The sequence below is a fragment of the Sedimentitalea sediminis genome, from assembly GCF_042687825.1.
Lineage (GTDB): Bacteria > Pseudomonadota > Alphaproteobacteria > Rhodobacterales > Rhodobacteraceae > Sedimentitalea.
The window spans coordinates 1-101,421 of the sequence record NZ_JBHUQE010000012.1; the positions used below are offsets into that span (position 1 = coordinate 1).

A 101,421-nucleotide genomic window follows, 5' to 3' on the forward strand; every position below is an offset into this window, starting at 1 on the left:
AGCAGTCAGACCGGACGCTTACCAATGTCCCGCCAAGGCGTAGGGTCAGGCCCTCGGTGGGAAGGGGTCATGGGGGAAGTTGTGACCTTGCCAGTGTAGAGATGGCCCCTCGGAAAAATCTTACTGTTTAGCTTGATCCGTCGCCTCAGCATTCCTCAAAGTTGCTTGCCAGACATTCCTGAGCGCGTTGCTGTGCTTCGATGATTGCGGCAGGCGTCATCAGTCCTTCAAGAATACCACGCATCTCCATAGCTGCTGAGTTGCCCGACATGCTCGCCAAGTTTGCCCACATGTGCGCAGTGTTAAAGTCTTGCGGAACACCCCAGCCGTGCCGGTGAAGCGCTGCCAAACTAAACTGTGCGCCCTCAATCCCGTTTCTGGCAGCTAATATGAACCAGTGCGCAGCTTGACGATAATCTTGCTCGACGCCTTCACCATGAAAGTAGAGGCGTCCAAGTGCCTCCTGAGCCTCTGCAACACCATTTTCACCAGCAAGCAAAAGCCAATGAGCAGCCTCGGCATGGTCTTGAGTAACGCCTTCGCCGTGTAGATAAAGACTGCCGAGGATATACTGCGCAACGCCATCGCCGTTTTCGGCAGGGTAGCGCGACCATCTTGCGGCCCGTTCGTAGTCCTGCGCAACTCCCTGTCCAAGGTAATACATCATGCCGAGCAGACCTGAGTGGCTTTCATCTTGTTCGGCAGCTTGCAGCATCCAATACGCGGCCTGCGCATAGTCCTGACCTACCCCACGACCCTCATAAAACATCATTCCAAGAAGGCTTTGCGCAAGCGGGTTTCCGCCCTCCGCATGTGGTCGCAGATGCTCGTAAGCTGTCTCGAAATCGCCCGCCTCGTAAGCATCAAGACCATGGTGCAGCGTCTCCGCTTGAACAGGGAAGGCGAGTGATACAAAGGCAGCCAAAAGGATATTGCGCATCGTTAAACCTCGAACTTCTCAAGGGCTTCGTGCTTCTGTGCCAGCGTGTGCCCTTCCTTGAAATAGACCTGTTGTGCCACGCCTTGGCGTTCGTGGCCCACAATCTCCTGAAACAGTGGTTCCGGCACACCTGCCTGTGCAAGCCGCGTGACCATCGTGTGTCGCAAGCTGTGGAACACCAGCCCGCTTTCCTTCATGCCCAGCCCCGGCAAGAACACGTTGTTGAACCAGCGGCCCAGATTGCGGCCATAGCCTTCCTTGGCGTTGTAGGAGAGGGACAGGAACAGGCGTTGCCCCTTGGGCTTGGCCGCAACCCAATCGAGGAAGCCCAGCCGGATCAGTTCCGAGTGCACAGGCACACGGCGCTTGGCGGCAGGGGTCTTGAGGCTCTTGTTCGGCCCGTCCCCGTTGATGTCGAGATACCAGATACCGCCCTCGTGTCGAATGTCGGCAACGTCAAGCTGAGCAACCTCGCGCAGTCTTGCGCCCGTGTATAGGCCCAGAAGCGCACCCCACTTGTAATCGTCCTTCTTCACCAGCCCGGAAGGCTTGCCCGTCAACGCGGCATGTAGTTTGCCGGTCTGGTCCGGCGTGTAGGCTTTGCGGCCTTCATCGGAATGTTTGGCTTTGGCGACTTTCATCCCGTTGAACAGCTTAACGTCCGAATGGCCATGACGTTCAGCCCAATCCCAGAAGCGTCGAAACGTGTCGATGTAGCTGCTGACGGTCTTGGCGCTGATCTTCTTGAGGCCGGGGAAGGCTATCGCTTCCTGCAAGGTCAGGTCGCGCGTTTCGCGTTTGGTGTTGCGGTTCACAGGAAGGGCCTGCACCAGCTTCTTCATCTCGGTGGCGTCTTGGCGGGTGACTGTGGCCAAGGCCCGATCTTGCCCGAAATGCTCCACCAGCAATGCGAGGTAGGAACGGGCCTTGTTCTGCATCGCAGGCGACCATTGCGGCGAATGCTCGGACATGAAATCCTCTATCGCCGCGCCCAGAGCCACGGAGCGGGCCTGTGTTGGCCTTGGCGCTGTCTGGGCAAGTTCGGTGAAGGAATAACCTTCAAGGCCCTCAGCGGCGCTCAGGATGGCTTTGATCTGGTCCCGGCGGGCCTTGCGCATCTCTTGACGCAGGGACGGGCCATTTTCGGCCCACTGAGCCTCTGTGAGGCCCGCTGAGGCGCGGAAGCTGTCCAAGGGGCCAGCATCAAGGTAAAGGTCCGACAGGTCGTCAAAGCCGCCTATGGCGTCCTCGTGGACGTCCAACTCTTGGCGAAGGGCTTCAAGAGACCGATCCGGCAGGCCGGTGTCGTTCAACCGTTCCACATACCGATCCAGCGAAGCCGCGAAGTAGCTTCGCACTATGTCCCGCATCTCGTCTTGTCTGAGCCTTGCCAATGTCTTGTTCTCGCGTACCAATCTGCCACAGGATGCAAGATGACGGGCCAAATCGCCAGCCCGATCTGGACACTTGGTACGTAAGGATATCCTGACCGTGCGGCGCGTGTTTCCCTCAGCCCGAGGGAGGGGCCAGCGGAAGTAGTAAACCCCATGCCGTGAGGGTGACAGATAGGCAGACAGTTTCATGGACTTGTGCTCCACTTTGTGTCGCACTTGCCTGCCCAACTCTCAAGTCATTGATCTATATGTAAATGGCGGAGAGACAGGGATTCGAACCCTGGGTGGGCTTGCACCCACAACGGTTTTCGAGACCGCCCCGTTCGACCACTCCGGCACCTCTCCGCGGGGGTCTGGGCCTTGCGTTTAGTCGGGAATGGCGGGGCTGGCAAGGGCCGTTTTAGGCATTGTTGTCCATGTTGCGGTTTTCGATTGCCCAGGCCTGCAAATGGCTTAGGATCTGTGCATGACGTTGGCCATGCTCACCTGTCGGCGCATCGGGATCGGTCTGGCGATACTGATGCTATGCTGTGCTGCCCTGACCGGATCGCCCGCGCGGGCTGCGGACCGGGAGCGGATACTGGCGTTTCTGGACGTGACCGGCTTTGACGTTGCGTTGGACAGCATCGCGCTGTCGACCCGGTCGGTGCCGCGCATGCTGGGGGTCGAGGCCGATGATTTCGGCGCCGAATGGGACCGTGTATGCAACGAGGTCTTTGCCGCCGGATTGATGCGGTCGATGGCGCTGGACATTCTGGAACAGACCCTGACCGACACGCTGCTGCGCCACGCGGCGGATTTTTACGCCTCGGATCTGGGCCGGCGCCTGGTGGTGGCGGAAAACCAGTCGCACATGGTCGAGGATGACGACGCCAAGCAGGCCGAGGGCACCCGTATCGTGGCCGAACTGGTCGCCGACGGAAACGCGCGGCTGGAATTGCTGAAACGGATGAACCGGGCCATCGACGCCGCGGGCACCAGCCTGCATGCGCTGCAGCAGATCCAGATGCGTTTCTTGCTGGCCGCCAGCGCCGCCGGCGTGGTCGAGCTGCAGATGGATGCCGAGGAATTGCAGGCGATGTTCAAGGCGCAGGAAGGCGAGTTGCGGCGGCTGCTGCAGGCCTCGGCGCTGGCCGGTGCAGCCTATACCTATCGCGACTTTTCCGACGCCGATCTGACCGCCTATGTCCAGGCGCTGGAACAGCCCGAGATGATGCAGGTCTATGAATTGCTGAACGCGGTGCAATACGAGATCACGGCCGACCGGCTGGAAGCACTGGCGGCCCGGATGGCCGATCTGCATCCCGGCCAGGACATCTGAGAATGGCGATCCGCATCTTTCGGCTGTTGCTGGCCATCCTGATCCTGACGATGTCGCCGGCGCTGGCGGAAAACCAGGCGGACCGGCTGGCCCAGGTGCTGCGGATCTCGGAAGTGATGGCGATCATGCGCGACGAGGGCGTGCGCTATGGTCAGGATCTGGATGCCGACATGCTGGGCGGCGAGGGCGGGGCCTATTTCAAGCAGCGGATCGCGGAAATTCATGATCCGGCCGCGATGGAAGCGGTGATGCGCCGATCACTGGCCCAGGACATGCAGGCCGACGAGATCGCCGCCTCGATCCGCTTTTTTGACACTGAACTGGGTCAGCGCATCCTGGCGCTGGAAAATGCCGGGCGCGTGGCGCTGTCCGACCCCCAGGTCGATGACATCGCCCGCAGCGCCTATGAAGGGCTGAAAGGCAGCGACGACGCGCGTCTGGCGGCGGTGTCGCGGTTCGTTCGCACCAATGATCTGATCGAACGCAACGTCGCCTCGGCGCTGGCCTCGAACTATCAGTTCTATCGCGGCCTGCAGGCGGGCAGCGACGGGCATCGCGGGTTTGACATCATGTCCGAGGTCTGGGCCCAGGAGCCGGCGGTGCGCGAGGACACCGAAGCCTGGGTTTACGGGTTTCTGCTGATGGCCTATCGGCCGCTGCAGGCGGATGAGCTGGACGCCTATATCGCCTTTTCCGGCTCGCCGGCGGGGCAGGCGCTGAACACGGCGCTTTTCAACGGGTTCGAGCGTATGTACCGCTCGATTTCCTATCAACTGGGCCTGGCGGTGGCGCGGGCCCTTGCGGCCCGGGACATTTGATCGCGAAACCGGTTGACAGACGCGCCGGTTCCGCACATAAGCCCGCATCCCGGCCCGATCTTTCGCGCCGGGTTTGTGTATCATATCGTCCGAAAGCGGGCGCGCAGTTCGAGGTGGCCCGGGGCAAACGGGCCGAAACGCCCGGCCGGTCGGGGACCACAGAACGCGGCAGGAAAAGGAAAAGACGCATGTTCGCGGTCCTCAAGACCGGTGGCAAGCAGTACAAGGTTCAGTCCGGAGACATGCTCCGGGTCGAGAAACTGGCTGCCGACGCTGGCGAAACTGTACAATTCAACGATATTCTGATGCTGGGCGGCGACACCACCGTTGTCGGCGCGCCGCTGATCCAAGGCGCGGGCGTTCAGGCCGAAGTGATCGACCAGATCAAGGGCGAAAAGGTCATCCATTTCGTCAAGCGCCGTCGCAAGCATTCCAGCCAGCGCACCAAGGGCCATCGCCAGAAGCTGACCCTGATCAAGGTGACCGACATTCTGGCCGAGGGCGCCGACAAGACCGGTGTCAAGGCCGCTGTCGGAGCCGGTTCGGTTGCTGCCGCTGCTGCTGCCGCAGCCCCGACCAAGAAACCCGCGAAAAAGGCCGCAGCGACCAAGACCGAGGCGCCCACCGGTGCCGACGATCTGAAAAAGCTGTCCGGCGTCGGACCGGCGCTCGAGAAAAAGCTGCTGGATGCCGGCGTCACCACGTTCGCGCAGATCGCGGCATGGACGGATGCCGATATCGCTGCTATGGACGAGCAACTGTCGTTCAAGGGCCGGATCGAGCGTGAAGGCTGGGTCGAACAGGCCAAAGAACTGGCCAAGGGCTAAGGAGAGAAAGCATGGCACATAAGAAAGCAGGCGGTTCCTCCCGTAACGGTCGCGACTCTGACGGTCGCCGCCTCGGCGTCAAGCTATATGGCGGTCAGACCGCCATTCCGGGCAATATCATCGTGCGCCAGCGCGGCACCAAGTTCTGGCCGGGTCAGGGCGTCGGTCTGGGCAAGGATCACACGATCTTTGCCACCGTCGAAGGCGCCGTGACCTTCCACAAGGGCCTCAAGGGCCGCACTTTCATTTCGGTTCTGCCAATGGCGGAAGCCGCCGAGTAAGCCGTTTCCGGAAGTTAAGCTAAGATTAACGGGGATCGGCGACAATCGCCGGTCCCTGTTTCCGTTTGCCGTCGGAGTCCGCAAAGACGCCGCAGATTGCAGGCGACAGGAGCGGGCGCGACGCGGGACAAAGGACCCGCACCGACAGCCGGGAACACGTCGCGAGGAGGCGACCGTTCGCGGCTTGCAGGAGCACTGCGACAAACATACCTGATACGGGCAGCAAGAGGTCCAGCCGTGCTGTGCGTAGAGTTCGTGACTTTCGGAGGAGGAGCAGACCCATGAAATTGGACCCGATCATAAACCAACCCGTGATCGAGACCCGCCGGTTCGACCTGCGCCCGCTGCGCCGCTCCGACAAGGGGCTGATCGAGATGTGCGGCGGCGACGAGCGGGTCGCCCGCATGACCACGTCGATCCCGCACCCCTTGCCGCCGGGCGCTGCCGAAGCCCTGGTGGCGCGCGCCATGTCCGACACCCGCGACGAGGATTTCTGGGCCATGGACGGCACCAAATCCGGCGGTGCCGAATTGATGGGGCTGATTTCGCTGCAGCGGCTGGACCGCAATCAATCCGAGATCGGCTATTGGGTGGCGCCGATCTACTGGAATACCGGCCTGGCCTCGGATGCTGTCAAGGCGCTGGTCGACGCCAACCCGCTGGGCAATGACACGATGTTTGCCAGCGTCTTTCAGGACAACCCGGCCTCAGCGCGGGTGTTGATCCATTGCGGTTTCGAGTATCTCGGCGATGCCGAAAGCTTTTCTGTGGCCCGCGACGCCACGGTCCCGACCTGGACCTATAGTCGAAAACTCTGATTGAGCCCGACCGGGCCCTTGCGCTAGGACACGACCATGAAATTTCTCGATCTCGCAAAGGTCTATGTCCGCTCGGGCGGCGGTGGTGGCGGCAGCGTCAGTTTTCGGCGCGAGAAATACATCGAATATGGCGGCCCCGATGGCGGCGACGGTGGCGCCGGCGGCTCGGTCTGGGCGGAAACCGTCGACGGGCTGAACACGCTGATCGATTTTCGCTATCAGCAGCATTTCTTTGCCAGGAACGGCCAGCCCGGCATGGGCAAGCAGCGCACCGGCAAGGATGGCGACGATATCGTGCTGCGGGTGCCCGTAGGCACCGAGATTCTGGACGAGGATCAGGAAACCGTGATCGCTGATATGACCGAGCTGGGCCAGCGTGTCGAACTGGCGCGTGGCGGCAATGGCGGCTTTGGCAACCTGCATTTCAAATCCTCGACCAACCAGGCGCCGCGCCGCGCCAATCCGGGGCAGGAGGGGGTCGAGCGCACCCTGTGGCTGCGCCTCAAGCTGATCGCCGATGCCGGGCTGCTGGGCCTGCCCAATGCCGGCAAGTCGACCTTTCTGGCAGCCACGTCCAATGCCCGGCCCAAGATTGCCGACTATCCCTTTACCACCTTGCACCCCAATCTGGGGGTCGTCGGCGTGGACAATGCCGAATTCGTGATGGCGGACATTCCCGGTCTGATCGCCGGCGCACACGAGGGACGCGGCATCGGCGACCGGTTTCTGGGCCATGTCGAGCGCTGTTCGGTCCTGCTGCATCTGGTGGATGGCACGTCGCCCAGCATCGCCGAGGATTACGACACGATCATCGGCGAATTGCAGGCCTATGGCGGCCATCTGGCCGACAAGCCGCGCGTGACGGCGCTGAACAAGATCGACGCGTTGGACGATGATCAGCGCGCCGCCGCACGGGCCGCTTTGGAACAGGCGGCCGGCGGGTCGGTTCACATGATATCCGGGGTCAGCGGCGAGGGGTTGGTCGATGTGTTGCGCGCTGTCAGGGCGCAGATCAAGGCGGACCGGCTGCGTGAAAGACCCGGGGCCGAGGTCGAACCGTGGCGGCCCTGACCGACGCCCGCCGACTGGTCGTCAAGATCGGCTCGGCGCTGCTGGTGGACCGCGCGACCGGCGCGCTGCGGGCTGCCTGGCTGCAATCGCTGGCCGCCGACGTGGCCTGGCTGGCCGGGCAGGGCACCAGCATCATACTGGTCTCGTCCGGCTCGATCGCGCTGGGGCGCGGGGTTCTGGGCCTGCCGCGCACAGATCTGGCGTTGGAACAATCCCAGGCCGCCGCTGCTGTTGGCCAGATCCGCCTGGCCCGGGCCTATGAAGAGGCGCTGGCACCGCATGGCATCACCACTGCGCAGGTGCTGGTGACGCTTGAAGACAGTGCCGACCGCCGGCGCTATCTGAACACCCGCGCCACGCTGGAAACGCTGCTGTCACTGAGCGCGGTGCCGATCGTCAACGAGAACGACACCATCGCCACGGACGAGATCCGCTATGGCGACAATGACCGGCTTGCGGCACAGGTTGCGGTCACGGTGGGGGCGGATCAGCTGATCCTGCTGTCGGATGTCGACGGGTTTTATACCGGCAACCCGGCCAGCGACCCGACTGCAAGCCGATTTGATCGAATCGACCGGATCACGCCCGAGATCGAGGCGATGGCGGGGGATGCCGGCTCGGGCCTGTCCAAGGGCGGCATGAAGACCAAGCTGATGGCGGCAAAGATGGCCACGGCCGGCGGTTGCGCCATGGCGATCACCGAAGGATCGCCTCTGAACCCGCTGAAAACACTGAATGACGGCGCCGCCGCCACCTGGTTCAGCGCGCAGATGGACCCGCACACGGCGCGCAAGCGCTGGATCGGCGCCATGAAACCGCGTGGCCGCATCACCGTCGATGCCGGTGCGGTTCGGGCGTTGCAGTCCGGCAAAAGCCTGCTGCCCGCCGGCGTGGTGCAGGTCAGCGGCGATTTCGGGCGCGGCGACCCGGTCGAAATCGCCGGACCCGAGGCGCACAAGCTGGGGCAGGGGCTGACCCGCTATACCGCCGCCGAGGCCCGCGCCATTCAGGGCTGCCGGTCCGGCGATATCGAGGCGCGGCTGGGCTATCCCGGGCGCGCGGCGCTGATCCATCGCGACGATATGGCGCTTTAGGGTGTCTTTCTGATAGGACATATGCAAATCCCACCGGTGCCGGGCGCGCATCGGTTCAAAAACGGGGGACCCGAGGATGAAAGACATGGACAATATTCCCGCCTTGATGGCCGATATCGGCCAACGGGCCAAGGCCGCCAGCCAGGTGCTGGCCGAAGCCAGCGCCGAAGACAAGCACACCGCCCTGATCGGTGCCGCCGATACGGTCTGGGCACAGCGGGCCGACATCATCGCGGCCAATGACAAGGATATGGCCTATGGCCGGCAAAAGGGGCTGTCCGAGGCCATGATGGACCGGCTGCGTCTGGACGAGGACCGCATTCGCGGCATTGTCGACGGGCTGCGCGCGGTGGCCGGACAGACCGACCCGGTGGGCGAGGTGATAAGCGAATGGGACATGCCGTCGGGGCTGCATATCAGCCGGGTGCGCACACCCTTGGGGGTGATCGGCGTGATCTATGAAAGCCGTCCCAATGTCACCGCCGATGCCGGTGCTCTGTGCCTGAAATCGGGCAATGCGGTGATCCTGCGCGGCGGGTCCGAAAGCTTTCATTCCTCGGCGGCGATCCACGCCTGCCTGGTCACGGGGCTGCGCGATGCCGGCCTGCCCGAGGACGCGATCCAACTGGTGCCGACGCGCGACCGCGCGGCGGTATCGGAACTGATGACCATGACCGACACGGTGGACGTGATCGTGCCGCGCGGCGGCAAAGGGCTGGTCGGACTGGTGCAGCGCGAAGCCCGTGTGCCGGTCTTTGCCCATCTCGAAGGGATTGTTCACATCTATCTGGACAAGGCCGCCGATCCGCAAAAAGCGCTGGACGTGGTGCTGAACGCCAAGATGCGCCGCACCGGCATCTGTAGCGCCGCCGAATGCCTGCTGCTGCATCAGGACATCGCCCAGGGGCTTGGCCGGGACGTCATCGCCGCCCTGATCGCCGCCGGGGTCGAGGTGCGCGCCGCCGGCCCTCTGGCCGATATTCCCGGCACCACGCCGGCGAAAGACGCGGATTGGGGCAAGGAATATCTGGACGCGATCATCGCTGCCAAACCGGTGCCGGATATCGACGCGGCGATCGCCCATATCCGGCAATACGGTTCCGGTCATACCGATTGCATCATCACCGAGGATGACGCCGCCGCCGCGCGGTTCTTCGCCCGGCTGGACAGCGCCATCCTGATGCACAACGCCTCGACCCAGTTTGCAGATGGCGGCGAGTTCGGCATGGGTGCGGAAATCGGCATCGCCACCGGCAAGATGCATGCCCGCGGCCCGGTGGGCGCGGCGCAGCTGACCAGCTTTAAATACCTGGTGCGGGGCGACGGAACCGTTCGACCCTAAAACCGAATGCAGAATTGACCGGTCTGGCGGCTGATTTCGATCTTGCGGCCGAGATCCGCGGCCAGGGCGGGCAACAGCGCGAACTGAACCTGCGCCGAGGTGATCTCGGGCATTTCGTCGGGATGCGACAGGCCGTGCCACAATGCCTCATCCAGAACCAGCTTGTCCGCATGGCCGATGACGGTCCAGACGCCGTCCTCGGCCAGGACCCGGATCTGCCCGCCATAAGGCATGGCCGTCTCGCAGCATTGCAGCGCCAGAAAAGCCAGCCGCACCAGCGCGCGCGGCTGCGCATCCAGCGGCGCCCATTGCACCGTGTGGCGACCGCCGCGATTGAGATCCTCAAGCACCGAGACAATCTCGGGACGACCCAGCAACTGTTCGCCGGCGGCGCCATAGGCAATGCGGAAAAAGCGGATGCGCGCTCCGGCATTGCCGACGCTGTCCGCGATCAGGTCCAGTTCCGGGCCCTGGATGCTGCCGGCAAGATCCAGCAGTTCCAGCCCGTTGGTGATGGCGCCGATCGGACTGATCAGATCGTGACAGATTCTGGACCCTATCAAGGCCGCCAGATTGATATTACTCTGTCCCAAGACATTCCTCCGTTGCGGGCCCTGACATGACAGACCTGAACGCCATACTGGCACCCGGCATGCTTGTGCGCCATCCGCAATTCGACGATTGGGGCATCGGGCAGGTGCAATCCAATATCGGCGGCAAGATCACCGTGAATTTTCGCGAGCAGGGAAAGGTGGTCATTGATAGCGCCCGGATTGCATTGATTCCGGTCTTTGATCCCTGAAACTGGTTTACGAAATGTTAACACCGCGCCGCGGGCTGCCTCCTCAGTTGCCACATGGCTGAGATCCGCGTTAAAGCAGCGCAACCGAAACGCCGCGCCGCAACTGGAGATTTCATGCCCGCAACCGTCTCCGAATTCACTGTCAGACTGGCCGATACCCCGGCCGACCTGCGCGCCGCACAGGCGTTGCGCTATGACGTTTTTGTGCGCGAACTGGGTGGCGGCGGTCAGATGGTGGATCATGAGCAGGGACTGGAACAGGACCGGTTCGATCCGTTTTTCGATCATCTGCTGGTCAGTCATGTGCCCAGCGGCGCCGTGGTCGGGGTCTATCGCCTGCTGCGCGCCGATCAGGCGGCGCGCGCCGGCCAGTTCTATTCCGAGGACGAATACGACCTGAGCGTTCTGAAATCCGGTGGCCGCAAGCTGCTGGAACTGGGACGGTCCTGCCTGCACCGGGATTTTCGCGGCGGCATGGCCATGTATCACCTGTGGAACGGTCTGTCCGACTATGTTCGCGATCACGACATCGAAATCCTGTTCGGTGTCGCCAGTTTCCACGGCACCGATATCGAGGCTCTGGCGCAGCCGCTGTCGATGCTGCACCACGCGCATCGGGCTCCGCCCGACCTGCGGGTGCGCGCCCAGCCCGGGCATTTCGTGTCGATGGACCTGGTGCCCGACGACCGGTTGGACCGCCGCGAAGCTCTGCTGAAGACGCCGGCGCTGATCAAGGCCTATCTGCGACTGGGTGGCTATGTGGGCGAGGGCGCTTTCGTCGATCACGCGTTCAATACCACCGATGTCTGCCTGGTTCTGGACACCGCGCGCATGAATGAACGCCAGCGCCGGCTTTATACCGAGCGTCACGCCGGATGAGCCGGACCTGGGACAGCAGGCAGGTGCCCGAGACATGTGCCATCGGCGCGATGGGCTGGCTGCGTGTTGTGCTGCGCGGCCTGCCCTTGGGGGGGCTGGTGTTCGGCTGCCTGGCGCTGTTGCTGCTGGTCCGGCTGATCGAACGCCCGCTATTCGGTCTGCGCCGGCCGCTGACGCCGCATATCACGCAATTCGTCTGTCGCAACGCCTTTCGCATTCTGGGCATGGGCTTTGCCACGTCGGGCAGCCTGATGACGGCCCCCGGAGCGGTGGTGGCGAATCACGCCTCGTGGCTGGACATCTTTGCGCTGAACGCGCGCAAGCGGATCTATTTCGTGTCCAAGTCCGAAGTCGCCGGCTGGCCCGGCATCGGTTGGCTGGCGCGGGCCACCGGCACGGTCTTCATCGAGCGCAACCCGGCACGGGCGCGCGAACAGACCGACCTGTTCGAGCAACGCCTGCTTGCCGGACACAAGCTGTTGTTCTTTCCCGAAGGCACCTCGACCGACGGGTTGCGGGTGCTGCCGTTCAAGACCACGCTGTTCGCGGCATTCTTTACCGATCATCTGCGCGAGATGATGCATGTACAGCCGGTCAGTGTGATCTATCACGCCCCGCCCGGCCAGGACGACCGGTTCTATGGCTGGTGGGGCGAAATGGAATTTGGCGAACACCTGCTCAAGACGCTGGCGGTGGCGCGCCAGGGCTCGGTCGAACTGATCTATCACCCGCCGGTCCGGGTCGCGGATTTCCCCAATCGCAAGGCGCTGGCCGCGCATTGCGAAACCGTCGTGCGTCAGGGCCATGCCGGACGATTGAATTTGTCCGCCCAGAGCTGATCGCCGCGCCGATGCCGGGCGGATTGCGCCTTGCACCGGCATCGGACTTGCCTTATACGCGCGCCATTCAAACCCGCAGGCGGGGTTGGGCCGATGGGGGAGACATCCCCAAAGGTCCGCCGGTTGGCGCATCCGCGTCGAGACCCCCGCCGAGGATCAAACCGGAAAGGAATAGGCATGGCTCTTCCCGAGTTCACCATGCGCCAGCTGCTGGAAGCAGGCGTTCACTTTGGTCACCAGACACAGCGTTGGAACCCGCGCATGTCGCCGTTCATCTATGGCGCGCGCAACGGCATCCACATCATGGATCTGACCCAGACCGTCCCGATGCTGGACCAGGCGCTGCAGGCCATCCGCGATACCGTCGCCAAGGGCGGCCGCATCCTGTTCGTCGGCACCAAGCGTCAGGCCAGTCAGCCGATCGCCGATGCCGCGGAGAAATCGGCGCAGTATTACATGAACCACCGCTGGCTGGGGGGTACGCTGACCAACTGGCAGACCGTGTCCAAATCGATTCAGCGACTCAAGCAGATCGACGAGCAGATGGAAGGCGGTTTCGCCGGGCTGACCAAAAAGGAACGCCTGGGCATGGAACGCGACCAGAGCAAGCTGCAGGCCAGCCTGGGCGGGATCCGCGAAATGGGCGGCACACCGGATCTGCTGTTCGTGATCGACGTCAAGAAAGAGGCGCTGGCCATTGCCGAAGCCAACAAGCTGGGCATCCCGGTCGTTGCCGTCGTCGATACCAACTGCTCGCCCGATGGCGTCGACTACATCATCCCCGGCAATGATGACGCGGCCCGCGCCATCGCGCTTTATTGCGACCTCGCCTCCCGCGCGGCGCTGGACGGCATGTCGGCCCAGCTGGGCGCGGCCGGTGTCGATATCGGCGCCATGGAAGAGGCCCCGGCCGAAGAGGCCCTCGCCGAAGAAAGCACCGGCGTGGAAACTGGCAACGTCTCGACCGAGACCGCTTCCAATGACGCGATGTCCAAGGACGCACCGATGGACATCGAATCCACCGCCAAGACACTCGAAAAAGCCTCCAAGGGCTGATCCGACGTCATCGCACTGACACGCGCGGCAGGGTCTTCCTGCCGCGACACACCGCATTTTTCTAGGAGACCCGACAGATGGCAATCACAGCATCTATGGTGAAGGAACTTCGCGACACCACTGGCGCAGGCATGATGGACGCTAAGAAGGCGCTGACCGAAACCGATGGCGACATGGACGCCGCCGTGGATTGGCTGCGCACCAAGGGCCTGGCCAAAGCGGCCAAGAAATCCGGCCGGGTCGCGGCCGAGGGTCTGGTGGCCGTCGTCGTCGAAGGCGGCAAGGGCGTCGCTGTCGAGGTCAACTCGGAAACCGATTTTGTCGGCAAGAATGCCGAATTCCAGGAAATGGTCAGCGGCATCGCCCGCGCCGCTCTGGGCGTGTCCGATGTCGAGGCGCTGAAGGCCGCCGACATGGGCGGCAAATCGGTTGCCGATGTCATCACCGACAAGATCGCCACCATTGGCGAGAACATGTCGGTGCGCCGCATGTCCGGCATCGAGGGCGAAAAGGTAGTGTCTTATGTGCACAACGCCGCCGCGCCCGGCATGGGCAAGATCGGTGTTCTGGTCGCCATGACCGGCGGCGACGAGGCGTTTGGCAAGCAGGTTGCCATGCATATCGCCGCCACCAACCCGGCCGCCCTCAACGAGGACCAACTGGACCCGGAAGTGGTCGAAAAGGAAAAATCCGTGCAGATGGACATTGCCCGCGAAAGCGGCAAGCCCGAAGCGGTGATCGAAAAGATGATCGTCGGCCGGATGAAGAAGTTCATGGCCGAAGTTACCTTGCTGAACCAGCAATTCGTCGTGAACCCCGATCTGACCGTAGGGGCCGCAGCAACCGAGGCCGGCGCCACCGTGACCGGGTTCGTGCGTCTTGAAGTCGGCGAAGGCATCGAGAAGAAGGAAGAGGATTTCGCCGCCGAAGTGGCCAAGGCCGCTCAGGGCTGATCTGCCTTTCATCATTCCGAATGCCCGCCTGACGCGACCTGTCAGGCGGGCTTTTTTGTGCCTGCGCCGGTGTTTGACCAAGCGAGCATTCCCGGTTCGACCCATAGAAACCAGAATTGGGTTGCGATTGAAGGACCACGCGCCAAAACGCGAGCACGGGATCCCTGGCGTCCGGTCGCGAGCGCCGGAAAAACACGATCCGCCGCGATTCGGGTCGGTCGTTTGCGCTTTCAGTGACCGAGGCTGATCGGGGCGTTTCCGGCCCTTGCCCAAGAAAACACGGAGCCGCGACAAATGCGCGGCTCCGGCCCGTTTGGAGGTCCCGATCTAATGGGGATGGAAAGGGACCCTTTTCGGATTCCGGCTCGTAACGTGGACCAATACACGCCAGAGCCGGACAGGTCAGAGAGCCCTGAAATGGCAGGGTTCATTTCCCGATGTTCCCAGGCTAAAGCCACCACTCACGGAACACTTGCACTTTGCGATTTAAAGCGCGTTTGTGAAAGTAATGTATTCCTTACCCGAGGTAAACGAAACTTTTTTGCGCGACCGATCCGACGCCGGACAACGCGATCAGGTCTCCATCACGAACATCTGGTTGTGCAGCGCCGCCTTGAGAACCGCCTGTGCCGTGGTTTCCACCGCCAGAGACTCTCGGGCCAGACGCAGATGCTTTTCCACCGTTGCCGGCGTTAGCCCCATCAGGATGGCGATGTCCTGGGTGGTCTTGCCGTCACCCACCCATTCCAGGGCTTCGCGCTGTCGTTTGGTCAAGCCGCGATTTGGCGGGTTGTAGGGCAGGCTGAGGATGCGCAGATGCGCGACATTGTTCATCAGGTGGATGTCACGGCCATGCTCGGCCCAGACCTTTTCAACATCGTCCTGTGACATGCCCACCTTGGCGGCCAGAGAAATCGCGCCTTTCGAGCGCGGCGAGACAGATTTGAAGCTGATCGTATAGCCAGCGGTCACCTTCATCTTGAGGTTGAATTCGACCACCTTGATCTCTTCTTCGGTCAGTGACCCCAAGTCGAAATTCTCGTAGGTCCGGCGCCAACTGCCAGCGCCTTCATGTTCCAGCGCCCATCGCAGCATGGGCGCATGGAAATACAACCCGTTATGCAGAAACCCCTGAATATATTCGGCGCAGTGATTGCTGAGAATGGTGAAATCCTCGGGGTCGCCCAGCGAGGTGCGCGTGCGATAGCGGGTGAAGCCATAGATCAGCCGGTCAAAGCCATAGCTTTTCATCTGAGCGGTATGAACCGGCCACAGCTCTTCCAGGCTTTGAGCGTTGGTGACCAGGTGAAGATACTCGCGCAGATCCATACCTTTCAGCTCCCTTCGAGATGCGCCTTGAGCGCGTCAAGTGCCAGAATATAACCTTGTGCACCAAAACCGCAAATCTGCCCTAATGCAACCTTGGCAAGAAATGACCGATGCCGAAAGGGTTCGCGGGCATGGATGTTGGACAGGTGCACCTCGACCGTGGGCAGATCGACCGATGCGACCGCATCCATCAGCGCGATCGAGGTGTGCGTATACGCCCCGGCGTTGATGACGATGCCGTTCTGCGCACCCTTTGATCCGTGGATCGCGTCGACCAGTGCGCCCTCGTGATTGGACTGCAGGCAGGTGACGGCCAGGCCCAGTTTTTCCCCATGGGCGCGGCAGGTTTCCTCGACCATCGCCAGTGTGGTGGCGCCATAGACCTCGGGCTGGCGGGTGCCCAGCAGGTTCAGGTTGGGACCGTTCAGGACCAGAATTCGGTTCATCGCAATGCATCCTTTCGTATCCACCGCTCATACGCATGATATCCCGCGACTGTCCAGTTCGCCACGGATCCGCCGTTCCGGACAGCGAGCGTCACGGGGCGGAAAATACCCCCAAACCCAGCCATTGCGCCCGCAAGGCCGGGCTGGGACAATCCTGAATCTCGACAGTCAGGCCGTATTCCCGCAACAGCTCCGTGTCGCCGCTGCGCCGAATTCGGTCCAGAACGAACCGCCCGCGCAGCCGCGCCCCGGCTGGCACCGGCGTCACAAAGCGCACGCGGTTGAACCCGTAGTTGATCCCCATGACCTCGCCGGGCTGCGGGGGCAGGCAATCCTGTGCAAACCGGCTGGCCAGCGACAGGCTCAGAAAGCCATGCGCGATGGTGCCGCCGAACGGCGCCTCGGCCGCGGCGCGCTCTGGGTCAGTGTGGATCCACTGGTTGTCGCGGGTGACCTGCGCAAAGGCGTCGATCATCGGCTGATCCACCGTGATCCATTCCGATACGCCGATTTCGGTGCCCAGTTGCGCCCTGGCCTGATCCAGCGCCCGGTCTATGGCGGCCATCGCCGTTCCCCTTGCCTCAGACAGGATCGGGGCCGACCCGGACCATGCGCTTGCCCCGGTTGTCCCCGGCCAGCAGCCCGATCAGTGCGGCGGGCGCGTTTTCCAGGCCCTCGACGATATCTTCGACCACCGTGATCTGTCCGGTGCGCACCCAGTTCTGCAAAGCTCTGAGGGCGGTGGTGTCGCGGTCAGCGAAATCCATCACGATAAAGCCCTGCATGCGCAACCGCTTGACGACCAAGAGCCCGGGCAGGTTGCGCGGTCCGCTGGCGTCTTCCGTGTCATACTGGCTGATCGCGCCGCAACAGACGACACGGCCACGGTTGTTCATCAGGGACAGGGCGGATTCCAGAATCCGGCCACCGACATTGTCGAAATACACATCGACGCCGTCGGGGCAGGCGGCACGCAGCGCCTTGAACATCCCCGGATCGCGATAGTCGATACAGGCGTCAAAGCCCAGATTTTGCACCACCCAGTCGCATTTCTCAGCCCCGCCCGCAATGCCGACGACGCGGCAACCCAGGGCTTTGCCAATCTGTCCGACATACCCTCCGACCGACCCGGCGGCGGCCGAAACCAGCAGGGTCTCGCCAGCGATCGCATTGCCGACATGGATCAGCCCGTGAAACGCCGTCTTTCCGGCGATCCCATAAACCGACATGAGGTTGGACAGCGGCCGGATATCCGGCAGTTTCTGCACCTTGTGCGCGGCGCGCGTGACATAGTCGGCCCAGTCTGTTTCCGCGGCAACGATATCACCGGGTTTCAGGTGCTTGCTGTTGCTGTGCATCACCTCGCAGACCGCGTAGGTGGGCATGGCATCGCCCGCCTGTACCGCGTCGCGATAGGTGGCCCCCTTCATCCAACTGCGATTGGCGGCGTCGATCGACATCAGGATGGTGCGCAACAGCACTTCGCCCGCCTCGGGAACCGGCATGTCGCTCTCTTGCAGAGCGAAATGGGTGGGCTTCAATTCCGCGGACGGCAGCTCGGCGACCAAGATCTGTCGGTTCTTCATCGCTCTGTTCCCCCTGAACCGCGCCTGCGTTCCTGTCTGGGCCCGCTGCATTGCCGGACTCTTCCGCCGCACACCCCAGTTGTCAATCGAAATGCGAAATGCAATCCTGATGCCAGACCCCGGCCCCGAACCGCGCGGGCGACGGGCCTATGCCCATAGCGGCCCCCGCACAATGTTCGATCATCATCGGACGGGGCAAATGGGGGCAGGACATGACACCAGAGACTTTGTTTTCGCTGCACGGCAAGACCGCGCTGGTGACTGGCGGCGCCACCGGCATCGGACGCATGGCCGCCGAGGCGCTGGTGAATGCCGGCGCCCGGGTGCTGATCGCCTCGCGCAAGGGGGCGGATTGCGCCGCCGTGGCCGACGCGTTGAACACAGCAAAGGTCGCGGGCAGCGCGGTTGGGTTTGCCGGCGACGTCGGCAGCGCCGCAGGCATCGATGCCTTGGTTGACGAGGTGAAAAACCGAACGCAATCCCTTGATATACTGATGAATAATGCCGGTGTTGCCTGGGGCGGACAATTGGGCGAATTCCCCTATGATGCCTGGGATCACGTGATGTCGGTTAATGTCGCGGGGCTGTTCGATCTGACGCAGAAACTGCTGCCATTGCTTGAGGCTGCGGCCGATCCCGACGATCCGGCGCGTGTGGTCAATGTCGCCTCGGTAATGGGCGAGTTGCCCATGGGCGATGGCGCCTACAGCTATGCCGCTTCCAAGGCGGCGGTGATCCACCTGTCGCGGATCCTGGCCAAGGAACTGGCGCATCGCCATATCACCGTCAACGCACTGGCGCCCGGACCGTTCGTATCGCGCATGACCGCCTTTGCCACGGCGGACGAAGACAAACGCGCGCTGGTCGCGGGCGACGTACCGCTGGGCCGGGTCGGGCGCGAAGAGGATATCGCCGGCTGCATGCTGTTCCTCTGCGGGCGCGGCGGGGCCTATGTCACCGGTGCGGTGATCCCGGTCAGCGGCGGCATCAACGTGATGAGCGGCCACAACATCTTTGAAAAGGCGGTGCGGGGTTGAGCCGTGGCTGCGCCCACCGCCCCCGAAAGCAGGAAGCAGGAAGCAGGAAGCAGGATGACCGACACCGCGCTTGATCTGGATCTGGAGGCGGTCGGCAGCTATCTGACCAAAAACCTGCCGGGATTCTCCGGCCCGCTGAGCGCGCGCAAGTTCGCGGGTGGCCAGTCCAACCCGACTTATCTGCTGGAAACCCCGGACCGGAATTATGTGCTGCGCCGCAAACCACCCGGAACGCTGCTGAAATCGGCGCATGCGGTGGACCGCGAGTATCGCGTGCAACGGGCCCTGGCCGACACGCCGGTGCCGGTGGCGGAAATGCATCTGCTGTGCCGGGATGACAGCGTGATCGGGTCGATGTTCTATGTCATGTCGCATGTCGCCGGGCGCAATTTCCCGGTGCCGACCTTGCCCGAACTGGCCCGCGCCGAACGCGGTGCGGTGATCGACCAGATGAACCAGGTGCTGGCGACACTGCACAATGTCGATATCGAGGCGGCCGGATTGTCCGATTATGGACCCTCGGGCAGCTATTTCGAACGCCAGCTTGGGCGCTGGTCCAAACAGTACCGGGCCTCGGAGACCGGGACGATCCACGACATGGACCGGCTGATGCGCGTCCTGGCCGAGCGCTTGCCGCCAGAGGACGGGCAGCGCACGCTGGTGCATGGCGATTACCGCATCGACAACATGATCTTTGCCGAAACCGGCCCCACCTGTCTGGCGGTGCTGGATTGGGAGTTGTCAACCATCGGCCACCCCTTTGCCGATCTGGCTTCGGTCATCATGCAATGGCAGATGCCCTGTGGCCCCGAAGGCCGCGGGCTGGCCGGCATCGACCGGGACGCATTGGGGTTGCCCTCGGATCAGGCATTCATCGACAGCTATTGTGCGCGGCGCGGCTTGTCCGAAATCGAGAATTTCGGCTTTTACCTCGGGTTCAGCTTTTTCCGCATGGCGGCAATCCTGCAGGGCGTGCACAAGCGCGCGCTGGATGGCAATGCCAGCAACCCCGCGAAAGCCCGGCAACTGGGCGGCTATGTGCCGCTGTTTGCCGGCCACGGGCTGCGGGCGCTGACGGGTTAGCCCGGCAACATGGGCATAGCGATGCCCCCGATTGCCCGGTTGTGGCCGTGCCGCGATTGCCGGATAACAGCGACAGGGGTTGCGCGCAGCAGAGGAAAAACAGCATGAATACCGCAAATCCGCAGGATCAGGGCCTGGATCCGCAGCGTCTGACACGGATTGCCGACTGGATGCAGCGCTATGTCGCACAGCGCAAGTTTCCCGGTGCGTCCATCCTGATCGCGCGCGATGGTCACGAGGTCTATTTCAACGCCACCGGCCAGCGCGACGTCGAGGCCGGGTTGCGGTTTGAACGCGACACGGTCGCGCGGATCTATTCCATGACCAAACCCGTCACCTCGATCGCCGCGATGATGCTGGTGGAACGCGGCCTGTTCCACCTCGATGCACCCGTGTCCGAGTTTCTGCCTGTGTTTTCCGACATGACGGCGCTGTGCGCCGATGCGACTCGCATCGATCAGGTCGAACCCTGCGCAACCCCGACGATCCATCAACTGATGACCCACACCAGTGGGCTGAGCTATCCGTTCAACCCCGGCCTGTTGCCGGCCGAAATGGACCGGCTGGACCTGATCTTTGGCCCCGATCAGGGCCTGCTGGCGGACCGGGTCGATCAGGTGGCGGGCCTGCCTTTGGCCTTTCAGCCGGGCAGACGCTGGGAATATTCCGTGGGCATCGATATTCTGGGCCGGGTGATCGAGGTGGTCTCAGGCCAGAGCCTGGCGGATTTCCTGCACCAGAACATTCTCGACCCGCTGGGCATGCACCAGACCGGCTTTCGCGTGCCGCCCGGCACCGGCGATCGGTTCGCCACGCTCTATACGCCGCTCGAAGGCGGCGCGATGGCGCTGCAGGCGGCAAAGCCCGGCGTGCAGACCCTGCGGCCCACAGACCGGGCCGGCGGTTCGGCCTTTGAATCGGCGACGCTGTTTTCTGGCGGTGGCGGGCTGGTCGGTACCATCGACGACTATATGGCCTTTGCCGAGATGATGCGCCTGCGCGGCAAATGCGACGCCGGGCAACTGCTGGGGCCGCGCACCGTGGATTTCATGATGCGCAACCATCTGCGCGGCGAAATTGCCGCGATGGGTCCGCAAAGCTTTGCCGAACAGCCTATGGAGGGCATGGGGTTCGGGTTGGGCGGCGCGGTGGTGCTGGACCCGGCACGCGCCCGCTGGCCGGGCAGCGTCGGCGATTACAGCTGGGGCGGAATGGCCTCGACCTATTTCTGGATCGACCGGGAACATGACCTGTCGGTGGTGTTTTTCACACAACTGGCCCCGTCCAGCGCCTATCCGGCGCGGGCCGAACTAAAGGCGCTGGTGCAGGGCGCGATCCTGTCATGAGCGAGGAACGCCCGATCCTGTGGCGCCCGACACCGGCGCAGGCGGACGCGACCCGGATGGCGGATTTCCTGCGATGGCTGCAGCGCGAGCGCGGGATGTCCTTTGAGGATTACAATGATCTCTGGCACTGGAGTGTCAGCGATCTTGACGGGTTCTGGTCGGCGATCTGGACCTATTTCGACCTGCAGTCGGATACACCGTTTAGCGACGTTCTGGCGGACCGACAGATGCCCGGCGCCACCTGGTTTCCCGGCGCGCGCCTGAATTTCGCCCGCCAGATCCTGCGCCAGGCCGAGCACAGCCCGGATCGCACTGCGTTGATCATGCAATCCGAAACCTTTGGCGATACCGAACTGACATGGGCCGACCTGGCCGCGCAGGTTGCCAGCGTTGCCGCCCGGTTCCGGGCCATGGGACTGGGTCCGGGCGACCGGGTGGCGGCGATTCTGGGCAATACCGACACGGCGCTGATCGCGTGTCTGGCGACGGCCAGCATCGGTGCGATCTGGTCGCTCTGCGCACCCGAGATGGGGCAGGCGGCCATTCTGGACCGGTTTCGCCAGATCGAACCCAAACTGTTGATCGCCCAGAACGGGTATGTGCATGCGGGCAAGACCTATGACCGGCGTGCGGTTCTGGCCGAAATTACCCAGGCGCTGCCTTCGCTGGCCCATGTCGTCTGCCAGCCGGTCACGGGACCGGTACCCCACGGCGCCATCGCCTTTGATGATCTGACCGGGGCGCCCGCCACGCTGGAATTCGCCGCCATGCCATTCGATCATCCGCTGTGGATCGTCTATTCCTCGGGCACGACCGGCAATCCCAAACCCATCGTGCATGGTCATGGCGGCATTCTACTGGAAGGCGTCAAACAATCGCTGCATCAGGATATCCGCGACACCGACCGATTTTGCTGGCTGACATCGTCCGGGTGGATCATGTGGAACGTGCAGATGGTGGCGCTGGGGCAGGGCGCGACTCTGGCCCTGTATGACTGCGCGGTCAATCATCCCGACCTGATGGAACCCTGGCGGTTCGTCGCCCAGCACGGCATCACCAGTTTCGGCGCCGGCGCCGCCTATGTCACCGCCTGCATGAAGGCCGGGCTTCGCCCAGGCGAGGGGCTGAACCTCGATGCCCTGCGCGCAATCGGAACCACCGGCTCGCCGCTGACATCCGAAGGCTATGACTGGATCTATCAGGCGGTGAAACCCGATGTCTGGCTGGCGCCGTTTTCCGGCGGTACCGATTTCTGTGGCGCCTTTGTCGGCGGCAACCCGATGCTGCCGGTGCGCGCTGGCGAGATGCAATGCCGGTTCCTGGGAAACGCGGTCCAGGCCTTTGACGCGCAGGGGCAGGCGCTGACCGCCGGCACCGTCGGCGAACTGGTCTGCACCGAACCCCTGCCGTCGATGCCACTGTTTTTCTGGGGCGACGCGGATGGCAGCCGCCTGCAGGACAGCTATTTCGACATCTATCCCGGGGTCTGGCGGCATGGCGACTGGATCGAGATCACCCCGCAGGGTGGCGCAGTGATCTATGGCCGATCCGATGCCACGATAAACCGACACGGCCTGCGACTGGGCAGCGCCGAAATCTATCAGGCGGTCGAGGCGCTGGACGAGGTGCTGGATTCTCTGGTGGTCGACCTGGAATACCTTGGACGCGACAGTTTCATGGCGCTGTTTGTGGTTCTGGCGCCCGGGCAGACCCTGGATAAATCGCTGAACGCGCGCATCCAATCGGCCATCCGCGAGGCGGTTTCGGCACGGTTCATTCCCAACGACATCGTGCAGATAGACGACATCCCGCGCACGATTTCCGGCAAAAAGCTGGAGGTCCCGGTGAAAAAACTGTTGTTGGGCGGCGAGGTGGACAAGGTGGTGAACCGCGATTCCATGGCAAATCCGGACAGTATTGATGTCTTTGCCGCATATGCCGCTGCTGGCAGGTTTGATTGACACAGTAAAAAGGCGCCGCAAATGGTCGAAGTTGCACGGGAATTACTGGAGCTCCTGGATGTCGAGCCACTGGAAGTCGATCTGTTTCGCGGCATCGGTTCAGGCGGCGAGACCACTATGCGCATCTTTGGCGGTCAGGTAATCGCCCAGGCGCTGGCAGCCGCCTACAGGACGGTGCCGGACCGGTTGTGCCATTCGCTGCACGCCTATTTCATCCGCCCCGGAGATCCGGGCATTCCGGTGATCTATTCAGTGGACCGGGCCCGCGATGGCGGCAGTTTCATCACCCGGCGGGTGGTCGCCATTCAGCACGGCCGGCAGATTCTGAACATGTCGGCTTCGTTTCATGTCGCCGAAGAGGGTTGGAGCCACCAGCATCCGATGCCCAAGGTGCCCGGCCCCGAAGGCCTGCCCAATCGCGCCGCGCTACGCGACAAATTCGTCGATCGCATCCCGGAGACGCTGCGCGCCGATTTTCTGCGTCCGCGCCCGATCGAAATCCGCGAGGTTGCGCCGCGCGACCTGATCGACCCGGAGCCGACCGGCGATGCCAACCAGTTGTGGTTCCGCATGGAGCACGCCGCCGGAGTCAGCCCGCAGATGCAGCATATTCTGATGGCTTATGCCTCGGACATGAACCTGCTGGGATCGTCGCTGCGCCCGCATGGTCTGACCTGGTTCAAACCGCAGGTGATGAGCGCCAGTCTGGATCACGCCATGTGGTTTCATGCCCCGATCCGGTTTCAGGACTGGCATCTCTATTCGATGGATGCGCCGTTTACCGGTGGTGGTCGCGGGTTCAACCGGGGCGCGATATACCATGCCGATGGCACGCTGGTTGCTAGCGTCGCACAAGAAGGTCTGTTGCGTCCGTTGCGCAAAAAGACTCCTCCAGACACAACCTAGGCCGGCGGACCGGCGGCGACCAAACCGGCGGTTCAGCGCGCGCGTGCACGCCCGCCAGCGGCCGTGATCGCCGGCTGTCCTGAAACGGGGCAGGGCTGCGCCCCAGGTCAGCGGTTGTCACGCGCCTGAAATCCCTGAACTTCGGCGCGGGCGACCACATGATGATGCACCTCGTCCGGGCCATCCGCAAACCGCAGGGTGCGCTGGCCGATATACATCTCGGCCAGTGGAAACCACTGCGAAATCCCGGCCGCCCCATGCACCTGTATCGCCTGGTCGATGATCTGGCAGACGCGCTCGGGCACCATCGCCTTGACCGCCGAGACCCAGATCCGCGCCTCTTTGTTGCCCAGGACATCCATCGCGCGAGCGGCTTTCAGAACCATCATGCGCATCGCCTCGATGTCGATGCGGGCGCGGGAAATGGTCTCCATGTTCTTGCCCAGATCGACGATGCGCTTGCCAAAGGCCTTGCGGTTGATCGCCCGGTCCAGCATCAGTTCCAGGGCCTTGTCGGCGGCCCCGATCGAGCGCATGCAATGATGGATGCGCCCGGGTCCCAGACGCAACTGGCTGATTTCAAATCCGCGACCTTCACCCAGCAGGATGTTTTCCCTGGGAACGCGCACGTTTTCCAACCGGATGTGCATATGCCCATGGGGCGCGTCGTCCTGACCAAAGACATGCATCGGGCCGACAATCGTGACGCCGGGGGCGTCCATGGGCACCAGTATCTGCGACTGTTGCCGGAACGGTTCCGCCTCTGGAGAGGTTTTGACCATTGTTATCATAATCTTACAACGTGGATCTCCAGCGCCGGAAATATAGAATTTCTCGCCGTTGATCACCCAGTCGTCACCATCCAGAACCGCGCTGGTTGCAATGTTCTTGGCATCGGAACTGGCGACATCGGGTTCTGTCATGGCATAGGCGGATCGAATTTCGCCGTTCAGCAGCGGCTGCAGCCATTGCCGTTTCTGGGCTTCGGTTCCGACGCGTTCCAGAACCTCCATGTTGCCGGTATCGGGCGCCGAACAGTTCAGCGTTTCCGAGGCCAGCGGATTTTTTCCGAGTTCGGCGGCGATATAGGCATAGTCGAGATTCGACAGGCCGTGGCCGGTCTCTGCATTGGGCAGGAAAAAGTTCCACAACCCGTTGGCCCGCGCCTTGGCCTTGGCCGTTTCCAGCAACTCCAACTGTCCGGGCGCATAAGACCAGCGATCGGTGCGTTCCTGTCCCAGGCGATGGAACTCTTCGGTGATCGGATCCACGTTTTCACGCATGTGACGGATGACGGCGTCCAGCAGCGGACGCGCGCCATCGGACATGGCAAGGTTGTTCAGTTCGGGCGGACAATGAGCCATCGACATGACAGGGATCCTCTGCGCTGGGCGTTTGCGGAGACAGTCCGATCCTTCCGTCCCACGCGAACCACGGGATCCCAATGACATTGTGGCCGCAAGCCGCAATTTGCTTTGCCCGGATGCTAAACTGGTTCACAAGGCCTGCCAATGGCGGGATTACCGATCATATTTGTTACCATAATACCGATTACGCGATATTCGGAGCCCGCACGTGCATTGTGTCGGTTCACACACGAACTGAGGCCCGGTTGATTGGAACTTAAGTCCAGCGAACTCGGCCTGAGACGCCATGTTTGTCCCGCACAGGTGACACACACTGTCACTGCTCTACCGCTTCGACGGTTGCTCTTACCGTCTTGAAAATCTGCTTCAGGTCGGCCTTTGGAATACCGCCAAACGCTAATCGCAACGCTTGAGGAACCGCAGTCGTTGCCGCGAATGGCTCGGCCCCGGATGCTGAAATCCCTCGCTCTTTCAACGCCGTGACAATCGGCTCGGCGCGCTTCCCCTTTTCTAGCCAGACCCATGCAAAACTGGCATTGGGGTGCGCGCTGACCGTCAGATCACGCAAGGTGGCATGGCAAAGGCGCTGACGCTCCGCTCCGTCTTGCCTGCGACCTTCTTCGGACTTGGCCAGAGTGCCATCCACAACCCAGCCCGTGACAAGCCCGGAAATCAGCGCGGGGGCATTCCAGGTCGTCGCCCTGATCGCTTCGAGAAGTCGGGGAACGTACTGCGGTGGAGTCACAAGGTATCCGAGGCGCAGCCCGGTCGCCAGGCTCTTGGAAAACCCTCCGACATGGATCGTTCGTTCCGGTGCCAGTTCGATGAAGCTCGGCTGCGGATCGGGTTCAAGAAAGGCGTAGGCGGCGTCCTCAATGATCAGCAAGTCATGCGCCCGTGCGACTTTGACGACGCGCTGCCGCGTAATCTCGTCCATGACCGATCCCAGAGGATTGTGCACCGTGGGCATAAGATAGACCGCCCGGAGCCTGCGGACCCGGCATTGGCGGTCCAACGCGTCTGGGTCCATTACACCGTCCGAACCTTCGACCGGAATGAGGTCCAGCCCCTGAAGCGCCGCAACCGACTTGAAGCCTGGATAGGTCAAAGCGTCGGTGGCGATGGCCTCGCCTCTCTGAAAAAGACCCAAGGCGATGGTTGCAAGGCCATGCTGACCGCCAGAGGTGATCAGCAGATTGTCCGGGGCGATCGGACCTAGAGTTTGCGCAAGGCTTTCAGCAATGATCCGGCGTTCGTGCGTACGCCCGCCATGTGGCTGGTAGCGCAACATCGCCTCAAGATCGCCAGCGGTCGATAGCCGCCGCAACCCTGCCCTGAGCGTTTCGGCGTCACCCGCGTCACCGGGCATGTTGAACACAAGGTCGATCAGGCCCTCCGTGTCGGTCTGATGAACGCCAAGCGTCGGCGGCAGGCCGAGATCGCGCACGAATGTCCCGCGCCCTGCTTCTCCGACAACTTCCCCTCGCCGCTCAAGCTCTTTGTAGATGCGGGTCGCGGTGGCCAGAGCGACATTGCATTGTTCCGCAAAGGCACGATGTGTCGGCAGCTTCGTGCCCGGTGCCAACTTTCCCTCGCGTATCGCGGCGGACAGGGTGTCGGCAAGGCTGAGGTATCTTGGTTTCTTCATAGGCCAACTGTATCTATTACAATATATAAATTGTCATGTATTATTTATCGTGGCATTCCGGCCCCAAGTCAGACTTCGAGGTCCGATCCATGTCAAAACCAATCCCGGCGGCGTTTCTTGCGCTCGGTCTGTTCACCGTCACCTTTGCGGTGAATCTTCAGGCTCCGCTCTATGATACCTATGCAGCGCAAAGCGATGTCGGGGCGACGGCCGTGACGATTGCTTTCGCGGCCTATGTCGGTGGGCTGATTCCAACGCTGTTTTTGCTCGGCGGACTTTCCGACCGAATCGGCCGACGGGTTCCGATTGCGCTCGCTTTGCTCCTGGGTGCCGCAGCGACAACGCTGCTTGTGCAGGCTCCGGGTTGGACCAGTCTTGTCGTCGCACGGTTCCTCCTCGGGATCGGGACCGGCCTCGCGACGACTGCGGGAACAGCCTACATGACAGAAATTCTGGGTGCCGGCCACGCGAAGAACGCGGCTCTTATCGTCACGTCTGCCACGTCGCTCGGCTTTGGTGGTGGGGCATTGGCGACGGGGATCAGTCTGGGGCTTCAGGGGCCGACGCTCGTGCCCGCCAGTTACATCGTCCTGTTTTTCATTGCACCCACCCTTGCCATGATCGCCCTTGCGCTGCCGCGCGTGGATACGCCTCGCCCTGTTTCTCTGCTGCGCTTGCCGGTGTTTCCGGCGGGCACATGGGTGTTCGGCGCGGCAATGGCCCTCGCGTGGTCCACCACCGGTATGACCATTGCGGTCGTGCCGCTGGAGCTTGCCGCGAATGAACTCGGCGGCTGGACCGGGCTGGTCATATTTCTGGCGATCTTCGTCGGGTTTCTCTGTCAGCCGATTGCCCACCGGATGACCAACGACCGGGCTTTGTCTCTCGGCTTCGCCCTGATCCCGCTGGGGTTCCTTGTGCTGCTGGCCGGGGTCTGGCTGAAGCTTTTGATCCTCGTTCTTCTGGGAACCTGCATCACGAGTGCCGCCAGCTACGGATTTACCTACCTCGCCTCGCTCGCCGAAGTCTCGCTGCGCGCTCCGGATGACCGCGCGCGGGCAACGGCGGGTCTGTTCGTCTATGCCTATCTCGGGTTTTCGCTGCCTGTGATTGCCAGCGGGGCATTGGCCGATCTACTCGGTCTCCTGACCGCCATGATGGTTTTTGCGGCCGTCCAACTGGTAGCGACCGCAGTCATCGTGACGGTTTGGAAGCAAAGGTCTTTGTCTTCCTCCGTCGCTGCTGAAGTGGGGTGACGCTTTCGGGGACACATCGCGCAATCCGTATTGGCCTGCAGGGCATTTACGGCCGCAGCCAATGACCACTCGGGCACCGATGCTTCAATGTGAGCCGTCAAACGGCCCAGCCGTTCGTGGGCGTTTCGTTCGGCCTGCGGCATTTCCTGACGGGCGATTTGGTGCGCGGGATGGTCGAAGCTCTGGCGTTGGAGACATCGTAGGTACCGCATCGTCCATGGTTTGGTGCGGTGATAAACCCGGCCGTGGCGCAGCAGAAACGCGGATTTGAGCTGGCGCGGTCCTTCGCGGCGCTTTCCCGGGCACGGACAAGGTCGCGCATTGCTTCACGGGGTTCGTCCGGAACCCAGATCGGCGTCAGTTCTCGGGCGCGAAACAGCCGCGCAAGACGCAGTGCATCCAGGCGGTCGGTCTTGACGCGCTCGCCGCGCGCATTGGGATCAATACGGGCGCGATCGCCGAACACCCGAATCCGAATGCTCGAACCTGCCGATATAGCCCGTACCCTGTCGGGCCGGCCTCGTTAGCAACAGCCACGCGTGACGCACGTTGGGCGCGCCTTCCAAGCAGGTTGTGAACGGACGCAGGTGAATTCTCAAAGTTTCCCCAGCCCGAACCTCGCCCCCGGGCGCCCTTCCCGCAACCGCGACTGCGAGCTCATCTTTCGAGACGTCGATCCCGACCCATGTCACTGATAGCTTGTTTTCCATGCCAATCCCCCATCGCAAATGGCGACATGCGCCGCCCTGCGATCAAGCTAAAGGCAATGCCCGTCGGAGGCGCCGCTCAAAAGACAGGCGGCCTTGCAATGCCCTTGCTACCGTTGCGCCAGGATGCTGACCGAAGGTCCACGGCAGATGTATCCGGGAAGATGAAAGAGAACCGCTTGCAACCTTTGCGGTATCAAGAGGTGAAGCCGTCTATGTGCAGGTATTCGCCAATGGTATTTATTCTCATAAAAACACGACGTAAACATACTGAAAAACCGACCTATGCGTCTCACCAGCGGCGTCAACCGACACACTGGATTCACGGTGTCACACCCGACCGCAATGATTTTTCAGAACCACGCCTAACCACCCGCAATCCCGTCAAAGGTCAACCTGGCCAGTTCCATGCTCCGCCCGCCCGTGTCGCAATAAAACAGCGCGGGTTTGTGCAAATCCGGCCACAGGGCCTGCAATTGCGCGACCTGCGCCGGGCCCGGACCGGTGGACGGGATCGGCAGATAATGCGCCGGGATGTCCGACAGTTCCGCCGCACGCGCGATCGCCTCGAACAGATATTGGGATCCGGATTCCCCATCGGGCCTGTTGCAGATCAGGCTTTTATAGCCCAACGATTTGATCTGGGTGATATCGGCGGGTTTCAACTGATCTGCCACGGCGATCTCGGGGCTCAGTTTTCGGATGTCCATCGCGGTTCCTCCAACGCTAACACATGCTGTTAGAGGAATGTAATATGCGCCCCCGTGATTGTTAAGTCCGAAACCGAAAAACGCCCGCCCGGCGAACTGCCGAACGGGCGTGATTCATGGCGGTGCAAGGGCGGTTAAAAGAACGCCTGCAAGCCGGTCTGGGCACGGCCCAGGATCAGCGCGTGCACGTCATGGGTGCCCTCATAGGTGTTCACGGTTTCCAGGTTCACCATGTGGCGGATCACCTGGAATTCCAGGCTGATGCCGTTGCCACCATGCATGTCCCGCGCCAGGCGCGCGATTTCCAGCGCCTTGCCGCAATTGTTGCGTTTGACGATCGAAACCATTTCCGGCGCGGCCTTGGCCTCGTCCATCAGGCGGCCGACCCGCAGGCTGGCCTGCAATCCCAGGGAAATCTCGGTCTGCATGTCGGCCAGTTTTTTCTGGAACAGCTGCGTCTGCGCCAGCGGCCGGTTGAACTGTTGCCGGTCCAGACCGTATTGCCGGGCAGCGTGCCAGCAGGCTTCGGCAGCGCCCAGGGCACCCCAGCTGATACCATACCGCGCCCGGTTCAGACAGCCAAACGGCCCTTTCAACCCCTGCACATGCGGCAACAGCGCGTCCTCGCCGACCTCGACATTATCCATGACGATTTCGCCGGTGATGCTGGCGCGCAGACTGGCCTTGTTCTCGATCTTGGGGGCGCTCAGCCCCTTGGTTCCCTTGTCCAGCACAAAGCCGCGAATCTTGCCGCCATGGGCATCGGACTTGGCCCAGACGACAAACACATCGGCGATCGGCGCGTTCGAGATCCACATCTTGGAGCCGTTCAGGACATAGCCGTTCTCGGTCTTGGTCGCGCGGGTCTTCATGCCGGCCGGATCGCTGCCGGCATCCGGCTCGGTCAGACCGAAACAGCCGATGAATTCGCCGCTGGCCAGTTTCGGCAGGTATTTGCGGCGTTGTTCCTCGCTGCCATAGGCATAGATCGGGTACATCACCAGCGAGCTTTGCACCGACATCATCGAGCGATAGCCGCTGTCGACGCGCTCGACCTCGCGCGACACCAGGCCATAACTGACATAGCCGGCACCGATGCCGCCATATTCCTCGGGCACGGTCACGCCCAGCAGGCCCATCTCGCCCATTTCACGAAAGATTTCGGGGTCGGTTTCCTCGTTGGCATAGGCCGCGGTGACGCGCGGCTGCAGTTTTTCCTGCGCATAGGCCCGCGCACTGGCCGCAATCATCCGTTCGTCTTCGGTCAGCTGGTCATCCAGGCGCAGCGGATCCGTCCAGTCGAACCCGCCCAGTTCCGGGGCGTCCTTGGCTTTCAGGGTAGGTTTTTCGGCGATGTTCATGACGGGCTCCTGCGCAGGGATGAATTTTCCGGCACTCTAGGTGGATTTGCGATCAAAGAACAACGAGACTTTTGCAACGCTTCATGAGTAAATATCATACATGACAGCACCACGCCGATTCCTGCCCTCGATCCCGTCCCTGCGCGCCCTGGAGGCGCTGGATCGTCTGGGCAGCGCCTCGGCCGTAGCCAGCGAATTGTCCCTGACCCAAAGCGCCGTGAGCCGGCAGTTACAGGCCGTCGAACATCAGATGGGCGTGGCGTTGATCCGGCGTGACGGCAAGCGGCTGACCCTGACACCGGCGGCGCGGAAATACGCCGCTGAAATTCGGCAGGCGCTGAACCAGATCGCGCAGGCGTCGCTGCGGCTGCAGGTGGCACCGCTGGGGGGTACGCTGAACCTGGCGATTTTGCCGACCTTTGGCATGCGCTGGCTGGTGCCGCGGTTGCCGGCGTTCGCCCGCTTGCACCCGGATGTGACCGTGAATATGGGAACCCGGTTGCAGCCATTCAACTTTGCCGCCGAAGCCTTTGATGCAGCTTTGCATTTCGGCAATGCGGACTGGCCGGACACTGACTGTCTGCTGTTGCGCCACGAGCAGCTTCTGCCGGTTTGCGCGCCGGAATTGCTGGGTGATCACCGCCCGGTGCCGCCCGACAAAATCCGTCGCATGCCGCTGTTGCATATCCAGACCCGGCCACAAGCCTGGCGCGACTGGTTCCAGGCGCAGAACGTTCCCGTCACCGAACCGCTGCGCGGCACCATGTATGATCAGTTTTCAACCATCACCCAGGCGGCGCTGCACGGGCTGGGCGTCGCATTAATGCCCGATTACCTGGTCGAACAGGACCTGGCTCTGGGCCGACTCGTGGCCCTGCAGCACCGGCCGACCGAGGCGCAGGGCGCCTATTACCTGGTCTGGCCGCGCGAAAAATCCCAGGACCCGGCTCTGCAAGCATTCCGCGACTGGCTGCAGACTCAGGCGCAGCCCGAAGACCCCCTGCCCCGATAGCTCCGCCCTGCCCGGCCCTCGTGCAATTGGAACCGGCGCACGCGACAGGGTGTGCGTACTAAAGATGCGCACACAGGGTCCGGGCCTCGTGGGCGCGCAGGCTGGGGCCGCGAGACGGGCAAATCCCTCGGGACGGCCCTGCGTCAGCGCCGGAAACAGCGCCCTTAACTCCCGCTGCGGGCCTTGATCCAGAGCGCTCAGGGAATGTTCGGAGAGAAAAAAGCTCTCGGTCAGCGCCCCCGCCGCGCGCACGATCACATGCTGGTCGAACATGATATGGGTGTAGCGGATGCGGTCGCGCGTCTGCAGCGACACGCCCGGCAGGCCGCTCAGATGCTTGGCCGCGACCAGTACTCCGGGCTGCCCGAGCAGCAATTCGGCCTGGGCGCTTTGAATGAACACGCGATGTTGTTGGGACAGAACCGGCCGGCGAACATTCCCAATGCTGCCCGGCGCAAAGACCACGGGCGCAAAGGCGCCGGTGCCCGCGACCTCGGTCGATCCGATCCAGCGCACCGGACACGGGCCGTGACTATGGGTCCAGGCGATCTGACCGGGTTGCAGATCCTCGGCACAAACCGGACCATCGGGGGTGTCGATGGGTGTGCGCGGCCCGAAACAGGGGATGAAATCCTTGTAGCGTGTATCGCCGATATTGTTGCCACCAACCTTGACATAGTTGGTGCCGTCCACCAGCGGCGAATGCGTCAAAAGTCCCCAGATGTCCGATGTGGTGCCGCTCTGCGACAGAACCGTGATGGTGACGGTCGGCCCGGTGGGATTGCCATCCCCGTCCGGCGCCCGCAGATGAATCAGCGATTCCGCTTCGACATGGGTGCCATTGGCGACGATTCCGCCGCCGTCCAGGACGACATGGTTGGCCGTGTCATCGTCGTTGAACCAGTCGGCGTCGTTCGCGTCCTCAACCGAGACAGTCGTGTGCCCCGCGCCGGTATAGGAAAAGACCGTTCCATCCGGCGTCGAGGAATTGTTGATGATCGAATTGCCGACCAGGCCCGCATCGGAAATGGAGCTGACCACCAAACCCGAGGCGTCGGTAATAAAAAAACTGCGGATGATCATGAACCAGCGACCAGATAAACCTTGCGCCGATCGGCCACTGGCCCCGGGGCAACCAAGGAAACCTGCCGACATGCGCGACTATTTTCAGGTTTCAACCTAGGCTGGGGCTACCAATGGGTTTTAAAGAAAATCCGCTAAGTATTTCAAATTAGCACGTATTAAATGCGCCCGATTGCAGAGGGCGGCGATGCGCGGATGTCACCCCAGCGCATAACCGGCCCCGCGCACGGTGCGCACCGGATCGTCGCCGCCATGCTGCATCAGAGCCTTGCGCAGGCGACCGATATGCACATCGACCGTGCGCGTGTCGACATAGATGTCGCGGCCCCAGACCCGGTCCAGCAATTGTTCGCGGCTCCAGACCCTGGCCGGCTTTTCCATGAAATTGCGCAGCAGGCGGAATTCGGTCGGCCCCAGCTTGACGGGTTTTCCCGCGCGCGTGACCCGGTGGGTTTCGCCATCCAGCACGATGTCTTCGAATTCCAGCCGGACCCCCACGGCCGAGGGCCGGCTGCGGCGCAACTGGGCACGCACCCGCGCCATCAGCTCGACCACGGAATAGGGTTTGATCACATAGTCATCGGCGCCGGTCTCAAGGCCGCGCACCTTGTCCACCTCTTCAGAGCGGGCCGACAGCATGATGATCGGGATGGCGCGCGTGGCATGGCGGGTCTTTAGCCGCCGGCAGACCTCGATGCCGCTGAGATTGGGCATCATCCAGTCCAGCACGATCACGTCGGGCGTGTCTTCGTCGACCACCATCAGGGCGTCTTCGCCGTTTTCCGCCTGGCAGACGCGGAAGCCTTCGGCCGCCAGGTTGTAGCTGAGAACTTCGCGTTGCGCCGGTTCGTCTTCGACCACCAAGACGGTGGGTTGATCCGCAGACATGGGATGTCTCCTATAACGAGATCGCCGTGGTGTCGGCCTTTGGGCGGGATTCGTCCGGGCGTTCACCAGTCACCAGATAAATCACCTGTTCGGCAATCGAGGTCACGTGATCGCCCATGCGCTCGACATTCTTGGCGATGAAATGCAAATGCATGCAAGGCGTGATGTTGCGCGCATCCTCCATCATGAAAGTCAGAAACTCTCGGAACAATGCGTTATACATCTGGTCCACCTCGTGGTCGCGCGTGATCACGTCGGCGGCCAGTTCGACATCGCGCTGGATATAGGCGTCCAGCGCATCCTTGAGCATCACCTCGACCTCGCGCGCCATGCGCCGCAACGCCGAGGCGCTGTCATTGACCGGCTGCATCTGCGACAGCACAGAGGTACGCTTGGCCATGTTCTTGGCGTAGTCGCCGATGCGTTCCAGATTGCCACTGATCTTGGTCACCGTCAGGATCAGCCGCAGATCCGAGGCGGCGGGCGCGCGGGTGGCGATCACCTTGGCGGCCTCTTCGTTGATCATCTCTTCCAGCACATCGATCGCCCGATCCTTGCCGCGGACCTGTTCCGCCAACTCTTCGTCGCGGGTTTCCAGCGACCGGGCCGCATCCATGATCGCGGCCTCGACCAGACCGCCCATTTTCATGATCCGCGCCTGGATGGTCTCGAGATCGCGGTCAAAGGCCGAAGCGATATGTGTTTCCTGCATCATCTGTGTCCCTTAACCGATCCGGCCGGTGATATAGCTTTCGGTGCGCCCGTCCTGCGGGTTGGTAAAGATCTGTCCGGTCTCGCCGAACTCGACCAACTGCCCGAGGTGAAAGAACGCGGTGTGCTGGCTGACCCGGGCAGCCTGCTGCATCGAATGGGTGACGATCACCACGGAAAAATTCTGCCGCAGCTCGTCGATCAGTTCCTCGACCTGGGCGGTGGCGATCGGGTCCAGCGCGCTGCAGGGCTCGTCCATCAGCAGAACCTCGGGCTCGGTGGCCACGGCCCGGGCGATGCACAGGCGCTGTTGCTGGCCGCCCGACAGCCCGGTGCCGGGCGCCTGCAGCCGGTCCTTGACTTCGTCCCACAGCGCCCCGCGGCGCAGGGCCCGTTCGACAATCTCGTCCAGTTCGGCGCGGGAATGCGCCATGCCGTGGATCTTTGGCCCATAGGCGACATTGTCATAGATCGATTTCGGGAAGGGGTTGGGTTTCTGAAACACCATTCCGACCTTGGCCCGCAGCTGCACCGGATCGACGCGCTTGTCATAGATGTCCTCGTCATCCAGCCGGATCGCGCCGGTGACGCGGCAGATGTCGATCGTGTCGTTCATCCGGTTCAGACAGCGCAGAAAGGTTGATTTTCCACAACCTGACGGCCCGATGAACGCGGTCACCGTGTTGCGGGCGATATCCACGTTCACATCCTGAATGGCACGGCTGTCGCCATAATAGACATTCACGTTGCGGGCGGTGATCTTGGCTGTTTCGGTGCTGACGGCACCGGCGAGCAGGGACATATCGTTCATAGCCAAATTCCTTACCAACGGCGTTCAAAGCGGCGGCGCAGCATTACTGCGACGGTGTTCATGGCGACCAGAAAGATCAACAGGATGATGATGCCCCCCCAGGCCCTTTCATAAAAGGCCGGATCGGCGCGTTTTGCCCATTCATAGATCTGCGCGGGCATGGCCGAGTTCGGGTCCAACAGGCCGGCGGCCAGACTGTCCGGTGCGTTCGAGGCGACAAAACCGACCATGCCGATCAAGAGCAGCGGCGCGGTTTCGCCCAGGGCCTGCGCCAAGCCGATGATGGTGCCGGTCAGGATACCCGGCGCCGCCAGCGGCAGGACATGATGAAACACCGATTGCATTTTCGAGGCGCCAACCCCCAGCGCCGCATCGCGGATCGAGGGCGGCACGGCCTTGAGTGCCGCGCGGGTCGAGATGATGATGGTCGGCAGGGTCATCAGGGTCAGCACCATGCCGCCCACCAGCGGGGCCGACATCGGCAGGTGCAGAACGTTGATGAACACCGCCAGACCCAGGATGCCGAACACGATGGAGGGCACCGCCGCCAGATTGGCGATGTTGACCTCGATCACGTCGGTCAGCCAGTTTTTCGGCGCGAATTCCTCGAGATAGATGCTGGCGGCGACACCGATCGGCAGGGCCAGCACCAGCACCACCAGCATCATGAACAGCGAGCCCAGCATCGACACCCCGATGCCCGCCGCTTCGGGGCGCTGATCCGAGGCGTCCGCGCCAAAGATAAAGGCCGGATTAAAGGTCTTTTTCAACACCCCCAGGGCAAGCAATTCGTCGGCAAAATCCAGTTGTTCGGCGGTGATCTTCTTGTCGTTGGCAATACTGGCGCGCGTGACCCGGCCCTTGAGATAGCCGTCGATCCGGCTGTTGGCGAGAAAGGTGAACTCGATCGTGTCGCCGATCCGGTCGGGATTGGCCAGCACGGAATTGCGCAGTTGCGCCGCCGCATCCTTGGACAGGATGGCGCCCATTTTCTTGGCGCTCAGCCCGGTGTCCAGTCCGGCCTGGGATGCCATGTTTTCAAAGGCGGCATTGATCAGCGGCGCATAGCCAAAGGTCGACACCTTCTTGATCTTGTCCAGATCACGGGTGCCGCTCTTGTCCAGCTTGGATTCCAGCAACTCGACCCTGAGCGTGACAAAGCTCTGCTGAAAGGCGCCGACGCCATTGACCAGGATCGTGGTCACCAGGGTGATCAGCATCACCAGGCCGATGGCAATCGCCGTCAGGCCATAGAACCGAAAGCGTTTCTCGGCGGCGTTGCGCCGGTCGGTGCGCGCATCGCGGGCAAACAGCGACCCGGCGCGCGGCGTGGATTGGCTGGTATCGGTCATTCATACTGCTCCCGATAGGTGCGCACGATATACAGCGCCAGAACATTCAGGCCCAGCGTCAGCACGAACAGCGTCAGACCCAGGGCAAAGGCGACCAGCGTCTCGGGGCTGGCGAAATCGGTGTCGCCCGTCAACTGGCTGACGATGCGGGTGGTGATGGTGGTCATCGATTCCAACGGGTTCAACGAGAACTTGGCGATCGCCCCCGCCCCCATCACCACGATCATGGTTTCGCCGATGGCCCGGCTGGCGGCCAGAAGAACCGCCCCGACAATCCCCGGCAGGGCGGCGGGCAGAACCACCTGGCGCACGGTTTCGGACTGGGTTGCGCCCAGGCCGAACGAGCCGTCGCGCAGCGACTGCGGCACCGCGTTGATGATGTCGTCGCTCAGCGAGGATACAAAGGGAACCAGCATGATCCCCATCACCACGCCCGCAGTCAGAACCGAGGTGGCACCGGCCATCCAATCGACGCCCAGCAGACCGTCCTCGCCGCGGCCAAAGACATTGACCAGCATCGGCCCCACCGTCAGCAGCGCGAACAGGCCATAAACGATGGTCGGAATACCGGCGAGGATCTCCAGCAGCGGTTTGGCTACGGCGCGCATCGCCTTGCTGGCATATTCCGACAGGTAGATGGCGGCAAAAAGGCCGACCGGTACCGCCACCGCCAGCGCGATGAGCGAGACATAGAGCGTGCCCCACAGCAGCGGCAGGAAGGACAATTCGCTGTCGCCGCGAAAATTCGGCGCCCAGGTCGCGCCAAAGAAGAAATCGGTCCAGGAATGCAGGCCAAAGAAGTTGCGGGTTTCAAACAGCATCGACAGCACGATGCCCAACGTGGTCAGGATCGCGATCGAGGCGGCCAGGATCAGCAGCGCCAGAATGCCCCGTTCGACGGTGTTGCGGGCGCGAAACCCCTTGTGGGTGCGCTTCAGCGCCAAGCCCAGCCCGGCCAGCGCCACCGCCAGAACCGCGCCCCACATCCAGCGCCCGGCAGCGCTGTCCAGTTTCCGGTATTGCTGGGCGGCGGCCAGCACACGGGGTTCGATGTCGTTGCCGATGGCAATGCCCACCTGCCCCATCAGCGCCCGCAGGTCGGTCGAGTCGCCGTTCAGCCGGTCTGCGGCCTCGGCGCTGATCAACTGCGTCTGAACCGCCTTGTCCAACCCGTGGGCGGCGCGGCGGATATCGCTCATCACCAGATCGCGGCTGGACCCGTCTGGGATCAGGTCGGCGGGAACATGTCCGGAGATGCGGGACTCGATCAGCATCGGTTGAACGAACAGCCACAACGCCAGCAGCACCAGCGCCGGCATCAGGCCCGACAGGGCGGCATTCCAGCCATAAAAGGCCGGCAGGGAATGCAGCTTGCGCGGATCCCCGTCCGCCGAGCGCAGAGCCCGGGAACGACCGGCGACATAGCCCAGTCCGGCCAGCGCGAATAGAATGAGGATGAGCCAGGTCAGGGGCATGAACCGTCCGCCGATATTCAGGTCGTTTCGGAAATGGCCGGCCGAGGCAAAAGACCCTGCCCCGGCCGGGTTGCGATCACGAGTTGCCGCCCAGAGTGGCCTCTTCGGCAACCGCGTTCTGGGTCTCGCCCAGTTTGGGGTCGGCAACCAGCCCGTACTCGGCCAGCGGGCCGTCGGGGCCGGCAATCTCGTCGGCGACGAAGAACTCGGCATAGTCCTTGAGGCCGGGGATCACGCCGATATGCGCCTTCTTGACGTAAAAGAACAGCGGGCGCGACACCGGGTATTCGCCAGTGGCGATGCTTTCGGTGCTCGGCACGATGCCGGACATGGTGGCCACTTGCAGCTTGTCAGTGTTGTTCTCGTAGAATGCCAGACCAAAGACGCCAATACCGTCCTTGTTGCTGTCGATACGGGCCAGGGTTTCGGTGTAATCGCCGTCAATATCGACCGAACGGCCATCGGTGCGCAGCTCGATACAGGCCTTTTCAGCAGCCTTCTTGCGCGCCTTTTCGGTGTCACCTTCGGCGACGGCCAGATAGGCCTCGAAATCGCCGGTGGCTTCGCAGCCGGCCAGAATCACCTTGTCCTCAAAGACTTCGCGGGTGCCGTGCTTGGTGCCCGGCACAAAGGCCTGGATCGGCTGTGCCGGCAGGGCCGGATCGACCTCGTTCCACATGGTATAGGGGTTGTCGACCAGTTGACCATCGACCTGGACCTGGCGCGAGATCGCCTTGTACCACTGGGTCGGGGTGAACTCAAAGGCATTGCCGCCGATGTCGCTGGCAAAGACGATGCCGTCATAGCCGATGCGGACCTCGATGATGTCGGTCACGCCATTGGCCGCGCAGGCGGCGACTTCCTTGTCGCGGATGCGGCGGCTGGCATTGGCGATGTCCACGGTGTTCTCGCCCAGACCTTCGCAGAACCGTTTCAGGCCGGCCGACGAGCCACCGGATTCCACCACCGGCGTCGGAAAGTCGAAATTCTCGCCAAAGGCTTCGGCGACGATCGACGCATAGGGCAGCACGGTCGAGGAACCGGCGATCTGCACCTGATCACGGGCGGCGGCAGCGGTTGCACAAACGGACGCAACGGCCAGAGCGGACGCGGTCACTTTGAAAACGGACATGAATGTCTCCTGATCAACTTAATTCACACGATCACCCGGTTGGTGATGCTGCGCCCCGTCTAAGCAGACCGCATATGGATTCTGTGACAGTCATGTAACGGCTTTATGACAGAGCAGACTTTCGGTGCCGGCGGGGGCCTTTTGGGCAGCTATTTCGGCAACAGAACCGAAAATGTCGCACCCTGGCCCGGCTGGCTGTCGACCTTGAGTCGGCCGCGATGCCGGTTGACGATATGTTTGGCGATGGCAAGGCCCAGCCCGGTGCCGCCCAGTTGCCGGCTGCGGTGGCTGTCGGCGCGGTAGAATCGTTCGGTCAGGCGCGGCAGATGCACCGGGTCGATGCCGGGGCCGCGATCAATCACCTGCACCCGCACCGCCGGGCCGCGCAACGCCGGTTCTCGGTCGATCTCGTGCAGCGCAACCGTGACCTGTCCGCCCGAGCCGCCGTATTTGATGGCGTTCTCGATCAGGTTGGTAAAGACCTGCCGCAACTGATCGGCATCACCGACGATCTGCACCGGCACCGGTGGCGCGGTCATGTCCAGCACGACCTTGCTGCTTTCGGCCAGCGGGTCCAGCGAATTCAGGGTCGAGCGCAGCAGCGCCGTCAGGTCGATCCGGCCGGTCGGGCGAACCCGTTCCTCGGCCTCGACCCGGCTCAGCGACAAGAGATCGCCCACCAGCCGGTTCATCCGGCTGGCCTCGCCCTCCATGATGTTCAGGAACCGGTCGCGGGCCTGCTCGTCGTCGCGCGCCGCCCCGCGCAGGGTTTCGATGAACCCGATCAGGGCGGTCAGGGGCGTGCGCAGTTCGTGGCTGACATTGGCGACAAAATCCCGGCGCATCTGCCCGGCCTGTTCCACATCCGCACGGTCCTGAAAACACACCATGACAGCCGAAGGCGTTTTCGGAGCCAATGCGGTCAAGTGCCGACAGGTGACATCCATCGGCGCCTGTTGTGTGCCGCTGCCGACGCCATATCGCGCCTTCTGTTCCTGACGCTCGGCAAAGGCCGCCTCGATCGCTGCAATCACCTGCGGTTGGCGCAGCACGTTGGCCAGATGCCGTCCGACGATCTCCTGCCCCAGCAACGCGTCCGCCTCGGGATTGGCTGCAACGATCCATTCGGTCGCATCGACGATCAGCGTCGGCACCGGCGTCGCGGCAAGCAGAGAATCGACAAACGCGTTGTCCATGCGCCGATCAGCCCGTGACCGACGTCGCCGCCGCCACGGCATCGGTCAGGATTCGCATTAGCGCCTCGGGCTCTTCCAGTCCGACCGAGATGCGAAAGAACCCCTCGCTCAGGCCCAGGGCCGCGCGGTTCTGCGGTGTCAGTCCCCGATGCGAGGACGAGGCGGGGTGACTGAGCGTGGTGCCCACATCGCCCAGGGTCGGGGCGAAACTCAGCCCCTCGGCCGCGCGGGCAAAGGCATTGGCGGCGGCGCGCCCCCCGGTCAGTTCGAAACTGACCATGTTGCAGCCCTGATCCCCCAGCAGGGCACGGGCCCGGGCATGGTCGGGATGATCCGTGCGCTGCGGATAGATGACCCGCGTCACCCCTGGCAGCGTCGCCAGATGGTCGGCCAGTCGGGCAGCGGTGGCCTGCGCCCGGTCAAAGCGCAGATCAAAGGACAGCAGGCCGCGTTCGGCCAGCCAGCAGTCGAACGGGCTGGGGGACAGGCCGGTCGATATGGAAAAGACGCGCAGGCGTTCGGCCAGATCGGGATCGCGCGCCGCCACATAGCCCAGCATCACGTCGGAATGGCCGGCCAGCAGCTTGGTGATCGAATGCAGCACGATATCCGCACCATGGGCAAATGGCTGAAACCCGCGCGGCGTGGTAAAGGTGTTGTCCACGGCCAGCAGAATTCCGGCCTCGCGGCACAGCGCCGCCAGTCCGTCGATATCCGCCACCCGCAGGGTCGGGTTCGACACGGCCTCGATCAGCAAAAGGCGGGTCTGCGGACGGATCAGCGCGCGGATGGCCTCGACATCGCAGGGATCGCCCAGTGATGTCGCAATCCCCAGACGCGGCAGGTCGTCCGTCATCAGCCGCAGCGACCGGCCATAGAGCTGGTTGCCGCCGATCACGTGGTCGCCGGCCTGCAACAGGCCCAGCAGCGTCGCCGTCACTGCCGCCATGCCCGACCCGGTCACGATGCCGCCGCGAACCCCCTCCATCGCGTCCAATCGCGCTGCGACCACATCGGCATTGGGATGTCCCTCGCGGGAATAGGTATAGCCCTGGACCCTGCCTTCGTATTGCGCATCCAGCGCATCGGGCGTGTCACTGGCATAGGCGACCGAAGGCGACAGCGGCGTCACCACCGGCCGGCTGGCACTGGCGGGTAACGGCAGCGGACGGATCAACGATCCCCTGGCATTGGTATTCATTTCACTACCGTCAATTGCTCGCGGAACAGGCGCATGTTGTCCCGGTAATGCGCGGCGCTGGCGGCAAGCCCGGCAATCGCCTGATCGTCCAGTTGACGCACGACCTTGCCTGGCGCGCCCATGACCAGACTGCCATCGGGTATCTCCTTGCCCTCGGTGATCAATGCGCCGGCCCCGATCAGGCAGTTCTTTCCGATCCGGGCGCCATTCAGCACCGTCGCCCCCATGCCGATCAGAGAGTTGTCGCCGATACTGCAGCCGTGCAGCATGACCTTGTGCCCGATCGTGCAGTCGCGACCGATCGTCAGCGGATAGCCCGCATCCACATGCATTACGCAGTTTTCCTGCACGTTGCTGCCGGCCCCGACTCGAATTTCCTCGTGATCGGCACGGATCGTGGTGCCGAACCAGACCGAAGCGCCCTCTTCCAGCACCACAAGACCGACAAGATTGGCATCCGGCGCCACCCAGGTATCGGCGTGCAGATCGGGGGTTTTTCCGTTCAGAGCATACAGAGTCATGACTTTTCCTCGAATTCGGCCTGCAAGGCGCGCACATGCCCGGTCAGGCCGGGTTGCTGGCTGCGGCGCAGGCGGGTTGCGGTTACGATGGTTTTCAGCCGCTCTTCGGTGGCGTCCAGATCGTCGTTGACCAGAACGAAATCATAGCCGTCCCAGTGGCTGATCTCGTCCCAGCTTTTCTGCATCCGCCGGGCGATGGTGTCAGCATCGTCCTGGCCGCGGCCTTCCAGACGCCGGCGCAATTCGGTGATCGAGGGCGGCAACAGAAAGATCGACAGCGTATGCGGTCCCAGCGCCGAGTTGCGGATCTGCTGCGCCCCCTGCCAGTCGATGTCAAACAGCACGTCCTTGCCGGCGTCGATCGCCTGCTGTACGGGGCCGCGGGGCGAGCCGTAGAAATTGCCAAAGACATGCGCATGTTCGAGCATCTCGCCGGCCGCCACCTGCGCCTTGAACTCAACCTCCGAGGTAAAGACATAATCCACGCCATCCGCTTCTCCGGGACGCGGCGCGCGGGTGGTGGTACTGACCGAGAACAGGATCGAGGGGTCCCAGTCGCGCAACCGTCTTGCCAGGGTGGACTTGCCCGCACCCGAGGGCGAGGACAGGATGATCAACAGGCCGCGTCTGTCCGGCATGTATGCCTCCGTTCTAATCATTCAATGTTCTGGATCTGCTCGCGCATCTGGTCGATCACCGCTTTCATCTCCAGCCCGGCCGCGGTCAGCTCGGTGGATTGTGATTTCGAGCACAGGGTGTTGGCCTCGCGATTGAATTCCTGCATCAGGAAATCCAGCTTGCGCCCCACGGCGCCGCCCTGCGCCAGCAGATCGCGGGCAGCGCCCACATGCGCGCCCAGACGGTCGATCTCTTCGGTGACATCGGCCTTGACGGCCATCATCGCCAGTTCCTGCGCCACCCGCTGGGGATCGGCGCCTTCGGCATTGTCCAGGACCCGAGCCAGGTTTGTCCTGAGGGTTTCGGTCATCATGTCCTTGCGCGCCTCGGCCAGCCTGGCCGCGTCGACCGTCAATTCCGCGATCCGGGTCAGTTGGCCCGACAGCATTTCGGCCAGAGCCGCTCCTTCGGTGCGGCGCATGTCCAGAAATGCCGCGACCAGCGGTGCGAATTCCTGTTTCAGGCAGGCGACGACCGGAGCGATGTCGTCCTCGGCGGTGCCGGCTTCCAGAACGCCGCGCAAACCCAAGAGATCGCTGGCCCGCGACGGCGCCAGGGTCAGTCCGCGCCGGGCCGCCGCGGCATCGACCTGGGCCAGCGCATCCAAGACCGAATTCAGCGTGGCCTGGTTCAATACCTGGCTTCCGGCTTCTTCGGCCCGGGTCACGCGCAACGCAAGAGTCACGTGACCGCGGGCCACGGTCTTGGCCAGTTCGGCGCGCAGGACCGTTTCCAGTCCGGTCAGCCAGTCGGGAATTCGCAGGCGCAGGTCCAGCCCCTTGCCATTGACGCTGCGCAGTTCCCATGCCCAGGAATAGGCCCCGCTCTCGCCCGTGGCCGCCGCGAATGCCGTCATCGAATTGATCATCCCTCGTCCCGCCTGACCCGCATATCGATCCCTATATGGGATTGGCTCCTGCCTGGCTGCACCTAAAGCCATTGCCGGATGCAGGGCAACCCCGGGGCTGCCGTGGCGGGCGCGGGACCCTTCGAAAAATTAACCATTTGACAAGATTGCACCCCAATTCAGTTAAAAATGTGTCATATTAACCTTTAGGTAACCATTCTGAAGCAAGCCCTAATATATCGGTTCGACCATTTTGGCAGGTCTCATTCGAATAGCGGCGGGCATTGATTTGAGAGACATCGACATGTTCAGCATCTTTCGACCACCTGCATCCGGCAAGGTTGTGGCGATGAACCGGTTTCGCAATGGCGCCAGCCTTTCGCCGATCCGGCAGGCCGAAGCCTATTGGACAGCATTGCGAAACGGCGCCGACATTCCGTTTCGCTCGCAGATCGACCCGCGCGGACTGGAACAGATTCTGGAATATGCCTTTATCCTGGAACGTATCGCGCCGGGGATCGCCCGGTTCCGGCTGGCCGGTCAGCATCTGAGCCGCCTGGCCGGAATGGAGGTGCGGGGCATGCCGCTGACTTCCTTCTTTTCACCGGTCTCGCGCGATCAGGTCAGTGCAACGCTTGAACATGTGTTCGACACCCCTGCCGTTGCGGAACTGACGCTGACCGGCGAACGGCAAAGCCTGCGGGGCGCCTGTGACGCGCGGATGATCCTTTTGCCCCTGAAAAGCGACATGGGCGATTGCAGCCGCATTCTGGGGATAATGGTCGCAGATGGCGATTTTGGCCGGCAACCGCGCCGTTTCGAGGTAACCGGCACCGATCTGCGCGATCTGTCGGTGGTCTCGTCGACCCGCGTCAACACCGTCGAAGCGGTGCAGGGGTTCGCCGAGGCCCAGACCGTCCTGGAAGGACCGGTTCCGTATCTCCGGCTGGTCAAGACCGACGAATAGAGCACCAGCCCCGGACCGGCCAAAAACCGGGCCATCCAGAACCGGATCCGCGGATTGGGCCGCGGGTCGCGACCCATGGGGAGGGGCCGGTATCAGCCGGCCCCGGTCGTTTCCGGTGTAAGCCCGGCGAACCGCCGGATTAGCCGGCCGCGCGGGCCAGCCGCGAGTCGCGCAGGTTCGACAATTCCTCCGCCACCAGAAAAGCCAGTTCCAGCGACTGGCTGGCGTTCAGGCGTGGGTCGCAGGCGGTATGATACCGATCCGACAGATCCTCTTCGCTGACCGCCTGCACGCCGCCGGTGCATTCGGTCACGTCCTGGCCGGTCATCTCGAAATGCACGCCGCCGGGCACCGTGCCTTCGCTGGCATGAATGGCAAAGAATTCGCGCACCTCACGCAGAACCGAGTCAAAGGGCCGCGTCTTGTAGCCGGTCGAGGACTTGACGGTGTTGCCATGCATCGGATCGCAGACCCAGACCACCTCGGCGCCCTCTTCGCGCACGGTCTGGATCAGCCGCGGCAGGTTCTCGGCGACCTTGCCCGCCCCAAACCGCGCGATCAGCGTCAGCCGGCCGGGCTCGTTCTTGGGGTTCAGCCTGGCCATCAGCAGCTTGAGATCCTCGCTGGTCATCGAGGGGCCGCATTTCAGGCCGATCGGGTTGATGACCCCCCGGGCAAACTCGACATGTGCGCCGTCCGGCTGACGCGTGCGATCACCGATCCAGATCAGGTGGCCGGATCCGGCCAGCCAGTTGCCCGAGGTCGAATCCCGGCGCGTCAGCGCCTCTTCGTATTCCAGCAGCAGGCTTTCATGGCTGGTGTAGAATTCCACCGATTGCAGCGTATGCGCCGTATCCTGATTGACCCCGGCCGCCTGCATGAAATCCAACGTATCGCTGATCCGGTTGGCCACCTCGCGATAGCGTTCCGCCTTTTCGCTTTCGGTGAATCCCAGGGTCCAGGAATGCACCTGATGCACATCGGCGTAACCGCCGGTGGAAAAGGCCCGCAGCAGGTTCAGCGTGGCCGCCGCCTGGGTATAGGCCTGCAGCATCTTGTTCGGATCGGGAATGCGCGCCTCGGGCGTGAAATCCAGCTCGTTGATGATGTCGCCGCGATAGCTGGGCAGTTCGACCCCGCCGATCGTCTCGGTCGGTGCGCTGCGCGGTTTGGCAAATTGGCCGGCCATGCGCCCGACCTTGATCACCGGCACCTTGGCGCCATGGGTCAGAACCATGGCCATCTGCAACATCACCTTGAACGTGTCGCGGATGCTGTCGGCACTGAACTGCTCGAAGCTTTCGGCACAATCCCCGCCCTGCAGCAGAAACGCCTCGCCGCGGCCGGCCTTGCCCAAAAGCGATTTCAGGCGGCGTGCCTCGCCGGCAAAGACCAGCGGCGGGTATTTCGACAGCTGCGCCTCGACGGCGTTCAGGGCCGCCGGGTCGGTATAGTCGGGCATCTGAACCCGAGGCTTGTTGCGCCAGTCGGTTTTTTGCCACTCACTCATCGCTCTGATCTCCGTTTCGCATCTCAGGCTGCATCTATACAAAAGCCGGGTGCGGGTTGCCATAACCGATTTGCGACCCTTGACGCCGCAGACCAGCTTTGACCACACTCACGAATACGCATTTCGGTCCGATCTATAGGATTCTATAGGATTCCGTGACCCAAGGGAAATTCGCACAATGAAAGAACAACACAAAGTTGTCGATCTCGGACCGAATGTGACCAGGCCCCGCCGCTTTGTCTTTGTTCTGCTGGACGGGTTTTCCATGCTCAGCTTTGCCTCGGCGCTGGAATGCCTGCGCATCGCCAACCGCATGGCGGCACGCACGCTCTATGACTGGCGGCTGATCGGCGAGGATGGCGACACCATGTCCTGTTCGGCGGGCACCTCGTTTCAGCTGGACGGCGACCTGGCGGATTTGAACCGCGACGACACGGTGCTGATCTGTGGCGGGCTGGATGTTCAGGCCGCGACCAGCAAGCGTCTGCTGGGCTGGATCCGCCGTGAATCCCGCAAGGGCATCCTGATCGGCGGCCTGTGCACCGCCGCCTATACAATGGCCAGGGCCGGATTGCTGGATCACAAAAAGGCGACGATCCACTGGGAAAACGCCGACAGTTTTTCCGAAGAATTCGAGGATGTGCAGCTGACGAAATCGGTCTTCGTGATCGACGGTAGCCGGATGACCACGGCGGGCGGCACCTCGTCGATCGACCTGATGCTCAAGCTGATCGCCGACGAGCATGGCGAGGAACTGGCCAACGCGGTGGCCGACCAGCTGATCTATTCCTCGATCCGCACCGATCAGGACACCCAGCGCCTGTCGGTGCCCACCCGCATCGGCGTACGGCACCCCAAGCTGAGCCAGGTGATCCAGATCATGGAGGCCAATATCGAGGAACCGATCAGCCCGTCGATCCTGGCCCGCGACGTGGGCATGTCCACGCGACAGCTGGAACGCCTGTTCCGCCGCTATCTCAATCGCAGCCCGAAACGGTATTACATGGAACTGCGCCTGCAAAAGGCCCGCAACCTGCTGATGCAGACCGACATGAGCGTCATCAACGTGGCCCTGGCCTGCGGCTTTGCCAGCCCGTCGCATTTCTCGAAATGCTATCGCGCCCATTACGACACGACACCCTATCGCGAACGCGGCAGCCATGCCGGGCGCCTGTCGATCTGACCGGTCAGAACTCCGCAACACCTGCCCGGAAATGCGCCAAATGCCACCCCGGCCGCATCCGTGCGCCGGGATTTGCCGACACCACTTTTCTTTTTGTCCCGCCTTGCCTAGGGTCGGGGTCGAACAAAATGTTCCAACACGGGAGAAACCAAATGAAAAAGCTGCTTTTGGCGACGGCCGCAACGGCGCTGATGGCGGGGACCGCGTTTGCCGGCGGGCACGCAAAAGAGGTCAAGCTGGGCATTCTGTTCGGCTTTACCGGCCCCATTGAATCTCTGGCTCCGGCGATGGCCGCCGGTGCCGAACTGGCCATCAAAGAGGTCAATGACAGCGGCGCGCTGCTGGACGCCGCCACGGTCACGCCGCTGCGGGCCGACACCGGCTGTATCGACAACGGTCTGGCCACGTCCAACGCCGAACGCCTGATTGCCGAGGGCATCAACGGTCTGGTCGGCGGCGACTGTTCCGGCGTCACCGGGGCGATCCTGCAAAACGTCGCCATTCCCAACGGCATGGTGATGATCTCGCCCTCGGCAACATCGCCGGGCCTGTCCAGCGTCGAGGATAACGGCCTGTTCTTCCGTACCGCGCCGTCGGATGCGCGCGAAGGCGAGGTGATGGCCGAAATTCTGGCCGAGCGTGGTATCAAGTCGATCGCGCTGACCTATACCAACAACGATTTCGGCAAGGGGCTGGCCGATTCGATCAAGACCGCTTTTGAGGCCGGTGGCGGACAGGTGACCATCACCGCCGCGCACGAGGACGGCAAGGCCGACTATTCGGCCGAAGTCGGCGCACTGGCCGCGGCGGGCGGCGAGTTGCTGGTTGTGGCCGGGTATCTGGATCAGGGCGGCCTGGGCATCATCAAGGCGGCGCTGGATTCCGGCGCCTTCGAGACATTCGGCCTGCCCGGCGGCATGATCGGCGACAGCCTGCCGCAGAATGTCGGCCCGGATCTGGACGGCTCGTTCGGTCAGATCGCCGGCACCGGCGGCGAAGGCATTGAGAAGATGACTGCCATGGCCGGCGACGCCTTTGACGCCACATCGCCCTTCTCGCCGGAAAGCTATGACGCGGCGGCGCTGTTCCTGCTGGCCATGCAGGCGGCGAATTCCACCGATCCGGCGGCCTATGGCCCCAAGATCATGGAAGTCGCCAACGCACCTGGCGAAAAGATCTATCCCGGTGAACTGGCCAAGGCGCTGGAAATCCTCAAAAGCGGCGGCGACGTCGATTATGTCGGTGCCTCGGCGGTCGAACTGATCGGCCCGGGTGAAAGCGCCGGCAGCTATCGCGAGATCGAGGTCAAGGACGGCCAGAACACCACCGTCAAGTTCCGCTGACCGCGCCCTGAAGACCAAAAAACCAGACAGCCCGCGGCCCCCCTGCCGCGGGCTTTTTCTATGGAATCGCCTTGCGGATCAACGCCCTTTGAACAGGCCCCCCAGAATGCCGCGCACGATGCGGCGCCCGGTGGTGCCGGTCAGTTCCTTCATCACGTTCCTGGTCAGCGCCTGGGCAAAACTGTCGCCGGATTTGCGCGGCGGGCGTGCGGTCGACCGGCCGACCCGGTTGCCGGAGTAGCGGCGGCCGGCATTGTATTCGCGGAACATCGGCTCCATCTGCTCGGCCTTTTCCTCGGCCTCGGCCGCTTTTTCGGCGGCCTCGGCGGCACGCAGCGCCAGGATTTCATAGGCCGATTTGCGGTCCAGCGCCTGATCGTATTTTCCCGCCATGTCGGACGCCGCCAGCACGGCCTGGCGCTGGGCATCGGTGATCGGCCCCAGCTGTGACGAGGGCGGGCGGATCAGGGTGCGCTCGACCACGCCGGGCACACCCTTTTTCATCAGCATGCTGGTCACCGCCTCGCCGACACCGACATCGCGGATCGCGTCCTGGGTCGAGAACCGCGGGTTCTCGCGATAGGTCTCGGCCGCCAGTTTCAGGTTCTTGCGATCCCGCGCGGTAAAGGCGCGCAGGGCGTGCTGAACCCGGTTGCCAAGCTGGCCCAGAATGTCCTCGGGTATGTCGGCCGGATTCTGGGTGATGAAATACACCCCCACCCCTTTCGAGCGGATCAGCCGGGCGACCTGCTCGATCTTGTCCACCAGCACCTTCGGGGCATCGTCAAACAGCAGATGCGCCTCGTCGAAGAAGAATACCAGCCGGGGCTTGTCCGGATCCCCGACCTCGGGCAGTTCCTCGAAAAGCTCGCTGAGCAGCCACAGCAGAAACGTCGCATACAGCCCGGGCGCGCTCATCAACCTGTCGGCGGCAAGGATGTTGATGCCGCCCCGCCCATGCGCATCGCAGCGCATGATGTCCGCCAGGTCCAGCGCCGGTTCGCCGAACAGCCGCGCGCCGCCCTGGTTTTCCAGCACCAGCAGTCGCCGCTGGATCGCCCCGATCGAGGCGGTCGACACATTGCCATAGCGCAGGGACAACCTGTCGCGGTTCTGGCCGATCCAGACCAGCAATGCCTGCAGGTCCTTGAGGTCCAGCAATGGCAACCCCTCTTCGTCGGCCAGACGGAAGGCGATGTTCAGGATACCCTCCTGCGCTTCGGTCAGCTCCAGCAGCCGCGCCAGCAGCAGCGGCCCCATCTCGGCAACCGTGGTGCGCACCGGGTGACCGGACTGGCCGAACAGATCCCAGAACGTGACCGGGTAGGCGCGATAGGCATAGTCGGCAAAGCCGATCCGCGCAGCCCTTTCCCGAAAGGCTGGGTCCAGTTTGTGTGCCGAACTGCCGGCCCGGGCCAGCCCTGACAGGTCGCCCTTGACGTCCGACAGGAACACCGGAACGCCGGCATCGCTGAAGCCTTCGGCCAAGATCTGCAGGGTCACGGTCTTGCCGGTGCCGGTGGCACCGGCGATCAGCCCGTGACGGTTGGCATATTTCAATGCCAGCTCCTGTTTCTCGCCATAATCGGGACCACCGCCGCCAATGAAAACTTTGCTGCCCATGTCCGTTTACCTCTTGTTCCTGCCCGTACCGCGCCGACCATACAAACTTAACCTTTGCCTGCCATAGTCCTTTCTGCCCGCTGCAACGGCCCGTTCGGGTTTGCGGGCACTTCCTCCCTGTTAGACTGGCCGTGCCTTCGGGTACGGCCCCTTTTTTTTGACCCCGCGCAAAACTGGCAAACGCTCGGAAAATGCTTCTTTTTTTCGGTTTCCTGTTGACCGCTGCCCGCCCCTTTCGTAACCTCGCCGCAATAACTAAGTCGGCCAGTCCGACGGGGAGAAAGTATTCGGAAAGGGGGCTGTTCAGTCCCCTTTTTTCGTATTCTCGCGCGATCAAAGCGTTAATCCCGAGCGGGCGAAAAACGGTTCGGACGGCGCCGGCATTCGGCAATAAGCGCCTGACAGCGTCCCGCCGGCGTGATAGAGCAGCCACCAGGCAGACCCCACAGGAAACGAGACAGTCGCATGTTCAAACATCTTCCCTCACTGGCAGCGCTGAGCCTTGTCGCGCTGACCGTACAGGCCCAGGCCGAGGACAAACCCGCCGCCACGCCAGAGACCGAGGCACAGGCCGCCGAGACCGCCGAAAAGCCGGCGCTGGATCTGGGCCAGCCGGTTGATCAGGGCCCCAAGCTGGGCGAGCGCTATTCCAAGGAAAAGCACGGCGACTGGGATCTCGCCTGCATCAAGACCGAAGCCGAAACCGACCCGTGCTCGCTGTTGCAAATCCTCACGGACGACACCGGCAATCCGGTGGCCGAGGTATCGCTGTTCCGGATCGAGAACGGCAGCCAGGCCGCAGCCGGGGCCACGGTGCTGGTGCCGCTGGAAACCCTGTTGCCCGCGCAGCTGACCATCGCCGTGGATGACAACCCGGGCAAGCGCTATCAGTATTCGTTCTGCAGCCCCATCGGTTGTGCCGCGCAGATCGGCCTGACCAAAGAGGACGTCGAAGCCTTTAAGAAGGGTGGCAAGGCCACCGTGTCGCTGGTGCCAGCACCGGCGCCGGATCAGGTCGTCAAGCTGACACTGTCGCTGAGCGGCTTTACCGCCGGATTCGCGGCGGTCGATGTCCTGACCGAATAGGTCACGCAAAATCGCTACCGCCGCGCGCCGGACCCCTGGGTCCGGCGTTTTTGTGTCAGACCCGGCGCAATACCAGCACCGCGTTCATGCCGCCAAAGGCAAAGGCGTTCGAGACCGCCACGTGCACGTCGGCCTCGCGCGCCACGTTGGGCACTACGTCCAGCGCGCATTCCGGGTCTGGTTCCTCGTAGCCGATGGTGGGGGCGATCACCCCGTCGCGCAATGCCATGATGCAGGCCAGCAGTTCCACCGCACCGGTGCCGCCGATCAGGTGACCATGCATCGATTTGGTCGAACTGATCATCAACCGGTCTGCATGCGGGCCGAAAACGTCGGCTACCGCGGCGCATTCCGTCTTGTCGTTGGCTGCGGTTCCGGTGCCATGGGCGTTGATATACCCGACCGCATCAGGGTCGATTCGAGCGTCGCGCAACGCATTGGCCATGGCGCGAGCGGCGCCCTGCTTGCTGGGCATCACGATGTCCGAAGCATCCGATGTCATGGCAAAGCCGCTGACTTCACACAGGATCTCGGCGCCCCGGGTCCGGGCATGCTCGTATTCCTCGAACACAAAGACACCGGCCCCCTCGCCCTGCACCATGCCGCTGCGGCCCAGCGAAAACGGCCGGCAGGCGTCCTTTGACATCACGCGCAGCCCCTCCCAGGCCTTGACGCCGCCGAAACACAGCATGCTTTCAGACCCGCCCGTTACCATCGCCTTTGCCATGCCGCTGCGCACCATGGCAAAGGCCTGGGCCATGGCGTGGTTGGACGAGGCACAGGCCGTCGATACCGTGAAGGACGGCCCCTTGAGATTGTATTCCATGGACACATGCGCGGCGGCGGCATTGTTCATCAGCTTGGGCACGACAAAGGGATGCACCCGGTTCTTGCCATCCTCGTAGACCGACCGGTAATTGTCGTCCCAGGTGCTGACCCCGCCCCCCGCCGTGCCCAGCACGACGCCGGAACAGGCCGCCAGTTCGCCGGCAAAGGTCAAGCCGGACTGTGTTATGGCCTCTTTTGCGGCGGTCAGGGTAAACTGGGTGAAACGGTCATACAGCGATATCTGCTGGCGGTTGAACCGGCCCTCGGCCTCGAATCCGCGGACCTGCCCGCCGATCCGGATGGCCAGCCGGTCGACATCGCGAAACGCCAGTTCGCCGATGCCGCAGCGCCCCTCGCGCATCGCCATCAACGTCTCGGACACCGAATGACCCAAGGCGTTGATCGTGCCCGCACCGGTGATGACAACCCGGTTCATGCCCCGGCCCCCTTGCGGTTCAAGATTTCTGCGTTACCAGCTTTTCGATACCGGCCACGATCGCGCCGACGCTGCTGATGTCGAAATCGCTGTCGCCAGGCTCGTTGGCGTTGAACGGGATCGAGATGTCGAACTCTTCCTCAATCGCAAATATGCTTTCGACCAGCCCCAGGCTGTCGATACCCAGATCCTCCAGCGTGCTGTCCATCCTGACGTCCGAAGGATCAAGCAGCGCCTGTTCGGCAACGATTGCGATGACCTTGTCCTGAATGCTCATGTCGGGCCTCTGATCTGCTGTTCTGGCGCTGACTTAGTCTTTTGGTTCCTGTTTGAAAACGGCTTTTTGCAAGGCCGCGATGTCGCGCATCAGCCGCGGCAGCCGGCGCTGCGCCTTATACATGTCAGTATGGGTTTCCATCTTAACAGCCGGATACCCCATGATCACCCGACCGGCCGGCACGTTGGACAGAATTTTGGTGCCACCGCCGGCAATTACCCGGTCGCCGATAAAGATATTGTCCACGACGCCTACCTGGCCGCCGAGAATGACATTGTCACCGATATCCACCGATCCGGATATGCCGGTCTGACCGCAGAGCAGGCAGTCGCGGCCAACCCGCGTGTTGTGACCGACATGAACCAGGTTGTCCAGTTTGCTGCCATCGCCGATCCGGGTATCGCGGATGGTGCCGTTATCCACCGTGCAGTTTGCGCCGACCTCGACATCGTCGCCGATGGTAACCGCACCCAGCGAGTGGATGCGAATCCAGCTTTGCGCCTTGGCATCCCCCTGATCACCCATGGTCTTGCGCACGTTTTCGGCGCCGGACACTTCGGGGGTCACAAAGGAAAAACCGTCTCCGCCGATCCGTGCGCCGGGCTGAGCGATGAAACGCGCCCCGATCCGGACGCGCGCACCTATACTGACCATTTCACGCAACAGCGCGTTTTCTCCCAGCCGCACGTCGGGTCCGATCGCGCAATGCGGTCCGATCACGCTGCCGGCGCCAATGCGGGCGCCGGGGCCGACGACGCTGAGCGGACCCACGGACACATTGTCCGCCAGTTCCGCCGTCGCATCGATGACGGCCGTAGGGTGAATGCCGGTGTCACAGCCCTGCCCGCGGTCCATGAGCGCCGTCAAACCGGACATGGCCATGCGCGGACGCGGTGCAAAGATCGCTGCCGCCAGACCCATATCCTGCCAATTGGCATCGGGCCAAAGGATCGCCGCCCGGGCCTGTCCCTTGCTCAGGTCGCCGCGGTATTTCTCAGACATTGCCAGCGCCAGGTCCTCGGGTCCGGCATCAGCCGGCTCGGCCGCGCGCTGGACCGTCAGTTCCAGGTCCCCGGCGGCCTCTGCCCCCAGTTGCTTGGCGATCTGGCGGATGGTAAAAGTCATGGCGCGGCCCCCTTGCATCTGTCGGGACCGTGATTACCCCCGAACCGCGCGCAGGGCTACCCCCGCGTTGTCCAGAGCGCGCCAAATCTTGGCGTCACGCCCATAGATATCGCGCCGGTATTCCGACCGCCCCTTTTCGCCGACAAAGGCGGTGCGGTAAATGATGTGCACCGGAACCGGCTCGTCCAGCATCACCTTTGTCTCTTTGCCGCTGTTCAGGATGCGGTGGAACTGACCCTTGGGATCACCTGTCTGCCTGGCCAGCAGCGTGTAGGCAAAATCGAACGGATCGGCCAGACGGATACAGCCATGCGAATAGGCGCGGACCTCTCGGTCGAACAGGGATTTCGATGGAGTATCATGAAGATAGATATTGTACTTGTTCGGGAACATGAACTTGACCAGCCCCAGCGCATTGCGTTTGCTGGGCGGTTGCCGCATGGCATAGGGAAAGCTGCGCGCGGTAAACTGGTTGAAGTCCACCGCCGCGCGGTTGACCCGCCGCCCACGACTGTCGGTAATCTCGATATGGCCAGCCGCGTTCGGGTTGTTCTTGAGCTTGGGCAGGTATTCCTTGGTCACGATCGAGCGCGGCACATACCAGCTGGGATTGACCACCATGAACTCCATCATGTCGGAAAATTCGGGACTGCGCCGGTCGCTGGTATTCTTGCCGATCACCGACCGGGTGCGAAAGGTCACCTTGCCATTGTCGATAATCTTGGCGGTGAAGTCGGTCTGGTTGACCAGAATGTGGCGCCGGCCGAGATCCATGTTGATCCAGCGTTCCCGTTCCATCGCGACGATAACCGACCGCAGGCGCAGCTCGGCCGGTTGATTGATCTCGGCCATTGTGCCCTTGCCGGCGACGCCGTCGGCCGTCAGCCCGTGCGCCAGCTGAAACTGCTGTACCGCCTTCTGGATATCGGAATCGTAGCTTTGCGTGGCGCTGCGGCGCATGTATCCCATGGCGATCAGCCGGTTGCGCAGGATCACAACCGCATTGCCGCTTTGCCCGGGTTTGAGACTGCCGACCGGAACCGCCGCGCCCCATCCGCCCTGTCCCAACAGTTTCTCCAGCCGCAGCTTTTCCTTCATCAATGCGCGATACTGCGCAGACGATGGCGGCAGCGCTTTGAAAAACCCGCGCGGCGCACTTTTGGCAAAATTCGTCAGGTAAGACCCCCGGTCGCGATACGGCACCGCCCGGACGATCCCCCCATCGATACGAGAGGGCACCAGCAGGCCGGTCTGCACGTCGCGGGCGTATTTCAGAAACGCCGCGCTTAGACGAACTTCGAGCAGCCCCAGATCGCGCGTCGTGCGCGCCGCCTGCATCTGCGCCGTCAGCCCGTCCACATCATAGCGCGCCACCGGCAGTCCGTGGGTGCCGGCGTTGGACAATGCCTGTATCAGTTCCGCCCGGCGTTTGCGGTGTTTGCCGCCCTTGCCGGTCCAGACCGCCTCATAGTTGGTCGCACGGTAAAACGCGGCGATGTCGGCGTCCTTGGCAGCGGCTTCAGCTACCGCCTGCTTAAAGGCCGTGACCTGCGCCGCCGCCGGCGCGCCGAACAGGAAAGCCGCCATGACCAACGCACCGATCACGGCCAGAAGCCGGGAAATTATCCGCATATGCTGAAATGTCGTCATGGGAGCGTCCTTGATATTCGAAACAATGGCTAATGATTGAGACTACCGTTCTACAGTTAGAAACATGCACAAATGGTGTCCATTCACTTTTCGAATATCGATAAATTGCACGCATTCATGGTGCTTGAGGGCATCGACACAGGCGTTGCGGCAGATTGCGCGAGAAATTGCCGAAAAACGATTGTGTCTAAAACTTGTTCAAATCCGGACTTGGCTGAGAATGCCGCGCATGGCATAGAGTAGACACATCTGGGGGTGGATATATGTAACGCGCACGTAACATCGGGCGCAGGCAGGACGAGAAGCGTACAGGACGGCGCAGTAAAATGACAGAACTCAGCTCTACGGGCATGTCCCGTCGTGCACTGCTAGGTGCATTCGCAGCAACAGCAGTCACAGCAGCCCCGACATTTGCAAATGCAGCAGGTTTCCTGCGCGGTGGCGGAGATATCCGACGCATTCGGATGTATTCCGGGCGAACCGGCGAACGCATCGACATGATCTATTGGATCGATGGCAAGTACATCAAGGATTCTGTCAAGGAAATCAACCACTTCATGCGCGATTGGCGCAATGACCAACTGAAATCCATCGACCTGCGCACCATCGACATCATGGCCGCTGCGCACAATCTAATGGACGTGAACGAACCCTATATGCTGCTGTCGGGATATCGCAGCCCGCAGACCAACGCCATGCTGCGCCGCCGCTCGCGCGGGGTCGCAAAGAACTCGTTGCACATGAAGGGCCAGGCCGCGGATCTGCGCCTGGCGTCCCGCTCGGTGAGCCAGATGGCCAAGGCCGCCTCGGCCTGTCAGGCCGGTGGTGTCGGGCGATATTCGCGCTCGAATTTCGTGCATATGGATTGCGGAGTCGTGCGCAGCTGGGGCGGCTGACCGCCCCTTTCCGTTTCCGATCCGGCAACAAAACCGCTGCGTCCTGCAGCGGTTTTTTTCGTGCCCGGCGATCTCTTTAAAAATGGATCAAATTCGGCGGCAGAAAGCCGCCGACCCGAATTTTTCGCTTGCCAACGCCGGGATCAGAAGTTCAGCGACAGATCCCGATGCACGGAGTTGCACCCAGCCAGGTACAGCGCCTGCGACCGGCTGAGGCGCGTCTGCTGTCGGGCACCGATGGTTTCCGACAAGGCGGCGAGATAGGCTTCCAACCCGGGCTTGAGCCGGCTGTCCGCTGAGGCCCGCCATGTTTTCTGGTCCTGGTAAGTAGCGACCGCCTTGTCGTACTCAGCCATAGCCTTGGCACGATCCGGGGACGAGCCCCGCATGGCGCGCCGGGCCTTGGACAGGGCCGAAGACACGGTATTGGCCCCGGCCAGCTGGCCAAAGGCCTTGCCGACCTGATCCAGCGCCTCTTCGGCCCCAGCGGGTTGGCCATCGGCGATGACCCCACGCAGACCGGTCAACTGCGCCTCGAGCTCGAAGAAACCGGTATTGTCCGCCAGCACCGCCAGCATTTCGCTCACAGGTTCGACGGCGTCGTCGGCCGCCCGGCGATAGCTGTTTCGCGCCTGCAGCTCTGCCCTGGTCAGGGCGCTGAACGTCTCGTGCGTGGCTTTCCAGCTGTCTGGCACCTGCGCCGCGATCTGGTCGCGCTTGTCCTTCAGAACCTCGACGCGGGCCTTGATCTTGTCGCGCCGGGCCTGAACGTTTTCGCCCGACATATAGCGACCGGATTTCTCGAGGCGCGCGATCTCGTCCTCGAGTTCGCGCATGCCCTTCTGCAACTTGCGCACCTGTGCAAGCGCCGGACGATAGACGTCTGTCGCCTCCACGACAGCGGCTTCGGTCGCCGTGATTTCGTCCAACAGGCCGATGGCCTTGTCCGCGCTGGCAAAGGCGGATGACAGGCCCGAGGATTGTGACTTGGGCAGGATCGCCAGGTCCAGCGCCTGCGCCCGGGCGATGGCCTCGGTGATCGCATCCCTGTCATTGGCGACCTCCTGACGCACGTATTCCTCCAGGCATTGCTGCAGCCGGGGATTGCGCGGCGGCGGTGACTTTTCAGACAGAAAACTCATCCGGTTGGGCAGATAGTTCACCAGTTGCGGGTAGTAAGCGACAATTCCCAACGCCAGAATTTGCAGGGCGATAAAGGCAATGACCCCTTTGTAGATCTGCACCGTCTTGACGATCGCCGGCGCCACGCCGCGCAGATAGAACAGCGCAAAGCCGAAAGGTGGCGTCAGGAACGAGGTCTGGATGTTCAGACCGATCATCACCCCCAGCCAGACGGCCGTGATATTGGCCTGCGGATCGGCCAGCAGGATCGGCGCGACAATCGGCACGACCACAACCGCGATTTCGATGAAGTCCAGAAAGAACCCCAGCACAAAGATCACCAGCATCACGATAAGGAACTGGGTCCAGAATCCGCCCGGCAGCGAATTCAGGAAATCGCGCACCAGCTCTTCGCCGCCAAAGGCGCGAAAGGCCGCCGTCAGCATGGCCGCACCCAACAGGATGATGAACACCAGCGACGTGGTCTTTGCGGTTTCGATCATCACTTCATGCAGGGTGTTTTCGATCTTGAGCACCCGCACAGCGCTCCAGACCAGAGAAATCAGCAGCAGGACCACGGCTATGATTCCGATCGTGAGACCGGTAGAGTCCCCGCCCTCGTTCAGCAGCACGGCCTTGACGTTCATGTCATAATTGGACAGGGCAAACCCGATCAGTCCCAGTGAGAATATCGCCAGGATCGCGGGATAATAGGTCGTCTTGTTCTGTTCGGTGATCCGGTATCCGGCCATGATCAGGGCCCCGGCCGCGCCGATGGCACCGGCCTGGTTCACGGTGGCGATCCCGGCGATGATCGATCCCAGAACCAGAAAGATCAGCGCCAGCGGCGGCACCAGCGTCAGAACCACATTGCCCCAAAAGGCCGCGTCCCGCGCCCCGGTATAGGGCACGGCGGGCGCCGATTTCGGCCGCAGGATGGCAAAGATCAGGATATAGACCATGTAGATCAGAACCAGCAGGATACCGGGCACAAAGGCGCCCAGGAACATCTCGCCGGCACTGGTGCTGGCCACGTCAAAGACGCTGGGCATGCTCAGTTCGCCGGTGGCGTCCTTGTACAGCGCCTTGCGGGCCGTGCTGGCCTGATCCGAGGCGCTGGCCAACTGGTCGGCCAGGATGATCAGCACGATCGACGGCGGGATGATCTGCCCCAGCGTGCCCGAAGCGGCGATGGTCCCGGTCGCCAGGGATTGCGAATAGTTGTTGCGCAGCATCGCCGGCAGGGAAATCAGCCCCATGGCCACCACGGTGGCACCGACAATGCCGGTGGTGGCCGCCAGCAGCGCGCCGACGAAGACCACCGAGATGCCAAGACCGCCCGGCACCGAGCCAAACAGCTGGGCCATGGTCACCAGCAGATCCTCGGCGATTTTCGACCGCTGCAGCATGATGCCCATGAAGATGAACAGCGGAATCGCGATCAGCGTGTCCCGCTCGACCTCCCAATAGACCCCGCGCAGATTGGTGACCCCCGCCGTCAGCCATTGCGACGGACCGCCGGAATGGAAATAGGCATCGACGTTGCCGGTTACCAAATAGCCGGCACCGGCCGCCAGCAGGATCGAGATGATCGCCGATCCGGGCAGCGCAAAGGCCACGGGATAGCCCGAGGCCAGCGCCGAAGCCATGATGACGATCAGAACGGCGAGAAAGAAAAGTTCCATGATCCGATCCTCAATGCGTGACGGCGGCGTGGTCGCGATGACCGGGTTCGTCGCGGGCGTCGGCAACCGCCTCGAACAGATAGGCGACGAACTGGATCAGCATGGTGATCGCGAATATCGCCAGAAACGCGGCCATCTGATACTTGACGAACATGCCCGCGGTCCCGGTCTGGGACACTTCGAAATTCGCCACCGGGGAATTGATGATCGCCTGTTTCGAGCCCAGCCCGATCAGGATGATCGCCCAGGCCGTTGTCATGCCCAGCAGGATCGAGCCGATGGCGTTGACCTTGCCCCGGCGCCGCGGGTTGAACCCCGCATACAGGACATCGACGCGCACATGGCCTTCTTCCAGCAGGGTATAGGCCGAGGCGAACAGGAACAGCGCGGCGTACCAGTAGCGCACAAGATCGCCCATCAGCGCCTGCTCATAGGAAAAAACGAACCGCGAAATCACGATCAGCAGCTCGGCGGCGACAATCATCAGCGCCAGCCAGAAAAAACCCAGGGTGCGCAGGAATAGCGCGACGACGAAACCCGCGATGACCAGCGGTACATGTACATAGGGACCGACAAAGCGGGCGCGCAGCAGGTCGCGGGACAGATCCGCATCGACCAGCCGTTCGAGCAGCCCCTCGACCCGCAGAAAGGCGATGGTTGCATCCGCAATGCCCACGAACAGGACCGCGAAGAAGCAACCGCGGATCAGGTATGCGTTGAAATTGCTGATCAGCCTGGCGTCGTAGCGCAGAGCCCGGTGCGGCGTGCGCACGATCATCACCGCCGCGGCGACCAGCGCTGATGCGTAAAGCGCAAGGAGAATCCAGGCCCGGTTGTCCGCCACCTCGCCCAACAGCGATGTCAGCGGCGGGTAATCATACCCAACGATCAGCACGTTATTGATCATGAAGGCCACCAGGACAAACAGCGTCGCCCACCCGAAATACCGCACGAAAGGTGCCGGTGCTCCGGGTGGCGACAGAATTTCCGCTTCGGATGTGGCTTGCATTGCAACTCCCCCGCTTGCAATTGGCCCGGTTCAGGTCGGGCCGGACTCACGCCTCTGGGGCGGAGAACCTTTGGATGAACAGGAGCCGGCCAGCCGGCCGCCTCCTGCAATCTTACCAAAGCAGGGTCAAACGATGCCCAGGATGCGGTTCCGATGGTTCGAGTATTCGATCTCGGCCACGGCGCGCCAGCCGCCGATTTCACGCAGCTTTTCCTGATAATGGTCGTTGACCTCGGCCGCCAGTGGCGAGTGTTCACGGGTTTCCTCGAACACCTCTTCGGCGGCCCCGCCAAAGGCGTCCCAGACCTCGTCGCTAAAGCTGCGGGTCTGCACGCCGTGATCGTTGACCAGACGTGCCAGGTAGGCGCCGTTATTGGCCGACGCTTCTTCGGCCTGGGCGGCGGTCTCTTCGTTGCAGGCAGCCGTGATCACGGCCTGTTCGTATTCCGACAGCCCGTCCCACCAGGACTTGTTCATACCAAAGGCCAGCGCCGCGCCGGGTTCGTGCATGCCGGCGGTATAGTAGAACTTGGCCGCCTCATAGAACTTCATGAAATAGTCATTGTAGGGGCCGACCCATTCGGTGGCGTCGATGGAACCGGACACCAGGTTTTCATAGATCTGCCCGCCCGGCAGCGACACGGTCGAGACGCCCAGTTTCGACATCACAGCACCAGCCAGGCCCGGAATGCGCATCTTGAGCCCGTTCAGGTCCTCTGGTGTGTTGATTTCCTTGTTAAACCAGCCGCCGGCCTGTGCTCCGGTGCCGCCGCACATCAGGTTCTTCAGTCCGAATTCTCCGGCCACCTTGTCCCACAGTTCCTGTCCGCCTGCATATTTGATCCAGGCGTTGTGTTCGGGCACCGTCATACCGAACGGAACGGCGGTGAAATAGGTGAACGCGGGATGCTTGCCGGCCCAGTAATAGTCAGCCGCGATATAGGCCTGGCTGTTGCCTGACGCGACCTCGTCAAAAGTGTCGAAGGCGCCGACGCGTTCGCCTGCGGCGAAATACTCGGTACGCAGCGCGCCCTGGGACAGTTGAGTGATTCGCTCTGCCAGACGCTGTGCCGACGTGCCCAGTCCGGGAAAGTCCCGCGGCCAGGTCGACACGATGGTCAGTGTCTTGCCGCCCTGCGCAAGCGCCGGCGCCGCCAGCGCTGCTCCGGTACCCGCGATCGCTGCACCCTTCAAAAACTTACGACGTTCCATATTCAGTGAATCCTCCGGTTGGGTCTGTTCGTTTCTTGCTTTTTTTGAGGGTAGCCCGCCCTGTCGCACAGGACCGGCCCCTCGCCATTGCCGCGCCAGCGTATTCGGAAGGCATGGAATTGCAATGGCTTTTCGCTCCGGAACCGACCTAAACGTCCCGAATGCGACACCTAGTGCGAAAGTTGCCAAAGATTCAGACATCTTGGCATTGCGGCGCCCGCCGATGACCTAACGGCAGCCGCGCGGTAGCGTCGGGAGCGGCTCAGCGGCCGCGCCACAGCATGTCGGATCGCGCAGGTTGTGAGGCCCGTGCCAGCAGGTTCGCCACCAGATGGTGTTGCGGTGATTTCCCGCAGACCGGGTCGGTGGCACCGGCATCGCCTGCAAGAGCCAGCGCCTGACAGCGGCAGCCACCGAAATCGATCTCTTTGCGATCACATCCCTGACAGGGTTGCGGCAGCCAGTCGGTACCGCGATAGGCGTTGAAGGCCGCGCCGTCATACCAGATCTCGGCCAGCGGCCGGTCGCCCACCCGGTCGAATTCCAGGTGCGGAATGGTTTGGGCGGCGTGACAGGGCAGCACCGTGCCGTCGGGCGTCACGTTCAGCCCGGCCGTGCCCCAGCCGCCCATGCAGGCCTTTGGGTAATCGGCGTAATAGTCAGGCGGCACGAAATCAAAGGCCAGCACGCCGCGCAACCGCGCCTCGGCCTCGGCCACGATGCGCTTGGCGGTTTCAGTCTGTTCACGGCTCGGCAACAGCTGGTCGCGGTTTTTTGCGGCCCAGCCGTGGAACTGCACGCAGGCGACCTCTAGACGGCGCGCGCCCAGTTCCACGGCCAACTCTATCGTGCGGGGCAGATCGTCCAGATTGTGCCGGTGCATTACCGCGTTCAGGGTCAGCGGAATGCCCCGGTCGCGGATCTCGGCGGCCACCCGCATCTTGCGGTCATAGCCGCCGGCATAACCGGCGATCCAGTCCGCAAGATCGGCGTGCGTGCCCTGCAGCGACAGCTGGATGTGATCCATCCCGGCGGCTTCCAGCGCGTCCAGCCGTTTCGGGGTCAGCCCGATGCCGCTGGTGATCAGGTTGGTATACAGGCCGGCCGCATGCGCCGCCTGCATCAGCGCCACCAGATCCGGCCGCGAGGCCGGCTCGCCGCCAGAGAGATGCAATTGCAGAACCCCCAGCGCGGCCGCTTCGCCGAACACGCGGCTCCAGGTCTCGGTGTCCAGTTCGTTTTCGCGGCCCAACAGGTCCGTCGGATTCGAGCAATAGGGACAGGCCAGAGGACACCGGTGTGTCAGTTCGGCCAGCATGGCGATGGGCGGCGGCGCGCTCATGTCTGCACCGCCAGAAACATCCGGGCCCGCAGACCCGTCAGGAACCGGCGCACATCCTCCGATATCCGTTCACGCGGTGCCGTATAGGTCGCGGCCAGGTCGGATATGATGTCCTCCAGCGGTGTCTCGCCGTTGACCCGGGCCAGGATCGCTTCGCCGATCGGGTCCAGAGCAATCGCCTTTTCCGGCCCCAGCAGTACCTTGCCGCCGCGGACCCGGTCCGCCACCACGCGCACGCCGCGCGGCAGATAGGGACGGTCAGTGGCGGCGATGCGCAGGGTCATGCCAGCCCCTCGCCCGGCTGCCAGGCGCCGGGCGGTATGCGGCCCGGTTCGACATAGGCCCCCCACAGCGCGTCCAGCTGCGCCCACAACACATCGGTTTTAAAGATCAGCGCCGCGCAGGCCGCATCCTGCTTTTCCGGGGTATCGGCGTGCTGCAGCACCCAGGACAGACCGAATTCCACATCCCGCGGCGCCTCGGTCAGGCGTTTGCGGAAATAGGACAGGCTGTCGGCGTCGGCGAAGTCATAATGCTGCAGCAGGCCCTCGATGCGGCGTTCGTGGATCGCCGGCGCGAACAGTTCCGTCAGCGACGAGGCCACGGCCTGCAGCAGCGGCATGTCGCGGACATAGCGGATATAGGCATCGACCGCGAATTGCGTCGCCGGCAGCACCCCGCGCCCCGAGGCCACATAGTCGGGGTCCAACCCCACCGCCTCGGCCAGTTTCAACCAGCGCCGGAGTCCGCCGCCCCCGTCGATATCGCCATCATGATCCTCGATGCGCGACCGCCATTCGCGCCGCATCTGCGGGTCATGGCAGCGCGACAGAAAGGCCGCGTCCTTCATCGGGATGGCCGCCTGATAGGCCCAGCGGTTGATCACCCAGGCGCGCACCTGGTCGGGGCTGCATTGCCCGCTGTGCAACCGGTGATGAAACGGATGCCTGTCGTGATAGCGTTCGGCCCCGATGGACCGCAACCGGTGTTCCATGATCTCTTTCCGCCCGCTCTGCGCATTCATGTCGCGATCTCCATTCCGTCGGCGGCGACGGTCCAGCCCGCCGCGTGCACCTGCGCGCGCTCGGGGCCGTCCGGCTGCCAGACCGGGTTCGTGTTGTTGATGTGGATAAAGGTCTTGGCCGCCCGCAGCCCGGCCAGCCGCGCCATCGACCCCTCGCTGCCACTGATCGAGATATGCCCCATGCGCCGCCCGGTCTTTGCGCCGGTACCGGCGCGGACCATTTCGTCATCCGTCCACAGCGTGCCGTCAAAGAACAGGTGATCCGCATCCGCCAGCCGCGCCAGCAGATCCGCCGTCACATCGGCGCAGCCCGGAATGTAATAGGCCACGGTATCGCCATCGCTCAGGCGCACGCCCACCGTCTGTTCACCGACGAGATCGGTCTGCACCGTCTCGCCCTCCATGAACAGCGGCACCTTGCCGGGCACCGGAAAGACCTGGGCGGTTAGCCCGGGCAGCAGCGCAAACGGCGCGTCGATGCGCACGGTCTGGCGCGCCACCTTCTCGGCATTGACCGCGTCAAACACCCGGTTTTCTGCCAGCACCTGCAGAATTTCCGCCGTGGCATACAGGGTGAACGGCGTCTGTTCGCGCAGGCTGAGCAGACCGGCGATATGGTCGATATCGCCATTGGTCAGCAGAACCGAAGCCAGCGGCGAGTCGCGCAGATCGCGCGGATGCATCGCCGGGCAGGCCATCATCTGACCCCGGATATCGGGCGAGGTGTTCAGCACCGCCCAGTCGCGCCCGTTAAGTGACACGGCCAGCGAAGACTGGCTTGCCGCGGCAATCTTGCCGCTGCGGGCATCCCGGCAATTGGGGCAACCACAGTTCCACTGTGGCAATCCCCCGCCTGCCGACGCGCCAAGAACCAGAAAACGCATGGCCGTGAACCCTTCAGTCGCAGATCAGAACAGGTCGCGTTCGTAGTCGCGGCCTTCGTCCTCGGACGGCGCGTACATGTTGATCTCCATGCCGCAGTTCACTTCTTTCAGTTTCGGTGAAGTCCAGGCCATTCGTTTTCCTCCTCTGGCTGGTTAGGGTCGTCACACCCTAGCAACGGTCAGGCGGGCGGCGTATTGGCCTTTGGTCGTAGAGACCGGCAACCGCGCCTGCGACCAAGGTCGAATTGGGGCGCCCCGCCCTGTCGACCTAGTCTGGCAACATGCGCGCGCTTGCCCTGATACTATCCGGCCTGTTCTTCTGGTCCTTCGTCTCGCCGCTGACGGCACAGCCGCTGGAGCGCGACGATCTGGCCGGCTATATCATGCCGCCATTTTCACTGGGTGAGCCGGTCAATGACCGCGGCGTCTACAGCCTGTTGAATTCCGGCGGCGCGTCGGCCGGCTATGTGTTTACCACCGAACCCCTGGCCCCCCTGCCCGGTTTTTCCGGCGCACCGATCAACGTGCTGGTGGTGCTGGATCTCGAAGGCCGGTTTCTCGATGTCCGTCTGATCGAACATAATGAACCGATCTTTGTCTCGGGACTGGGCGAAGCCCCGTTCCACGCATTTTTCGAGCAATATCCAGGCCTGTCGATCTCCTCTTCGATCGTGGTCGGCACCCCTTATGGCGATGGTGGTGCGGGATCGTCGCTGGTCTATCTGGATGGGGTCACAAAGGCGACGGCCTCGGTGCGCATCGCCCACGAATCGGTGATGGCCGCCGCCCTGGCGGTGGCGCGCGAAAAGATGCAGGGCCTGGCCAGCGGCCCCCCCGCCCATCCGGACCCGGACCACCACGAAGACCTGAGCTGGATCGATCTGGTGGCCAGCGGGCTGGCCCGGCGCACGGTGATCAGCAACGCCGAGGTCGATGCCGCCTTTGCCGGCACCCTGTGGCAGGATGACGACCCCGAGGCGCGCAGCGATCCCGAGGCCGCCTATCTCGATCTCTGGGTCGTCGATCTGGGGCCGCCGGCCATCGCCCGTGCCGTCCTGTCCGAAAGCGGTTTTGCCGAATTGCAGGATTTCCTGGCGATCTCGCCGCAGGATGAACCGATCCTCGTGATCGAAACCGGCCGTCACGGGCTGGTCAGCCCGGACTTCGTGCGCAACACCGCGCCTGACCGGCTGTCGGCGGAACAGGACGGGTTGCCGGTGGCGCTGCGCGACAGCGACCTTTTCGTCGAGCTGTCGCCGGATCTGCCGGAACAGTTGCGGGACGGCACCATGATGATCCTGCGCACCGATCGGCGGCTGGGGTTCGACCCGTCGCGCGACTGGACCTTGAACGTCGCCGCCGTGCGCCAGCATGGCGTGTTCCAACCGGAAATCGGGTCCACGCTGCTGTCCGTCACGCACGCGACCGACGCGCGGTTCTTTGACCGCCCGGGCAACGTGCAGCCGGTGCCCCCTTGGCGCGAGGCCCTGCGCGCGCGCCAGGGCGACCTGATCGTGCTGGCCGTGTTTCTGACCGGTCTCACGGCATATCTGCTGCTGGCCCAGGACAGGCTGGCCGAACGTCGCCGGCTGACGCCGCAGCGGCTGCTGATCCTGGGCTTCGTCACCGTGTTCATCGGCTGGTGGGGGCAAGGGCAATTGTCGATCGTCACGGTGCTGGGGGTGATCCGGACCGCGGTTCAGGGCGGTTCTTTCGGGTTTCTCGCCTATGATCCGTTTTCGCTGCTGATCTGGGGCTTTGCCGTGCTGGGATTTGTGCTTTGGGGGCGCGGCTATTTCTGCGGCTGGCTGTGTCCCTTTGGCGCGCTGCAGGAATTTGCCCATCATGCCGGCCGCCGGCTGGGCCTGCGTCAGATCGAACCCGGCCCGCGATGGGACCGCCGCCTGAAGATGCTGAAATACCTGTTGCTGGCGGGGCTGGTGACGACGGTCTTTGTGGCACCCGACCACGTCGACACCGCCGCCGAGATCGAACCCTTCAAGACAGCGATCACCACGTTTTTCGTCCGCGAGTGGTACTATGTCGCCTATGCCGCGATCCTGCTGCTGTCGGGCCTGGTGCTGTTCAAGGGGTTCTGCCGCTATGTCTGTCCGCTGGGCGCGGTGATGGCCATCGGCGGTCTGATCCGCGGGCGCGACTGGATCAGACGGCGGGCGGAATGCGGCGCGCCCTGTCAGCTGTGCAAGGCCAAATGCGGGTATGGGGCGATCCGGCAATCCGGCCAGATCGCCTATTCCGAATGCTTTGGCTGTCTGGACTGCGTCGCCATCCATAACGACCGCAACCGCTGCGTGCCGCTGATCATCGCGGCCCGGCGCAAGACCCGACTGGAGGCCGCCGAATGACAGATCTGACCCGCCGCCGCTTTCTGACCGTCACCGCCGCCACACTGGCCACGCCGGCCGCGGCCGCGCCGGTCCGCTGGCAGGGCCATGCGCTGGGCGCCGAGATCGGCCTGACCCTGCACGCGCCGGCGGACCTGGCCGAGGCGGCGATCCGCCACACCCGGGACCGGCTGCGCGAAATCGAACGCCTGTTCAGCCTCTACGATCCGAAATCGGTACTGTCGCAGCTGAACCGCACCGGCCAACTGGACCGCCCGCCAGAGGGCTTTCGCACGCTGATCGATCTCTGCGCAGTCATGCATGCCGCCACCGGGGGCGTGTTCGATCCAACAATCCAGAGCCTGTGGCAGGCAAGGCCGGACCCTGCGGCCATCGGCTGGGATCGCGTCCGGACCGGCACGGGAATCGATCTGGCCCCGGGCCAGCAGATCACCCTGAACGGCATCGCCCAGGGCTTTGCCACCGACCTGATCCGCGCCGATCTGGCGCGTTTGGGCCTGCGCCGGGCGCTGGTCAATATCGGCGAATTCGCCGCCGTTGGCGGTCCGTTCACTCTGGGACTGGCGGATCCGAAACAGGGTCTGTTTGCCACCCGGACACTGACCGGACTTGCCATCGCCACGTCAAGCCCCGGCGCGATGACTCTGAAGGGCGGAGCCCATATCCGCCACCCGGCCCGCAACACCGCTCCGCTGTGGTCGACCGTCAGCGTCGTGGCCCGCAGCGCGGCTGTGGCCGACGCGGCCTCGACCGCCTTTGCGGTCATGACGCGCGCCGAACTGCGCCGCGCTCTGGCGCGCATGCCGCGCGGAACCCAGGTAACGCTGCTATCGGAAAAAGGCGATATCGAGCGGTTCTAGCGCAGTGCCGGCGGGCGAAAGGTCAGCCCGTGATCGGTAAATATCTGCGCCATGCGCCCGTCCTGAATGGCGGCATAGATGGCGTCCTCGACCGCATAGGCCAGCGGGCGATAGGCGAAATGTACCGCGACACCGGCCGTCCAATTGCCCGCCGCAAAACCCGGCAAGGGCGGCGTATGCACCGCCACGCCCGGCTGCAACCCGGCCTCAAGCTGTGCCAGCGGCCCCATCGCGGCCTTGGTCTCGCCGGCGACCAGCCCCGCCATCGCCCCGGCCATGCTGGGATAGCGGTGGATATTACCCGCCAGCTGCCCGCCGGGAAAGGCCGACAGATAGAAATCGGCAATCGAGTCGTTTTCGACGGCCACGGAATCGAACCGGAAATAGGCCGGCACCGGCGGGTCCTCGGGATAGGCGGCGCGGCGATAGGCGATGGCGATTTCCTCGACATGGTACTGGCCGGTAAAAACCACCTGTTCGACCCGGCAGGCAAAATCGCTGTCATAGGGCACGTGCAGCATCACGTTGGCGACACTGCCGCCGACGATCGGCCCCTTCCAGATCCAGTTGCGCAGATCGGCCTGCAGATCTTCGCCCGGCGCGACCAGGTTGAACCGGGCCTCGACGCCCAGATCGGCCGCGATCAGGCGCCCGATCTCGATATCCACACCGCGCGGCTGACCCCGATCCTGCCAGGACCAGGGCGGGAAATCCGCATAGGCGGCAAAGGTGATGAATCCGCGTTCCTCTATCGTGTCCAAATCCTGTCCGACGCGGTCGCGCGAGGCATTCTGGGGTTTGAGTTGGGGCACATGATCCTCGCAGCGCGCCGAGACCGCGTGCGTAGTGGCGCCGCTGATCAGCAGGGCAAGCAGTGGTGCAAGCAGTGGTGCGATGATGCGCGTGCGCATGTGCCCCCTCTCTTTATTGGCCGTGCACTCAGGATCAGTGCGCGGCCGACAATCCAACCGTCAGAACTTCGGCAGCAGCAGCGAAATCCGGCGCATCGCCGGCGATCAGTTTCGCTGCGCGATAGGCGGGGCTGTCCGCTACCGGCGCGCCCGATCCGGTTTCCACACCCTTGGCGATCGCCGCCAGTTCGGCCTGCAATGCGGCGCTGTCGCCTGCGCCCGCATCGGCCATGGTCTTCAGTTCATCGCGGATCTGCAACAGGCGCGGCGTTACCTCATCCATGGCGCCGTCAGTGGGACGAGTCTCGATATAGGTACGGATCGCCCAGGCGGCCTTTTGCCCCAGCAATTCCCCAAAGGCCGGCATCTTGGTGATGCCATTCTGCGTGTACCCGGTCTGAAACCGCTCGACATACCATTCGTCGCCGAACTCTTCGGCCTCGAGATAGCGCAGATCGGGGGCCAGTCCGCCGGACACGACGCCCAGCCCATGGCAGCGTGCGCAGTTCTGGTTATAGCCGCTGCTGCCGATCTCGATCGCCGCTTGCCAGACTTCTTCGCTTTGGCCGCGATAGGGATTTTCGATCAGCCATTCCTCGCCCACATCGGGCAGAGCGTCGGTATTGACCGGTTGCGGGGCCACATCGCCATGGGCTTGCGCCATCGTGGCTGCGGCAATCAGGCCAAGGGCGGCCAGGGGCAGTCTGAACATGGTGTCCTCCTGTTGCTGTGTTCCATATCCATTTCTAGCGGACGGGCACGGCGGCTTGATACGGGACTTAAGTTGGAAATCGGACCGCGAACCATACGACCTTGGTCCAATGGACCGGCGTTCAGGCCGCATTCTACGCTGACAGGGCTTTCTTCTTATTTGACCGGAGAACCCCGTGCGCCGCCTCTGTCTCAGCCTTGTCACGGCCGCCCTTGCCGCACAGGCCGCCCTTGCGGAAATCACGGTTCCGATGGTCTATTTGAAACAGCAGGTCGCCCAGCCGCCGACCCTGTCCAACCTCGATCCGGTGCCCACGGATCTGGGGGAGAGCGGCGCCCGGCTGGCAGTGATGGACAACCGCACCACCGGCAGTTTTCTCGGACAGGATTACACGCTGGATATCGTCACGGTCCCTGTGGACGGCGATCTGACCGCCGCCGCGCGCACCGCCCTTGCCGGGGCTTCGCTGCTGCTGCTGGATGCGCCCGCCGCCGATCAGCTGCGCGTTGCCGATCTGCCCGAGGCGCGCAGGGCGCTGCTGTTCAACGTCTCCAGTGCCGAGACCGCGCTGCGCGATGCGGATTGCCGCGCCAACCTGCTGCATGCCCTGCCCTCGTATCTGATGCGCAGCGACGCCCTGATGCAGTTTCTGCGCAGCCGGCGCTGGGACCGGCTGGGCCTGATCGCCGGGAGCCATCCGGGCGATCAGGCCTTTGCCGACGCGTTGCGCCGCAGCGCCGGCAAGTTCGGACTGAGCATTGCCGCCGAAAAACGCTGGGATTTTGATGCTGACATGCGCCGCAACGCCGCCCAGGAGGTGCCGCTGTTCACCCAGTCCATGGGCGATCACGATGTCCTGCTGATCGCCGACGAATTGCGCGATTTCGGCCGCTATGTCGCCTATAACACCTGGCAGCCGCGGCCCGTGGCCGGCTCTGAGGGTCTGCGACCCACGGCCTGGGCGCCGGTGGTCGAACAATGGGGCGCAGCGCAGCTGCAATCGCGGTTCCGCGATCTGGCGGGCCGGGCGATGCAGGACCGGGACTATGCCGCCTGGGCGGCGGTGCGCAGCATCGGCGAGGCCGTGACCCGCACCGGCCGCGCCGACGCCGCGACGCTGCGCGGCTATCTGTTGTCCGACGATTTTCAACTGGCCGCCTTCAAGGGCCGCCCCCTCAGCTATCGCGGCTGGAACGGCCAGCTGCGTCAGCCGGTTCCCCTGGTCACTGCCGCCGCTCTGGCCGCCCAGGCCCCTCTGCCCGGCTATCTGCATCAGCGCAGCGAACTTGACACCCTGGGGCTGGACGCCCCCGAAAGCACCTGCGAGGCCTTTCAATGACAGCCCTTTTTTCCTGCCTCCCCAGCCCGGCCCGCTTTCGCGCCGCGCGCCCGGCACTGTTTGCGGCGACAATGATGCTGGCGCTGCCGACGCAGGCCGCCGAAATCTGGGTCACCAACGAAAAGGACGACACGATCAGCGTGATCGACATTGACACGCTGTCGGTTATCCGGACCCTGCCGACCGGCGAGCGCCCGCGCGGCATCACTTTTTCGCAGGATCATTCCCGCGTCTATATCTGCGCCTCTGACAGCGACACGGTCCAGGTCATGGACCCGGTTTCCGGCGAGATCCTGCACGAACTGCCCTCGGGCGAGGACCCGGAACAGTTCGTCCTGCATCCGAATGACCGCCACCTTTACATCGCCAACGAGGACGATGCGGTCACCACCGTGGTCGATACACAGACCCGCAGCGTGATCGCCCAGATCAATGTCGGAATCGAACCCGAGGGCATGGCGGTTTCGCCCGATGGCAAGATCGCCATCACCACCTCGGAAACCACCAACATGGCGCATTGGATCGACACCGAGACCCGCGCGCTGTTTGCCAATACGCTGGTCGCCGCCCGCCCGCGCCATGCCGAGTTCACCGCCAATGGCAGCGAGTTGTGGGTCAGTTCGGAAATCGGCGGCACCATCACCGTCTTTGACACCGCCACCCAGATCGAAAAGGGCACGATCGAGTTTGCGGTCAAGGGCGTGCATCCGGACCGGGTGCAACCGGTGGGGTTCGAATTCACCGCCGACGAAAAGACCGCCTTTGTCGCGCTGGGACCATCGAACCATGTCGCGGTGGTCAATGCCGAAACCCTGCAGGTCGAGGACTATATCCTGGTCGGCCGGCGGGTCTGGCATATGGCGTTTTCGCCCGACAAGTCGCTGCTGTTCACCACCAACGGCGTGTCCGGTGATGTCACCGTGATCGACGTGGCCCGGCGCGAAGCGGTCAAATCCATCAAGGTCGGCCGGTTTCCCTGGGGCGCCGCGCTGCGCCCCTGAGTAAATAACCCGTCAATCGGACCACATGCCACCAAAAGGACAGGAAACAAGATGCTGAAACGACTTAAAAAACCCGCCCTGGCCGCAACCTGCTGCCTGATCCTGGCCGGCCCTGGCCTGGCCGATGCTGACGATGACGCACCGCAATTCGGCCTGGCCGGCCTGCTGTCGGCCACGAACAAACAGGACCTGCCCCCGATCAGCCTGTCCGCCGGCATGCCGCTGGCCGACGCCCCCTGGACGCTGAAATCGGGCACCTATTACGAGTTCGAGATCATCGGCGACGGCAGCCAGGAACTGGCGCTGGCGGGCCCCGAGTTCTTTCGCGCCATCTGGGTCGACGAGATCGTGGTCGAGGGCCTGGAGATCCGGCCCCTGGGGCTGGACAGCATCGAGTTCGACGAGGCCGGCGAAATGGAAATCGGGTTCATCGCGGTGAAACCCGGACGCTATCACCTCAGGGTGCCCGGCTCGACCGGCGAAACCCAACGGTTGGAGATCACCATACAGTGACCGGGCTGCGCGTCGAGAATCTGGGATACGCCTATGGCCAAAAGCAGGCGCTGCACGATCTGAGCTTTCGGATCGAACCCGGCACGTTCTGCGCGCTGCTGGGGCCCAACGGGGCCGGAAAATCGACCCTTTTCTCGTTACTGACACGGCTGTTCGTGGCGCCTCGAGGCCGCATCCGCATCGCCGGGCACGATCTGGCCCGGGATCCGCATGGTGCCCTGCGCAGCATGGGCGTGGTGTTCCAGCAGCCGACGCTGGATCTGGATTTGACCGTGCTGCGGAACCTGACATATTTCTCGGCGCTGCACGGGTTGTCCGGCAAGGCGGCACGGGTGCGCATCGACGCGGTGCTGGACCGTCTGGACATGCGCGAGCGGCTCGGCGAAACCGTGCGCGATCTGAATGGCGGCCACCGCCGGCGACTGGAAATCGCCCGCAGCCTGATCCACCGCCCAGAGGTGCTGTTGCTGGACGAGCCGACCGTCGGCCTGGACGCCGCGACCCGCCGCGCCATCACCGATCACGTGCATGATCTGTCCGCGCGCGACGGACTGACGGTGTTGTGGGCGACCCACCTGACCGACGAGGTTCGCGATACGGACAAGGTGCTGATCCTGCACCGGGGCCGGCTGCTGGAAAACGGGCTGGCCCGGCCCGGGCGCGGGGCGCTGTCGCTGAACGACCATTTCCTGGCCCTGACCGGAGCGGCGGCATGATCGCCGCGCTGACAGCCCTGCGGGCCATCGCCACGCGCGAGGCGCTGCGCTTTGTCGGCCATCGCAGCCGCTTTGTCGCCGCTCTGGTGCGCCCGCTGTTATGGCTGGTGGTCTTTGCCGCCGGGTTCCGCGCCGCGCTGGGCCTGTCGATCACCCCGCCCTATCAGACCTATACCACCTACGAGGTTTATATAGTGCCGGGGTTGTGCGGCATGATCCTGCTGTTCAACGGCATGCAGAGTTCGCTGTCGCTGGTCTATGATCGCGAAATGGGCTCGATGCGGCTATTGCTGACCAGCCCGCTGCCGCGCTGGTGGCTGCTGATCTGCCGGCTGCTGGCCAGCACCGCGATCTCGATCCTGCAGGTCTATGTCTTTCTCGGTGTCACCGCCCTCTATGGCATCCGCTTTTCCGCGACCGGCTATGTCACTCTGTTGCCAGCGCTGCTGCTGGCGGGGATCATGCTGGGCGCGCTGGGGCTGGCGCTGTCCTCGACCATAAAGCAGCTCGAGAATTTCGCCGGGGTGATGAATTTCGTGATCTTCCCGATGTTCTTTCTGTCCACCGCGCTTTACCCGTTGTGGAAAATGGCCGAAAGCTCGGAACTGCTGCACGACATCTGCGCCGCGAACCCGTTTACCCATGCGGTCGAGCTGATCCGTTTCGCACTGTACGGGCAGTTCAGCGCAACCGCCTTTCTGATCACCGCGCTGGCCGCCGCCGGGCTGCTGGGATTGGCCTGTTGGGGGTATGATCCGGCGCGCGGCATGATCCGGCGCAAAAGCTGAACCGGCACGGAGGCTGAGTTGCAATCGACCCCATCCCTGATGATCCTGATGCTGATCCTGACCGGGGGACCGGCACTGGCCCAGACCGGGGACGACGCGGGCACGCTCAACCCCGAGGAAATGACGCTGGGCCGCATGATGGACAACATCCGGCGCGGACAGACCGACATGACGACCTGTGCCAGCGGCTATCTGATCACCAAATCCGGCCGCCACGGTCTGGCCCGCGAGCTTTTCCGGCGCTGCGCCGAGGCGGGCTATACCGGCGCAATGACATGGATGGGCCAACTCGAAAACAACGGGCTGGGTGGCGCCTATGATCCGGATGCGGCCGCCGAATGGGACCGGCAGGCCGCCGAATCCGGCGATCCGGTGGGCAAGTTCAACTATGGCTTGGCCCTGATGCGCGGTCATGGCGTGGCCCGCGATCCGGTTCGCGGACGGGCGCTGATCGACGAAGCCGCACGCGACGGTCTGGCCATCGCGAAACGTCTGCAGGGCGCAGGTTACGATCTGGACGAGGTCACGCCCGACGCGGACAACTGGAAATACGCGCCGCTTTTCTGAACCTTCATCCGATTCACGCGCCACGTTAAGTTTCACGACGATATCCCTGCCACTTATTGTTTTTGCCGGATCGTCGCGCACCCGGAAACCGCGCGTATGATCAGCGGGAACTGGGGCGGAAACAGCACGTCTCGCGCCGCCCCCTTTGCGTCGGCCCAACGCGTACGACCATGGTGCAATACCGCCCGCGCCCGGCATTCCCGATACTGCGGTTGGCCGGCGTCCGCACATCCGGGGCGCTGGCATTGGAACAAGGACATATGGGAGGAGCCCACATGAATCGCTTTATCACCGTGGTTGTTGCCGGCGTCATGATGGCAGGCGCCAGCCATGCCGGCGTGACCGAGGAAGACCTGCAAAACGACCAATCCGTCACCACTCAAATTCTGACCAACGGCATGGGGCGGCATCTGCAGCGCTTTAGCCCGCTGGACACCCTGAACAAGGAGAATGTCAAACATCTGTCCCCGGCCTGGGCCTTTAGCCTGGGCGGCGAAAAACAGCGCGGCCAGGAATCCCAGCCGCTGATCTATGACGGCGTGATGTACATCACCGGCTCTTACAGCCGCGTCTATGCCATCGACGTCAGGACCGGCGCGGAATTGTGGCAGTACGACGCCCGCCTGCCCGAGGGCATCCTGCCCTGCTGCGACGTGATCAACCGGGGCGGTGCCATCTATGGCGACAATTTCTATTTCGGCACGCTGGACGCGCGCATCGTGGCGCTGGACCTCAAGACCGGCGACGTGAAATGGCGCAAGAAGATCGCCGACTACAAGGCCGGCTATTCCTATACCGCCGCGCCTTTGATTGTGAACGGGCTGGTGATCACCGGCAATTCCGGCGGCGAATTCGGCATTGTCGGCGAGGTTCAGGCGCGCGACGCGGAAACCGGCGAACTGGTCTGGACCCGTCCGGTCATCGAGGGCCACATGGGCACGCTGAACGGCGAGGAAAGCACCATGACCGGGACGCTGAACGCGACCTGGCCGGGCGACATGTGGAAGACCGGCGGCGGTGCAACCTGGCTGGGCGGCTCTTATGACATCGAGACCGACACGCTGGTCTTTGGCGCCGGCAACCCGGCCCCCTGGAACAGCCACCTGCGCAACGCCGGCACGCCGGTCGAAGGCAACACCGGCGACAATCTCTATGCCGCCAGCCGCATCGGAATCGACCCGGCGACGGGCGAGATCAAGTGGCATTTTCAGACCACCCCGCGCGAGGGCTGGGACTATGACGGTGTCAACGAAGTGGTCGCCTATACCGACCGCGCCGGCAACAAGCGCTTTGCCACCGCCGACCGCAACGGGTACTTCTATGTGCTGAACCGCGAGGACGGCGCCTTTGTCAGCGCCGCGCCCTTCGTCAAGGACATCACCTGGGCAACCGGCATCGACGACACCGGGCGGCCGATCTTTGACGAGGCCAACCGCCCCGGCAACCCGGCGGCCGCGGCCGATGGCAAAAAGGGCGACGTGATCTTTGCCAGCCCGTCCTTTCTGGGCGGCAAGAACTGGATGCCCATGGCCTATAGCCAGAACACCGGCAATTTCTATGTGCCGTCCAACGAATGGGGCATGGATATCTGGAACGAGCCGATCAGCTACAAGAAGGGCGCGGCCTATCTGGGCGCTGGGTTCACCATCAAGCCGAACTACGAGGACCATATCGGCTCGCTCAAGGCGATCGACCCGGACACCGGCGAAATCAAGTGGGAGTTCAAGAACGAATCCCCGCTGTGGGGCGGCGTGATGACCACCGCCGGCGGGCTGGTCTTTACCGGCACGCCCGAAGGCCGGTTCATTGCCTTTGACGACGAAACCGGCGAGGAATTGTGGTCGTTCCAGACCGGTTCGGGCATCGTCGGCCAGCCGGTCACCTGGGAGCAGGATGGCGAGCAGTTCGTCTCGATCATTTCCGGCTGGGGCGGTGCGGTGCCCCTGTGGGGCGGCGAAGTCGCCAAAAAGGTGAACTATCTGAACCAGGGCGGCATGGTCTGGACCTTCAAGCTGGCCAAATCTATGGCCGCCAAGAACTGAGCGCAGCCCCGGTCCCCATGCAACGAACGCGCGCCCCGCGGGGCGCGCGTTTTGCTGTTCTACGACCTTAGGCGTATACCTGATTAGCCGGGTCTTTGCTATGATGTCAGGCAACGCCAGCAGCAGGGAAAGCCCATGCGCCTGATGATCGACACGCCGGAACCACGCATTTTTCACTCGGCCCTGATCGTGGACGATCATCCGCTGTTCTGCGACGCGCTGTCGATGACCTTGCAGGCGGTCTCTGGAATCAGCAGCATGCACACCGCACCGACCTTGCAGGAAGCGCTCGATCTGATCGGGCAGAAGACGCAGGTCGACCTTGTCGTGCTGGATCTGAACCTGCCGGACGTGAACGGTCTGGACGGTCTGTTGCGGCTGCGCAATGCCACCAAAAGCCCGATCGTCGTGGTCTCGGCGATGGCGGACAACCGCATCATCAGCTCGGTCATCCATGCCGGTGCCTCGGGGTTCATCCCCAAGCACAGCCAGCGCGACGTTTTCCGCCAGGCCCTGACAGCCCTGCAACAGCGCGAAACCTACATCCCGGCGGGCTACGACCTGCTGCAGGAACCCGGCCTTGCCGACCCGGACGATGCCGTGAACCGGCTGGCCTCGCTGACCAATCAGCAGGCGCGCATCCTGCAACTGATCTGCGAAGGCAAGCTGAACAAGCAGATCGCCTATGAGCTGTCGATCGCGGAAACCACAGTCAAGGCCCATGTCACGGCGATCATGCGCAAACTGGGCGTTCAAAGCCGGACCCAGGCCGTGCTGATCGCCAAGCAGACCAGCTTTGCAAATGTCTTGCACGACACGCATCCCCCCGCCTAGGCTGGCGGGCGTCAGTCAGGGAGGAATTGCATTGGGTCAGGTCCGCGGTCCGTCCGGCGCATTGTCCGGGACGGCCGACATAGTACGGTCCGGCGTCGTCGATTGCCAGGCCGCGGATGCCCTGGAGCAGCTGACCCGGGCCCTGTCTCCGGGCGACCTGTCTCTGGTCGTGCTGTTCCTGTCGCCGCAAACCGATGTCCCGCACCTGATCGACGAGGCCCGGCGCATCTTTGCGCCGGCACCGGTCGTCGGTTGCACCACGGCGGGCGAGATTGCCGACGCGGGTTATACCGAAGGCAAGATCGTCGCGCTCGGCTTTCCGCAAAGCCATTTTCAGGCCCGGACCATCCTGATCGACGATCTTGACGCCTTTGATGCGCAGGCGCTGATCGAGAGGATGATCCGCAACCGTAATCATCTGGCACGGGAAACGCCGGACTGGATTTCGGATTTCACCTTTCTGCTGATCGACGGATTGTCGACCAAAGAGGACACGCTGACCTCGCAACTGTCCGTCGGGTTGGGTCCGGTGCCGTTCTTTGGCGGCTCGGCGGGGGACGGAACCGATTTCGAAAAAACCTATGTGCTGCATGGCGGACGTGCGCATTCCAACGCCGCCGTCCTGATCCAGTTGCGCAGCGACTGCCCGATCCGGGTGTTCAAGTCCGACCACCTGGTGCCCGCCGACATGCGCATGGTGGTGACCGGGGCCGACCCGGCCCGGCGCACGGTGCACGAGATCAACGCCGAACCGGCCGCGCGCGAATATGCCCGCCTGCTGGGCAAGGACCCCGAGCAGCTGACCACCTTTACTTTTGCCGCCCATCCCCTGGTGGTGCGGATCGGCGATCAGCACCATGTGCGGGCGATCCAGCGGGTCGCGGAAAATGGCGATCTGGTGTTCTTTTCCGCCATCGACGAGGGTGTCGTGCTGACCGTGGCCGAGTCCGAAAACATGGTGACCCACCTGGGGCGCCTGATGGACGACCTGCGCCAGCCGGGGCGTCCCGAGGTGATCCTGGCCTGCGACTGCATCCTGCGCCGGCTTGAAGCGCAGCAGAAACAACTGACCAACGACCTTTCGCGTCAGTTGTCGGAAAACCGCGTTCTCGGGTTCTCCACCTATGGGGAACAGGTCAACTCGATGCACGTGAACCATACCCTGACCGGTGTCGCCATCTATCCGCCCGAGAAGCGCTGACCCATGGCGCGCGAACTGATCGACCCGCGGGATTCGCTGGAGCGGCAGAACGAAAAGCTGCTGAAAATCACCAGCACGCTGATGCGCCGGGTCGAACAAAGCAGCGAGTCCACCGGCGTCGCCTATGCCCAGTTCCAGCGCGCCGTGATGCTCGAGGAAGAGGTTCGCCTGCGCACCCGCGAACTGGAACGGGCGCTGGATCTGTTGAATGTTTCCAACGCCAAACTGGCCCGCGCCAATGCCGAGACCGAAGCCGCCCGGGCCAATCTGGCGAACGCGATCGAAACCGTGCAAGAGGGTTTTGCCCTGTTCGACCCGCAGGACCGGCTGGTCATGTGCAACAGCCGTTTCGGCAAGCACATGCTGGACATCCATCCCCTGCTTGAACCCGGTCTGCAATTTGACCGCTATGTGCATCTGGTGGCCAACAGCCCCTATCTGTCCCTGCCCGAGGGCGAGACCCCGCAGGATTGGGAAACCTACCGGATGGCGCGGCACAAGGACAATCACGCGGTGTTCAACGCCCGGATGGCCGGCAGCCGCTGGCTGCAGGTCAGCGAGCATCGCACCGCGGATGGCGGCACGGTGATCATTCAGACCGACATCACCGACATGATGCGTCTGGAGCGGCGGGAACGCGACCGGCTGCGCGACGATCAGGCACGGCTGATCAAGGCGACCCTGGAACATCTGAATCAGGGTGTCTGTATCTTTGACGATCAGAATCGGCTGGTGGACTGGAACCGGCGGTCAGGCGAATTGCTCGCCATCCCGGCCAACCGCCTGCAACTTGGCACGTTTTTCAGCTCGATCTACGATCAGATCCGCCCGAACCTGCGATTTCATGGCCCGATAGGACATGGTGACGTCGAGGCCTGGGTGGCCGACCGCACCGGCCGTGCGCCGCTGTCCTTTGAGATCGGCATCGGCAAGGACCGGGCGCTGGCGGTTCACGCCCAACAGATGCCGGACCGCGGTTTCGTGATCAGCTTTACCGACGTCACCGACGAGCGTGCAGCGGCGCGGGCCATGACACAGGTGAACGAAACGCTGGAACAGCGGGTGGCGGAACGCACGCTGGAACTGGAAGATGCTTTGTCCGAGGCCGAGCGGGCGAACGCCTCGAAATCGCGCTTTGTGGCGGCGGCCAGCCATGACCTGCTGCAACCCCTGTCGGCGGCCAAGCTCTATGTCGCGTCGCTGCAGCACGAGGTGACGGCGCCGGAACAGAATGCGCGCCTGTCCAAGGCCGGCAATGCGCTGGTCAGCGTCGAACGCATTCTCGATGCGCTGCTGGACATCTCGCGGCTGGACTCCGGCCTGGCCTCGGTCGACATCTCTACCATCCGCCTCAAGGACATGCTGCGTCGGCTGAGCGACGATCTGGAACCCCTGGCGCTGCGCAAGGGGCTGGATTTCCGGCTGGTCGATTGCGACGCGCTGGTGGAAAGCGATGCCTCGTATCTGCGGCGCATCCTGCAGAATCTGGCTTCGAACGCGATCCGGTATACCGACCGCGGCAAGGTCCTGATCGGGGTGCGTCATCACAAGGGTTCGGTCCGGGTCGAGGTCTGGGACACCGGCCCCGGCATCCCCGAGGATCAGCAGGAGCGGGTCTTTGACGAATTCCACCGCCTGAACGCCACCGCCAACCCGTCCGAAGGCATGGGGCTGGGTCTGGCCATCGTGGAACGGGCCTGCCGTTTGCTCAAGCACCCGCTGCACCTGACGTCGCGGGTCGGGGCCGGCACCTGTTTTGCGGTTGAATTGCCGCGCAGTACAGCCATTCATCGTCCCGTGCCGGCGCGTGTTCCGGCCTCCGGGCCTTCGCTGGAGCAGAATATCGCGGTTCTGATCGAAAACGACGCCGATCTGCGCAGCGCCATGACCATTACGATGCAGAACTGGGGGCTGGACGTGCTGCCCTGCGCCTGTCTGCAAGAGGCCGAAGAGCTGCTGCGCGAGGTCGATCTCGCTCCGGATGTAATCGTGGCCGATTTCCAACTGGATGATGGCGCGCTGGGAACCCAGGCGATCTCGGCGATCCGCAGCGCGCATGGACCGGTGCCGGCCTGCGTGGTCAGTGCCAATCGCTCGCCCGCGCTGCAGGACGCCTGTGAAACACTGGGCGCGGCGCTGATCCACAAACCGATCGATCCCGACGAATTGCGCAGCTTTCTCGAGACCGTGCTGGCCTAGCGCCTGCAGATGTCCGACCGGGTCAGGAACCGTCGGCCGCTGCCGTTCTCCAGCGAGAACATGCCGCCGATCCCCTCAATCGCATCGATGACCAGATCGGTATGTTTCCAGCGGTCATACTGGTCGGCATTCATGTAGAACGGCACGCCGCCGATTTCACCGACCAGCACGTCAGAGTCACCGACGATATAGTCGCCCTGCTGGAAACACATCGGCGCCGAGCCGTCGCAACAGCCGCCGGATTGGTGAAACAGCAGCGCCGGACCATAGCGCGACTTGAGATCGTCGATCAGAGCCAGGGCCGCATCCGTCGCCGTTACCTTCATGGTTTCCGTCATGGCATCCTCCGGAACGCAGAAATGGGCCCGCCGGCCCCACGCGTTGCGCGGGGGCCGGCCGGCATCGAGGCTTGATCAGAAGAAGCCCAGAGCGTTGGGGCTGTAGGAGACCAGCATGTTCTTGGTCTGGCGATAGTGATCCAGCATCATCTTGTGGTTCTCACGCCCGATGCCCGACTGCTTGTAGCCGCCAAATGCCGCATGCGCCGGATAGGCGTGATAGCAATTGGTCCAGACCCGTCCGGCCTGAATGTCGCGGCCAAAGCGGAAGGCACGGGTGCCGTTGCGGGTCCAGACGCCGGCGCCCAGGCCATAGAGCGTGTCATTGGCGATTTCCAGGGCTTCGGCATCGTCCTTGAAGGTCGTGACCGACAGGACCGGGCCAAAGATCTCTTCCTGGAAGATGCGCATCTTGTTGTGGCCCTTGAACACGGTCGGCTCGATATAGTTGCCGTTTTCCAGACCCTCCAGCGCCGATACGTTGCCGCCGGTCAGCAGCTCGGCGCCCTCGTCCTTGCCCAGTTGCAGATAGGAGGCGATCTTTTCTTTCTGCTCGACCGAGGCCTGCGCCCCGATCATCGTGTCCATGGACAGCGGGTTGCCCTGCTTGACCGCCTTCACGCGCTCGATGGCACGGGCAATGAAATCGTCATAGATCGATTCCTGGATCAGCGCGCGGCTCGGGCAGGTGCAGACTTCGCCCTGGTTCAGCGCGAACATGGCGAACCCTTCGAGGCATTTGTCAAAGAATGCGTCGTCGACATCCATGATGTCCTCAAAGAAGATGTTGGGCGACTTGCCGCCCAGTTCCAGTGTCGCCGGGATCAGGTTCTGGCTGGCATATTGCGAGATCAGGCGGCCGGTGGTGGTCTCGCCGGTAAAGGCGATCTTGGCGATGCGGCTGGACGAGGCCAGCGGCTTGCCGGCTTCCAGGCCGAACCCGTTGACGATGTTCAGCACACCCGCGGGCAGCACGTCGCCGATCAGTTCCATCAGAACCAGGATCGACGCCGGGGTCTGTTCGGCGGGCTTCATCACCACGCAATTGCCGGCGGCCAGTGCCGGCGCCAGTTTCCAGACCGCCATCAGCAGCGGAAAGTTCCAGGGGATGATCTGGCCGACGACGCCCAGCGGCTCGGGAATGTGATAGGCATAGGTGTCGGCGTCGATTTCCGAAACATGGCCTTCCTCGGCGCGGATGCAGCCGGCGAAATAGCGCCAGTGGTCAATGCACAGTGCCACGTCGGCGGCGATCGACTCGCGCACCGGCTTGCCGTTGTCCAGCGTCTCGGCCACCGCCAGTTTGTGGTGGTTGGCCTCCATGATGTCGGCAATCTTCAGCAGCATGTTCGACCGTTCGGTGGTCGAGCTTTTTCCCCAGGCGGGGAATGCGGCATGGGCGGCATCCAGCGCCGCCTCGATGTCGTCCGCGTTGGACCGGGCAACCTCGCAGATCACTTCGTTGGTGATCGGCGTGGTGTTCTCGAAATACTGACCCGACTTGGGTTCGACAAATGCGCCGTTGATAAAGTTTCCGTAGCGCGGCTTGAACGGAAATTCGACGTCCAGATGCGATGTATCCAATGCAGAGCTGATCTGCAGGTGTTGAATGTTCATGCCATTCCTCCCCTATGAAAGAGTCCAAAAAACGCACCCCAAACCCATGCCCCAACGGTCGTGATCGGGTCTCTGGTCCGGTGCTGGATCGACAATAGAAAGACCGGCCGGCAAGCGGTATTCGACCTTGGTCGCAGCGGCGCGGACCGCCATCTTGACGCATGGCTGGCAGCCCAACGGCGTCAAGTCAGAGACGCACCGTATCGCACGTCATGCACCGCCGAGAGCGTGGCGTAGGGTTACCAAACTTGCTGTCGTGACAGGTGCCGGACCAAAAATGTTCAGTCGGCGACCTTTTTGCAGATCAGGACTGCAAGCCTATCGAACAGAAAGACGCACCTGTTCTACTGCTCGGCGTTGCACAGTTTTTTGGAATGCAGTGTGGACAGAGCTCGAGCATATGGGGAAGTTGGCCGATCACATGCGATGCGCGGCGAGATCGCCCCGGCGACGTCGCCGGGGCTGCTTTGGTTGAAGGTCAGTGCCCGAGGGTCGCCGCGTCGACGCGGCGCGGATCCGAGGCTCCGAAGAGGTAGCCGCTTTCCTTGTCCACGAGGATCGATTGGGTCGAACCCATCACGGATTTTTCGCTGACCTTGTGGCCCCGCTGTTCGAGCAAACCGATCGTGTCGAGGCTGATGCCGTCCTCAATCCGGATTTCGTCCGGCAGCCACTGGTGGTGGATGCGGGGCGCAAAGGAAGCCTCGGCAACGTTCATCCCGTGGTCGATGACATTCATGATGACCTGCAACGTGGTGGTGATGATGCGCGAGCCTCCAGGCGAACCGGTGACCAAGAACACCTCTCCGTCCTTCATCACGATCGTCGGCGACATCGATGACAGGGGCCGCTTGCCGCCCTCGACAGCATTGGCATCCCCGCCGATCAGGCCATAGGCATTTGGCACGCCGGGCTTGGCGGCAAAGTCATCCATCTCGTTGTTCATGAGAACGCCGGTGCCATCGGCAACCATTCCAGAACCATAAGAGAAGTTGATCGTGTAGGTGTTGGATACGGCATTGCCGTCCTTGTCCACGATCGAGAAATGTGTGGTCTGGTCTGACTCGTAAGGCGCGAGATTGCCCGGTTTGATGGTGATCGATGGGGTCGCCGCGTTGAGGCTGATGCCGGCGCGGATATCGTCGGCATAGGTCTTGGAGGTGATCTCTGCCAGAGGCACATCCACGAAATCGCTGTCGCCGAGATATTCCGAGCGGTCGGCATAGGCGCGTTTCATCGCCTCGGACATGAGGTGAATCGTGTCGGCGGAATTGTGGCCGAGGAAGGAGATCGGATAGTCCTCGAGAACATTGAGGATCTGGATGATATGCGCCCCACCCGAGCTGGGGGGCGGCATTGAAACGATCTCGTAGCCGCGATAGGTACCCCGAACCGGGTCGCGCAGAACCGGCATATAGCCGGCCATATCCTCGACGGTAATGCGGCCACCGGCGGCCTGCACCGCTTTGGCGATTTTCACCGCCGTCTCGCCCTTGTAAAAGCCGTCCGTACCTTCATCGGCGATCTTCTGCAGGGTGTTGGCGAGGTCCGCTTGCACAAGGGTCTCGCCGGGTTCGTAGAAACCGCCGCCTTCCTTGTAAAAGATGCTCTCGGAGGTCGGCCATTTCTTCAGCCGGGATTCAAGCCCCTTGAGACTGTCGGCAAGGCCGGGAGTCACCGCGATCCCGTCGCGGGCAAGGGCTATCGCCGGTTCGATCACTTCGGCGAGGGTCATGCTTCCGTAGTTTTCGAGCGCCATTTGCATTCCGGCAACCGTTCCAGGCACGCCGACGGCCAGACCCGTGAAGCGCGAGAGTTCACTGTCGGCGTTGCCTGCGGCGTCGAGAAACATGTCGCGATCCGCAGACGCGGGTGCCATTTCGCGATAGTCTATGGCCTTGGTTTCGCCGGTTTCCGCGTCATGGATGACCATGAACCCGCCGCCGCCGATATTGCCGGCGCGCGGCAGAGTTACGGCCAGGGCAAAGGCCACGGCAACGCCTGCGTCAACGGCATTGCCGCCTGCCTTGAGGATGTCGAGTCCGATCTGGGCCGCCACCGCTTCCTGCGCCGAAACCATGCCGTTCTCAGCATAAACCGGATGAACGCGGTCGCTCCCGGAGAAGATCGCCGCTTCCTGTGCGTAAAGCGCGGGTGCCGCTGACATGGCAAAGCACACCGCCCCTGTGATAACGTGTCTCATTGAAGTCCTCCCATTTGACTTACGTGTCCTGAGCGTTGCAGTTTCGTGTCAAAGGCGCAACATCGACGTCAGGGCGCCATGCAAAGCTTCAGCACCCCTTGGCGTTGTCACGGCATTCGTGAAGGACTAGCCCTCAAGGCTCTCAGAGGGGCTTGGAAGCTCCTTGATCTGGTCCCGGCGCGCCTTGCGCATCCTTCTTGGCGAGGGGATGGCTCGGTCCCGGCCCACTGAGCCTCGGTAAGGCCCGGAAGCTGTCCAAGGTGCCTCTCTGTGCATCAAGGTAAAGGTCCGACAGGTCGTCAAAGCCGCCTATGGCGTCCTCCTGCACGTCCAACTATTGGCGCAGGGCGTCAAGGGACCGCTCGGACAGCCCGGTATCATTCGACCGTTCCACATACCGATCCAGCGAGGCCGCGAATTGGCTTCGCACCATTTCCCGCATTTGTCCCGCCTGAGCCGTGCCAATGTCTTGTTCTCGCGCATCAATCTCCCACGGGATGCAAGATGGCGAGCCAGATCGCCAGCCCGATCTGGGCACCTGGTGCGAAGGGATATTCTGACTGTGCGGCGCTTGTGGCCCTCNGGCCGCGAATTGGCTTCGCACCATTTCCCGCATTTGTCCCGCCTGAGCCGTGCCAATGTCTTGTTCTCGCGCATCAATCTCCCACGGGATGCAAGATGGCGAGCCAGATCGCCAGCCCGATCTGGGCACCTGGTGCGAAGGGATATTCTGACTGTGCGGCGCTTGTGGCCCTCAGCCCGAGGTAGGAGCCACCGGAAGTAGTAGACTCGGCGGGGTTCTCGGCCGCGATCACCGCCGCCGAGGACGGCGCACGCGTCGCGCTGATCGGGCACGGGACCATCGGCGGCACCTGCGTGAACGTCGGCTGTGTGCCTTCGAAGGCGATGATCCGGACGATGGAAGTGATGCACGCCCCGCGGGCCGCGCAGCGCTTCGACGGCATCGAGCCCAAGGCGCGGATTACCGACTGGGCATCCGTGGTCCGGCAAAAGCAGGCGCTCGCCGACGACCTGCGCGCCGCCAAGTACATCGACGTCCTGCCAAGGCACAGCGGAATCGCCTACATGGAAGGCGCGGCGCAATTTTCCGAAGATGGTAAGCTGACGGTCGCGGGCGAGCCCCTCAAGGCCGGCAAGATCATTCTCGCCACGGGCTCCCGCCCGCATGTGCCGGACATCCCCGGCATAGAGACTGTGTGCGCCCACGACAGCACCTCGATCTTCGAACTGGAGCGGCTGCCCGCTTCGCTGACCGTGGTGGGCGGCGGCTATATCGGAGTCGAACTTGCACAGGTCTTCGCGCGGGCCGGGACGCGCGTGATCGTCTTGACCCGGCGCGGACTACTTCCCGAACCTTCGACAAGGACGTGGCTGCGCTCAGTTGCTGCGCGGGGTGACGCGGAAGGCGCTCAAACAGATCCCTGCGCTGACCGGGCTGCTAGGGCACCGCAAAGCGTCCGCGCGTGCGGTTCGCGAAGGCCACCAGTGACAGCATGACCGGTACCTCGACCAGCACGCCCACGACCGTGGCCAGCGCGGCACCGGAGTTCAGGCCAAAGAGGCTGATCGCGACGGCGACGGCGAGTTCGAAGAAGTTCGACGTGCCGATGAGCGCGCAGGGCGCCGCGATCCGGTGGGGCACACGCAGCGCGTAGGCCGCGACATAGGCCAGCGCGAAGATGCCATAGGATTGGATCAGGATCGGCACCGCGATCAGCGCGATGACCTGCGGCCGGTCGAGGATCACCTGACCCTGCAGCCCGAAGAGGATCATGACCGTCGCGATCAGGCCCACGACGCCCCAGGGCTTTACCCTGTCGCGGAACGCGTCGATGCGTTCCGCCTCACCAAGGCGCGCGCGCGTCCAGAGCCCGGCGACGAGCGGCAGGACGACGAACAGCACCACGGAGAGAAGCAATGTCTCCCACGGCACAGTGATGTCGGTCACGCCCAGAAGGAACGCCACAATGGGCGCGAAGGCGAAGACCATCACGACGTCGTTCACCGAGACCTGCAACAGGGTGTAACTCTCGTCGCCCTTGGTCAGCTGGGACCAGACGAAGACCATCGCGGTGCAGGGCGCCGCCCCCAGCAGGATAAGCCCCGCGATGTATTGCCGAGCGTCGTCGGGCGCGATGAGGTCGACGAACACCACCTCGAAGAACAGGACGCCGAGCGCGGCCATTGTGAAGGGCTTGATGAACCAGTTAACCACCAGCGTGATGGCGAGGCCTTTCGGCTGCTTGACCACATCCCGCAGGCTGCGGGGATCGACGCCCACCATCATCGGGTAGACCATCGCCCAGATCAGCACGGCGACGACCAGGTTGACGCTCGCGACCTCCGTCGCGGCGATAGCCTCGACTAGAGAAGGCGCCGCTGTGCCGATGGCGATACCCGCCACCATTGCGAGGCCGACCCAGACAGTGAGATACCGTTCGAAAATGCTCATAACGACACTGCATCCAGTTCTGTTGCGTCAAGCCGCCCTGCAGCAGAGGCAGAGAGGCCAACCATGAAGGTTGCGGTCCCAAGCATGAGGGGGAGACCGCCGATCTGGTAGGTGAGCCCGGACATGACGGTGCCAAGAAGCCGTCCGCCCGCGTTCGCCATGTAATAGAAGCCCACGTCCATCGTCACGCGCTCTGTCTTCGTGAAGGCGAGGATCAGGAATGAATGGAGCGCCGAGTTCACCGCGAACACCGCACCGAAGACGAGAAGCCCCACCACCAGCGTGATGGTGAGCCAGAATTGCGGTTCGCCTGCGGCGACCGCGGCCACCGTCAGTGCGGCCGGGATCCCTGCAAGCGTCCAGGCCCAGCTGCGGGCCTTGCCCAAGAGGTTGCGCGCGGGCGTGCTGGCTGCACGCAGGAGCCTCGGTGCCATGGCTTGGACCGCACCGTAAAGGATGATCCAAAGCGCCATGAATGTACCGATCATGAAGAAGGCCGCGCGATCGCCCTCGGTCGTGCCGTCGGAGAGGACGGCATAGAAGTAGATCGGGATGCCGACGACGAACCAGACATCGCGTGCGCCGAAGAGGAAGACGCGCGCCGCCGACAGCCAATTCACATTGGCCGATCTGGAGAAGACCTCCGAGAACTTCGCGCCCTTGCGCCCCTTTGGCAAACCTGCAGGCATCAGGATCAGCACCGCGACCAGGATGACGAAGAGAACAGCCGCCATGCCAAGCACAGCCGCCTGAAACCCAAAGGTCGCAAGAAGCGCAGCACCCAGAAGAAACCCAAATCCTTTCACGGCGTTCTTCGAGCCTGTCAGGAGTGCCACCCACCGGAACAACCCATCCCCTTCCCTGGGTGCCAGGATTTTGACCGCCGATTTGGAGGACATCTTGGCCAGGTCTTTCGCAACACCGCTCGCCCCCTGCACCAGCATCACGAAGGCAACGGAGGCCGCGATGGCCCAGGTCGGGTCCAGTTGCGTCAACGCCAGAAGTGCGAGCACCTGAATGCTTAGGCCCGCGTAGAGGGTCGAGGTCAGCCCAAAGCGCGCGGCGATCCAGCCGGCGGAAAGGTTGGTGACCATGCCCGCGATCTCGTAAAGCACAAAGAGATAGGCAAGTTGCACCGGGTTGAAGCCGAGCGTGTGGAAATGCAGCAGCACCAGCATCCTGAGTGCGCCATCCGTTAGCATGAAAGCCCAGTAGGACGCCGTGACGGCAACATAGGCTGACAGACCCTCCGGGCGCGCGGCGCGGTCGGTCACAGCGACTCCCCGACCATCAACGCCACATCAACCAGCCGATGCGCATAGCCCATCTCGTTGTCGTACCAGGCATAGACCTTCACCTGCGTGCCGCTCACCACCATGGTGGAGGGCGCATCCACGATGCTCGACCGTGTGTCGTTGGTGTAGTCTGCGGACACGAGCGGACGCTCCTCGTAGCCGAGGATCCCGGCGAGCGGCCCTTCGGCCGCGGCCTTGAACAACGCGTTCACCTCCTCGACCGTCGTCGGCCGCTCCACCTCGAAGACACAGTCCGTGATCGAGGCATTAAGCAGCGGCACGCGTACGGCATGGCCGTTCAGCCGGCCCGTCAGTTCGGGATAGATCAGTGTGATCGCTGTGGCCGAACCGGTGGTCGTCGGGATCAGCGAGTTCAACGCAGAGCGCGCGCGGCGCAGGTCCTTTGCAGGGCGGTCCACGATCGTCTGCGTGTTCGTCACGTCGTGAATCGTGGTGATCGAGCCGTGGCGGATGCCGATCGCCTCGTGGATCACCTTCACAACCGGCGCCAGGCAGTTGGTCGTGCAACTGGCCGCCGTGACGATCCGGTGCGCCGCGGGATCGTAGATGTCGTGGTTGACGCCGTAGACGATGTTGGCCGCTCCGCCGTCCTTTACGGGGGCCGACACCACCACCTTCTTCACGCCCGCATCGACATAGGGTGCGAGCTTCGCCTCGGTCTTGAAGGCACCGGTGCAGTCGATCACAACGTCCACGCCCTCCAGCGGCAAGTCCGAGAGGTCCCGTGTACCGATGAACGGAATTCGTGTGCCGTTGATCGTCACGCTGTCCGCATCATGGGCAAAATCGGCCTGCCAGCGCCCGTGTACCGTGTCGAACTCCAGCAGATGCGCATGCATGGCCGGATCGCCGATGGCATCATTGATCCAGGCAATCTTGAGCCCGCGCTCAAGCAGCGGTTTGAGGACAAGTTTGCCGATGCGGCCAAGGCCGTTCACTGCATAGGTGGTCATGAGAATTCCCCAGAGAATGTACGGCCGATGTCATCGATCCGCGATTGCAGAGTCAGACGATTCAACAAGTCGAGGTCGAGCGCGGTGAAAAGATCGATCCGATGCTGCAGGGCGCCATATGCCTCCTGAAACGCGAGAGCCTTCTGAGCGTCGTTCCCTTCGGCCTTGACCGGATCGGGAACGCCCCAGTGCCCGGTGACCGGCTGGCCGTCCCAGGCAGGGCACTCTTCATTGGCTGCCTGGTTGCAGACGGTGAAGACAAAATCGAAATGCGGCGCTTTCGGGCCGGAATACTCCGAGATGTCTTTTGACCGCAGGGCCGAGATATCATGGCCCTTTTCCTCGAGAACCCGAACCGCGAACGGATTGAGCTGCGACCCCGGCCGGGTGCCGGCGGAGAAGGCATTGAACCGGTCTCCCGCCTGTTTGCGAAGAATGCTCTCGGCGAAGATTGACCGGGCCGAGTTGCCCGTGCAGATGAACAGGACGTTATATTTGCGATCTGTCGTGGGATGGCTACCCGGTATGGTTGGCAGGGTGAGAGGGGCGCAGAGGTCGGGACGCCCACGGCAGCAGTCGAGGAGCAGGTAGTCGAGTGTCCTCCTGACTTCGTCCATGTCGATTGAGTAGAGGAGCGATGTACCCTCGCGCTCCTGCATCACCAGTCCTGCCTGCATCAACGCGGAAAGATATGCCGACAGAGTTGATGCTTTGAGGCCGAGCGAATCAGCCAACTCACCTGCGGGAACCTCGTCGGGGTATCGCCGTATCAGAAGCCTGAACAGCGCCAGCCGTTGAGGATGACCGAGCGTGGACAGACGAGAAGGAATCGTTGTTTCCATATTTCACGAATATCAGAAATATTGATGCAAACAATATTCAATGGGCGCAGTCGCAAAAACTTCACATGCCGCTTCGACCCCGATCCCGCACCACGGCGTAATTACTCAGCATCTCCACGACCGCCGATCCGTCTGGCAGCAGCGCCAACTCCGCTGCCGCTCGCGCCTAAAACTCCCTGCTGTATTCCACGACCGGCGGACAGGCCGCCAAGCCGTTCGGTTCAAAACCCGCCATCGCGCAGTCGGTCATCCAGCTCGCCCCGATCACGAGGACGGCGAGCCGCCGCCTTGAGCATCCGGCGTTGGATGTCATTGGCTTTCTCCGTGGTTTCAAACTGTTCGGACACCCCCGTGGTGATCATGCGGACGGCGGTCTGCATGGCGGTGCGGCGCACCAGCCGGATGCAGTCGAGCAAGGATCGCAAATCCCGGATATCGCGCGCCGCTTCTTCACCGTCGCGGCCAACATCGGCCCATGCGCGTTTCGCGCCCCTCTCAGGGGCACGTGCCAGGGGCCGCCTGTTCACCAGCGAAATCGACCACTGGACGATTTCCGAGAAGCTCGGTTCACCCTTAAACTCGGCGTCGGGCATGCGGACGAGGCATCGGGGTGGTGGCAGGGGTCAATCCTCCCGCCGCACAGCCGATCTTGCAGCCCCAGAAGGACGTGTGATCGGCCGCAAAATACCCCTCCTGCGCACAAAAATACCCTGCAATTCAACCGTATCGCCCGCCGTCAGCGGCACCAGGGCCTGCAGCCAGAGGGCCGTCGCTTCCGACACATGCGCGCCACTGGTCTCGCCGTGGGACCCTGGGATTTCGGTGCTGCCGTTCAGGACCAGTCGACCGCGCATCCGGGCCGAGGTGCTGGAATTGACCTTGTAGAGAAGCGTTGCGCCCAACAGGTAGGTGCCGTCCACTGGCGCGGTGAAAAGGCCGGTTCCAGCGTCGAACGGGCCCTGATCATTGTAGTCGGTGCTATTGAGGCCGATCTTCGTCCAGGTGCCGACGCCGGCGTAGTTGTCGTAGTTCGTGTACGCCTTGAGCCGGGACGGCCGGGGTTGATCGACGATGCCGGTGGCGTTGTCGACGCTGAGGCCGTCGAAGAAGGTGCTGCCGTCGGATTAGACCGCGACGCGGAATCGGCCCGAGCCGAAGAGGCCGACCGGCGCCTTGGTCACGAACCCGGTCTGCAGCAAAGTCTGTTCAGATCGTTGGACCACCCGCCCCCCGTCGCCTCTCAGGGCGAGGCGAGATAGTCGGCGGAGACGTACCCGGTTACGTTCGGGGCGTTTGCGAGCGAAACCCGGCACCAGAGCTGGTTCATCTCTGTCACACAATCACGCCGGATCAGTTCGGTGCTGTCCGGAAGACCGAGCTTCACCTTGTATCCAAGACTGGGTCCGTAACGCAGCTTCAGAAAGTCGTCCGGCCCGGCCCCCTTGACCACGACACGGCTGCCTGCACCACCGCTGCATCCGGCGACAAAAGCGAGGGCAACAAGCATGAAAATCGATATCCGGCGCATGAACTGAACTCGCTTTGGCAACCTGACTCCGCCGCCTTCAATGGCAGGGCGGCCGAGGCGATGCAATCAGGGATTCTCGAATTGGGCGGCAGCGTCTCTTATCATGCCCGCTGCTTCCGAATTGTCGATATGCGCCAGCGTCCGCCATGCCCGTCAACGCGTGTCGCGGCCTACTTCGATGCGCCGCAGCGCGGTTTGCATTGCGTCTTCGAACTCGGCGCGGTCATAGATATCGTTGTGGCCGGCAGCGGCAATGGTGCGCTCGGCGACAAGGTTTCGCGCCGACAGACGCACGGCTTCTGTCCGGCGCGGCGGAACGACTGTGTCGTCGGCGGCCGCAATCACCGCCACGGGGGCCGACACCGACGCCAGGTCGCCCGCCACGTCCATGCGGTGCCGCAGCAAAAGCCCGACCGGCAGCCAGGGATAGTGCTCGCGGGCCAGCGCCCGGAGATTGTCGAACGGCGTGACGAGGACAAGCCCGGCGACCGGGCGCGACCGGGCGAGATGGGCGGCCGGACCCGCGCCGATGCTGAGCCCGACCACCACGATCCGGTCCGGCGACAGGCGGGCGGCGATGTCGTCATGGATGGCCAGCGCGTCCTGCAGAATCGCCCGCGCGCTCGGCCGGCCCGTGCTGGGGGTGTAGCCGCGATAGTGAAAGGCGACAATGTCCCGCTCGGGGAAGATCCGATGCAGATGCATCGCCAGGTCTTCGGCGTTCCAGGCGTTCCCGCCAAAAGCCAGCACGAGGCTGGAGCCCTCGCGAAGAACCTCAACTGGGGGCAAATGCACGCCGATGAGTTGTTCGCCAGGACCGATGTGGAGAGCGAGACGTTCGGCTGTCGGCGGCAAGGGGGCACCGGGTCCGACTGCCCACCTCGGGAACAGCAGGCGATCCTGAACCAGCGCCATGAAAACGACCGGGACCAGATAAAGGGCCGCGAGGCTGCAGATGACTTTCAGGAACAGGCACATGCGCAATTTTGTCGGCTGCCATCGCGCTGCGCAACCGCGCATCGCTGTCCGCTCAATGCCCCTCCAGCCGCGCCGGCAGGTAGCGAACTGTCGACACATGCCATTTGCCCCCACGACGGGTCTGAATGCCGCGCCTGTTCAGTTCCGCGGCAATGGCGCGCAGGGGGGTGAGGCCTTCGCCCGTGATTGCTTTGAGAACCGGCGCAAGGTCTGCGGCGAAGGCGTCGGCGTTGGCACGAACGGCGGCTTGCAGTGCCACGCCGCCCTTGTCGGCGCGCCGGAGCGCGGCGGCGCCGTTGGGGTTGCCGAGCCTGACGCCGCGGGCCTTTGCAGCGGCCAGCGCCTCCTTCGTCCGCCGCGAGATCGCCTCGCGCACCTGCTGGGCCACGGGGGCCATGATGCCGACGGTCAGGTCGTTGGCCTCGGGCATGTCGACGGCCAGGAAGTGGACACCGCTGGCCTGCAGGCTGAGCAGGAAGGCGGCGTTGCGGCTGAGCCGATCCAGCTTGGCGATCACCAGCGTGGCGGCCCGGCTTGCCAGAAAGTCATCGACGGTCTTGCGTTGTGCTTCCAGACCAAGCCCTGAACGGACCTGCCGAGCGGTGGCGACCGGGCTCGTAGGCGACGACCTTCTGCGCAGCTGCTGCCATGTACACACCTGCCTGACGTTGGTTGCGCAGGTCTGTACGACAAAATCTTGAACGATGTGTAGCGGCAAGCGTCTGATTTCACAGGTTTCCATCGATGGTCATCGCTGTTTCGTCCGCCTCGGCCCGGTTTCCCCGCGCATCGCGGGTGGTCCCCTCCGGGATACCTTAGCTGACCCGGATCACGGCCTGCACCTGCGCACCAGCGGTTTCTTCCTCCAGATCGAGCCGCGTCCGCGCCACCGGGGCGAGACCCGTCTCGCTCATGTAGCGCCCCCTCAGCGCCAGCGCTTGATGGCGATCGAGAGCCAGCGCGATTGCTGTGCACAGCCCGAGGGCGACCGGATCAGGATCTCGTTCAGTTTTTCCGCCACCTCCAGGCGACATTCACCGGGTCTGTCCGCGCCGCGGTGCAGCTTCACCAGACCTGCCGTTCCTAGATTGCGCAGTATTTCCGACGAAGCAAAGACCGCAACGCGGACGGAGCCGCTATTCGATGATCGAGGATGAATGGCCGCTATGGCGAATCTGCAAAGCACGGTCTCGCGCCAACTTGGGACTTAGTTTGTGATTTCACCACCAGCAGGTATGAAGGCAGGGGGGCGAAATCCCACACTGCTAACAGCCCCGTGAAAAGCCGCGCCACCCGATCGATCGGAAATGGGTTGGAGGGGAGTTGTAGACTCAGTTCTTCTTGCAAAAATATAGGGCAATGTATGGAGGCAAGTTGTAGTGAGGCTGGCTACCACCGGTCGACTCCGTGTTGCGGGCGTTTTCAGAATACGAAACATGCTCCTGACCCGCCCCGCGCGGGCGTGTCAGTGTGGGTGTAAGGAACCGATGAGTGTGCGCGGGCATATGTTCAATTTTCAGTTCAACGAACTCAGCCCCGCCGGTCGCCTGGTCTGGATCGTCGGCGTAGGAAGGGTATTCGCTCACGCCGCTGTTAGAATGGTTTCCCGCGCCCACTATGAACCGACCTCCTGCAGCATCAAACAATGACCAGCCCGGCGGGCATGCCCCACCGGCCCTCTCGCTGCGATTGAAGCCAATCACTGCCTGTGACAACAGGCGATTGATCGATTCAATCTCATTGGCAAGTTGGACCGTTTCCGCCTGCGAAACTTCCTGCTGCCGAAGCAATGTTCTGTTCGCCTCAAGTGTCTCCGTTAGCTTTGTTTGAAGATCGGCGATGCAATCGTATGCCCGCTGGAGGTTTCCTGCACCTCCCTCACTGAGATTAGTGCAATCCTGACCGTGGGCGACCGAGGCCAAAATTGCCATCGTCACAGCTGCACACCAAATTTTTCCTTGCATCGTATAACCTCCGTGTCGATGTTGTTGCTGGCTTCCAGGCAATCTTGGTATGTTTCGAAAAAGAAAGTCCAAGCACTGCGTGAGAAAGAGCCCAACGGCGTTCCGGGGTCTGTGAGGACGATTAGAGCACCATTCAGAACAACGACGAGGCCAATGGCCTTGCCAATACCTTCGACATAAAGAACCCATTTAGGCTTTTGTGACACGTCCAGCTCATTCGAAATATTCCAAGTTCATAGCATAAAAAAGCATTTCTAACCACAAGTGCTTTGGACGATTGGTGCGCATGATCTAACCAGCGCGCCGTGAGCAGACATTTGTTTACTGCGCAGCAACCATCAAAGAGGGCTCGTTGCGGACTTGCGGCGTTGCAGCGAATTTCCCGGTATCCAGCGAATGTGGATGTCGGCTTTCAAGGGCACGCCGTGATCGGTTCGCACCTGCGGATACCTTGCGCCAGATACGCCGTTTCGCACCGCCCGCTGCCCGGCAACACATGCATGGCATGTGTGAGAAAAGGCTTGCGGGCATTCCACTCGCCTTCACCTTCGGCCTTGAAACCAGTGCTATCCCTTGTCCGGCAGGGCATTCGAAGAAATGTCCCGAGAGTGTATCGGCGCATTGCCGCCGTTTGCGCGCTTCGCTGGTAGGCCCATTATTCCATACTGCGCGCAACCCGTCCAAATTTTGACGAGAGGGCCGCCCTCTCGCCGCTTTCCCGGTTTGCGTTGCAAGGTTAGCCCGTACCGCGACAGGGAGGCCCGGGGAAAGAGGAGGTCAGGCTTCAAGCGCGAGTTCTGCAACAATGCGCCGTCGCAACCGGCTCTAACCGAACATTGGGCAGATTGCCAAATGCCCTGCCCGATTTGCGCCAGACCAGCCATCCCCGGAATTCAGAAACTCACGGCATGGAGAGCATGGTTGGCCCATCAGATCACTATTTACAGATTCTGAAACAATCTGCGTCTGTTGGGCGACCATCCGCATCGTGCGTCACTGGTTGCGCACCCTTCTATCCACCGAAACCCGTTCTTGCCCCTCCAGATTTGCCAAATCCGCCACGTGAAGCAGCTGTTGCGCGTGTCATTGGTGTTTTCCCGATCGTCGTGGCCGGGCGGACGAACTGGGAGGTGTTCAGCTTTGTCGAGCCACGGTTGTTCGAAAAGGTGCTGGAGCGCGTGGCGTTGGTATATCGCCCATCAGAGGTTTTGTAGAGAGGTTGAGCCGCAGACATTCCTGCCCGCCCGCCCAGCATGTTGCCGATAAGATAGCCAGCCAGAAGAGGCATGAAGATGCTCCCAGACCCGCCTTGTGTCGCGCTGGCTTCAGAGCCGCAGGCGCCTTCGCCGTGCTGCTCCTGGCAAACTTCAAGGCTGTCGTAGCGGGGCGCGGATTCAACGTGCAGGGTTTCGGCCTGCGAAAAGGAGGTTTCGCAATCCTGCGACGTGAACATCCCGCCGCGCGACGCCTCATCGAGGCAGCTTTGAAGATCCGGGAAAGCGGCGGCGTCGACCTGTTCCTCGCGGCATCCCGCGAGCGCAAAGGCCGCAGCGCCGATGATTGTGATGGAAACCCGTCTTGAGCGTTTGGTCATATCAATCGTCTTTCTGTCGAAGGCCGGCGGGACGCGCGTGTCACGCCACGATATAGTGCGGTTTGAAGCGGGACAAATCCTGGGTGATGCGGGACCGATCTTCGCGGATGCCGATGCCGGCACAGCCTTGCCCCACGATCCAGGCGCCGACCACCGGGTGAAATCCGTCGAATGTCGGCAAAGGCGCATAGGCCTGGATGATGCGGGGGTGTTCGGCATACTCGGTGTTTTTGGACTGCTCGATCACTTCGCCAGACTGGAGGATCGAAACCGAGGCGCCTTCCCGCGACAGGATCGGTTTGCGCACATGGCCAGCGATCAGTTGAGCCTCGGCGCGCGCGAAGGCAGACGCGGTCTCGACCGAAGCCGCGCCGCGTGTCCGCATGGCATCGCCGATGTCGGCCTCGAAAAAGGCGGGCAACAGGTTCGGATGGCCCTCGAACATGTTCCAGAGCACCGGCAAAAGCCCCTTGTTGGACAACAGCGCCTTCCAGGCCGGTTCCAGAAACAGACACCCCGATCCCGCGATATGATCAGCATACTCATCGCGCAACAGGTCTTCCCATGGGTAGAGCTTGAACAGAACCGCGATCCTGCGATCCTCATCATCCAGAAACTGGCCGTCGTCGCTGAGCGCGATCTTGTCGAGATCGCAGTAATGCGCCCCCAGCCCGGCTTCGCGCGCCGCCCAGCCCATGGTTTCGACCGTGCCGTAATCTTCCGGGTTGCCGGCCACGGCCGTGAAATGCAGATCGCTATTCGTCTCAAAGACCTCGTCAAACCGTGCGACCAGCGCCTCATGGATCCCGTTGAACTGGTCCGTCCCTTCGGGAAGCACGCCCGATCTCAGTTGATCTTCAAGCCACTGCCACTGGAAGGCCGCGCTCTCATAGAGAGAGGTGGGTGTATCTGCGTTATATTCCATAAGCTTGGCAGGCGACTGGCCGTCATAGGCGAAATCAAACCGCCCGTAGATCTCAGGATCGCCCCGTTTCCAGCTTTCGGCGACAAGGTCACGATGGGCGTCGGGGATCGCAAGTCGCTCCATCAGGCTTTCACTGGCGATGATTTCGGCAACCGCCTCTCGGCACATGGCATGAAGCTCGGTGGCGGGGTCCTCCAGATCGGTCTCGATCTGATCGAGCGAAAAGGCATAAGCCGAGCTTTCATCCCAATACGGTTCGCCATACATGTCAGCAAACGTAAATCCGACGTCTTGGGCATGATCGCGCCAATGTGGCCGCTCGAGCAAAGTGATCTTTTGCAAATGTCCGCTCCCTGGTGTCCTGACAGCGTTTAGATGGAATTGAAATCGGCAACCAGACATGGTTTTAGGGAATGCCAGAAGTTTGGATAAATCTGAGTGGACCTGTCCCGGTTTCGTATCGCCCAAAGCACTCGTATTTGCCACCTTGCGTTCGAAAGCGAGTGCCCCCTACGCGCGTTACGAACAAGATGGGTTCACTGAAGATGGCGACATAACGACGGCTCTGGCTACGAACGACGCAAGTGCGGATAGTCTGATCGGAAGCGTCGGTATCAACGTGACCGGGCCAGCGTTTGGTGGTGGTCTCATCCCCCCCTGCGGTTCATAAGGTATGAACGAGATTTTCTTGCCGCATCCGACGATACCCACGATATTGACGCGGCCTTTGCCGCGTCCCCTGGCATCTCTCAGTCTTTTGTCCCACCCATCGAGGCGAAAATGCGGTTTCGATCGGATTGGATCTGGGCACTGTCGTCGGCGCGTCGGTGGATGCATCTGCCGGTGTGGTCTACCAAAGAAACAGCAACGCAGATGAGATCGGCGGCGGCGCCCAGATCACATTGCGTTTTCAAGACCAGTTCGTATCATTGATCACTGACGGAGTTCACGTATGAATACCTATCTAAAGCTGTGTGCATTAGCTGCTGCAGTACTCCCGCTCTCGGCCTGTGTGGAAACATCGTCACCTACGGGCGAGGCTTCGGGAGCCGAAGCCGTTGCCGCAACAAATTGCATTTCCCAAGTCGACGCGACTGTTGGGGTCAACGGGTCTTCGGTCAACGACGTTACAGTGCTCGATGACGGCTTCAGCCTGCTGATGAAGGTGCCCGGCGCGGAGGACTTCTGGGTCTGCGAGACCAGTCCTTCGGGTGCCGTAACGTCGGTTTTCTATATGGGCGGAGGATAGCGATCCGGTTTGCCAGCGTGATCGAAGCTGGAAGACCGCAGAACGAATGCCTGAACCATCTGTGGCAAACAACTCAAAAGAGGTAGGACGACAACCATGATACAATCAATCAAAACGTGTCTGAGCAAGTACCTCACTTTTTCTGGGCGGGCTTCGCGGTCATGGCCGTGCTAACCGGAGCCATTGCGTTCTCGGCGCATAAAACGCTGTCGGCGAACCCCGATGCGCTGCGAGGGCCTGCCGCATTTCTTGGAACAAGCGGCTTCGTGATCGTAGGTGTTTTGCAATTGCTTCTGGCATTGCTGCTTTTGCGGTGGCTCACGCGCCCATCTGATCCCGCCCCCAACGCATACGGTGATCCCGTATGATCATCGATCTTGCCCCATCGCTCCGGTGTCATCCATTGAAAGGGTTTCCTATGTCTCGGCTCTTTTCCATTTTCTTTCTGGTTTTTGCGCCTCTGCAAGCGATGGCTGAATGGCAATTCAATGGGGGAGACAGTCCAAACGCGTTCACACAAACGGCCAACATGACGCTTGAGTTGCAATGTGACCGCATGCGTTTTGCGCCAGCAGGATACGAAGCCAGTCAGGACATGACCAACAAACAAGGGCTGTCGATCCGATTTATGAAAGACGGCAAAACCGAGGTCGGGTCCTTTCAGGCGGGCGCACAGAACAGTTCGATTCAGATCGTCGACGATTATCCAGTAGAAATCGAATTCTTCGACCCGGCGGATTACCAATTCGTGTTGGAGCAAATGGCTGCCAATTCGACGCTGGACCTGTCCATGGTCGATAAAAATATCACCTACGGGGTATTTGACCTCACAGGGTCCGCCGCCGCCATACGGTCCCTTACAAGCGCGTGCCAGAGCACCGCGTCAGTCTCGCCCGAAGCGCCAGAAGGTGTTGTCTATTGTGGAGGTGGGGCAGTGAAACGCCAGATTGAATACGTGATCATCGAGAACTCGAACAGCGACTGGAACGCCACCGTCACAGTGAATGGTGAAAGCATCAAGGCAATGACGGCCTACAGCTATTTCGGTGATGCAGAGCCGCCGCGCGGATTTATCGTTGCATTGCTGGGTGAAGACCGTTCCGAATTTCTCGTCTTTGAAGATCAGGACCAGCGTTGGATCGAATATGGGGATTATCGATATGACCAATGCAACTAGTCCGCAACGTGCCAGGCTCTGCACGACACTTGCGTTGGTATCCGCAACAGGGACGGCCATTTGTTGGACCTTCTATGCTCTAAAGGGCGTAGAAGTCGCCAGTGACGGAACGCTGGACGGAGCATTCCACCTTCTGGCGATGAGATGGCTCTTGCCGGCGATCGCTGCGAGCTTTTTGGCCACGTCCGTTTTCACTATTGCGCGACGTTGATCATGCGAGCTGCTTTTCAGGCCATAACGGGATTGGCCCTTATCGGTGCCGCGTTTGGAGGTGGCATGGCCTTGCAATCGTACTTCTATCAGGACGCGTGCCTGGACATGGGCGGGGGCCAAAACCCCGGAAACCATCCGATTTGCGTTGTGGTGAAACAGCCAGACTGGATCACCATCGGCCCGTTGACCCTCAAACCAGACCAAGCCAAGGAAGTTTCTGTCACCACAGTCTCAGAGGGTACCTCTGCAGTTACTCTAAAAATCAGCGCGTTAGCGACCCACGCGATCACTGGTCTATTGACTGCTGCGCGCGGGCAGGAAATCAGTGTGTCGGTTGGAGAAACCGTTGTATCTGAGGTGATTGTTCAGGAAGCGATTTCAAACAGTACTCTTGTTTTCATCATGTCAAATGAAGACGCCTCACGTCTAGCCGGAGTTTATTGATGCAATTTCAATCTTGTTGGTATCAAGAATGACCTAAGGAAAGGCATAAAAACAGAGCCAGTCCGCACCAGCTTCGCCCGCCGCTGGGACTAGAATGAAGGGTTTCGCATGAACAAACTCGCCATTGGATCGATCGCATCTGTCGTCACAATGCTTGTCGGTTGTGCAGACACGGTCTGGCAAGGATACGCAGGTCAAGACGTTCAATCGGTCGTGCTTGATCAGGGCCCGCCCGGTAATGATTGACTTGAGCCCCGACTTCCCTCCAGCT

General features: G+C 62.6%; 96 protein-coding genes, 1 tRNA gene and 2 pseudogenes. 42 read left to right on the plus strand and 57 right to left on the minus strand.

The window, feature by feature from the left end; genetic code table 11:
- Positions 1–145: 145 nt before the first annotated feature.
- From ACFMPD_RS11165 to ACFMPD_RS11175, 3 genes are all read right to left on the minus strand, one after another.
- The gene (locus ACFMPD_RS11165) at positions 146–940 is read right to left on the minus strand and encodes a tetratricopeptide repeat protein (RefSeq protein WP_380994119.1); all 795 of its coding nucleotides are present in this window, start codon (positions 938–940) and stop codon (positions 146–148) included.
- Between the two features lie 2 nt (positions 941–942).
- The gene (locus ACFMPD_RS11170; protein ID WP_380994121.1) at positions 943–2,298 is read right to left on the minus strand and encodes a tyrosine-type recombinase/integrase; all 1,356 of its coding nucleotides are present in this window, start codon (positions 2,296–2,298) and stop codon (positions 943–945) included.
- 291 nt (positions 2,299–2,589) lie between these two features.
- Positions 2,590–2,679, minus strand: a tRNA-Ser gene (locus ACFMPD_RS11175).
- Positions 2,680–2,800: 121 nt separating this feature from the next.
- On the opposite strand from ACFMPD_RS11175, the gene ACFMPD_RS11180 reads away from it, so the two are divergent.
- From ACFMPD_RS11180 to ACFMPD_RS11215, 8 genes are all read left to right on the plus strand, one after another.
- Positions 2,801–3,655, plus strand: coding sequence for a DUF2059 domain-containing protein (locus tag ACFMPD_RS11180; protein WP_380994123.1), 855 nt, complete (start codon positions 2,801–2,803; stop codon positions 3,653–3,655).
- Positions 3,656–3,657: 2 nt separating this feature from the next.
- The gene (locus ACFMPD_RS11185; RefSeq protein ID WP_380994125.1) at positions 3,658–4,473 is read left to right on the plus strand and encodes a DUF2059 domain-containing protein; all 816 of its coding nucleotides are present in this window, start codon (positions 3,658–3,660) and stop codon (positions 4,471–4,473) included.
- A 188-nt stretch (positions 4,474–4,661) separates the two neighbouring features.
- Positions 4,662–5,300, plus strand: coding sequence for a 50S ribosomal protein L21 (locus ACFMPD_RS11190; RefSeq protein WP_380994127.1), 639 nt, complete (start codon positions 4,662–4,664; stop codon positions 5,298–5,300).
- Positions 5,301–5,311: 11 nt separating this feature from the next.
- Complete coding sequence (rpmA, locus tag ACFMPD_RS11195; RefSeq protein ID WP_380994129.1) at positions 5,312–5,581, plus strand: 50S ribosomal protein L27; 270 nt, start codon at positions 5,312–5,314, stop codon at positions 5,579–5,581.
- A gap of 281 nt (positions 5,582–5,862) precedes the next feature.
- Entirely contained in the window at positions 5,863–6,399 is a 537-nt protein-coding gene (locus ACFMPD_RS11200; protein ID WP_380994131.1) for a GNAT family N-acetyltransferase, read from the plus strand.
- A gap of 36 nt (positions 6,400–6,435) precedes the next feature.
- Entirely contained in the window at positions 6,436–7,470 is a 1,035-nt protein-coding gene (gene obgE / locus ACFMPD_RS11205; RefSeq protein WP_380994132.1) for a GTPase ObgE, read from the plus strand.
- Positions 7,458–8,564, plus strand: a complete 1,107-nt coding sequence (gene proB, locus ACFMPD_RS11210; RefSeq protein ID WP_380994134.1) for a glutamate 5-kinase — start codon at positions 7,458–7,460, stop codon at positions 8,562–8,564. The genes obgE and proB overlap by 13 nt, the downstream gene beginning before the upstream one ends.
- Before the next feature lie 76 nt (positions 8,565–8,640).
- Entirely contained in the window at positions 8,641–9,906 is a 1,266-nt protein-coding gene (locus ACFMPD_RS11215; protein ID WP_380994136.1) for a glutamate-5-semialdehyde dehydrogenase, read from the plus strand.
- On the opposite strand, the gene ACFMPD_RS11220 is transcribed toward ACFMPD_RS11215, so the two are convergent.
- Positions 9,903–10,499: a histidine phosphotransferase family protein gene (locus ACFMPD_RS11220; protein WP_380994138.1), complete on the minus strand. Its 597-nt coding sequence runs from the start codon at positions 10,497–10,499 to the stop codon at positions 9,903–9,905. The genes ACFMPD_RS11215 and ACFMPD_RS11220 overlap by 4 nt on opposite strands.
- Positions 10,500–10,525: 26 nt before the next feature.
- On the opposite strand from ACFMPD_RS11220, the gene ACFMPD_RS11225 reads away from it, so the two are divergent.
- From ACFMPD_RS11225 to tsf, 5 genes are all read left to right on the plus strand, one after another.
- Positions 10,526–10,708: a DUF3553 domain-containing protein gene (locus ACFMPD_RS11225; protein WP_380994139.1), complete on the plus strand. Its 183-nt coding sequence runs from the start codon at positions 10,526–10,528 to the stop codon at positions 10,706–10,708.
- Between the two features lie 114 nt (positions 10,709–10,822).
- Positions 10,823–11,587: an L-ornithine N(alpha)-acyltransferase gene (olsB, locus tag ACFMPD_RS11230; protein WP_380994141.1), complete on the plus strand. Its 765-nt coding sequence runs from the start codon at positions 10,823–10,825 to the stop codon at positions 11,585–11,587.
- Positions 11,584–12,426, plus strand: coding sequence for a lyso-ornithine lipid O-acyltransferase (gene olsA / locus ACFMPD_RS11235; RefSeq protein WP_380994142.1), 843 nt, complete (start codon positions 11,584–11,586; stop codon positions 12,424–12,426). Before olsB ends, olsA begins: the two co-directional genes overlap by 4 nt.
- Positions 12,427–12,603: 177 nt before the next feature.
- Positions 12,604–13,482, plus strand: a complete 879-nt coding sequence (rpsB, locus tag ACFMPD_RS11240) for a 30S ribosomal protein S2 (protein ID WP_380994144.1) — start codon at positions 12,604–12,606, stop codon at positions 13,480–13,482.
- Positions 13,483–13,559: 77 nt separating this feature from the next.
- Positions 13,560–14,435 carry a translation elongation factor Ts gene (gene tsf / locus ACFMPD_RS11245; RefSeq protein WP_380994146.1) on the plus strand — a complete coding sequence of 292 codons (876 nt, stop codon included), beginning with the start codon at positions 13,560–13,562 and terminating at the stop codon, positions 14,433–14,435.
- Positions 14,436–15,008: 573 nt separating this feature from the next.
- On the opposite strand, the gene ACFMPD_RS11250 is transcribed toward tsf, so the two are convergent.
- The 4 genes from ACFMPD_RS11250 to ACFMPD_RS11265 form a co-directional block, all read right to left on the minus strand.
- Positions 15,009–15,764: a LuxR family transcriptional regulator gene (locus ACFMPD_RS11250; protein WP_380994148.1), complete on the minus strand. Its 756-nt coding sequence runs from the start codon at positions 15,762–15,764 to the stop codon at positions 15,009–15,011.
- A gap of 5 nt (positions 15,765–15,769) precedes the next feature.
- The gene (aroQ, locus tag ACFMPD_RS11255) at positions 15,770–16,210 is read right to left on the minus strand and encodes a type II 3-dehydroquinate dehydratase (RefSeq protein WP_380994150.1); all 441 of its coding nucleotides are present in this window, start codon (positions 16,208–16,210) and stop codon (positions 15,770–15,772) included.
- Positions 16,211–16,301: 91 nt separating this feature from the next.
- The gene (locus tag ACFMPD_RS11260) at positions 16,302–16,775 is read right to left on the minus strand and encodes a MaoC family dehydratase (RefSeq protein ID WP_380994152.1); all 474 of its coding nucleotides are present in this window, start codon (positions 16,773–16,775) and stop codon (positions 16,302–16,304) included.
- Positions 16,776–16,791: 16 nt separating this feature from the next.
- Positions 16,792–17,796: an NADP-dependent oxidoreductase gene (locus tag ACFMPD_RS11265; RefSeq protein WP_380994154.1), complete on the minus strand. Its 1,005-nt coding sequence runs from the start codon at positions 17,794–17,796 to the stop codon at positions 16,792–16,794.
- 212 nt (positions 17,797–18,008) lie between these two features.
- Here ACFMPD_RS11265 and ACFMPD_RS11270 point away from each other — a divergent pair, with 212 nt between their 5' ends.
- The 5 genes from ACFMPD_RS11270 to ACFMPD_RS11290 all read left to right on the plus strand — a co-directional run bounded on the left by ACFMPD_RS11270 (position 18,009) and on the right by ACFMPD_RS11290 (position 24,129).
- A complete protein-coding gene (locus ACFMPD_RS11270; protein WP_380994156.1) occupies positions 18,009–18,833 on the plus strand; it encodes an SDR family oxidoreductase in 825 nt (274 codons plus the stop codon).
- A 54-nt stretch (positions 18,834–18,887) separates the two neighbouring features.
- Entirely contained in the window at positions 18,888–19,916 is a 1,029-nt protein-coding gene (locus ACFMPD_RS11275) for a phosphotransferase family protein (RefSeq protein ID WP_380994158.1), read from the plus strand.
- Positions 19,917–20,020: 104 nt separating this feature from the next.
- Complete coding sequence (locus ACFMPD_RS11280) at positions 20,021–21,262, plus strand: serine hydrolase domain-containing protein (protein WP_380994159.1); 1,242 nt, start codon at positions 20,021–20,023, stop codon at positions 21,260–21,262.
- A complete protein-coding gene (locus ACFMPD_RS11285; RefSeq protein WP_380994161.1) occupies positions 21,259–23,223 on the plus strand; it encodes an acetoacetate--CoA ligase in 1,965 nt (654 codons plus the stop codon). The genes ACFMPD_RS11280 and ACFMPD_RS11285 overlap by 4 nt, the downstream gene beginning before the upstream one ends.
- A 21-nt stretch (positions 23,224–23,244) precedes the next feature.
- Entirely contained in the window at positions 23,245–24,129 is an 885-nt protein-coding gene (locus ACFMPD_RS11290; RefSeq protein WP_380994163.1) for an acyl-CoA thioesterase, read from the plus strand.
- 107 nt (positions 24,130–24,236) lie between these two features.
- Here ACFMPD_RS11290 and ACFMPD_RS11295 read toward each other — a convergent pair whose 3' ends face one another.
- Both ACFMPD_RS11295 and ACFMPD_RS11300 read right to left on the minus strand, forming a co-directional pair.
- Positions 24,237–25,499 carry an acyl-CoA dehydrogenase family protein gene (locus ACFMPD_RS11295; RefSeq protein ID WP_380994165.1) on the minus strand — a complete coding sequence of 421 codons (1,263 nt, stop codon included), beginning with the start codon at positions 25,497–25,499 and terminating at the stop codon, positions 24,237–24,239.
- Positions 25,500–25,812: 313 nt separating this feature from the next.
- Positions 25,813–27,144, minus strand: a complete 1,332-nt coding sequence (locus tag ACFMPD_RS11300; RefSeq protein WP_380994167.1) for an aminotransferase-like domain-containing protein — start codon at positions 27,142–27,144, stop codon at positions 25,813–25,815.
- Between the two features lie 89 nt (positions 27,145–27,233).
- Here ACFMPD_RS11300 and ACFMPD_RS11305 point away from each other — a divergent pair, with 89 nt between their 5' ends.
- Complete coding sequence (locus ACFMPD_RS11305; protein ID WP_380994169.1) at positions 27,234–28,400, plus strand: MFS transporter; 1,167 nt, start codon at positions 27,234–27,236, stop codon at positions 28,398–28,400.
- A gap of 97 nt (positions 28,401–28,497) precedes the next feature.
- Here ACFMPD_RS11305 and ACFMPD_RS11310 read toward each other — a convergent pair whose 3' ends face one another.
- The 3 genes from ACFMPD_RS11310 to ACFMPD_RS11320 form a co-directional block, all read right to left on the minus strand.
- Positions 28,498–28,866, minus strand: coding sequence for an IS110 family transposase (locus ACFMPD_RS11310; protein WP_380994171.1), 369 nt, complete (start codon positions 28,864–28,866; stop codon positions 28,498–28,500).
- A gap of 606 nt (positions 28,867–29,472) precedes the next feature.
- Complete coding sequence (locus tag ACFMPD_RS11315) at positions 29,473–29,817, minus strand: protein tyrosine phosphatase family protein (RefSeq protein ID WP_380994173.1); 345 nt, start codon at positions 29,815–29,817, stop codon at positions 29,473–29,475.
- A 134-nt stretch (positions 29,818–29,951) separates the two neighbouring features.
- On the minus strand, positions 29,952–31,178 hold the full coding sequence (locus ACFMPD_RS11320; protein ID WP_380994176.1) for an acyl-CoA dehydrogenase: 1,227 nt from the start codon (positions 31,176–31,178) through the stop codon (positions 29,952–29,954).
- A 100-nt stretch (positions 31,179–31,278) separates the two neighbouring features.
- Here ACFMPD_RS11320 and ACFMPD_RS11325 point away from each other — a divergent pair, with 100 nt between their 5' ends.
- A complete protein-coding gene (locus ACFMPD_RS11325) occupies positions 31,279–32,190 on the plus strand; it encodes a LysR family transcriptional regulator (RefSeq protein WP_380994179.1) in 912 nt (303 codons plus the stop codon).
- 225 nt (positions 32,191–32,415) lie between these two features.
- Here the strand turns inward: ACFMPD_RS11325 and ACFMPD_RS11330 are convergent.
- The 12 genes and pseudogenes from ACFMPD_RS11330 to ACFMPD_RS11385 form a co-directional block, all read right to left on the minus strand.
- Positions 32,416–33,345 (minus strand): annotated as a pseudogene (locus tag ACFMPD_RS11330) (Hint domain-containing protein); the annotation flags it as partial.
- Between the two features lie 126 nt (positions 33,346–33,471).
- On the minus strand, positions 33,472–34,161 hold the full coding sequence (phoB, locus tag ACFMPD_RS11335) for a phosphate regulon transcriptional regulator PhoB (RefSeq protein ID WP_380994182.1): 690 nt from the start codon (positions 34,159–34,161) through the stop codon (positions 33,472–33,474).
- Positions 34,162–34,171: 10 nt separating this feature from the next.
- Positions 34,172–34,873 (minus strand): phosphate signaling complex protein PhoU, encoded by a 702-nt coding sequence (phoU, locus tag ACFMPD_RS11340; protein ID WP_380994353.1) that lies wholly within the window; start codon positions 34,871–34,873, stop codon positions 34,172–34,174.
- 12 nt (positions 34,874–34,885) lie between these two features.
- On the minus strand, positions 34,886–35,683 hold the full coding sequence (pstB, locus tag ACFMPD_RS11345) for a phosphate ABC transporter ATP-binding protein PstB (protein ID WP_380994185.1): 798 nt from the start codon (positions 35,681–35,683) through the stop codon (positions 34,886–34,888).
- Between the two features lie 11 nt (positions 35,684–35,694).
- Positions 35,695–37,035 carry a phosphate ABC transporter permease PstA gene (pstA, locus tag ACFMPD_RS11350; RefSeq protein WP_380994188.1) on the minus strand — a complete coding sequence of 447 codons (1,341 nt, stop codon included), beginning with the start codon at positions 37,033–37,035 and terminating at the stop codon, positions 35,695–35,697.
- On the minus strand, positions 37,032–38,510 hold the full coding sequence (pstC, locus tag ACFMPD_RS11355) for a phosphate ABC transporter permease subunit PstC (RefSeq protein ID WP_380994190.1): 1,479 nt from the start codon (positions 38,508–38,510) through the stop codon (positions 37,032–37,034). Before pstC ends, pstA begins: the two co-directional genes overlap by 4 nt.
- A gap of 76 nt (positions 38,511–38,586) precedes the next feature.
- Positions 38,587–39,642 (minus strand): substrate-binding domain-containing protein, encoded by a 1,056-nt coding sequence (locus tag ACFMPD_RS11360; protein ID WP_380994193.1) that lies wholly within the window; start codon positions 39,640–39,642, stop codon positions 38,587–38,589.
- Between the two features lie 149 nt (positions 39,643–39,791).
- A complete protein-coding gene (locus ACFMPD_RS11365) occupies positions 39,792–40,838 on the minus strand; it encodes an ATP-binding protein (protein WP_380994196.1) in 1,047 nt (348 codons plus the stop codon).
- 7 nt (positions 40,839–40,845) lie between these two features.
- Entirely contained in the window at positions 40,846–42,039 is a 1,194-nt protein-coding gene (locus ACFMPD_RS11370) for a trans-sulfuration enzyme family protein (RefSeq protein ID WP_380994199.1), read from the minus strand.
- The gene (locus tag ACFMPD_RS11375; RefSeq protein ID WP_380994203.1) at positions 42,036–42,560 is read right to left on the minus strand and encodes a gamma carbonic anhydrase family protein; all 525 of its coding nucleotides are present in this window, start codon (positions 42,558–42,560) and stop codon (positions 42,036–42,038) included. The genes ACFMPD_RS11370 and ACFMPD_RS11375 overlap by 4 nt, the downstream gene beginning before the upstream one ends.
- Complete coding sequence (gene gmk, locus ACFMPD_RS11380; RefSeq protein WP_380994206.1) at positions 42,557–43,198, minus strand: guanylate kinase; 642 nt, start codon at positions 43,196–43,198, stop codon at positions 42,557–42,559. Before gmk ends, ACFMPD_RS11375 begins: the two co-directional genes overlap by 4 nt.
- Positions 43,199–43,215: 17 nt before the next feature.
- Positions 43,216–44,094 (minus strand): YicC/YloC family endoribonuclease, encoded by an 879-nt coding sequence (locus tag ACFMPD_RS11385; RefSeq protein WP_380994208.1) that lies wholly within the window; start codon positions 44,092–44,094, stop codon positions 43,216–43,218.
- Positions 44,095–44,389: 295 nt separating this feature from the next.
- Between ACFMPD_RS11385 and ACFMPD_RS11390 the strand changes: the two genes are divergently transcribed.
- Positions 44,390–45,052 carry a PAS domain-containing protein gene (locus ACFMPD_RS11390; protein ID WP_380994211.1) on the plus strand — a complete coding sequence of 221 codons (663 nt, stop codon included), beginning with the start codon at positions 44,390–44,392 and terminating at the stop codon, positions 45,050–45,052.
- A gap of 139 nt (positions 45,053–45,191) precedes the next feature.
- Here the strand turns inward: ACFMPD_RS11390 and ACFMPD_RS11395 are convergent, their stop codons facing one another.
- Positions 45,192–46,562: a class II 3-deoxy-7-phosphoheptulonate synthase gene (locus ACFMPD_RS11395; RefSeq protein ID WP_380994214.1), complete on the minus strand. Its 1,371-nt coding sequence runs from the start codon at positions 46,560–46,562 to the stop codon at positions 45,192–45,194.
- Positions 46,563–46,740: 178 nt separating this feature from the next.
- Between ACFMPD_RS11395 and ACFMPD_RS11400 the strand changes: the two genes are divergently transcribed.
- Together ACFMPD_RS11400 and ACFMPD_RS11405 are read left to right on the plus strand one after the other, a co-directional pair.
- Positions 46,741–47,745, plus strand: coding sequence for a GlxA family transcriptional regulator (locus tag ACFMPD_RS11400; RefSeq protein ID WP_380994217.1), 1,005 nt, complete (start codon positions 46,741–46,743; stop codon positions 47,743–47,745).
- 152 nt (positions 47,746–47,897) lie between these two features.
- The gene (locus tag ACFMPD_RS11405) at positions 47,898–49,088 is read left to right on the plus strand and encodes an ABC transporter substrate-binding protein (protein ID WP_380994220.1); all 1,191 of its coding nucleotides are present in this window, start codon (positions 47,898–47,900) and stop codon (positions 49,086–49,088) included.
- A 78-nt stretch (positions 49,089–49,166) separates the two neighbouring features.
- On the opposite strand, the gene ACFMPD_RS11410 is transcribed toward ACFMPD_RS11405, so the two are convergent.
- Positions 49,167–50,711, minus strand: coding sequence for a helicase HerA-like domain-containing protein (locus ACFMPD_RS11410; protein ID WP_380994223.1), 1,545 nt, complete (start codon positions 50,709–50,711; stop codon positions 49,167–49,169).
- A 465-nt stretch (positions 50,712–51,176) separates the two neighbouring features.
- On the opposite strand from ACFMPD_RS11410, the gene ACFMPD_RS11415 reads away from it, so the two are divergent.
- Complete coding sequence (locus ACFMPD_RS11415; protein WP_380994225.1) at positions 51,177–51,797, plus strand: invasion associated locus B family protein; 621 nt, start codon at positions 51,177–51,179, stop codon at positions 51,795–51,797.
- Positions 51,798–51,852: 55 nt separating this feature from the next.
- Here ACFMPD_RS11415 and ACFMPD_RS11420 read toward each other — a convergent pair whose 3' ends face one another.
- From ACFMPD_RS11420 to ACFMPD_RS11435, 4 genes are read right to left on the minus strand one after another with little or no spacing between them, the layout of a single operon-like run.
- Positions 51,853–53,061, minus strand: coding sequence for a beta-ketoacyl-[acyl-carrier-protein] synthase family protein (locus tag ACFMPD_RS11420; RefSeq protein WP_380994228.1), 1,209 nt, complete (start codon positions 53,059–53,061; stop codon positions 51,853–51,855).
- Positions 53,062–53,080: 19 nt separating this feature from the next.
- Positions 53,081–53,338 (minus strand): acyl carrier protein, encoded by a 258-nt coding sequence (locus ACFMPD_RS11425; RefSeq protein WP_380994231.1) that lies wholly within the window; start codon positions 53,336–53,338, stop codon positions 53,081–53,083.
- Positions 53,339–53,371: 33 nt separating this feature from the next.
- Positions 53,372–54,463 carry a UDP-3-O-(3-hydroxymyristoyl)glucosamine N-acyltransferase gene (lpxD, locus tag ACFMPD_RS11430; protein WP_380994233.1) on the minus strand — a complete coding sequence of 364 codons (1,092 nt, stop codon included), beginning with the start codon at positions 54,461–54,463 and terminating at the stop codon, positions 53,372–53,374.
- Between the two features lie 33 nt (positions 54,464–54,496).
- On the minus strand, positions 54,497–56,113 hold the full coding sequence (locus ACFMPD_RS11435) for a L,D-transpeptidase family protein (RefSeq protein ID WP_380994236.1): 1,617 nt from the start codon (positions 56,111–56,113) through the stop codon (positions 54,497–54,499).
- Positions 56,114–56,439: 326 nt separating this feature from the next.
- Between ACFMPD_RS11435 and mepK the strand changes: the two genes are divergently transcribed.
- Positions 56,440–57,009 (plus strand): peptidoglycan L,D-endopeptidase MepK, encoded by a 570-nt coding sequence (gene mepK, locus ACFMPD_RS11440; protein WP_380994239.1) that lies wholly within the window; start codon positions 56,440–56,442, stop codon positions 57,007–57,009.
- 143 nt (positions 57,010–57,152) lie between these two features.
- Here mepK and ACFMPD_RS11445 read toward each other — a convergent pair whose 3' ends face one another.
- The 8 genes from ACFMPD_RS11445 to pqqA form a co-directional block, all read right to left on the minus strand.
- Positions 57,153–59,816 carry a TRAP transporter large permease gene (locus tag ACFMPD_RS11445; RefSeq protein WP_380994241.1) on the minus strand — a complete coding sequence of 888 codons (2,664 nt, stop codon included), beginning with the start codon at positions 59,814–59,816 and terminating at the stop codon, positions 57,153–57,155.
- A 10-nt stretch (positions 59,817–59,826) separates the two neighbouring features.
- Positions 59,827–60,825 (minus strand): TRAP transporter small permease subunit, encoded by a 999-nt coding sequence (locus tag ACFMPD_RS11450; protein WP_380994244.1) that lies wholly within the window; start codon positions 60,823–60,825, stop codon positions 59,827–59,829.
- 126 nt (positions 60,826–60,951) lie between these two features.
- Positions 60,952–62,037 (minus strand): TRAP transporter substrate-binding protein, encoded by a 1,086-nt coding sequence (locus ACFMPD_RS11455; protein ID WP_380994247.1) that lies wholly within the window; start codon positions 62,035–62,037, stop codon positions 60,952–60,954.
- A gap of 262 nt (positions 62,038–62,299) precedes the next feature.
- Entirely contained in the window at positions 62,300–63,379 is a 1,080-nt protein-coding gene (gene pqqE, locus ACFMPD_RS11460; RefSeq protein ID WP_380994250.1) for a pyrroloquinoline quinone biosynthesis protein PqqE, read from the minus strand.
- The gene (pqqD, locus tag ACFMPD_RS11465) at positions 63,376–63,663 is read right to left on the minus strand and encodes a pyrroloquinoline quinone biosynthesis peptide chaperone PqqD (protein WP_380994253.1); all 288 of its coding nucleotides are present in this window, start codon (positions 63,661–63,663) and stop codon (positions 63,376–63,378) included. The genes pqqE and pqqD overlap by 4 nt, the downstream gene beginning before the upstream one ends.
- A complete protein-coding gene (pqqC, locus tag ACFMPD_RS11470; protein WP_380994256.1) occupies positions 63,660–64,403 on the minus strand; it encodes a pyrroloquinoline-quinone synthase PqqC in 744 nt (247 codons plus the stop codon). The genes pqqD and pqqC overlap by 4 nt, the downstream gene beginning before the upstream one ends.
- The gene (pqqB, locus tag ACFMPD_RS11475) at positions 64,400–65,287 is read right to left on the minus strand and encodes a pyrroloquinoline quinone biosynthesis protein PqqB (RefSeq protein ID WP_380994259.1); all 888 of its coding nucleotides are present in this window, start codon (positions 65,285–65,287) and stop codon (positions 64,400–64,402) included. The genes pqqC and pqqB overlap by 4 nt, the downstream gene beginning before the upstream one ends.
- A 24-nt stretch (positions 65,288–65,311) precedes the next feature.
- Positions 65,312–65,419: a pyrroloquinoline quinone precursor peptide PqqA gene (gene pqqA / locus ACFMPD_RS11480; RefSeq protein WP_380994262.1), complete on the minus strand. Its 108-nt coding sequence runs from the start codon at positions 65,417–65,419 to the stop codon at positions 65,312–65,314.
- A 149-nt stretch (positions 65,420–65,568) separates the two neighbouring features.
- Here pqqA and ACFMPD_RS11485 point away from each other — a divergent pair, with 149 nt between their 5' ends.
- Positions 65,569–67,653, plus strand: a complete 2,085-nt coding sequence (locus tag ACFMPD_RS11485; protein ID WP_380994264.1) for a 4Fe-4S binding protein — start codon at positions 65,569–65,571, stop codon at positions 67,651–67,653.
- A complete protein-coding gene (locus ACFMPD_RS11490) occupies positions 67,650–68,513 on the plus strand; it encodes an FAD:protein FMN transferase (protein WP_380994266.1) in 864 nt (287 codons plus the stop codon). Before ACFMPD_RS11485 ends, ACFMPD_RS11490 begins: the two co-directional genes overlap by 4 nt.
- Here the strand turns inward: ACFMPD_RS11490 and ACFMPD_RS11495 are convergent.
- Both ACFMPD_RS11495 and pedF read right to left on the minus strand, forming a co-directional pair.
- Positions 68,510–69,424, minus strand: a complete 915-nt coding sequence (locus ACFMPD_RS11495) for a substrate-binding periplasmic protein (RefSeq protein WP_380994269.1) — start codon at positions 69,422–69,424, stop codon at positions 68,510–68,512. The genes ACFMPD_RS11490 and ACFMPD_RS11495 overlap by 4 nt on opposite strands.
- A 34-nt stretch (positions 69,425–69,458) precedes the next feature.
- On the minus strand, positions 69,459–70,136 hold the full coding sequence (gene pedF, locus ACFMPD_RS11500; protein ID WP_380994271.1) for a cytochrome c-550 PedF: 678 nt from the start codon (positions 70,134–70,136) through the stop codon (positions 69,459–69,461).
- Positions 70,137–70,311: 175 nt separating this feature from the next.
- Here pedF and ACFMPD_RS11505 point away from each other — a divergent pair, with 175 nt between their 5' ends.
- The 10 genes from ACFMPD_RS11505 (at position 70,312) to ACFMPD_RS11550 (ending at position 81,336) form a co-directional block, all read left to right on the plus strand.
- Positions 70,312–71,475 carry an ABC transporter substrate-binding protein gene (locus tag ACFMPD_RS11505; RefSeq protein WP_380994274.1) on the plus strand — a complete coding sequence of 388 codons (1,164 nt, stop codon included), beginning with the start codon at positions 70,312–70,314 and terminating at the stop codon, positions 71,473–71,475.
- On the plus strand, positions 71,472–72,476 hold the full coding sequence (locus ACFMPD_RS11510) for a YVTN family beta-propeller repeat protein (protein WP_380994277.1): 1,005 nt from the start codon (positions 71,472–71,474) through the stop codon (positions 72,474–72,476). Before ACFMPD_RS11505 ends, ACFMPD_RS11510 begins: the two co-directional genes overlap by 4 nt.
- A 51-nt stretch (positions 72,477–72,527) precedes the next feature.
- Entirely contained in the window at positions 72,528–72,989 is a 462-nt protein-coding gene (locus tag ACFMPD_RS11515; RefSeq protein WP_380994279.1) for a cupredoxin domain-containing protein, read from the plus strand.
- Positions 72,986–73,705: an ABC transporter ATP-binding protein gene (locus ACFMPD_RS11520; protein ID WP_380994282.1), complete on the plus strand. Its 720-nt coding sequence runs from the start codon at positions 72,986–72,988 to the stop codon at positions 73,703–73,705. The genes ACFMPD_RS11515 and ACFMPD_RS11520 overlap by 4 nt, the downstream gene beginning before the upstream one ends.
- Positions 73,702–74,493: an ABC transporter permease gene (locus ACFMPD_RS11525; RefSeq protein ID WP_380994285.1), complete on the plus strand. Its 792-nt coding sequence runs from the start codon at positions 73,702–73,704 to the stop codon at positions 74,491–74,493. Before ACFMPD_RS11520 ends, ACFMPD_RS11525 begins: the two co-directional genes overlap by 4 nt.
- Positions 74,494–74,532: 39 nt before the next feature.
- Positions 74,533–75,060, plus strand: a complete 528-nt coding sequence (locus ACFMPD_RS11530; protein ID WP_380994287.1) for a tetratricopeptide repeat protein — start codon at positions 74,533–74,535, stop codon at positions 75,058–75,060.
- A gap of 275 nt (positions 75,061–75,335) precedes the next feature.
- Complete coding sequence (locus ACFMPD_RS11535; RefSeq protein WP_380994290.1) at positions 75,336–77,102, plus strand: PQQ-dependent methanol/ethanol family dehydrogenase; 1,767 nt, start codon at positions 75,336–75,338, stop codon at positions 77,100–77,102.
- A gap of 135 nt (positions 77,103–77,237) precedes the next feature.
- On the plus strand, positions 77,238–77,936 hold the full coding sequence (locus ACFMPD_RS11540; RefSeq protein WP_380994292.1) for a response regulator: 699 nt from the start codon (positions 77,238–77,240) through the stop codon (positions 77,934–77,936).
- A 31-nt stretch (positions 77,937–77,967) separates the two neighbouring features.
- Complete coding sequence (locus ACFMPD_RS11545) at positions 77,968–79,137, plus strand: FIST N-terminal domain-containing protein (RefSeq protein WP_380994295.1); 1,170 nt, start codon at positions 77,968–77,970, stop codon at positions 79,135–79,137.
- 3 nt (positions 79,138–79,140) lie between these two features.
- Positions 79,141–81,336 (plus strand): hybrid sensor histidine kinase/response regulator, encoded by a 2,196-nt coding sequence (locus ACFMPD_RS11550; protein WP_380994298.1) that lies wholly within the window; start codon positions 79,141–79,143, stop codon positions 81,334–81,336.
- Here ACFMPD_RS11550 and ACFMPD_RS11555 read toward each other — a convergent pair.
- The 3 genes from ACFMPD_RS11555 to ggt all read right to left on the minus strand — a co-directional run bounded on the left by ACFMPD_RS11555 (position 81,333) and on the right by ggt (position 85,494).
- Positions 81,333–81,674 (minus strand): DUF779 domain-containing protein, encoded by a 342-nt coding sequence (locus ACFMPD_RS11555; protein ID WP_380994301.1) that lies wholly within the window; start codon positions 81,672–81,674, stop codon positions 81,333–81,335. The genes ACFMPD_RS11550 and ACFMPD_RS11555 overlap by 4 nt on opposite strands.
- 75 nt (positions 81,675–81,749) lie before the next feature.
- Positions 81,750–83,291, minus strand: a complete 1,542-nt coding sequence (gene adh, locus ACFMPD_RS11560; RefSeq protein WP_380994304.1) for an aldehyde dehydrogenase — start codon at positions 83,289–83,291, stop codon at positions 81,750–81,752.
- A gap of 478 nt (positions 83,292–83,769) precedes the next feature.
- The gene (gene ggt, locus ACFMPD_RS11565) at positions 83,770–85,494 is read right to left on the minus strand and encodes a gamma-glutamyltransferase (protein ID WP_380994307.1); all 1,725 of its coding nucleotides are present in this window, start codon (positions 85,492–85,494) and stop codon (positions 83,770–83,772) included.
- Positions 85,495–86,298: 804 nt separating this feature from the next.
- On the opposite strand from ggt, the pseudogene ACFMPD_RS11570 reads away from it, so the two are divergent.
- Positions 86,299–87,012: pseudogene (locus ACFMPD_RS11570) on the plus strand (FAD-dependent oxidoreductase); the annotation flags it as partial.
- Here ACFMPD_RS11570 and arsB read toward each other — a convergent pair.
- The 13 genes from arsB to ACFMPD_RS11635 all read right to left on the minus strand — a co-directional run bounded on the left by arsB (position 86,954) and on the right by ACFMPD_RS11635 (position 98,409).
- The gene (gene arsB / locus ACFMPD_RS11575; RefSeq protein WP_380994309.1) at positions 86,954–87,967 is read right to left on the minus strand and encodes an ACR3 family arsenite efflux transporter; all 1,014 of its coding nucleotides are present in this window, start codon (positions 87,965–87,967) and stop codon (positions 86,954–86,956) included. The pseudogene ACFMPD_RS11570 and the gene arsB sit on opposite strands and share 59 nt — an antisense overlap.
- On the minus strand, positions 87,964–89,241 hold the full coding sequence (arsJ, locus tag ACFMPD_RS11580; RefSeq protein WP_380994312.1) for an organoarsenical effux MFS transporter ArsJ: 1,278 nt from the start codon (positions 89,239–89,241) through the stop codon (positions 87,964–87,966). The genes arsB and arsJ overlap by 4 nt, the downstream gene beginning before the upstream one ends.
- Positions 89,238–90,236 carry an ArsJ-associated glyceraldehyde-3-phosphate dehydrogenase gene (locus tag ACFMPD_RS11585; protein ID WP_380994315.1) on the minus strand — a complete coding sequence of 333 codons (999 nt, stop codon included), beginning with the start codon at positions 90,234–90,236 and terminating at the stop codon, positions 89,238–89,240. The genes arsJ and ACFMPD_RS11585 overlap by 4 nt, the downstream gene beginning before the upstream one ends.
- Entirely contained in the window at positions 90,233–91,078 is an 846-nt protein-coding gene (locus ACFMPD_RS11590; protein ID WP_380994318.1) for an arsenate reductase/protein-tyrosine-phosphatase family protein, read from the minus strand. The genes ACFMPD_RS11585 and ACFMPD_RS11590 overlap by 4 nt, the downstream gene beginning before the upstream one ends.
- A gap of 221 nt (positions 91,079–91,299) precedes the next feature.
- Positions 91,300–91,671: a DUF6127 family protein gene (locus tag ACFMPD_RS11595; RefSeq protein ID WP_380994321.1), complete on the minus strand. Its 372-nt coding sequence runs from the start codon at positions 91,669–91,671 to the stop codon at positions 91,300–91,302.
- 30 nt (positions 91,672–91,701) lie between these two features.
- Complete coding sequence (locus ACFMPD_RS11600; RefSeq protein ID WP_380994355.1) at positions 91,702–92,151, minus strand: C1q-like domain-containing protein; 450 nt, start codon at positions 92,149–92,151, stop codon at positions 91,702–91,704.
- Positions 92,152–92,318: 167 nt separating this feature from the next.
- Positions 92,319–92,606 (minus strand): SH3 domain-containing protein, encoded by a 288-nt coding sequence (locus ACFMPD_RS11605; RefSeq protein ID WP_380994324.1) that lies wholly within the window; start codon positions 92,604–92,606, stop codon positions 92,319–92,321.
- Between the two features lie 153 nt (positions 92,607–92,759).
- Positions 92,760–93,584, minus strand: a complete 825-nt coding sequence (locus ACFMPD_RS11610) for an alpha/beta hydrolase (protein WP_380994327.1) — start codon at positions 93,582–93,584, stop codon at positions 92,760–92,762.
- A gap of 52 nt (positions 93,585–93,636) precedes the next feature.
- Positions 93,637–94,326, minus strand: coding sequence for a recombinase family protein (locus tag ACFMPD_RS11615; protein ID WP_380994330.1), 690 nt, complete (start codon positions 94,324–94,326; stop codon positions 93,637–93,639).
- Positions 94,327–94,509: 183 nt separating this feature from the next.
- Positions 94,510–94,653: a hypothetical protein gene (locus ACFMPD_RS11620; RefSeq protein WP_380994333.1), complete on the minus strand. Its 144-nt coding sequence runs from the start codon at positions 94,651–94,653 to the stop codon at positions 94,510–94,512.
- Positions 94,654–94,915: 262 nt separating this feature from the next.
- Positions 94,916–95,548 carry a hypothetical protein gene (locus ACFMPD_RS11625; protein WP_380994336.1) on the minus strand — a complete coding sequence of 211 codons (633 nt, stop codon included), beginning with the start codon at positions 95,546–95,548 and terminating at the stop codon, positions 94,916–94,918.
- A 1,012-nt stretch (positions 95,549–96,560) separates the two neighbouring features.
- Positions 96,561–97,142, minus strand: a complete 582-nt coding sequence (locus ACFMPD_RS11630) for a DUF1190 domain-containing protein (protein ID WP_380994339.1) — start codon at positions 97,140–97,142, stop codon at positions 96,561–96,563.
- A 40-nt stretch (positions 97,143–97,182) separates the two neighbouring features.
- Complete coding sequence (locus ACFMPD_RS11635; RefSeq protein WP_380994358.1) at positions 97,183–98,409, minus strand: glutathionylspermidine synthase family protein; 1,227 nt, start codon at positions 98,407–98,409, stop codon at positions 97,183–97,185.
- 610 nt (positions 98,410–99,019) lie between these two features.
- On the opposite strand from ACFMPD_RS11635, the gene ACFMPD_RS11640 reads away from it, so the two are divergent.
- The 4 genes from ACFMPD_RS11640 (at position 99,020) to ACFMPD_RS11655 (ending at position 101,150) form a co-directional block, all read left to right on the plus strand.
- Complete coding sequence (locus tag ACFMPD_RS11640; RefSeq protein ID WP_380994342.1) at positions 99,020–99,316, plus strand: hypothetical protein; 297 nt, start codon at positions 99,020–99,022, stop codon at positions 99,314–99,316.
- A 116-nt stretch (positions 99,317–99,432) separates the two neighbouring features.
- Positions 99,433–99,684, plus strand: coding sequence for a hypothetical protein (locus ACFMPD_RS11645; protein WP_380994345.1), 252 nt, complete (start codon positions 99,433–99,435; stop codon positions 99,682–99,684).
- Entirely contained in the window at positions 99,681–100,493 is an 813-nt protein-coding gene (locus ACFMPD_RS11650; protein WP_380994347.1) for a hypothetical protein, read from the plus strand. The genes ACFMPD_RS11645 and ACFMPD_RS11650 overlap by 4 nt, the downstream gene beginning before the upstream one ends.
- 144 nt (positions 100,494–100,637) lie before the next feature.
- Positions 100,638–101,150 carry a hypothetical protein gene (locus ACFMPD_RS11655; protein WP_380994350.1) on the plus strand — a complete coding sequence of 171 codons (513 nt, stop codon included), beginning with the start codon at positions 100,638–100,640 and terminating at the stop codon, positions 101,148–101,150.
- Positions 101,151–101,421: the final 271 nt, after the last annotated feature.

Coding starts and splice junctions, on each gene's coding strand:
- arsB (WP_380994309.1), bottom strand. CDS start 87,967: ATGAGCATTTTCGAACGGTATCTCACTGTCTGGGTCGGCCTCGCAATG.
- phoU (WP_380994353.1), bottom strand. CDS start 34,873: ATGCAGGAAACACATATCGCTTCGGCCTTTGACCGCGATCTCGAGACC.
- ACFMPD_RS11655 (WP_380994350.1), top strand. CDS start 100,638: ATGGCTCTTGCCGGCGATCGCTGCGAGCTTTTTGGCCACGTCCGTTTT.
- gmk (WP_380994206.1), bottom strand. CDS start 43,198: ATGCCGGACAGACGCGGCCTGTTGATCATCCTGTCCTCGCCCTCGGGT.
- ACFMPD_RS11405 (WP_380994220.1), top strand. CDS start 47,898: ATGAAAAAGCTGCTTTTGGCGACGGCCGCAACGGCGCTGATGGCGGGG.
- ACFMPD_RS11225 (WP_380994139.1), top strand. CDS start 10,526: ATGACAGACCTGAACGCCATACTGGCACCCGGCATGCTTGTGCGCCAT.
- ACFMPD_RS11550 (WP_380994298.1), top strand. CDS start 79,141: ATGGCGCGCGAACTGATCGACCCGCGGGATTCGCTGGAGCGGCAGAAC.
- ACFMPD_RS11615 (WP_380994330.1), bottom strand. CDS start 94,326: ATGGAAACCTGTGAAATCAGACGCTTGCCGCTACACATCGTTCAAGAT.
- olsA (WP_380994142.1), top strand. CDS start 11,584: ATGAGCCGGACCTGGGACAGCAGGCAGGTGCCCGAGACATGTGCCATC.
- adh (WP_380994304.1), bottom strand. CDS start 83,291: ATGAACATTCAACACCTGCAGATCAGCTCTGCATTGGATACATCGCAT.
- ACFMPD_RS11180 (WP_380994123.1), top strand. CDS start 2,801: ATGACGTTGGCCATGCTCACCTGTCGGCGCATCGGGATCGGTCTGGCG.
- ACFMPD_RS11625 (WP_380994336.1), bottom strand. CDS start 95,548: ATGCAAGGAAAAATTTGGTGTGCAGCTGTGACGATGGCAATTTTGGCC.
- ACFMPD_RS11285 (WP_380994161.1), top strand. CDS start 21,259: ATGAGCGAGGAACGCCCGATCCTGTGGCGCCCGACACCGGCGCAGGCG.
- ACFMPD_RS11435 (WP_380994236.1), bottom strand. CDS start 56,113: ATGACGACATTTCAGCATATGCGGATAATTTCCCGGCTTCTGGCCGTG.
- ACFMPD_RS11510 (WP_380994277.1), top strand. CDS start 71,472: ATGACAGCCCTTTTTTCCTGCCTCCCCAGCCCGGCCCGCTTTCGCGCC.
- ACFMPD_RS11275 (WP_380994158.1), top strand. CDS start 18,888: ATGACCGACACCGCGCTTGATCTGGATCTGGAGGCGGTCGGCAGCTAT.
- ACFMPD_RS11590 (WP_380994318.1), bottom strand. CDS start 91,078: ATGGAAACAACGATTCCTTCTCGTCTGTCCACGCTCGGTCATCCTCAA.
- pqqE (WP_380994250.1), bottom strand. CDS start 63,379: ATGAGCGCGCCGCCGCCCATCGCCATGCTGGCCGAACTGACACACCGG.
- ACFMPD_RS11595 (WP_380994321.1), bottom strand. CDS start 91,671: ATGCCCGACGCCGAGTTTAAGGGTGAACCGAGCTTCTCGGAAATCGTC.
- ACFMPD_RS11165 (WP_380994119.1), bottom strand. CDS start 940: ATGCGCAATATCCTTTTGGCTGCCTTTGTATCACTCGCCTTCCCTGTT.
- ACFMPD_RS11530 (WP_380994287.1), top strand. CDS start 74,533: ATGATCCTGATGCTGATCCTGACCGGGGGACCGGCACTGGCCCAGACC.
- olsB (WP_380994141.1), top strand. CDS start 10,823: ATGCCCGCAACCGTCTCCGAATTCACTGTCAGACTGGCCGATACCCCG.
- ACFMPD_RS11200 (WP_380994131.1), top strand. CDS start 5,863: ATGAAATTGGACCCGATCATAAACCAACCCGTGATCGAGACCCGCCGG.
- ACFMPD_RS11650 (WP_380994347.1), top strand. CDS start 99,681: ATGATCATCGATCTTGCCCCATCGCTCCGGTGTCATCCATTGAAAGGG.
- ACFMPD_RS11535 (WP_380994290.1), top strand. CDS start 75,336: ATGAATCGCTTTATCACCGTGGTTGTTGCCGGCGTCATGATGGCAGGC.
- ACFMPD_RS11455 (WP_380994247.1), bottom strand. CDS start 62,037: ATGGAACGTCGTAAGTTTTTGAAGGGTGCAGCGATCGCGGGTACCGGA.
- ACFMPD_RS11585 (WP_380994315.1), bottom strand. CDS start 90,236: ATGACCACCTATGCAGTGAACGGCCTTGGCCGCATCGGCAAACTTGTC.
- ACFMPD_RS11185 (WP_380994125.1), top strand. CDS start 3,658: ATGGCGATCCGCATCTTTCGGCTGTTGCTGGCCATCCTGATCCTGACG.
- ggt (WP_380994307.1), bottom strand. CDS start 85,494: ATGAGACACGTTATCACAGGGGCGGTGTGCTTTGCCATGTCAGCGGCA.
- ACFMPD_RS11215 (WP_380994136.1), top strand. CDS start 8,641: ATGAAAGACATGGACAATATTCCCGCCTTGATGGCCGATATCGGCCAA.
- obgE (WP_380994132.1), top strand. CDS start 6,436: ATGAAATTTCTCGATCTCGCAAAGGTCTATGTCCGCTCGGGCGGCGGT.
- ACFMPD_RS11490 (WP_380994266.1), top strand. CDS start 67,650: ATGACAGATCTGACCCGCCGCCGCTTTCTGACCGTCACCGCCGCCACA.
- ACFMPD_RS11445 (WP_380994241.1), bottom strand. CDS start 59,816: ATGGAACTTTTCTTTCTCGCCGTTCTGATCGTCATCATGGCTTCGGCG.
- ACFMPD_RS11525 (WP_380994285.1), top strand. CDS start 73,702: ATGATCGCCGCGCTGACAGCCCTGCGGGCCATCGCCACGCGCGAGGCG.
- pstC (WP_380994190.1), bottom strand. CDS start 38,510: ATGCCCCTGACCTGGCTCATCCTCATTCTATTCGCGCTGGCCGGACTG.
- ACFMPD_RS11250 (WP_380994148.1), bottom strand. CDS start 15,764: ATGGATCTGCGCGAGTATCTTCACCTGGTCACCAACGCTCAAAGCCTG.
- pstB (WP_380994185.1), bottom strand. CDS start 35,683: ATGAACGATATGTCCCTGCTCGCCGGTGCCGTCAGCACCGAAACAGCC.
- tsf (WP_380994146.1), top strand. CDS start 13,560: ATGGCAATCACAGCATCTATGGTGAAGGAACTTCGCGACACCACTGGC.
- pqqB (WP_380994259.1), bottom strand. CDS start 65,287: ATGCGTTTTCTGGTTCTTGGCGCGTCGGCAGGCGGGGGATTGCCACAG.
- ACFMPD_RS11395 (WP_380994214.1), bottom strand. CDS start 46,562: ATGAGTGAGTGGCAAAAAACCGACTGGCGCAACAAGCCTCGGGTTCAG.
- ACFMPD_RS11370 (WP_380994199.1), bottom strand. CDS start 42,039: ATGAATACCAATGCCAGGGGATCGTTGATCCGTCCGCTGCCGTTACCC.
- ACFMPD_RS11485 (WP_380994264.1), top strand. CDS start 65,569: ATGCGCGCGCTTGCCCTGATACTATCCGGCCTGTTCTTCTGGTCCTTC.
- ACFMPD_RS11290 (WP_380994163.1), top strand. CDS start 23,245: ATGGTCGAAGTTGCACGGGAATTACTGGAGCTCCTGGATGTCGAGCCA.
- ACFMPD_RS11515 (WP_380994279.1), top strand. CDS start 72,528: ATGCTGAAACGACTTAAAAAACCCGCCCTGGCCGCAACCTGCTGCCTG.
- ACFMPD_RS11300 (WP_380994167.1), bottom strand. CDS start 27,144: ATGAAGAAACCAAGATACCTCAGCCTTGCCGACACCCTGTCCGCCGCG.
- ACFMPD_RS11360 (WP_380994193.1), bottom strand. CDS start 39,642: ATGTCCGTTTTCAAAGTGACCGCGTCCGCTCTGGCCGTTGCGTCCGTT.
- phoB (WP_380994182.1), bottom strand. CDS start 34,161: ATGTCTGCGGATCAACCCACCGTCTTGGTGGTCGAAGACGAACCGGCG.
- ACFMPD_RS11610 (WP_380994327.1), bottom strand. CDS start 93,584: ATGTGCCTGTTCCTGAAAGTCATCTGCAGCCTCGCGGCCCTTTATCTG.
- lpxD (WP_380994233.1), bottom strand. CDS start 54,463: ATGACTTTTACCATCCGCCAGATCGCCAAGCAACTGGGGGCAGAGGCC.
- ACFMPD_RS11325 (WP_380994179.1), top strand. CDS start 31,279: ATGACAGCACCACGCCGATTCCTGCCCTCGATCCCGTCCCTGCGCGCC.
- ACFMPD_RS11640 (WP_380994342.1), top strand. CDS start 99,020: ATGAATACCTATCTAAAGCTGTGTGCATTAGCTGCTGCAGTACTCCCG.
- ACFMPD_RS11425 (WP_380994231.1), bottom strand. CDS start 53,338: ATGAGCATTCAGGACAAGGTCATCGCAATCGTTGCCGAACAGGCGCTG.
- ACFMPD_RS11495 (WP_380994269.1), bottom strand. CDS start 69,424: ATGCGCACGCGCATCATCGCACCACTGCTTGCACCACTGCTTGCCCTG.
- ACFMPD_RS11320 (WP_380994176.1), bottom strand. CDS start 31,178: ATGAACATCGCCGAAAAACCTACCCTGAAAGCCAAGGACGCCCCGGAA.
- ACFMPD_RS11375 (WP_380994203.1), bottom strand. CDS start 42,560: ATGACTCTGTATGCTCTGAACGGAAAAACCCCCGATCTGCACGCCGAT.
- ACFMPD_RS11305 (WP_380994169.1), top strand. CDS start 27,234: ATGTCAAAACCAATCCCGGCGGCGTTTCTTGCGCTCGGTCTGTTCACC.
- rpsB (WP_380994144.1), top strand. CDS start 12,604: ATGGCTCTTCCCGAGTTCACCATGCGCCAGCTGCTGGAAGCAGGCGTT.
- ACFMPD_RS11270 (WP_380994156.1), top strand. CDS start 18,009: ATGACACCAGAGACTTTGTTTTCGCTGCACGGCAAGACCGCGCTGGTG.
- ACFMPD_RS11555 (WP_380994301.1), bottom strand. CDS start 81,674: ATGACGGAAACCATGAAGGTAACGGCGACGGATGCGGCCCTGGCTCTG.
- ACFMPD_RS11450 (WP_380994244.1), bottom strand. CDS start 60,825: ATGCAAGCCACATCCGAAGCGGAAATTCTGTCGCCACCCGGAGCACCG.
- mepK (WP_380994239.1), top strand. CDS start 56,440: ATGACAGAACTCAGCTCTACGGGCATGTCCCGTCGTGCACTGCTAGGT.
- ACFMPD_RS11605 (WP_380994324.1), bottom strand. CDS start 92,606: ATGCGCCGGATATCGATTTTCATGCTTGTTGCCCTCGCTTTTGTCGCC.
- ACFMPD_RS11390 (WP_380994211.1), top strand. CDS start 44,390: ATGTTCAGCATCTTTCGACCACCTGCATCCGGCAAGGTTGTGGCGATG.
- ACFMPD_RS11265 (WP_380994154.1), bottom strand. CDS start 17,796: ATGAAGAACCGACAGATCTTGGTCGCCGAGCTGCCGTCCGCGGAATTG.
- ACFMPD_RS11295 (WP_380994165.1), bottom strand. CDS start 25,499: ATGTCGATGGCTCATTGTCCGCCCGAACTGAACAACCTTGCCATGTCC.
- ACFMPD_RS11385 (WP_380994208.1), bottom strand. CDS start 44,094: ATGACGGCATTCGCGGCGGCCACGGGCGAGAGCGGGGCCTATTCCTGG.
- pqqA (WP_380994262.1), bottom strand. CDS start 65,419: ATGGCCTGGACTTCACCGAAACTGAAAGAAGTGAACTGCGGCATGGAG.
- pedF (WP_380994271.1), bottom strand. CDS start 70,136: ATGTTCAGACTGCCCCTGGCCGCCCTTGGCCTGATTGCCGCAGCCACG.
- ACFMPD_RS11410 (WP_380994223.1), bottom strand. CDS start 50,711: ATGGGCAGCAAAGTTTTCATTGGCGGCGGTGGTCCCGATTATGGCGAG.
- ACFMPD_RS11315 (WP_380994173.1), bottom strand. CDS start 29,817: ATGGACATCCGAAAACTGAGCCCCGAGATCGCCGTGGCAGATCAGTTG.
- ACFMPD_RS11400 (WP_380994217.1), top strand. CDS start 46,741: ATGAAAGAACAACACAAAGTTGTCGATCTCGGACCGAATGTGACCAGG.
- ACFMPD_RS11260 (WP_380994152.1), bottom strand. CDS start 16,775: ATGGCCGCCATAGACCGGGCGCTGGATCAGGCCAGGGCGCAACTGGGC.
- ACFMPD_RS11280 (WP_380994159.1), top strand. CDS start 20,021: ATGAATACCGCAAATCCGCAGGATCAGGGCCTGGATCCGCAGCGTCTG.
- pstA (WP_380994188.1), bottom strand. CDS start 37,035: ATGACCGATACCAGCCAATCCACGCCGCGCGCCGGGTCGCTGTTTGCC.
- pqqD (WP_380994253.1), bottom strand. CDS start 63,663: ATGACCCTGCGCATCGCCGCCACTGACCGTCCCTATCTGCCGCGCGGC.
- ACFMPD_RS11630 (WP_380994339.1), bottom strand. CDS start 97,142: ATGACCAAACGCTCAAGACGGGTTTCCATCACAATCATCGGCGCTGCG.
- ACFMPD_RS11365 (WP_380994196.1), bottom strand. CDS start 40,838: ATGGACAACGCGTTTGTCGATTCTCTGCTTGCCGCGACGCCGGTGCCG.
- ACFMPD_RS11540 (WP_380994292.1), top strand. CDS start 77,238: ATGCGCCTGATGATCGACACGCCGGAACCACGCATTTTTCACTCGGCC.
- rpmA (WP_380994129.1), top strand. CDS start 5,312: ATGGCACATAAGAAAGCAGGCGGTTCCTCCCGTAACGGTCGCGACTCT.
- ACFMPD_RS11420 (WP_380994228.1), bottom strand. CDS start 53,061: ATGAACCGGGTTGTCATCACCGGTGCGGGCACGATCAACGCCTTGGGT.
- ACFMPD_RS11415 (WP_380994225.1), top strand. CDS start 51,177: ATGTTCAAACATCTTCCCTCACTGGCAGCGCTGAGCCTTGTCGCGCTG.
- ACFMPD_RS11190 (WP_380994127.1), top strand. CDS start 4,662: ATGTTCGCGGTCCTCAAGACCGGTGGCAAGCAGTACAAGGTTCAGTCC.
- pqqC (WP_380994256.1), bottom strand. CDS start 64,403: ATGAATGCGCAGAGCGGGCGGAAAGAGATCATGGAACACCGGTTGCGG.
- aroQ (WP_380994150.1), bottom strand. CDS start 16,210: ATGAACCGAATTCTGGTCCTGAACGGTCCCAACCTGAACCTGCTGGGC.